Source organism: Spirosoma migulaei, from assembly GCF_054776855.1.
Genome location: NZ_BAAHBG010000010.1, coordinates 619,264 through 719,608, shown reverse-complemented (window position 1 = coordinate 719,608; position 100,345 = coordinate 619,264). Strand labels below are relative to the sequence as shown.

Below are 100,345 nucleotides of genomic sequence, written 5' to 3'. Positions count from 1 at the left end.
GCTGTTCCGTGAGAGCGTCGTGTTAAACGTAATGTTGTTCGAGATACCGTCCTTGTAACCGATGTAGAATAAGTCAAGGTTGTTCAGGTCATAGCGCTGATACGAAATTGAGTTACTCAGCGAGAAGTAATCATCCGGTATTTTCAACTGACGACCTAACCCGATTGTAATAGCCGTGTTTGTATACGACCCGGTTGGTGTACGGCCCTGTAGACTTTGGTAAATACTATATGGGTTCGCCGGGTCATAGAATGTCCGATACACAGTGTGGCTGGCACTAACCGACAGGGCATTTGGCTTGCGACCGCCCAGCCAGGGCTCCGTAAATGACAGGGAATATACCTGATACTGACTACCGTTGGCCTGGAAGCGTAACTGTACCCGTTGACCATCGCCAGCTGGTAGGGGTTTCCAGGCGCTGAAGTTCGGGATGTTGCGGGCCGAGAAGTTATTGAACGTCAGACCGAGCGTTCCAACAAAGCCGACATAACCGCCCCAACCTCCAGACAGTTCGATCTGATCGGATGGTTTTTCTTCAACGGTGTATTCAATGTCAACTGTACCATCACTTTGTGGAATTGGGTTGATACCAATTTTTTCCGGATCGAAGTAGCCAAGTGTCGATAATTCGCGTTGGGTGCGGATCAGGTTCGTTTTTGAGAATTTCTGACCAGGCAGCGTCCGAATCGTACGCATGACCACGTGATCGCTGGTTTTGGTGTTACCATTCAGAATCACTTTGTTAATGGTGGCCTGCTTGCCTTCAAAAATCCGGATTTCAAGGTCGATCGAGTCACCATCGATGGATTTCTCAATAGGCTGAGCGTTATAATACAGATAACCCAGGTCCATGTATTGCGAACTTAAATCCTGACCCGGATTACCGTTCATACGCTTATCCAGATCCTCCGGGTTATACACATCCCCTTTATTTACGCCCAGCACCTGACGAAGTTGAGCTGCGGTGTAGAGGTAGTTGCCCGAAAAATCAATGTTGCGGTAAAAATACTGATGACCTTCATTCAGCTTCATGTTGATGCTGATGGTATTGCCACCCTTGTGTACTACGGTATCATGCTCGATGGTTGCATCGCGGTAGCCGAGTTTGTTGTAATACTCAAGCACCTTCTTTTTGTCTTCTTCGTATTTCTTAGGGACGAATTTCGATGGGGTGAATACACGTCCGAACCGTTGTTCTTTCGTGCTCTTCATCTTCATCCGCACGGCATTCTCATCCAGTTCGTTAAGTCCCTCGAAGTTAATTTTAGAAATTTTAACTTTTTGACCCTTATCGACCAATACACGCATGGTAGCGTTATTACGGGTACTATCTGGAACGGTGGTGATTTTGACCTTTGTATTGAGGAAGCCTTTGTCGACGAAGTACTTACGCACGGCCATCTGGGTGTTTTTCGTAATCGTATTCGTCACGATTTTACCCAGGTTGAGTTTGATTTTATCTTTAAGGTTGTCCTGTTCTCCTTTTTTGACGCCCAGAAAACTAACCCGATACAGGCGGGGGCGTTCCTGCACCCGAAACATTAGGGAGACTTTATTTTCATTGACGTTTGTGGCAAACAACTCAACGTTATCCAGCAAACCCGATTCCATCAATTTACGGACTGATGAGCCAATGATTTCACCTGGAATTCGAATTTTATCGCCAACCTTCAGGCCTGCCAGCGATACAAGTGAGTTAGGATCAAGGTAGCGAGTGCCCGTTACGGTTAATCCGGCAATTTCATATTCTTTCGGACTGGCGTAGTTAAGCAAGTCGTTTGTTTCTACTGGAGCAGTACTGGGTATCCCCACGCCCACGCGCACTTGCGCCCGAACCTGAGCAGGCAATAGGCCGATGCCAATAAGCAGGTAAACGGCTCCCAATAGGACTTTTATACGGTGTTCCAAGTTGTAATGCGTGTTAATTGATTGATTATCTGGATTCAATTTGGGCGAATAAGGTTGCAATTCACACAACTTATTTCTCACACAACAGAGCCTCACGCTCGAATCCAACTTATTTAACTAATTGTTCGCTGATTTTGCCAAACCGACGTTCACGTTGCTGATAGTTAACAATAGCTTCGTACAGGTGAGCTTTTCGGAAGTCGGGCCAGAGTACATCGGGCATGTATAATTCCGCGTAAGCCAGTTGCCAAAGCATAAAATTACTAATACGCATTTCGCCACTGGTACGGATCATCAGTTCCGGGTCTGGAATACCGCCGGTTGACAGATACTGGCTGAAGACCGTATCGTCAATCTGATCAGGATTTAGGTTACCATCGCGGACATCAGTCGCCAGCTTCCGGGCTGCTTCCACAATATCCCAACGCCCGCTATAACTGAGCGCCAAAATGAGCGTTAGCCCCGTATTCTGGCTGGTTTCGCGCATAGCTTCGGTTAACTCGCGCTGACAGTCGGTAGGTAAACTGTCAACATGACCGATGGTAGCCAACCGTACATTGTTGTCCATTAGTGTTTTAATTTCCCCCCGAATGGTATGAACCAGCAGCGTCATGAGCGCGTCTACTTCAAATTTCGGGCGATTCCAGTTTTCAGTGGAAAAGGCGTAGAGCGTCAGGTATTTCACGCCTAATTCGGCGCATCCTTCCGTTACTTCGCGTACAGCCTTAATGGCATTGCGGTGGCCAAACACCCGGGCAGCTCCCTGACGCTTAGCCCAGCGACCGTTTCCGTCCATGATAACGGCGATGTGCTGGGGCAGATTGCTCGAGTCAATGTGTTCCTTCATCCCAGGGGAGGAGTTTTAACAAGAATTAACAAGGCCGCGAAGATACGGAATTTTAGTCAGTTATGGGGAAGATAATGAGTGAAAGAGTGAAAGACCGAAAGAGTGAAAGGCTGTGGATGGCTTCAGTCTTTCGGTCTTTCACTCTTTCACTCATTGTTAGGTATCTTTGCCGGAGGAAAACATAAATAGGGTCGGTACGTTTTTTTGATACGAACCTGTTATTTCACTAACCACTCTAAATGACTACCTCGTTTTCGTTATTTCTGAGCCGAATGTCGGTGCTTATGTTGCTGTTAGTAGCAATGGGTTGTCAAACACGGGATGATGCCGTGGCCACCCCGCAAACAATTTCCGATCGTATTCTGGAAGATAGTCAATTCAGTTTATTCCGGCTCGCTATGGGGTATGCGGGTGTTGGGGACGCTTTAAAATCAGGTAATCTAACGTTGTTTGCGCCAACAGATGCCGCTTTTCAGGCAGCGGGCTTAGCCACCGAAGAGGCTATACGGGCAACTCCTCAGGATCAGTTACGGACTATGTTAATGTACCACGTGCTCTATGGACGGTCGGCGTCATCGGCTATTCCGGCCGGACAAAATTCTGTGATAACTGCTAATAAAGCGGCTGCTTTTGTTACGAAAACAACGGATGGGTCCATTTATATAAATAGCGCTAAGCTAACCCAAACAGACATTGCAGTTGCCAACGGGTACATTCATGTGATTGATCGGGTGCTGATTCCTGGAACCGGAAATCTGCTGACAACGATTCAGACTAACCCGAACCTGACGTTTTTGGCAGCGGCTATTAAACGAGTTGGTTCGAGTAACCCGACTTTACTGGCTACGCTGGATAATGTCTCGGCAACTAACCCAGTAACTGTGTTTGCGCCGAACGATGCCGCATTTAAAGCCGACAAAGTCTATAATACACTGGCTGCTATTGAGTCTGCCAATGTACAAACACTAACCAATACGCTCTTTTATCATGTTCTGTCGGGGGTGAAGTTTTCCACTCAATTTCAGTCCGGTAGCGTTAGCACCTTACTGAGTGGAAATGCGGTTACGTTGACTGTAGCGCCTAATCAGCTTACGGTTAAAGGCAATAAAAATTCAACCTCGGCATTCGTGAAGCAGGCCGATCTGACCGCAACCAATGGGGTCATTCATATCATTGATCAGGTCTTACAGCCGTAGGCCACAGGACTAGTTTCTAACTTAATTAGCAGAAATTTTAATCGACTTACCAACGCATTGCCACAATCAGGGGTCATTTAGCGTACAAGGTATGTTTGTTCAGTCATTTTCATGAGTAAACTTCAGCTATTAATTTTCAGTGTATTGTTACTGGGGGGGGGGGCATCCTGCACATCAGAGGATGTAAGTGCAGATACTACCAAAGCCGCTACCTATAAGTCTAATATTGCAGATATAGACACGTATATTGCGTCTCAGACCTGGACGGTAAAACCTACATCAGTGACTTCGAACTCGGGTCTTTATTTTGCGCTGACCAAACCAAGCACATCGACGGTGAGCCCACAGGAAGGACAGGAGCTTGAGTTTATCTATACGCTTTCTATACTAACTAGCACTACTGCTACTAGCTCAAGTGCCACCAGTACTACGGTTGTTACAGCCAAAGTTGTCGATACGGTCTATGCGAAAAATCCAATTTTTATTCCGTATAAGAAAGGTATCCTAAAAGCGGGTTTGGAGGAAGGCCTATTAAAGATGCACGAAGGAGAACAAGCTGTTTTATTGATGCCCTCCCTCATTGGGTATGGTGATGTACTTAGTTCAGATGGCCTGGTGCCCGCGAATTCGCCTTTACGGTTCGATGTAACCTTGAATCGAGCCCGGACCGAAGACCAGCAAATGGATGAATATGCTGCTTCCAATAGTTTAAACCTTACCCAAAAGACCTCAACTGGGCTACGCTTTTTTCTGACAACACCCAGCACATCAGTAGATTCGGTTAAAACAGCATTAGGCAAAGCGCAGACAGTGACTATACGGTATGCTGCTAAACAGCTTCATGCTAAAACAGTGGTAAGATTTGATACGGTCAGTAGCGCTAGTTTAACGTCAACCAATCTGACTAACCTTGTGGCTGGCTTCGCAGAAGGAATAGTGAAATTAAAAGTGGGCGACAAAGCAACATTTCTGATGCCATCCTCACTTGGGTATAAGGATGCCGGTGTGGTTGATAAAAGTACTACTCCTGCTGTGTATAAAGTTTCGCCCTATGCACCTCTTCGGTATGATGTTGAAGTGCTTTCGGTCAAATAAATTAGTAATTTTCAATTAGTTAGTTCTCTATTTTCATGCGTAATCTACCTGTATTCATGTTCAGCCTCCTGCTAGTCGGTGGGTTGTCCTCTTGCCAAAAAGAAGATGTCGGTCTTACCGACGATCAAATTCTGGAAACCAATAAAGCCGATATTCTTTCTTATGCTGCGGCTAAGGGCCTGACGGGGTCTATTACGTCTACCGGGGTCTATTACGCGCTTAGTAAACCCAGTGGGTCTGGGGTGACTCCAGCTTATGGTCAGGAAGCGGAGTTTAGTTATAAACTGTCAGTTCTGACTCGGAATAGTGCTAACGCCGTGATCGATACGTTTGTGGATTCGACCTATGCAACCAAGTCTAGCTATGTTTACCTTGTTGCAAATACGCCGGGCTTAACAGAAGGCATATTGAAAATGAGTGAGGGCGATCAATCAGTCATTTTGTTGCCATCCGTTTATGCCTTTGGCCGAACAGGAGCTGGTAATGGTATAATTCCGGCCAACGCACCTGTTCGGTTGGATATGAAACTGAAACGGACCCGGACTGAAGATCAACAGATTGACGAATATCTAACAGCAAATAAACTGACGCCAACGGAGGTAACGCCGAGTGGATTACGGTTTATAAAAACACTGGCTAACTCGACTGGGGCTCCTACAACGCCTACGCAAACGCTTACCATTAAGTACAGAGGTCAGTTGCTGAGAGCAACGTCGGCTTTTGACAGCACCGGTACAGGAACCTATTCGGCGGTAGCCAGTCAGTTTGTTCCTGGATTTGCAGAGGGGTTAGCTAAACTTAAAGTGGGTGAAAAGGCAACGATCGTTTTCCCTTCGAAAATAGGGTATGGATCTACGGGTTATCAAGTAATTCCTGCCTATGCACCACTGCGGTTCGATATAGAACTGGTTTCGGCACAGTAAGCTAAACAAGACGTTTTTTAGAGCGACCTACGGAATCCGTAGGTCGCTTTTTTATAGCATTTATGAAGCCATTTGTAGACGTCGTTACTTCGGAGCCATCCGAATCGCGCCATCGAGTCGGATCACCTCGCCGTTTAGCATCGGATTTTCGAGAATACTTTTAACCAGCATGGCGTATTCAGTTGGGCGACCAAGTCGTGACGGGAACGGTACCTGCTGGCCTAATGATAGTCGGGCTTCTTCGGGAAGGGCAGCTAGTAAGGGTGTCTCAAACAGACCGGGAGCAATGGTCATGACTCGGATTCCAGACCGGGCTAAATCGCGCGCAATGGGTAGCGTCATGCCCACGATACCTCCCTTTGAGGCTGCATAAGCAGCCTGACCGATTTGGCCGTCGTAAGCGGCTACGGAGGCTGTATTGATGATGACACCGCGCTCACCTTCACTATTGGGAGTATTGTGTTCCATGGCTAGTGCCGCCAGCCGAATAACGTTGAACGTTCCGATGAGGTTGATGGAAATGACTTTTTGGAAAGCAGCCAGCGAGTGCGCGCCATACACACCATCAACTTTGCCAACCGTTTTGCGCGCTTCGGCAACGCCCGCGCAATTAATATTAATGTCCAAACGGCCAAACGTGCCAATGGCCATGTTGACGGCTGTTTGTACGTCGGCTTCATCAGTAACGTTCGTCTTGGCAAAGCGAACGGTTGCCCCCAGTTCTTCGGCAAGTGCATTGCCTCGCTCGTCGTTCAGGTCCAGAATAACAACATTGGCCCCGTTGGCTACCAGCATTCGGGTGGTGGCTTCGCCCAGGCCAGAAGCACCTCCGGAAACGATGGCGGTTGATGAGTTTAGTTCCATACGATTTACTTGGTTAATTGCTGGCTTTGTGCCTGAATGAGCCGTTGAAGTTTGGGAACGTCGATATCCTGTATGGCTTTCTTGTCATCAATGGCCAGGCAGGCAGCCTGTGCGGCCGACTGCGCCAGTACCATAAAAACGGGTTCCATTCGGATAGAGCCATACGCAATATGACTGGCCGATAAGCAAACCGGTACCAACAAGTTTTGTACACTGCCTTTCTTCGGAATAATGGCCCGGAAACTAACGGGATAAGGCGGAAACCCACCGACCTGCACATCGCCCTCGTTCCGAACCATCGGTATGCCGTTGCGGTCATTCACAATGAATCGCTGGCAATTGTGCGAGTCCATCGTGTATGCCGCCATGCCAACCGCATCGGGTACAACGACTTTACCCTCGCAATTGGCCTGGGTCATTATGTATTCGCCGATGAGCCGACGACCTTCCCGAATGTATAGCTGGGGCGAAAAGTTATTGTTGTCCTGGTACTCATCTTTGGGATAACCCCACTGAAGCATTTCGTCCCGTAGGTGCTTCGGCATACGCGGATCGTGCCCGATGAAGTAAAAGAGCCCTTTGGTGTACTGTTCGTGTTCGCGAATGATCTGGTCACGTCGGGCGTAGTCAGCGTCGGGGTAGTCGTAATTGGCCCCGATCATATCCGTTGAAAAGCCACCGCAGTTGTTGATGTCGGTTTTATGATTGGGCATCATCACGAAGTGCATCAGACTCCAGGTCAACTCCTTCGGCATCTTTTGGGTGATTTGCCGTAGCAGTAATTCGTATTTAGTGGAATCGTATCCATCCGGACGGGTAATCGGAATGCGATTGGCCGGGTCGTCGGTCAGGCACAGTCGGAAGTTGTAGGCTTGTACCGTTCGGTCGGCAGTGCCGTTGGGTGCCAGTGAGGCCGGGCCGATGCCCCAAACCAAACCACTTTCGGGCTTTCCGGGCTGGTTGTAGGGGTCTACGCCATCGGGAAACTGGTGTTTGTCCCGAAACTGCACGCCGTTGAGAGGTTCGTTATATTGGCTGGACGCTTCCCGCCCAACCGTATAGGCTACGCCTGCTCTGGCCATCAGGTCGCCTTCGTAAGAACAGTCGATAAATTGTTTAGCCTCAATTGTTTGCGTTTCAGGACTAGATACACTGTTCGATTGCTGGTCTTTTGTATACCACTGTGCCAGAACCCGTTCGAGTTTAATCCGCTTTATCTTGTTCGCTATGACTTCGGCAGATGTGATTCTGTAGGCATATAAAGGGGCAACGCCAGCTTCCTGTAGGTACTGCTTGAAAACTGTTTCGGCAACATGTGGTTCAAATGTCCACTGTTCCGGCTTGCCATAATGCCGACCCACGCGCCGATAAAAATCTCTGGACAAACCCGTGATTGCCTGCTTGTTGCCAATATCAGTTGCTCCCAAACCACCCGATGACATACCGCCGAGATGAAGACCCGGTTCAATCAGCACAACCGACTTACCCGCTTTTTTTGCCGAATAAGCCGCAATCACGCCTGCCGACGTGCCTCCATACACACACACATCGACGACGCGTACTGGCTGTGCGTACAAGAGAGACGAAAATTGGGATAACAGGATGACCCCCGCAAAAACGGATCGACTGATTGACGAAGCAAAAACAAACCCATTCATAGTGAATTTAGGATTAGTCTATAAAATTGCCAGTAGTTCCTTCCAGTGTTTGATATCATAAGTAGGCTTCTCATCAACGACTTTGCCTTGTGGATTATAAAATAGGGTATCTAAGCCAACGCTCTTAGCACCCAGAATATCCGCTTCGTAATTGTCGCCGATCATCAAACTCTCACCAGCCGTCGTGCCACTAATGTCCATAGCATACTGAAACACAAGCGGGTCTGGTTTTTTTGCACTGGCGGTTTCGCTGGTAACCACATGCGTAAAGTAATGGGCAATTTCTGAGCTACTCATCTTCGTGGCCTGAATATCGGCAAAGCCATTCGTGATGATGTGCATAGTGTAGCGCCCGTTCAGGTAATCCAGGATTTCCCGTGCAGACTCCAGCAAATGAGTTTTGTGAGGGAGTAGTTTCAGGTACTCGGCGTTAAGATCGGCCTGAACGGCTGATTCGTCGATACCCAGTGCTCGGTATACCATCGGGAAACGATGTTGCCGAATATATCCATGCTCGATCAGATTCTTGTCGTAATCGGCCCAGAGCTGATGATTGATGGCAATGAAGTGACGGCTGAACTCCTCCGCCGATGGAATCCCTGCATCCGCCAGCCGGAACGTATCGAAGAGTTCGGCAATGCATTCCGCCGAGTTTCGATCAAAGTCCCATAAGGTGTGGTCAAGGTCAAAAAAGAGGTGTTTGTACATGGGGATGGGTTTACTGTATTTGGTTTATGGTATTCGGTGGCTGACGCGGAAGATTGCTGGTGCCAGCCCACCGAATACCAAATACCGTAAACCAAATACCCAGCTACCGTAATCACTAAAAATCCAATTTCAGTCGCTCAACGGGCTGATTATTCACGAGATGACTATCAACGATTTCGGCAACGTCTGACAGTTGTACATTACCGTAATACGTGCCTTCTGGGTAAACGACCAGGGTAGGACCGAAGGCACAGGCATCGAGGCAACCCGTTCGTTGCGCCCGCATTTCTTTTAACAGGCCCCGCTCAGCAAGCGCTGCTTTGAAGGCGTCGACTAGTTCATTGCCGTGTGCTTCACCACAGGATTTTTTGGGCGCGGCTTTCTGATTGTTACAAATGAAAACGTGCTTTTGATATTTCATAGATCTGATTGAATTCGTTCTCAAAGGTACGAATGAACCCGATGCCAGCGTCATATTCTTTAGTACACTCAATGTCAGCAGATGTGCCTACTGTACCGATAAAAAAATAATTAAACCTCAAGGCTAACATTTTGTTATGGATTAGATGTCTTGGCGAGTTTGTGTTTGCTAACCTGCTGACTATGTGTGTATTCTTATTGTAGTTGTATCATGAATCGCCCGCCTGCTTCGTTTCTGGAACTGGAATTAGTAAGCAACCTGAAGGCTAATAACCAACTGGCTTTTTCTAAATTGTATGATCAATATGCCGCCATATTGTTGGGCGTTATCACGAAAATAATTACTGACAAAACGGAAGCAGTTGTCCTGCTCGAAACAACCTTTAGGCGTATCCGTTTGCAACTGGATCAGTTTCGGCCAGATAAACAGCCATTGTTTCTGTGGCTGTTACAAATTGCACGAACTACGGCTTTAGATGCACTTAAAGAACGACAACAGGTTAAGGCAGTCGTGCTGCAACTCGCTGAAAGCGGAAAAGTAGTAAGCCCGGTCTGGCAAAAAACTACCTCGACGTCGTCAATAGATAACCATACGGATTCCGTTGATCCTCAGTTGAAAGCATTGCTTGATGCTATTCTTTTTAAGAATTGCACGCCCGAAGAGGCCGCTTCTTCGTTAGGCCTGCCCGTTGAAACGGTTCGGCAACAGTTGCGGATTGCTATGCAGCAATTGCGTACAATTTCCAAAGCTTAGGTAGTTGTAGAGCACCTTATCGACTTCGTTGAACGGCCTGATGGAAGGAACTCCAGGCCTGATTTAACTCATCTTCAATGTGTTGCCAATCGGCTTCGGTAGCTCCGCCTGGTTTCTGTCGTACATCATCGCATAAGCGCATGGCATCGGCTCGTAAACGCCCGTAGGTGATGAATGAGGCCGCAGGTTGATTATACAGAGCAGCCGACGTTTGGACTAAAGCGTTCGCTAAATCTGAATAGCTATAACGCTCGCGCTGGCGATGAACGATCCACCACTCCAGCTCCAGTTTAGCTACACTTGGTACGTCAAATTGATCCGTGCTAAGGGCCTGAATGGACTTATAATACGAAATCAGATCGGGTAGGGTTTTCTGATAATCCAATCTGGATTTTCCTTTTTTGAAATCGAAAGCTGCTTTAGAGGCCTGAAAACCTAGTAGGAACGATCGCCAGAAAGGTGCATGAAATTGCTGCCGTAGTCCACCCGCCAATTGCCAAAAGAGAAGCACCGGTTTCTTCTGATAGTAGGACCGCCACATGGCTGTTTCCAGTCGGGCTACTTCGTTTGGGTTGAATTCACGCAGGCTGTTCTTTCTGGGCACATATAAATCTGTGATCACCCAAGCTAGTAAAGCGATTAGTATACCCCATAATAGCCAGCGGCCTGGTTTAGGAGAGAGAGTAGGGGTGGAGTTTGTTTTGGTAGATATAGAAGCTCCCATGACCTTTGATGAAGTGACTGTTGAGTGGTTTGTCATTCCGACCTCAGGAGGAATCTCAAGTTCCTTATTAATCAAGCTTGAGATTCCTCCTGAGGTCGGAATGACAAAAAATAAAAGTTTACAAAGCTTCAATATAAGTTGGGCGAACGGTTAGATATATACCCTACTAAACGATCATTTGGTTTTATGGATATGCAAATCCCCATTAGACTGATCTGCATCAAGCAGGCAATCTGATGGGGATTTAACTCATCTCTGGCAACTATGATTATTTCTTCGCCACTGTCTTTGCCGAAGCGGTGGCCGATTTCTTCTTATGGGTTGCCGATGGAGTCGCTGGATTTTGCTGTGTCATGGTAACGGGGTCCCAATGCACGACCTTTTGCTCGAAGTAGCTTTCATTGGATGCCAGTACGGGAGCGGCTGCCCGGAACCCGAATACAGGATCTTCAACGGTGCCCTGGCTACCTTTTCGGACGTTTTCGAAGAAGTTGCCGAAATGCTTGGCGTGTGCATCGTCATCTTTCGGTGCTTCGAATTTGACTTCTTTTACCGGCTCTGCCTTACGGGTTTCGGGTGGGTATTTGGCATCGTACTGTTTCACAAATTCCTGCTGAACCGGTTCTGTAAAGGTAAAGAAGCTGTCGTAGTTGCCGTAACCTGGTGCAATGGGCAGTTTCTTTTTGGTCATAATGAGGTTATCTTCCGAAAACTCGATCTGGCCTTCGTTGCCAATAATACGCGTTACGTTGCTGATCTTACCGGCGTTGGCAAAATTGACCCGCAACACCATCTGGAAGGCCTCATGTTTGTCGGTTTTCGGGTAATCCATCAGGCTCGTCATCACATCGGGCACATCACGACCTTCTTTCCAGTAGGCAAGGTTACCTGACGAGAAAATTCGCGTTGGTCCCAGAGTATTCGTGACAAAGTGGACGCCCGTAATGAGGTGAATAAACAAATCGCCCGCGACACCCGTGCCGTAGTCGCGGTAGTTGCGCCAGCGGAAAAACCGATTCGCATCGAAGGGACGCTTGGGCGCATCACCCAGAAACCGATCCCAGTCTACGGTTTGTGGCGAGGCATCGGGTGGGACGGAGTAGTTCCAGGCACCAATGGCGTTGAAACGGTCGTTGTTGGATTCAATGTAATTGATTGCGCCAATATCACCCGCTTCAACCAGTCGTTTCGCTTCCTGAAAGGCAGCACTACTGATGCGCTGACTGCCTACCTGCATAGTTTTGCCCGATTTTTTCCAGGCGTCGATAACGGCTTTACCTTCGTTCAGGTGCTGAACCATCGGTTTCTCGCAATACACATGTTTACCTGCTTTGAGCGCTGCAATGGTAATATGATCGTGCCAGTGATCGGGGGTAACAACCAGCACAGCGTCGATATCCGGGCGAGTCAGTATTTCGCGGTAATCGCGGGTTGTAAAGAGGTCTTTGTCTTTACCAAAAGCCGTTTTTGCGTGCTCAAGCCGACCCGTGTACAAATCAGCTGCGGCAACGAGTTCGACATCTGGATTTCGAAGGGCAGCCATGGTATCGTAATTGCCCTGAATGCCCATGCCAATCGTCGCAAAGCGGATTTTGTCGTTGGGACTTACCTTCATTAAATTCGGAATGTAGGCTGGAAAACCGAATGGTTTGGCAAGCCCCTCGGTGGCAACGAGCGCTGAAGCTGCCGATAAGCTTTTTATGAATTTGCGTCTGTTAGCCTGCATAGAGATGAGGGTTTTTAGTATACCTGCTAAAGCGACTATATGGTATGATTTACCCTTAAAAATTTAGTAAACACAGAGCCACAGAGAACACAAAAAAGAATAGCTCTGTGTTCTCTGTGGCTCTGTGTTTACTATTGTTGTATAACCTTGGAATTGCTTCAAATCCTATTTCTTCTCAAACTGCACGGCTACCCACTGGCGGTCGGTTGGTAGTTTATGGGTGGCGTTCCAGACAAACATCGCCTGGTCAAGCGCTACGTTTAATTGCTGTTTGGTTTGTCGGCGAGCCAGGTTCAGTTTGCGGGCTACGGTTTCTTCGTAAATCAGTTTTTGCTCATTCGTATAAAATCGAACGATGCTTTGGTCGCTTTTTGGGGCGGTTTCAACCACCCAGAATCCATCTTTAGCAACGGGTTGCTCTTTTGTTGTTTGTGCCTGTGCGGCAAATGAACTGGTAGTGAATACGAGGGCTATAAAGGCCAGGCGGAGTTGTGAGCTAGTGTTCATGGTGATTTGTATTTGTGTGTTTACGTTTAGTTATTAGCTGAACCAAAAGTAGAAACACGGCTAATTGCCCGCTCAGAATTTCGCCTGGTGACCACGGTTGGGTACTATACGGCATGATCTGGTCTGCTAACGTCGTTTGGCGCTACATTTCGTTGTTCGGCGACGGTAGTTCGTCGTCTGTCGATAAATGGATTCGGCTGTAGGCAAAACCACTCCGTTTGTCTATCTTCGACTAGCTAACTGGCTGACTTATGCAACGTTTGACCCAGGAATTTGTCTTCTCCAATCAACCGCGCCAACGGCTGGCACGGCATGGTTTATTCTGGTTGGCATGGGCGTTGTTCTTTACGCTCACCTACGGTTTTTTGCCCGCTAATTACCTGATCCACGAAGGCGTAGCCTGGCCGTTAGCGCTTCTGAAAGGCTTCTTCATTTCGGGTATTGATTCGGTGCTGTTTATGCCAGCCCATATGTTCCTGACCTATGCCCTGCTGTACTGGGTAATCCCGCGTTATCTGCTTACCAACCGATATATCTTGGCATTCATTAGTATTATTGGGTTGATAATTGCCACGGCCTTTCTTTCGGCGGTATTAGCCAAATTCATTGTTTATCCTGTGCGCATGGCCTTGCATGGGCGGTATTCAGGAAATACGTTCTTTTTTGCCATGATGGCGGGTATGCGAGGAGCAACGACCATTGGTGGGTTTGCAGCCGCTATTAAACTGGTCAAAATCTGGTATTTAAAACAGCAGGCTTACGAGCAAATAGACCGGGAGAAATTACAGGCCGAATTACAACTGCTTAAATCGCAGGTGCATCCTCATTTTCTGTTCAATACGCTTAATAACCTCTATGCGCTCACACTCCACAAATCCGATCAGTCGCCAGCCGTGGTGCTGAAGTTGTCGGAATTGCTGAGTTACATGTTATACGAATGCAATGCGTCGGAAGTGCCGCTACAGAAAGAGATTGCGTTTATGCGTAACTATATTGGGCTGGAGCAGCTTCGCTATGGCGATCGGCTGGATATGTCGGTGACTATTTCTGGCGATTACCAGCATAAACTAATTGCACCGTTGCTACTGATTCCATTCCTGGAAAATGCCTTTAAGCACGGCACCAGCGAACAGGTTGAGCAGGCCTGGATGCACATCGATCTGTCGGTTCAGGGAAACCAGCTGAAATTTAAAGTGATAAACAGCCGGGAGTCAACGCCGGAGGAGGGTGTGCACAGCGGTGGTATCGGTTTGCAAAATGTGAAGAAACGATTACAACTGCTATACCCCAACCTCCACGAATTACGAATTGTGGCCGAAGAGGAAACGTTTATGGTTACGTTATCGCTGGAATTAGGGCCGACACTAATCGCGGATTTTCAACCGGTCAACCAACTCGCCGAAACAACCTGATCTAGTACCACTATGGCCCCAATACGTTGTCTGCTCGTTGATGATGAACCACCTGCATTGGCTGTCATTGCGTCGCACATCAACATGATCGATGGTCTGGAAATAGTGAGCAAATGTCACAACGCCATTCAGGCGTTTGGTGTGTTGCAAACCACGCCCGTTGACCTGATATTTCTGGATATTAAAATGCCAAAACTGCTAGGTACCGATTTCGTTCGTAGTCTTCGCCAGCCACCCAAAATCATTTTTACGACTGCCTACCGCGATTATGCCCTGGACGGTTTCGACCTGGATGTGGTCGATTATTTGCTCAAGCCTATTTCGTTCGAGCGTTTTCTTCGGGCAGTTTCCAAGGTAATGCGGGTTGAAACGAGTTTACTCAACGTTGGCCAAACCGAAGCCTTGCCTGTTCATTCTATTGAGAAACAAACGGTAGCGCCGTCGGAGAATACGTTTCTCTACTTTCGGGCCGATCGTAAAATGGTAAAGGTATTTATCCGCGATATTCTATACGTAGAGAGCCTGAAAGATTACGTCAAAATTATCACGACCTCGGCTAAGCCCTTGGTGGTCAAACAGAGTATAAGTTCACTGGAAGATATGCTTCCCGAAGCTGGTTTTCTACGCATTCACCGCTCGTTTGTTGTGGCCGTAGATAAGATAACGGCCTATACACCTACTCAGGTCGATGTGGCCGGACAGGAGTTGCCCATTGGGCGGTTGTACCATAAAGAAGTGGGACGGGTGTTGAAGATGGAATAGAGTGCGGTAGTATGTCCTTTCGTTTTCTAGCTTTAGCAAGCAGGATTCACTAGCCATCCAATGTCTCTACTCAATAAAAGAACGATCCAACTACTTGTCGTTTGCCTGCTTTGCTTCTCAGGCGCTCTTCAGGCACAGACCAAGAAGCCAAAATTTAAGGTGATTGCCTTTTACACCGCTCAGAACGATAAAGCGCATATTAGCTACGTGCATGAGGCTAACCGGTGGTTTCCGAAGGCGGCTGCAAAGTACAATTTCAGTTATGATTCAACCGATAACTGGAACAACCTGAACACCGAATTCCTGTCGAATTATCAGGTCGTACTGTTTTTCGATACCCGGCCTGAGGAGCCTGCCCAGCGGGAGGCTTTCGAGAAATACATGAAAAATGGGGGCGGGTGGATGGGCTTTCATTTTGCCGGATTTGCGCTGACGCCCTCAAAATACCCGCAGAACTGGGATTGGTACCATAACGAATTTCTGGGATCAGGTTCCTACAAAAGCAATACCTGGCGACCTACATCGGCTATACTGCGCGTTGAAGATCGGAAACACCCTGCCACGAAGCACTTGCCAAAAACCTTCAAAACGGCTCCGAATGAATGGTACCGCTGGACGAATGATTTAACAAAGAATCCGGATATTGACATTCTCATGGCCATCGACTCAGCCAGCTTTCCACTGGGTACGGGCCCCAAACCGCATGAGATCTGGCATAGCGGTTATTACCCGGTTGTCTGGACAAACAGGAAATACAATATGATCTATTCGAACATGGGCCACAATGACATTGATTATGAGAACAAAACGAACAAAGAATTGTCGTTTACTTTCTCAAATGAAACGCAGAATAAATTTCTGATCGACGCTCTTTTGTGGTTAGGAACCGGCAAAAAATAGCCTAGTGGACTATAAAAACTCAAGCAAATGAAACACATTTCGCGCCGTAGTTTTCTGCAATCGTCGGTCATTCTGGCTAGTAGTTCAATCGTAAATCCACATTTCCCGGCATCACAAACAGCCCAAAAGCCATTGCGATTGGGAGGGCCAATTTTTCTGAAAAGTCAGGACCCCGACGAGCTGGCGCGTGAGCATCGGCGGTTGCAATACAGCTCAGCTTATGTTCCTGCGGTTGAGTTGAAAGACACCACGAAGATTGCGGCCATCCAGAAAGCGTTTGCGGGGCAGAATGTGATTCTGGCCGAAGTTGGGGCTTGGGTCAATATGCTGGATCAGGATGCTGAAAAACGCCGTAAAAATCTGGAGTACGTTACCGAAAGGCTGGCCTTAGCCGAAGCCGTTGGAGCAAGAACCTGTGTCAATATTGCGGGCTCTTATAACCCTACACGCTGGGATGGCCCCGATGCCCGTGACCTGACGAAAGACTATTTTGATGCGACGGTCGAGAATTGCCGAAAGGTAATTGATGCCGTAAAACCCAAACGGGCCAAATTCGCGCTCGAAATGATGGGCTGGAGTTTGCCCGACGGTCCAGACTCATATCTGAAATTTATCAAAGCCATTGATCGTACAGCCTTTGGGGCTCACGTCGATATGGCGAACATCATCAATAGTCCGGCGCGGTACTACAACAACACAGCCTTAATGAACGAAACCTTTCAGAAGTTGGGGCGTTGGATTGTGTCGGTCCATGCGAAAGATATTGCTCCGAAAGATGGCCATTTTATGGAGACCATGCCGGGACGAGGAAGCCTGGATTACGTTACCTACATCCGCAACGTGACGTCCTTACCGCAGGAAGTGCCCCTATTACTGGAACATCTGCGCACAGCAGATGAGTACGACGAAGCCCGGCAATTCGTGATCAGTCAGGCAGTGAAGGCACAGGTTGAATTAGCGTAGATTTATGAACACAGAGCCACAGAGAACACAGAGGTATTTTGTTTTTTTACTCTGTGTTCTCCGTGGCTCTGTGTTTAATAAATCTTTACAAATCCGGGATGTCTTTAATCCGAACTTTCATAACCGGGCGTTCGCCCTTGGGGACGATGGCAATAAACGTATTGCTTACTGTTTCTCCATTTCGGAGCATAAAACCAGCCTGCACATTGGTGGTGCTGGTTACCTCTTTCCCTTCCGAATTTTTTATTCGTTGCTGGTAAGGCACCGTGAACGGCCGGGCTACGACTGTGCCGCTTTTTGAGGTCAATCGTTTTCCGGTGGCATTCAGGCAATCGAATACCGCCAGTTGATTGGGTTCATCGCCACTTAAAAAGGTTGGTTTCGGAAACATCAATTTGGTGCAGTTGCTCCGGTTGGTGGCGTAAATCGCAACTTCATAGCGCATGAAGTTCTCCCCGCTAATTTCCATTTGACGTTCATTTCGGATCTCGAAACCATAGTCAATGCCATTCAATTGAGCGGGTTTCCCAGCCTCGACATCATAGGCTTGCTGGGCAAAAAGAGGAGAGGAGAGGATTGTTAAGAACAGGGAATAACGTAAAAATCGATTCATTGAAATGAGGGTAAGGTTAAAGTTGTACACTACGGATTATGTATGCTTATCAAGCTGAAAGCCCCAAAAATAACTATCATTTGAGATATTTTCACGTTCTGCCTCATTGCCTTACGCATCCTGACTCAGGCTTTATCAAACGGTCAACTACCTGGAAATGGCCAACCAGCGCAGTTCAGTAATCTCACTAAAAAATGAGTGATTTTGGTAACTCCCGCAAGAAGACGATCGGGTAGTTTATGGGCTGTTAAAGCTTATTAATCAACTGCATAAACTGACCTAAAATCCAGTTTATGTAATCCTAAACAGCCTTCAACTTTTCGTTACTTATGATTTGGTTACCAACCTCTACTAGGCATGTTCGCCACTTGCTGGGAGTCGCTGGGGCTACTATAGCCCTATACGCGTGTATGAATACCCAGAAAAATGGTATTCATACCGGAATGACGACCACTGTACCTGAGTCAGTTATCGGCACTGCCCCCGCACCAACTGCTCCGAAACGTGCCAATCCCCCCCGGATTCTGGTTTTTTCAAAGACAAAAGGCTGGAAACATACCTCCATTCCGTTTGGTATTGCTGCTTTTCAGAAACTCGGGCGGGAGAATAATTTCCGGGTCGATACCACCAAAAATGCAGCTTACTTTAATGACGATAGCCTCCGGAATTATCAGGCCGTCGTCTGGCTTAGTACCACTGGTAACGTACTGAACCAGGTTCAACAGGCTGCTTTTGAGCGGTACATTCAGGCCGGTGGCGGTTATCTGGGTATTCACGCGGCTGCCGATACCGAATATGACTGGCCCTGGTACAACAAACTCGCGGGTGGCTATTTTGCCAGCCACCCCAGCCAATCTAATGTTCGTAAAGCAACGGTTGACGTAACGGATAAGAACCACTCGTCGACCAGCATGCTGCCCGATCATTGGGAGCGAACCGATGAATGGTACAACTACCGTTCGCTCTATTCCGACTTGCACGTATTGGCCAGTCTGGACGAGAGTACCTACGAAGGGGGGATTAATGGAAGCAATCACCCCATTGCCTGGTACCATGAATTCGATGGCGGGCGGGCGTATTATACCGGCGGAGGGCACGAAGATTCCAGCTTTAGTGAGCTGCTGTTTGTGCAACACCTGCTGGGTGCGCTGAACTGGGTGATGGGAACTGGTAAGGCGCTGGACTACAGTAAAGCACATGCCGTGGTAATGCCCAAAGAAAACCGTTTTGTGAAAACCGTATTGGTCAATGACCTGAACGAGCCAATGGAACTGGCCGTTGCCGACGATGGTCGGGTATTCTTCACCGAGCGGAGCGGCAATTTGTGGGTGTATAACAACCGAACAAACACCTACAAAGTAATCCATCGGTTTGCGGTAACTACTAAGCAGGGCTTTGGTGTACAGGGCATTACGCTCGATCCAAAGTTTTCGACAAATCATTGGTTGTATGTGTATTACTCGCCCAACACCGACAAAGATCCGACTTACCATCTGTCGCGCTTTGTGGTCAAGGCCGATAATTCGCTCGATCTGACTTCCGAAAAAATACTGCTCAAACTACCGGGCGAATTTGAAGCCAGCGCTCACCACGGCGGGTCGCTGGCCTGGGATAAAGAAGGCAATCTGTTTCTCTCGACGGGCGACAATACCAACCCCTTCCCATCGAATGGCTATTCGCCCATTGACGAGCGCCCTGATCATCTGACACTCGATGCGCAACGTACAGCGGCCAATACCAACGATCTGCGCGGTAAAGTCTTACGAATTCACCCCCAGGCCGACGGGACATACACCATTCCCGACGGCAATCTATTCCCGAAAGGCACGGCTCAAACACGGCCAGAGATTTACACCATGGGTTTGCGTAACCCGTATCGGATTGCTGTGAATCCCAAATCGTCCGTATTGTACTGGGGTGAAATTGGCCCGGATGCCGGGAAGGATAGTACGATTGGGCCAAGAGGATATGATGAGTTCAATCAGGCCAAAAAACCGGGTAATTATGGCTGGCCACTGTTTATCGGCAACAGTCAGCCATACCCAAAGCTTGACTTTGCAACCAATGCACTCGGACCCAAATTTGACCCGAAAGCACCAGTCAATAACTCGGTCAACAATACGGGCCTGAAGAACCTGCCTCCCACTAATTCGGCGATGATCTGGTATCCATACGCGGCCTCTAAAGAGTTTCCCGAATTGGCGCAGGGTGGACGTAGTGCCATGGCGGGTGCGTTTTATACCTACGACAAGAATTCGTCCTCCAAAACAAAATTCCCGGAATACTACGATGGTGCCTTGTTCGTCTTCGACTGGATGCGCAACTGGGTACTGGCCGTTCGGGTCGATAAGGACGATAACTATAGTCGGAATGAGCCATTTATGGCTGCAAACGGTGATTTTCGGCGACCTATCGATCTGGCTTTCAGTAAAGATGGCGTCATGTATATGCTGGAATACGGCTCGGTCTATGGTGCCGATAACGACGATGCCCGTTTAGTGAAAATTGAATACAATACCGGCAATCGTCCACCAACGGTTAAGGCCAATGTGGTTGATTCGGTGGCGATGGCGATCCATAATTCACGCTCGTATCTTACCTCCGATGGACAAAATGCGCCTGTGCAGCACGAAGCTGCCGGGCCCGCTCCGCTGCGTGTGAAATTCAGTGGGCGCGGTACTGATCTTGACGATGACGATGCTATCACCTATGAATGGCTCTTCGATGGTAAAACGGTTGGCGCTCAGCGCCCAATGGCAACCTATACGTACACGCAGCCTGGTGTGTATAACGCCATTCTGAGAGCAACGGATCAGAAGGGTTTAGTCGGTATGGATACGATCGTGGTAAAGGTAGGGAATGCCAAACCGGAAGTTGTCATTGAGACGCCTGATAACAAATCGTTTTTCTGGGAAAATAAGCCGTTTACGTACACGGTAAACGTGACGGATAAAGAAGATGGAAAGGTTGATCCCAAGCGGATCAAGGTGTATTCCGAATACAGCGCTCAGCCCCGAACTGCCTCACCTGCAGTGGTGCAACAAGGACATCAGGACCTGGCCTCTATCGGGAACGGATCGATTGGAAAGATGCTCATGGCAAGCAGCGACTGTAAAGCCTGTCATACCATAGATAAACCATCTGTTGGGCCAACGTTTCTGGCCGTGGCCGACCGCTATAAAGGGCAGGCCGGAAGTGTGGACAAGCTGGCGAAAAAGATCATCGAAGGTGGGGGCGGCAACTGGAGCAAAGACCACCTCATGAGTGCGCACCCACAGATTCCGCCACAGGACGCGCAGGAAATGGTGAAGTACATTTTCTCCCTGACCGACGCCCGTAAGCAGAAAGTGGCACCGTTGCAGGGTAGCCTCGCACTAAACGAGCATAAACCAGAAGATACCCGAGGTCAGTATACACTCATGGCTTCCTATACCGATAAAGGAGGAAAGGTTGTCGGCCCACTCACCAGTAGCGAGGTAGTTACGCTGCGAAGTGCGAACGTGAAAACGATAAACGCCGATGCGTATGTGGGCTTCCCGAGGTTTGGAAACCGCTTAAATGCGGGTAGTCACAAAGCGTATGTCCTCCTGAAAGGGATTGACATGACTACCATCAAATCGCTGACGTACGATTATTCGTCGCTCAATAAAGATGGCGATATTGAAGTTCGGCTGGATTCGTACGCCGGTCCCGTCGTTAGTCGAGCACCCTACAAAGCTACCGGCGACTGGAAAACCACGAATAAGGTGACGGGCACCTTCGATAAGGCGTTCACGGGGAAACATGATGTGTATGTGATCGTGATGAAGCGCGACAAACCCAACGATAACATCATTCAGTTGAACAGCATCCAGTTTAATCAGAATTAAAAGTTTCAGTTTTGGGGCAAGCCGTGCCACGGTTGCAACCGTGGCACGGCTCATTGCATTAATGACGCTACTAATATTCAGTAATCTCCAACCGCCATTCGGGGGGATTTTTTTGTATTTTATTTTCTATACAAACAGCTGACGTTTTCGCTTGGCTACGCCGAGTGAGGACTATCTCTTCAAGGGCCTCTGGCCCGTTTTTAATATAGACTTTGCTATTCTCCGGCCAGAGGCCGTTAAAGAAATAGTCTTCACTCGGCGTAGCCAAGCGAAAACACTACAAGCTAATAAGCAATAATCTCTTTCTTCGTAGACTCTAGTTTCCGATACGGATTATCGAGGAACGATTGCATGAAGCGGGTCATATCTTCCCCGCCAACCATATGTGCTTTATTGGTAAACAGCAGTCGTTGACTGTTAGGCATGTAGTGGTGAATCCTGTCGATATAAATTGGCCGACAGGCGTTATCCATTTCGCCATCTGCTAACAAGGCCGGTTTGCTGGAGTAGAAAGGCTGCTTGGTTTCGGGTCGTATGGGTGGCACCTTCCAGCAATCACATAATTCTTTATAGACGTCATTAATGTGATAGCCCTTCAAATAAGGGTATGTTTCATAGAGTTGCTGAAGTACTTTTTCGCTGTGATAGGCAGTTTGGTCAGCGCAGTACACCGAGATTCGCATGCCTGACGGAGCGGTGTTGTGTTCGAAAATAGCATCCAGCGTTCGTTTGATGTAGCTATAATGATTCCCCTTGATCATGTCGGTGATTACGTAGGGGATGTGCTTCATTTGCGTGTTAACGAGGATGCCCAATAACTCGCGTCGGGTGTATTGAATTCGTAGCGTGTCGGTAGTGCCTTTTTCCAGATAGGGAATCGTGAATGTTTTCCCGTCGATGGAGGAGAAATAGCGCCGGAATTTCTCTTGTAGGTTGCCGTAAACCGCTTTGTTTGTTGAGTCTTTTTCAACGTGATTGAACAGGATGTTCAGCGATTCGTTGAAGTTGGCGGGTTCATCTTCGTCAATGGGAACGAACGTCGGGAGGGGCGAATCCAGCACTAACGATCTGATCCGGGTAGGGTCTTTCTGAAGAACGGCCAGCATAAGTCCCCCACTGTACGAACCTCCTAATAGGTTAACCGAATCAACTTGTAAAGTGGCCAATAGGTCGTGAATGTCGGATACTGTTTCGTCGGTATTGTAGCCGGACAGGTCGATCCCCTTGGCTTCTAAGGCTTTTTTGTAGCGCTTAACCCCCACAACCGCCATGCTGTCTTTATTCAGATTTTTGCGATACGACTCTCTAATAGCATCATCCAGCTCACCGCTCCATAGGTTGGGTATGGCATAGTGAGTGCCTCTTTGTTCGAACGCAATGCAATCCCGATCCTTGATGAGAGGGCTTCCAGAAGCTCCCCTTGCCCAACCTAGCGAACTGCCACCCGGTCCGCCAGCGGTGAACAAAAGTGGATCTTTCTTCTTGTTTGGATTTTTGCTTTCTACCAGAATAAAGGGAAGCTTTATCGTTTTTCCGTTCTTCTTTTTCCGGTTTTCAGGTACGATTAGGTAAGCGCAACGCGTATGAAAACTGCTGTCTATCTGAACTGGACAGGCACAGGACTCAAGGGTTCGAACAACGCCCGGTTGGCCCTGGGCATAGGCTACAGAGAGCAGGAAAATCAAAAGTAAGTAGGTTCGTGTCGAAGCTGTATTCATACTGATTATGAACTAATTTTCGACAAAACTAAAGCGGGGCTAAGCTGAATTTTAGTAAAAACTGGACATCTTCAGCAAGTTAGGATTCTATTTTCTGATCCATTTTACCCCTAAATTCCCTGAAGGGGACTTTGTCCGCAAATGGGCAAAGTCCCCTTCAGGGCAGGGCTGTTAAGTTCTGCATTTTCTTTACTTAATCAGCCTCTTTTATTGGCTTATTTTACCCCCCACCCCCTAAAGGGGGAGAAAATCCACTTCGGAGTACGCCCCCTTCAGGGGGGTGGGGGGTAAAGACGATAGAACTTAACAGCCCTGCCCTTCAGGGAATTTAGGGGTAAACAATTTCATCTTCAGCCAACGCTCTCGATTAATTTCTTTCCTGTGAAACGGATAACGTCTTTATAAAAATGGCTCATATCGTAATAGCCATAGTCATAGGGTGAGAAGAGTTTTTTATTAGCGACGTGGGCCGATAAGGCCACTCTGGCCCGAACCGTCGAGAAGTATTGTTTGGGAGTGGTGCCAATCACCCTTGTAAAGTAACGGTATATCGTTTTGTTGGTCGTATACAGCTCATTTGCCAGTTGGCTGCTCGTAAAGTCAGGATTGTTAGCACTGTAGATGCCAATGGCTTTCTGTACGACATTGATGTAATAAGCGCTGACATTCTTCTTTTTGTATCGGCTTAAGAAGAAATTCTGGAGCAACTCGACACGTTCCCCAAAATCAGCCAATTGCTTTACCTGCTGAATCAGGATCGATGGCAACACGTTCTCTAATTTCACCACCTGATCCGAAAATTGGGCCTGATTTACACCTAGTACCGCTTCCAGTCCGCCCGGAAAAAACTTGATGGTGAAAATATGATCCGTGGGTAAATTATGCCGCTCAACGATGTTGTTTCGCAAAATGAGCACGTCCGTACTCTGTTGAATCTGGTATTGGGTTGTACCAACAGATAGTTGATAGGGCTGTCCTAAATTTATATAGCAGGTGGGCGTCCAACTCGGAAACATCTTGATGGCAAACCGATTCTCGCCCGCATATTGGTAGGTTTCCTCTGCCGATGATTCTGAGAAAAACTCGATATACTCAGTCAGTTCAGGACAGGGCGTCGCGAATTGATAGAGTTTTCGAATATTATCGAAAATCTCCGTCATCCGATGCTGACATCCGTTTACTGGCTTCTCCATTGACGCATTATTCTTTTTATAAAACGGCATGACGTGGTGTCGGTTTCTCAAAACCGACACAGCGAGGTTTCTTAAAACCTCATCCGTAGTTCTTGACAAGGTTTTAAGAAACCTCGCTGTGTCAGATGTAAGCATCTGACACCACAAGAATGGCTCGTTTGTTCCAATTGTTGTAGACGGTTGAACCTGCCAAACCCCTACTTCTCTACCACATCATAATCCGTAACCAACCCATCAGAAGTTAGGTGGACGATCATGTAATGGGGCGTGTTATTGGTCATGATTTTGTAGTTCAAAATCTGATCAACCTTACCCTCGTGTCGTTCAATGCCGCGCCCTTTCACATTTTCGGCGCTGATAAATGTCATGGATTTGAGGTCAGAGAGTACACCGGCACCCTGCATGAAGTCCTTTCGGGCACCCGGCGTAATGCCCGGCGCTTCTTCCACCGCTTTACCCCCTTTGGCCAGTGCCATCAACGCAACTTCGATTTTTTTTGTACGCGCGGGGTCGGGATCTGGTGCCGATTTTGGCGCGTTGAAGAGTGGGCCAATACGGGGTATCTTCCGTTCTTCTGTGCCATTTTTCCACACCAATTCCGTCACCTCACCCCTGGCGTTAGGGCTGAATGTGACGTAGGCATCCCGATCCGCTGAGACAAAACGCGTTGCTGTTTCGGGCACGAATTCTTCATCCTCAAACCCATCGGTCAGCGTGAACAGCCGATCTTTGGTGGCTATAAAGGTGATCATCCGGTTGTTGTAAAGTTCGTAGCGTCCTTCATAAGCCGTGAGGGTTTTTGCCGTGACAGGAACCGCTATGCGTTTGGCAGGAGACGATGACTTATAACCCGCCCAATGGTATTGCCTGGCTACTTCATCTACAATATGGCCCATCATCCGGGAGTTGTCGTTGGCATTGATCATGATCGCTACACCCTGACCTGTTTCAGCGCCAGCCGTAAGCAAGGCATCGAACCCTTCATCCCGCCCGTTGTGTCCGAAACGCATCGTTGGGCCGTCTCCCTCCAGAAAAACGCCCAAGCCATCCTTGTCCTTTTGGTCGGTCAGCATTTGCTGAATCATTTGCTTCGACAATACAGAACCAGTTTTTCCTGCGAACGCATTTTGAATGCCAATGGCAAATCGGGCCAGATCGGAAGGTGTTGTCCACAGTCCGGCGGCTGCCATTTCGGGGTAAATATGCCAGCGTCCTTTTACGAGACTCCGGTCGCCGTAATGGCCCGTCGCCGTGAGTTTGGCTTTATCGGCCGGAAGAGGTTGCTGGTAGGTGCTCTCGTTCATGTTCATCGGCCCCAATACCGTTTCCTGCATAAACTCTGGAAAGGGTTTGCCTGTCACGTCGAGCATGAGTTGCTGCATGACTGTGTAGCCACCACCCGAATAACGCCAGCGGGTACCCGGTACAAAATCCACCCGAACCGCAGGTGTGTTGGCAGGAGGGGTGCCATCGAGAATCTGTACCACTGATGGAATGGGTTTGCCTACCTCGTAACCAGGGAAACCGTGTACGGTTAGCCCCGTTGTGTGGCTGAGTAATCCCCGCAGGGTCACTTTCTTATCCTTCGTGAGTTCATTCTCCGGGACTTTCCAGGTCTTTAATTTGACGTTTACATCCTCATCGAGCGCCAACTTGCCTTTTTCGGTCATGTATAAAGCCCCGGCAGCCGCCACCGACTTACTAATGGAACCGGCCTGAAACAGGGTAGATGCCGTAATAGGGGTAGTACTGTTCTTGTCAATGGTGCCATACCCTTTGGCCTTCACGATTTTGCCGTCCTGAATGATGGCGATGGACAGACCGGGTACGTGCCGTTTTTGCATTTGCTTCTTAATGAACTCATCGAGATCGTCGGCACGGCCTTCAGAAGCGAGGAACAGCAGAGAAAGCAAGGCGATGGACTGGAGTAATTGACGCATAGGCATGACAGTGAGGGGAATAGTCAACCTAAAGATGCGTAAAAAACGGCTTTCGTTGCCTGATAAGGTTTTTTCGACAGGATTAACAGGACAAAACAGGATTTTAGGCTTTATAATCCTGTTTTGTCCTGTTAATCCTGTCAGAAAAAAACACTCCTGCCGAATCGAATTAAAAATGGCCTGTACCGTTTCGTAGCAGGTTAGGTAAAGGCTTACTGTTTTCGGGTTTTAAAAATGCCCGCTTTCAGATCGTAGCCCGCCGATTGAGGCAGTAGATTTAGGTAATCTGGTGGCAACCCGTTGGTTTTTACCTCGCTCAACAGAATCGTGCCCGTTTTTTTGACTCCCTGCTCGATCTGGTTCGTTTCATTGGCCTCAATAGCGCCTTTGGAACCGTAAAAGCCCATGTAATGAGCATTCCCCGCGATGACCGAATTGCTGAACGTGTACTTAGGCGTTGTATCCGGGGCCCTGAGCCAGACGTATTCGCAATTGGTAACAACGTTGTTGCGAAACAGGAAGTCGGATTCGTATGGACCGAACCACACCGCAGCTTCGTAAGACCCGGAAATAATCGAGTTGGTCAGCGCGAAATCGGTAATCGACTTGAAAAGCAGGAGCGCATTTTTACACCCATAAAAAATAGTGTGATCGACATGGGTTCCGCCACCGTGTGCCCAAATCGCGCCCTGAATAGGCGAAGAATTCTTCTCGCCGATGAAATAACACTGGCTTACGCTGAGCCCCCGTAAGGTTTCGTCTTCCCGCGTAATGGGATAGTAATAACGTACGGCAGGATTGGCATTTCCGACAAACTTTAGCCCCTTAAAACTCACGTTGTTTTTGGCAACCAGAAACCCGATTGCATGCGCAAACTGCTTAGTGGAATTGTCGGCCGACACCGATTGAATAACAGGCATTTTCGTAGGTTGCCAATCGGGATCGTCGGGCATCGTAACGGCTTCCAGACTATACCGGACTGTATCTGCCGATGAACTACGGGTTTTGATTTCCAGCACCTGCCGAAGCACGTACAGGCCGGGGTAGATTTTAATCGTTACGGACTCTGTTCCTGTAAAGTCGCGGGCCAGGGCTACGGCTTTGTCTAAACTGGCAATTGGATCAGTAGCGGTGCCGTTGGCTTCATCTTTACCTCGTGTGGCATCGACATACAGGGTTTGGGCGCTTGCGGGCAGAAGGAAACTTACCCATAAACTAATGCTTAAAAAGAGTAACTTGCTCATGTTGTTTATCTGAATTTAACGATTCGTTCATAAACCTACTATCACCGCTTACTACCCTGCAAGTCAAGTGCCTGTCAAGATTTTTCAAGTTTTATCACATTGATTTACAATGGTTTCCGATTCGACCGATTTGCTCCGATGCAAGCAGCTTATTGAACGAAAACTCGACTGGGGAGCGAGCGAATCCTGGACAAGTGTCGATTTTGAGAACCTTCAGCAACGGATTCTGGACGAGACCGGCGTTTCATTGAGCGCCAGTACGCTACGGCGAATCTGGGGGCGGGTCGACTACCAGCATTTGCCCAGCACTACGACACTGAATACACTGGCTCAATTTGCGGGTTATGCCGATTGGCGAACATTTCTTAAGGCACAGTTGGTGGCCGATTTGCCACCAGAATCTGTTGAACATCTGCCTGTAAAACCAGCCAAATCAACCATCAATTGGGTAACGCTTAGCTGGATGGCGGGCCTTGTTGTCGTAATTGGCCTGATCGGACTTGTTGCGTTCGACCAAAAGTCAGCCCAACTGGATGTAAGCCAATACAGGTTTAGCAGCAAACCGCTAGTTCGAGGCCTTCCCAACTCGGTTATTTTTACTTATGATGCGTCGGCGTCGCCTACCGATTCGGTGTCTATTCAACAATCGTGGAACCCGCGCTTACGAACGTTGGTGGATAAAGACGGCAAAACGTACACATCCATTTATTATGAACCGGGGTATTATCGGGCGAAGTTGCTTGTTGGTAAGCAGATCGTTCAGGAGCATCCTCTACTGATTCCGACCGATGGCTGGCTTGGTACGATTGCCACGAAACCCGTACCCGTTTATCTGAAGCGGTCTGAGTTTATCGAATCAGCCAGGATGCAGTTGCCTGTTGCAACAATCCAGCAGAAAAACGTGGCTTTACAGCCTGAAGTCCCGCTGGTGAAATACTTCAATGTCGGTAATTTCGACCCCGTTCCCCTGACCGGTTTCGCGTTTAGCTGTGAGGTGAAAAACGAGTATGGCGAGGGTGCCGCTGCCTGCCAGCAAACCTGGATCGAACTGATAACGGACGACATGCCTGTTACGATACCCCTTTCAACCAAAGGCTGTGTATCGGAACTGACACTACTCGATGGTACGCGGATGGTTTCGGGTAAAAAGACCGATTTATCCCGGCTTGGGGTTGATTTTGCAAAATGGGTACACGTATCCTGCAAAAGCGACGGGCAACAACTCCACTATTACGTTAACGGTGAATTGGCCTACGAAGCGGCTCTTCCCAAAAAGAAGGTATCTATCGTAGGAATTGCCTACGGTTTTCGGGGTACGGGGGCTGTGAGGAGGGTTAATCTGCAAGCGAGTGGTAAAGAGGTGTTTCATGCTTTTTGATAAGGAAACTGCTTTTTTGTCATTCCGACCTTAGGAGGAATCTTAAGCTTGACTAATACAGAAGCTTGAGATTCCTCCTAAGGTCGGAATGACAAAAAAAGATCCCAATAGTCTCTACAAGTGGGAAGCTGAAAACAGAAAAGGCCCAGGCAAAACCAAAGAAATAAGGGCTCGCGGCCTTTTAATTACGTTTCCTAAATCCTGACGCTCAAGACCTTTTCAGATGAATAAATCACGTCGACAATTTCTCCAGAATTCTACCCAGTTAGCGGCCAGCGCGGGCTTGACTACGTTGCTCCCAAATGAAGTAATGGCGGCTTCACAACCTCGTTTGTTTTCCGCTGCCGATACCGTATCGGTTGGTTTGATTGGCTGTAACAGCATGGGCTGGGCCGATCTGACGTCGATGCTCAAGAATCCGGGCGTGCGTTGTATCGCCTTGTGCGATGTTGATCAGAATGTGCTCAACAAACGCGCGGCCGATCTGGCAAAACTGCCTTCGGTGATGGCGTCGGGGCAGAAAGCGACGCTCTATTCGGATTTCCGCCAGCTACTGGAGAATAAAGATATCGATGCCGTAATCGTCGGAACGCCCGATCACTGGCACTGTTTGCCTACGGTATATGCCTGTCAGGCGGGGAAAGATGTGTATGTCGAAAAGCCATTGGCCAATAGCATTGAAGAGTGCGATTTAATGATAGCAGCCGCCCGCAAGCACAAGCGAATCACCCAGGTAGGCCAATGGCAGCGGAGCGGTTTGCATTGGAAAGCCGCCCTCGATTATGTGCAGTCGGGCAAGATTGGTACCATTCGAACCGTGAAAACCTGGGCCTATATGCCCTATGGCAAAACGTTTCCGGTGGTTGCTAACAGCCCCGTTCCCGAAGGCGTCGACTACGATATGTGGCTCGGCCCCGCGCCAAAACGGCCCTTCAATCGGAATCGATTCCACGGTACATTTCGGTATTTTTGGGATTACGCCGGTGGCCTCATGACCGACTGGGGAGCTCATATGGTTGATATTGGCTTATGGGGCATGAAAGTATCCACGCCCAAGTCGGTTATGTCGATGGGTGGTCGATTTGCTTACCCGGATCAGGATGGCGAAACCCCCGATACCATGCAGGTGCTCTACGACTATGGGAATTTCACCCTGTCGTGGGATCACGCCATTGGTATTGGTCGCGGCCCCTACGACCGCGATCATGGCGTGGCGTTTATTGGTACCCTGGGCACCGTGGTCATTGATCGGAGCAAGTGGGAAGTACTGCCCGAAGTTGAAGGCGGAAAATACCTGACGCCCGCCATGCCAACGCAATACGGTGATGGCAAAGACCTCGACCGACATACGCTGAATTTCGTTGAATGTATCCGAAGTCGCCAGCAAACGAACTGCCCCGTTGAGGTAGGGCGAAACGTAGCGGTGAATGCTCAATTGGGGAATATGGCGCATCGATTGGGCCAAAAGTTATATTGGGACGATGCCAAAAGCACGGTCACCAGCGATCCGAAAGCCAATGAGTTGGTGAAAGCGCATTACCGCAGCCCGTGGAGCTTACCAGTAGTTTGAGAAATTGTACCCACGGGCTTATTGATTTGCATTAAATAACCGCCTACATAAAACTTGTCCTTTTTGGGCTTTCAAACCCCCAACCCCCTGAAGGGGGCTTTTCTCCCCAACGAACTAAGCCCCCTTCAGGGGGTTGGGGGTTTTGAAGACTAGCAAAACGGCGGTTAATTCCTTCAAATCAATTAGCCCGTGTTTTTACGAATCATTCACGGGCTAAAGCCCGTGTGTACATAAATACAGAACATGCAAAACACTTCAGGAAGACGAAAATTTGTTGTGAACCTCACCAAAGCGGTAGGCACCACTATGCTCATCAATACCCCTGGCCTGATTCAGGCTGAGCAACTCTGGGCGAATCAGGAGTCGATTACGGTTGGTCAGGTCATGGATTTGATCCTTAAAACGATCCCGAATGCGCCCTTCCCCAAAACAGTCGATACATTGAAATCGGGCAATGCCTCGCAGAACGTGACGGGCATCGTATCGACGATGTTTGCGACCATCGAGGTGATTGAAAAAACGATTGCTGCGGGGGCGAACTTCATCATTGCCCACGAGCCAACGTTTTACAACCATTTGGATGAGACCGATTGGATACAAAATGACCCCGTCTTTCGCCACAAACAGGATTTGCTGACGAAAAACGGCATTGCCCTCTGGCGGTTTCACGATTACTGGCATTCGCACCGCCCCGACGGCATTCAGACCGGTATGTTAACGGCTTTAGGTTGGGAGAAATATGCCGATGCGCAGGACGCTCATATCATTACCTTACCCGATACCCCGCTGAAGCAACTCATCATTCATGTAAAAGGGAAACTGGGTATCAAACAGGTGCGGGTCGTTGGCGATGTGACGCAACGTTGTCAGCGCGTTCTGCTCATGCCGGGTGCTGCGGGTGGCCGAAGTCAGATAGCGGCCATCGAAAAAGTAAAACCAGATGTGATTTTCTGTGGAGAATCCAGCGAATGGGAAACGCCGGAATATGTTCGGGATGCCAGACGGCAGGGGCAGAACGTATCGCTGGTTATCATGGGCCACATCATGAGTGAAGCTGCCGGTATGGAATGGCTCGTGCCCTGGCTGAAGCCGAAACTGCCGGGATTGAAAATTACGTATATTCCATCGGGTAATGCATTTACGTACGAGTGATAGGTATTTCTCTTGTTTGTGATTCTATGACAGGCTTGTCACGAGCGGCAAGTCTGTCATAGAAGGGTATTGTCTTTACAATGAACCCGAACCAATTACTGAACAGAAGCTTTTTGTTCTTCGTTCCCTATTATCTACGTCCTGTAGACATCATGATCAGGCATCAAATCCAGCTATATTCCCTGCAAAATAAGCGGGACGTAGATGGGGAATTTTGAGGCTATTGCCAGATCAATACTTTTTGTAACTAAAGTATTGATTAAAAATAATTAGTAGCATACGATTACTATTAGGTTGGGTACGCGTCTAATGGCCGACGAGAATCTTTATTCTTGCCGACCACCCTTGTACGCTACTCTATGTCCTTGACTTCTACTCCAGGCCGTTACCTTTCCATTTCTTTTCTCTGTCTGGTCGGCTTCTTCATGCTAGCGCTGGCTAGTGCCTCCCAAGCCCAGAATAAACTGTATATGAACCCGGTCAAATACACGGATCGGCGGGTATACACGTATAACCATATCTGTACTAATCAGAGCCAGGTTCATTTTACCTTGAATGGACAACCTTTGTCGCCTTATCAGGTCTTCTGGTTTTCCAGTGGCCTATGCTTTATTGAATTTAATTTTGGCACCCTCAAGCCAGGTGATGTGCTGGCTGTCAGTGATGATTGTGGTAGTACGGCCTTTTCGCAAACCGTTACCGATGATTACGTCTATGTAGAGGTGCCCGTTGGCCAGAGCCACGCCAGCAATGGTATTCCCCCCGGCGACGAAACAGCTCCTTACAGCCGACTGAGTACACCATTGGCCGTGGGGCGCTGCGAGCCGATTCCTGTTGGCGCTCATGGCCTGCATACCTATGGCCTGTTCGCGTCTACTATTCATGATGGCGTTACGACCCAAATCGGTACGTTTCTTATCAATGGAGCCCCATTAACGGCTGCCGGGCATATCATTACCAATATCGGCAAACAAACGCCTGTGAAATACACCATTGGGGCCAATGGAAGTCTGGCTTACGATGGGCCTGTTAAGTTTACCTCCCAAAAATTCTATTCGGGCCAGACGCCACTCACCCTGGAGTATCGTCATAATGGGGCCATCATCGACGGAGATCTTGATCTCAGTATTGGGGCTATGACCTTCCGTTACATCAAAAATACGGGTTTTACTATTCAGAAAGCCACCTATACCAGTGGAGTGAGCGAGAAAAATTTTACGGGCGACTATAGTCACTCGGTTTTTAAACTAACATATGACGGGCATTACTTTCGGGCGTATGTCGATAATGTGCTGGTCGATGAACTGGAACGCTTTGTTGTATTTGATGCCCAGGGAGGAAGCCTATCAAATACAGGTGTTTTACCCTATGGGTCGTCCGTCACGTTTTCGCCTACTCAGGCGGGAGCTGGGTGGATAGGGGTATTGGTCGATGGGGTCCTGTATACTCGCCAGCAACTTAACATCGCCGATGATCTGACACTAAATCCGACCGTTATTAATGCCAGTTGCAGTGGCTCGCCTACCGGCCAGATCAGCCTGGCGGCCACGGGCGGCAAAGCCCCCTTCCAATATAATCTGAATGGGGGGGCGTACTCCGCCAGCAATACCTTTACGGGCTTAGCTTCCACAACGTATACCGTTGGCGTGCGCGATGCCTCCGGGTGTACCGCTACTCGTACGGTGACGGTGAGCCAGCCTCCTACATTGGGACTGACGGTTGCCAGCAAGACCGATGTTAGCTGTAGCGGTAATACCGATGGAGCCATTACTCTGAGCCCTTCGGGCGGAACAGGCCCGTTTCAATACAGCCGAAACGGCACGACCTATGGAGCATCGGCCAGCTTTACAGGCTTATCGGCAGGGGTCTACACATGTACGGTAAAAGATGTGAGTGGCTGTACTGCTTCGTTAAGTACGACCCTTACTACGCAAAGCACGTTAGTACTTAGTCTCGCGTCCAAGCAGAATATTGCCTGTTTTGGCGGGAATACGGGAGCCATTAGCGTGATGACAACGGGTACGTCGGTGGGCGCTGTGCAGTACTCAATTAATTCTGGAGCCTTGCAGGCAGGCGCTCAGTTTAGCGGCTTAACCGCTGGTACCTACACACTAACCGCTCAGGATAATTTGTGTAGTGTTACCCTGCCAGTCAGCTTAAGTCAGCCGCCCGTTTTAGGTGCTACAGCGACCATTACGCAGACCATTCATTGTTACGGCGGCAATGATGGCGTGGTAACCGTAAGTGGAAGTGGTGGTGTGACTGCCTATCAGTTTTCGGCGGATGGGGGTTCGTATCAGGCAGCTGCCAATTTTTCGGGACTAAGTCGGGGAAACTATAAGTATTGGGTCAAAGATGCCAATGGCTGTGTAGCAACAACGAGTATCCTAACCCTTGACGAACCCACCGCCCTGCAACTGGCCGTGACGGATCGAAAAGACGCCCTTTGTTTTGGCGGTGCCAACGGCACGCTGACCGTGGCTGCATCGGGTGGAAACTCGCCGTATACGTATGCACGAACTGGTACCGGCTTTGGCGCATCGGGGCAGTTTACGGGTTTAGTGGCAACAAGTTACACCCTGCAAGCAAAGGACGCGAATGGCTGTCTGGCCTCTACGTCGGCAACCATTGGACAACCCGCCGTTTTGCAGGGTGGCCTGAGCAACCTACAGGCGGTGGCTTGCTCAGGAGGAACTGATGGGGTGCTTTCGCTCAGTGCAACGGGTGGTACCAGTCCCTACAGTTTCGCCCGGGATGGGAATACCTTTGGGTCGGGAAATACCTTTGGTAGCCTCTCCGAAGGGACCTATACGCTAACAATTCGGGATGCCAACAACTGCCAGGTAACAGTTCCCGCCACCATTGGTTACCAGAGTCGGCTATTGCTGAGCATTGCTACCCTAAAGCCCGTGGGTTGCTTTGGCGAGTCGACCGGTAGTATCATTGCATCGGCTACCGGCTCAACAACTGTGGGCACCTTGCTGTACTCGGTAGATGGAACCAATTACCAGCCAGCTACCCAATTTACTGGCTTAGCGGTTGGCAATTATACGCTACACCTGAAAGACAATCTCTGCCAGGTTAGTCAGGCATTTGTGGTAACGCAGCCTACGGCATTAGCCGCCAGTGCCTCGGTCATTCAGGCGGTGGCCTGCTGGGGTGGGAGTTCGGGCCTAAATCGGGTGTCAGCCTCTGGCGGCACCACGCCCTATCAGTATTCGGCGAATGGTACGGCTTACCAGACGTCGACGGATTTTGGGAATCTGTCGGTGAACAGCTATAGTTACTGGGTTAAAGATGCCAACGGATGTACCCTGACAACGTCGCCCGTGTCGGTCACCCAGCCTACATTACTCCAGTTGGGGGTGAGCACCCGGAGCGATGTACGCTGTTTTGATGGTGCCGATGGCGCGGTGAGTCTGACGGCCACCGGCGGATCGCCCGGCTACAGCTTTGCGCTTCCAACGGCTTCCTATCAGAGTTCATCTCAGTTTACAGGCCTTCGGGCAAATGCCTATACCGCTCGTGTCCAGGATACCCACGGGTGTGTCACGAGTCTGTCAATCGTGGTAGGCCAACCCCAGGCTCCCTTTACGCTGGCGGTTACGAACCGAAAAACACTCACCTGTTACCAGGACAATGGCGGGCAATTCAGCGTAGCGGGAAGTGGAGGTACGGCACCGTACCAATATGCGATTAACAATGGTACGCTTAGCCCCGTCAGCACGTTTACGAGTCTGGCTGCGGGCACCTACCTGCTATCGGGCAAAGATGCGCAGGGCTGTACGGCTCAACTCACGGGTCAGACCTTGACGCAGCCCGATGAGATCGTACTGTCCCTTCTACGAAAAGTAGATGTCGATTGCGAATACTACACACGGGGCGAAATTCAGCTTAGTGCCGTTGGGGGAAATGGATCGTATATCTTCTCGATGAACGGTCAGGACCGACAGGGAAAGTCGATTACAGCATCCCCAACGGCCAATGGCGTTTTTAAAGCCCTGGCCGCGGGTAACTACCTGATCACCGCCCGCGACGGGGCCGGTTGCACAGGCGACTATACCGTTGCCATCAGCCCCCGTAACTCCGCCATTCGGTTTAGCGTACAAGCGCAACCACCCGCATCCTGCCAGCAGGCAACCGGACAACTCGTTGTTGAAAATGTTGTGGGCGGACGGCCACCCTACAGCTATGGCATCAGTACCCAGACTTCGTTAGCCAGCAATCCCCGGTTTGAGAATCTGGCGGGTGGGAGCTATTTAATTACCGTTGCCGATAGCCTCTGCTTATACACCCAACCCATTAGTTTAACATTGACCAATAGCCTCAGAGCCGATTATACCCTGACACCCCGCGATTGCCGTACGCCCAATGCGGACCTTCAATTGACCAACATTCAGGGTGGTTCCGGTTCGTATCAGGTATCGCTTAACAACGGTCCGTTAGCGACGAACCGCTCGTTTACGAACCTGACACCGGGCATTTACTCCCTCCGTTTGGAGGATGTTCCGGCCAGCTGCCCAACCGTACTGAGCCTGGAAGTGCTCCCCCAAAACGGGGCTGGTCTTCGACTGACCAATCGGCAGGCGGTTCGTTGCTGGCAGGGCCGCGATGGGGTTCTCACCGTTACTGCCGAAGCTACCACAGGGCCGTTCCGCTACGCCATCGATGGTGGTAGTTTTCAGGACAATCCTCAATTTGGGGGTCTGGTTGCCGGGCAGCACAAGATCGTGGTGCTGAACCGACTGGGTTGTTTAGATAGCATGCGGGTGTTGATTACACAGCCCCCTCACCTGGATCTGGCCGTTACGACCAAAGACAACGACTGCTTTGGCGACCAGACCGGTGCGGTAACTACAGCGGCCAGTGGGGGTGTCAGCCCCTATACCTACTCGACCGACGGCACGAACTACGTGTCCAATACGACTCTGGGCAGTTTACGAGCGGGTGGCTATTCAGTGCGGGTTCGGGACGCGAATGGCTGCGTGACAACCCAGGCGGCTACCCTACAACAACCTACGTTATTGACCCTTCAGCCGCTCTATGCCGATACAGTTCGTTGTTTCAGCGAAACCAATGGGCGGGTTCAATTGGTAGCGGGTGGCGGCACGCCGAGTTATAAGTACTCGATCGACAGCCTGAGTTATGCGGGCGATAGTCAGTTTGGTGGATTACGGGCGGGGACTTACCAATTCTGGGTTCAGGATGGACACCAATGCCGTACCAAAGCCAGTCTAACCCTAACTGAACCTACTAAGTTACAGATCAAGCTACTCGGCCAGCTGGACCCGCTCTGTTATGGCGATTCGAGCGGGAAAGCCCAGGTATTGGCCAGTGGGGGCAATGGTGGGTATCAATACACCACCAACAACGGGCTGGCTCAGTCGAGTGGTGCCTTTACGGGACTCACGCAGGCCAGTTACGGTTTTCGGGTGGTCGATCGGCGAGGGTGTACGGATACCACGGCCTCCCGAATTCGGCTTGTCTGGCCAGCGCCCATTACGTCCAGCTTCGTGACCAAGCAACCTCGTTGCTTTGGCGAAGCCAATGGTGAAGTTACGGTGAGCCTACAGGGTGGCACGTCCCCTTACCAAACTACGGGTCCCGGAAATCCGACCACATCGCCCGTTTTTGCCTTTGTTGGCTTAACCGCAGGTTTTTATGCGCTCCCCTTTACCGACAGTCACGGCTGCCGCCATCAGGTGTCACTGACGCTTGAACAACCCACGGCCCTATCGGTCCAGACGACCATCAAACCCAATGACTGCTTTGGCGATCAGACCGGGGCCATTACGATAGTTGGTCAGGGGGCAACCTCGCCCTATCGATACGCGATTAGCGGTACAGCACCGGGCGATACGAGCTTACAGGCAAGTGGGCAGTTTGGCAAACTCCGGTCGACTACCTATTCGATCCGGGTCGTTGACGCCCACGGTTGTCAGCTCATTCAGCCAACACTGGTTCCCCAGCCCACGGCAGTCACCTTGCAGGCTATCTACGCTGATACGGTTCGTTGTTTCGGCGAAACAAATGGGCGGGTTCAGCTCCTGGCTGGTGGTGGGGTGTCAGGTTATCGGTACGCCATCGATACCACACGTTATTTTGCCGATCCTATGTTTGGTGACCTGAAAGCGGGCACGTATACCTTCTGGGTCAAGGACCAGAATGGCTGTCGACAGTCGACCTCGCTACCCGTGACCGAACCCGCCAGGATGCGCCTGAGCCTAACCGACCGGATCGATCCACTCTGTGCAGGCGATCAGAACGGGATTATCAACGTAGCGGCTAGTGGGGGCAACAGCGGCTATACCTACTGGTTGGATAACCGACTCTCGCAGAAGGTTGGCCGCTTTGACGGGCTCCCCCAGGCCGAATACACCCTGAAAGCCATTGACCGGCGTGGCTGCGAAGATACCATCCGGCGGGTGGTACTGACCTGGCCCAAGCCGCTGGCGGCAGCGATCCAAACCCAAACGCCCCGCTGCTTCGGCGATGCCAACGGGTCTGTTGGGATTCAGTTGACGGGTGGAGTGGGTATCTATTCAGGTACGTTATCGGGAACAACAGCCCCCGTTACCGGCAAGGATTCGTTGCGGTACGCGAATCTGTCGGCGGGTCGCTATGAGGTCGCCATTACGGATCAAAATGGGTGTGCACTTCGCCTGCCGGTGGTGATTCCGATACCCGATAAACTGCTGCCGATTCAACTGGGCGATTCGGCCGTGGTCTGCAAAGGGCAAACCGTTACGCTGGATAGTAAAAATCCCGGCCAGCAAGTAGCCTGGTCCCTAAACGGACAGCCGATCAGTACCAAATCGGTTATTACGGCTGTCGATCCGGGACTCTATGGCGTATCAGTCAAGAACGCAACGGGGTGCCAGACAACGGGCCAATTTAAGCTGGTTAATTCCAACAAAGCACTCAACGCCGATTTCCTGATGGCCGTACAAGCCTTTGTGGGCGATACCGTATACGCCCTGAACGTATCGAGTCCATCCGCCGATTTTGTCGATTGGACCTTCCCCACGGAAGCGTATCTGGTCGAACGAAATGCCAGCCGGGCAGGCTTTGTGGTGGTTACGCCGGGGACATACACGATTAAGATGCTGGCCATGAAAGAGGACTGTCAGAACAACAAACAGCGCGACATCCAGATCTTCGACCGGAAAGATATCGGACAAACCGACCCCCAATTAGGCTATCAGGATCAGATCAACTTCAGTAAGGTAACGGTCTATCCGAACCCCAACTACGGCAAGTTCAAACTCCAGATTGATCTGAGTCAGATTAGTGATGTCGAGGTGACCATGACCCGCTCGTTAAATTCGGCTCTGGTCTATAAGACCGAAGCGAAAGGGCAAATGGCCTACACCTTCGATATCAGCCTGACCGCTTTTGTGCAGGATATATACGTGCTCGTGATCCGTGCAGGTAAGTCAATCTACAAGCAAAAAGTGCTGATTATGAACTAATTGAAATGGATAATGAATAATGGGCAATGGATAATGAGGGCCCTTCACCTGCTGATTTCTGAAAGCAGACTCTCGGGGCTACCCGCTCGGTTCATCATACATTATTCATCATACATTATCCATTGCCTTCGGCCTTTTACCCACCGTTTCCAATGATTCGTTCCAGTTGTATTTGTTTAGGGCTGCTGAGCCTAAGTTTTCAGGGTTCAGCGCAGGCGGTCGATTCGCTGGTTAACCAGTTGACCAAAAATCCGATGGGTAACCTGAAAAAGTTGGTGCCGAAGCCTAGCATCGGGCTGTCGGGTATGATTACGGGGAATCACCTGTACTACCATGCTTCTGGCATTCCCGATCGGAATGTGCCCCTCAATATTCTCTATACGGGTAATCTGACGGCCGATCTGTTCGGCAAGATCAAGATGCCCATCTCGTTTAGTTTCTCCAATCAGGCCCTCAACAGTAGTGGGGTCAACGTGGGCAATCCGCTTGCTCAATTTGGGGCTAATCCGTTTCGGCAGCCCTTCAACCGGCTTCAACTGCGACCCACCTACAAGGGCTTCACGGCCCAACTGGGCACCTGTGCCATGCAGTTCTCACCCTACACCCTGGCCGGGCGTCGCTACGATGGCATTGGGCTGACCTATAAATCGGCCAGTTCACTCTTCTTTGCGGGCTTCATGCTGGGCAACCTCCAACGCGCTATTCAGGTCGATACCACGTCGCAGGTTCGCAATAACTACCCATCCTACAAGCAGCAGGGGCTGGGGATTCAACTGGGCTATCGAAAACAGGAGGACGCCATCGAACTAATTTATTTCACGGCCTCCGACCGCACCGGTTCCCTGCCTTACTCGCTGGATGAATACAATAGTCTGCCCCAACAGAACGCCGTTGTGTCGCTGAAAGGCAGTAAGGCGATCTACAAACAATTCCTGGTCTCGACCGAACTGGCCGTCTCGGGCATCACCAACGATAGCCGGGCCACCCCCGAAGGAGCTACCCGAAATCTGTTCACCACCTTTGGCGGCACCTTTACGCCCCGGGCCTCGACCGACTACCGGAAAGCGTTCCGGCTGGAGGTTCAGTATCGGACCAAGACCCTGCAGACGGGCCTGCTCTACAGCCGGGTCGACCCCAACTACCGAACTCTGGGGGCGTATTACTTCGTCAACGATCTGGAAACCGTGGAGGGCAAGCTGGCCACCCAGTTGCTACAGGGACGCCTGACCCTGAGTGGCCAGGCGGGTGTGCAGCAGGATAACGTGCTGAAGCAGAAACTCAAAACCAACCGGCGGCTGGTGGGTAGTTTGAACCTGACCTACCTGCCCACCGATAAACTGAACCTGTTGCTGAGCTACTCCAACTTTAGCAGCTACTCTAACCTTCGCTCTACCTACGATTACCTCCGGCAGGTAACCCCCTACAACGCCCTGGATACGCTCAACTTCCGCCAGATCAACCAGAACCTGATGGGGATGGGCACCCTGACACTGCCCGCTTCCTCGCCCGATATTAACCAGTCCATTACCCTCAACGGGCTGCTGCAGCGGGGCAACGACAGCCAGGGAAGTGTGCAGACAAGCAGCAACCTGACCAACCTCAGCCTGGACTACACCTACCAGCACAACCGCCGGAAACTACTGCTGACAACGGGATTCAATTTCAGCCATAGTGACTTCAGCAACCTGCCCAGCCGCCAGTGGGGTCCCTCGCTGAGCCTGAGTAAAACGCTCAGTACTCACTGGAAAACCAGTCTGAGCGGGTTGTATACCTGGGGCCGGACGTCCGGTAGTTCAGCCACTCAGGAATCATTAGATACCCAGGAGCAAAGCCTGAATGCCCGCTGGAGCCTGTCGGGGCAATTGATGCCCCAGCTAAGCCTGACGAGTAGCCTGATTTACCTGAGCCGCCAGGCCACCGGCACCGACCGCTATCTGCCCAACTTCAGCGAGTTGACAGCCACCCTGGGGCTGTCGTATCAATTTAGCCTGCGCAAGCAATAACCACCCACCTTGATGAATACTTATTTACGATACCGTACTGGATTGTCATGCCTGCGTTCCCTGTGCCTGCTGGTGTTGTGCCTGACTTCCTTTTTCACGCAGGCACAGCAAATTCAGAACTATCCGGTGCAAACCACGGCTTACTTTGCCGCTCCCTTCTCCCAGCGACTCTCCGACTATTTCTCCTCCGACAAACGACTCCTGGTCGACCTGCTGCTCAAGGACCTCACCAAGTCCACGGTTCAGGTTTACCTCAAATGGAGCATCGACGGGGTGGGCATCCGGGTCCAGTCAAGAGACACTTACCTGCCCCCCTCCTTCATCACCCTCCAGCGGGGCGTGGTCAACCGCCTGCGGGGCAGCGATCTGCAAGCTAACTACTTCAATCCGGCCGCCATCGAGACCCAGGGCATCGACCCCCGCTCGATCTACGCCATTGAGCTGCCCGAAGGCTTTTATACCCTCAAGGTGCAGGCCTTCGAAGCGGCCACGGGACAGGTGGTCTCCAATGTGAGTGAGACCTACATGGTGCTGGCTTACCCCCAGCCACCCATCCTCAACCTGCCCCTGGTGGGCAGTGAGGTGCCCGTCACCAGCCTCCAAAAGGTACCCATCAGCTGGGCACCCCGCCATTTTGCCTCCCCTACCACCCAGGCCGTTTATCACCTGCAGGTCTGTGAAGTGCCCGACGAGTTCGACCCCACCGAGCTGGTGATGCTCACCTGCACTGAACCCCGGCTGGACGTCACGGTGCCCACCACCAGCTACGCGGGCGACATCACCCAGTGGATCAAGCCCCTGGAGGTGGGCAAACGCTACGCCGTACAGGTGACGGTGAGTGATCTGAGTGGAGAGCTAACCAACTTTGTCAACCAGGGTCGGAGTCAGGTGAGCTGGTTTCGTTACGGCAAGGAGTGTGTTCCACCGGCGTTCTCGATCCAGTCGCTGGGCACGGATCGGGTGCAGCTGAGCTGGGCGCGAACGGAAGGGGCACAGGGCTATGTGGTGGAGTACAAGCTGGCGACTGCTGCCAACTGGCAGAGTCTGCCGGTGAGTGGGACCTCTCAGGTGATTGGGAGTCTGAACCCCACGGCAGATTATCTGTTTCGGATGCGGTCGGATTGTGGGGGTTCGGCTCCCTCGGCCGCCAGTGAGATCCAGAGTTGGAACATCCGGGATGAAGCGCCGGCTGTGGCACCCGAGTTACCGTTGGCGTTAACGAATCCGATTGGTATTCGTGTGCAGACGGGGGTGGATGGCCAGCTCCAGGTACCCACCAGTTTATCGGCCTTGTACAGCAACTATCCCCGGGCAGTCCAGCCGGGGGCCATCCAGTCGGGGACCGTCCAATCCGGCCCAGGTGGCAATACTGATCCGACGAGTAGTACCGCTATCAATGGGTCCTCTTCTACGAATGTAACCCCGACTCAAGGAGCAACTAATGAGCCTGGCTCGACGACGGGGAGCGTGGTAACGTCTGCTCAACCCGGCAGCTCGACCAGTTCTACAGGCACGACACCTACGGGTACGGGTTTGCCCCTATTGACACTGCCGTATTGTGCCATGCAGGCCAGCAGCTTTGCGGGCTGTGAGCTACCTCACCCGACGGTGGGTTTGCCCACGGGGGATCGGGAGCTGAGCAGCCTGAGCGTGGGGGATGTGCTGGGTATTTATGATTATGCGGTGTTTGTGACGAAGGTGGGCGGAGGTTCTCCCTTATCGGGGGAAGGGCTGGCGCGGTTGCCGTTTCTAAACGGGACGATGGTGCTGGTGGAGTTTTCGGGGGTGAGTGCCAAAGCGGGCGAGCCGGGCACCAATGGGGGCTGCGTGTATGCCATTTCCCCTACGGGCACCTCCATGCCGGGTTATTTTCGCATCAAGAGGGCGTCTCAGGCGGAGGTGCTGGCGGCCCAGCGGAGCCTGATTGCCAGTCTGGTCAGTAAGACGTCTACGGATTCGAGTAAGGCACTGGCTTTTGTGGGGACTTTAGGCGAAGCGTTGGCCAAGTATGACTCGGTAGTGGTGAGTTTGGGGCATCCCCAATCTCAGACGCTGAGCGTGGCCACCCGGCAAAGCCTGACTCAATACACGGCGGCTATTGCTCAGGGGAGCGAGTCGATCAAGAGTTCCTTCGAATCGGTGTATGAGGGTAGTCGCGATCCCTTGGTGGTTGGAATCCGGGATAGTTTGGCGGTGTTGATGAGTCAGGTCAATCAGGCGCTGACGGCCCTTCAGAGCGGGAGTAGGGTTCCGGCCTTATCGATCTTGACAGCTCGGTACGAGGCTTTGTTTGCTCAACTTAGCCAGCTCACCAATCCTACCACAACGACACCTGCCTCACCAGGCATCGCTCTGGCCAGGCTCGGTAACCTAACTGACAGTAGCGTGAAGCTGAGTTGGCAGGGGGACCCATCGTTCACCAAATATGTAGTGCATTATAAGCTGGAAGGTGGGGGCGAACTGCTCCAGATCGTGACGAGTCCAACTATCGAGTTGGTCAAGCTGAAAGCAGGGACTAATTACACCTACAGCATTGACGCTTACCAGGGTAGTACCCTGGTGAGTAGCTATGGTGGAACCCCCTTTACGACCTTAACCAAATCCATTGCTGCTCCTCAGAATCTGGCCTACACCGTTCAGGATGATCACACCGTCAAAATTACCTGGGACAAGAATAGCCAGCATCTGAACTATAAGTTGGTGTACACCGATGAATCAGGTGCGCAACGGACCGTTTACCCCTCCTCCAATGAGTATACCTTAAAGGGGTTGGCCTCGAATCAGGCCTATCCGTATGAGGTCATTGCGTATGGGAGTGAGAATTTGGTGAGTGATGCAGCCAGCAACAGTTTTCAGGTGGGCACGGTTTGTTCGGCGGGGATGTATGCTACGGCCCTGCGGGTGATTGAAGGCACTGAAGTGACCTTAACGGTGAGCGGTTGTCGGGATGCCGGTGGTAAAGAAGGTTTTGTAACCTGGACAGGAAAAGGATTACCCCAGACGTTCGGCACTACCCAGGTGTTTCGCCCCAGCGAAACGGCAACCTACACCAGTCATTGTCAGTTACAGGTGGATAATGGCAACGGGCCACAACCAGTTACCTGTTCTGACACTAAAACCATTACTGTTGATAAGGCCTGTACAGGCGTAGTGGCGAAGGTAAGTCCAACAACGATTGATCAGGGGCAGCCCATTGTTCTCCAGTCAACGGGCTGTGCCAGTGACATTCGTTGGGGCATAGGGTACCCGATTGATGCTGGCCTAGTCAGCACAAAGCAATCGGCTATCATCTACTCTACGGCCACTCAAAACAAGAGTCAAACCTACACCCTACTCTGTAAAGACCGTACTGGCACCTCCTGTCTGGTGAACGCCGGTACGGTTTATACAAAATGTGAATTTAAGCTGGGGGTTTCCAATCAAAGTAACGCAGATGATATATTAAGTAAACGGGGAAAAAAAGTAAGGGTTGAATCGACAGGTTGTCTTGGTGAAACCCTTTGGGACCGAGATAAAGGCAATGTTAATATTATCACAACCAAAGATGTTATCAAGGATATCTACTACGGAAATCCAGTAGTTCCAGGGGCTATAAACAACCAAATTATCTTTGAAAATATACGGCTAGGATTTACTGTAAACGCCCGTTGCAAGACTACTGGTTGTACTGCAAGCACGGGTTTTATTGAAGTTCCTCCTAATTCTCGTACATGCGAAGATTCATTTGTCATTAGAGAAAGTGGTGGTAGTTTATGGTTATATTCGAATTCGGCTAATGAGACTAGTAACGGTAAACCTGTCTGGAGATTGGTAAATAGTCCCTTCTTTATATGGGATGATATTGGAATATCTAAAAATCCGAGGGGCATTGGTTACCCAAAAATACCAACTGTTTTTTCTGCAAGCTATGAAGGTTGCAGAGTAGCCTATGTCTATCAACCTCCCACCAACTCTTCCTTTGCTACCCCTTTACCTTCAGTTCCTTGTATTGAGTTTACGGTTACAACTCCCGTTCCTGCTGTAATACCCTGGAATAGGTCAGAGGCCAAAGATGTCGTCCTTAAAGCTACTGGTTGCGCCATCTCCAACGAGTCGGGTACAATTACCTGGACCGATCACGATCAGCCTACCCCGATAATCGCTTCAGATAAGACGGGTTCCATCAAACGATCCTTCACCAAAGAAGGCGACTATCACTTCGACGCCAAATGTGAGTTGACTCAGGTGATTGCGACCGTAACGGTTAATGTCTCTAAAGGGAAAAAGCCACCCGTTGACTTTAAGGTTACACCGAAAGCCAGTGGCCTGATTTTAGCAGGTGGTGGCTCTGTGGATATACTCTTGCAATCCACTGGATGTACGGATGCTGACCCAGCTATACCCGATGGTACAGTGACCTGGCAAGACCCGAGCAAAGCCCAGGTTGCGGCCGTTCCAGGCAAAATAGGCAATACACATATCTCGCTTACAAAACCAGGCACCTACATCTATACGGCTACCTGTAGTTTAAACAATAGTACTTTGCCTGTAGAAGTCAAGGTTGCCGAACAGGCAATTCCTATTCCAATCGATCCCTGCAATTTTTATGTCTATACAAACTCGCAGGACAACTTCTTCCCGACTAATTCTTACAACAACATTGAGCTTACTGTTACTGGTGGAACCTCTATTCAAATCCTGCCAGAAAACGGAGCACCACCCATAACCAACATGGGGGGAGGGAAGTATACCGCATCCACTTCGTCAATTACGCAACCTACTGTATTCTCTTACCTGATTACGAATAATGGCTCGGGCGGTGGATGTACTACCCGGGTGGTTATCACCATGTATGATCCGGTTACGATCAATCATCGTTTTGTAGCTTCATCAGTAACTCCTCCTTCGACTGCCTATCGGGAGAGACCCAGTGGCAACTGCGCTTCTTATTATGCCGGATCAGGGGCGGCCACCTTTGGCATTCCCTGGAATGGGAATCAGTATCAGGTCGACAAAGTAAAACGAAATGGCCATCCTAATCTGGGGGTCTTTGCTATCTATTTAAGGAAGGCCGATGATGATAATCGTAGCCAATCTAATCTACCCGATCTGGTGGGTCTGGTGGACAAACAGTGTGACGCCCGAAAAGGCAGGTTACGGTTTTACACGGATTATAGTCGTTCAACGGAATTGCTTAATGGAGCGTCATTGACCCCCATCCTGCACGTAATAGTTCCCCGGCCAGAACGGAACACGACCTATTATGGGCGCTGTTTTTATGATGAAGGCTACTGTGATAGCGAAATCACACTGTCCACTAATATCAATGGTGGAGGACGAGAAGCAGCCTCTGAGGATAGCACATTGGCCGACGGAGCGCGGTTGACTGCAGCCGGTCCCTGCTACTATTCCAAACAGGCGGCCGTCAAAACCTTGCTGACCAATGTGCTTTGCGATAAGCTGAGTGTGGTTCAGGGTAGTGAAGCGGAGAAATTAGCCGCGATCAAAACTGCGCTTCAGCAACAGGGAATCGCTCTGGCCGATATTACCGATGCCATGGTGGCTAATCTGAAAGCTGGCGATTGTGCTAATGTAGTGAAGGCGTTGACCAATGTCCCCCCAAGTGCCGATGACATTCAGCTCGTCTCGGATCTGGAAAAGGTGATCAACAACGACTTAGTGAACGCACTGGTGAGCAATGCCCTGGAGGCTATTGCCGATGAGGACGTGATCGACACCGACTTTGTGGAGCGGGAAATCGAAACGTTTAAGCGTAAAAATGGGCTTCGGGTAGGCGATCCCAACGCCCGGCTGGCCGATCCGGGGACATGCCCCGAGTATTACTTCTCCCCGGCAGGTAAGCGCATTATTGTGCCGGGTGTGAAGGCCTGTACGGTCAGTATCAATGGGGTACTCATGCAGTTCAAACGAGGGGAGAAAACCTACATTCCGTTGTTTAGCCGAACCACACTGGCCTTTCTGGGCTATTACGAGCAGACGGCGTTTCTGGCTAAGGCCGAAAAAACGGTGGTCAATGGCAAACCCGTTGATATTGCCCCTAAGCCTGCGCTGACCGACTGGGTAAACGATATCGAGTACCCCAACGAAGAGACGGGTATTGCCCGCTACCGGGCGTTCATCGAGATCAACAAGACCAAACCGGGTGTCATTCTGGGTTACGATGAGGATACTTATAAACAGATTCTGGACATTCTGGCCCAGTTTCCCGATCTGCACTTCCAGACTGTTGAAGGCAATGGCTCGCCGTTCCTCTACGATATGGCCCGCCATCTGGCTCAGTTACAGACCTACAAAAAACAAAGCGATGATCGGCTGGCCGCATTAGTGGGCATTGTCAACAATCCGGCCTACGTCTGCTCGGTGGCCACTCCGCCAGCAGCCAATGCCGATCCAATTTGCAAGGTGTATAGCTGTGTCTACAACAGCAGCCTGAAAAACTCGGATCGGGACTTGTTGAATGCCCGCCTGGATCTGGACACCCGTAAAAAGCTGCTGACTTTACTGGCTCAATATAACCTGACCTCTGGCTGGGTACCGGTGGGCTGTGCCGTTTCGGCCGATGGGGAGGGAGCCATCCTGTCCTTGCTTAGTTCGACCCAGGAGAATGATCGAAAGGCCATCCTGGATCACATCTATGGCTCTTTAGTTCAGACCAGCTACTCGCCCCTGCAAGCCTTCATCACCAATCTGGATGGGGCCAACTTCGATGCCTTGATGAGTCTGCTGACCAGTTGGGTGAGCACATATTACCCCTCCTCGGAGTCCTGGTCTTCGATCCTCCAACGACAAGATCGGGCCAAGCGCAATATCCTGGTGCTGGGCAACTTCACCGATCGGTATAGCCTGTCGGCTCAGTACAATGCCAACCAAACCCTGCTCAGCTTTGAGGTGAGTATACGGTTATCGACCACGCAGCTTTTCAAGCGTAAGATTGATGCGCTAGATTATGTGGTGGTCAAATTCGCTCAGGATTATGCAGCGGGTAGCCAGCCCTTTGAAGCTGGTCGGGTTTATACCTTACCCGCCGTATTGGTCTACCAGATCATGAACGCCATGCAGCGCCAGACGCGGCTGGATTTGGCTAAGTATGGGGCCTATGGGGTGTTTGCCGCCTTAGGGGTGGGCGAAATCATGGCGGCTGAAACGGGTCTGGAGACTACCTTGGCCTTGCTGGACATGGGTGTGTTCGGTAGCGATATTGCCATTAACGAAGTGCTGGCAACGAAGTTGAATCAAACGGCAGATGGTCGAGCGTTTCTGGATAAATACAACAAGTATACTATGTTGTATGGGGTCACTCGGTTCTACGCTGAATTCACGAACCTCACCGCCGAGTTAAAAAGCCTGTCCAACAAACTCAATGATCCTGATGTCGACAAGCTGGTACTCAAACTGGAGAATCAGGCTTTAGTGGCTTGGTTGAGCAAGTATCCCAATCTGTTGAAAAAAGTGAGTGTGTTGGACGAAGCCACTCAAGAGGTGTTCAGGAGTTCGTTTGCCAAGGCCAGTGATCAAGCCTTAACGATTCTGGATGGGCATACGGCTTCAATTGATACTTGGCTGATTCATACCGATGAAGGGAAAGCACTTATTGGCGCCAATGCCGATATATGGACTAGCCAAATTCAGGCCCAGACTTTACTCAAACAAGCCCGGTATCAACAAGTCGCTGCTTTGTTGGGTAAGAGTTTATCGACACCCTACACATACAAAGGATATAACTATGTAGTAGAAGCGGGTAGTATCCCAGATTTAAAAGTATTGGATGATGCTATAGCTATTGCTGGAGACAATACCGACTTGGCTAAGATAGCGACGAATTTGAGCATTCCTCAAAGTATAGTTAGTGAGGTCAAGCAGCATTTCTTTGTGGGTGAGCATTTAGTGCCTTTAGAGGGTAGCTTAACGGTAGGTCGGTTTGAGCGAACGGCTGAAGACATTGCGCTCTGGAAAGCGGCTGCTGAACATGGCTTTACTAAAGACGTTACTTATATTATGGAAGGTTTTAAGTTTACAAAGCCTAAAGCAGAAGCTCAAGCTGATTTTATTCGCATAATAGCCCACGAGTACGTTGAAAGTAAGTTAATGAAAGAGGGGATTTCTTATAGGGGGTTATTAGGTAACACAGATGCGAATGCCTATAGTTTTGGCGCTCATGACTTAACAATCGGTGATAAGTCAGGCAACCCAGAATACATTTGGAAGAGTAGACTGTTATTTAATCAGGAACCTAGTCCCTTTAATGGAAACTTTACAAGGCTTGATCCAATTGTTAATGAAATTTTAACGAAAGTGAAATGAAAATAAGCTATAATAAGACTGCCTTTGACCGTGTTAATGGATTGCCTAACCCAGATCGACAAAAAATTTCGCTAATAAGTGAGAAATTACTTTTAAAAGAAAACTTAAGAATGCTATATGAAATAAATGTCAAATTAAACGAAGAGTTAAACGAAGAGGCTTTTAACTTTAATATATTGGATAGAATATTTAACAATATTTTTATTGAAAGTGATGTGTTGGATATAATTGAAAGCAATTGGAAAAATAAAAGTTTTATATATGGCCATTATGGCTATACATATATTAAAATGTTTCTTGGATGGTATCTTGTTTCAGAAGACCCTAAAATTAAAAAGTTAAATGTTCACAATCCCTATGAGTATTCTATTAGGATACTTGAAAGAGGCTTTTCTATCGATCAAGAGCGCCATCCGATTATGTATCGAATAGGTCTAGGAGATACGTTATCTGCCAATCTTCAAAAATATGCACAGGAACTACCTTATATTACTTCTACAGATGATGATTATTTAGATGCCATTGATTCCTATTACTTACAATATAAAACGCTCCCTCCTTGGCTAGGGGAAGATAACCAACGAGGATTTGTGAAGTAATATTCAGCAAAGCGATGATCGGCAGGCCGCATTAGTGGGCATTGTCAACAATCCGGCTTATGTCTGTCCAGTTGCCACTCCGCCAGAGGCCGGTGCCGATCTAATTTGCAAGGTGTATAGCTGTGTCTACAACAGCAGCCTGAAAAACTCAGATCGGGACCTGTTGAATGCCCGCCTGGATCTGGATACCCGTAAAAAACTGCTGAGGCTACTGGCGCAATATAACCTCACCTCAGGCACCCTGCCGGGTGGGTGCAGCTTTGCCGCTGATGGCGAAGGAACAGTTATTTCGCTGATTAAAACGAGCCAGGCAACTTTTTCGGCGACCGAAAGGCCATTCTGGATTATCTGATTCAGCCCAATCAAGGACCTGCCAACTCAACCCTGTTAACGACCTTTTGTCAGAAGATTGACAACCTGACCAACGCTAATTTTGCCAACCTGATTGCCGTCATTTCGCAACTGGCGATAGCTTCCAGGCCCCGGACACAACCCTTTGATCTCCAAACGGCGGTGGCTCAGAAACGCTTCATTCACCTCAATGATAACTGGTTGGGTACCATCAATAGCCAATCGTTGGGATCTGATGGGCAGGTAAGTTTATCAGCCCGCCAGTTCATTACGGGTAGTAATTCCACCTACAAGGTTACGACCAACCCGTATGAGTATCTGCTGGTCTCGTTTGAAAACGACTTTCAAGTAAGTGGGTCTGGCTTTGCGAAGGGCGAAGCGTATGTGTTACCCGCCCTATACGTGTATTCGTTATTTCACCAATCGACGATCAACAAATGGAAAACCAGCGCCGAAGTGGACGTGATGGCAGGGTTAAGTTTAGTGGGAGTGGGGGAAATCGCGGCCGCAGTGGAAAGTGGTTCAACGGCAGGTTTTGTGGTGGGGGCCATTGATCTAGGTTTAGGGATGGGAGATATTGTGCTGAGCACGGCTTTCAAGAACGAGGTGGCCAATGTGTATCCTGCTCTGGCTGCTAACTGGAGCAAGCTGTCGTTGTGTTGGGGCATTGGCCGCTTGAGTAGTGTAGGCTTGAAGGCGATCTTTAAGCAGACGTATGTAGAGAGTGAGCTAGCGCGATTTGATGTCCGACTTTCTGATAATGCCCAACAGACAGCGAGCAAACTCAAGACTCAACTAAATCAGCATCCCGAGCAGTACGCTGAATTTTTGGATGAGATTGATGCTTTTGAAGAGCAAGTACGCTTAGTCAAAGCTAACCCCTTTCTAGAGGGCAGAAAAATAGACGCGGATGCGGTAAATTATGCTTTTGCAGAAAGGTAGGGCTTACCACCTCATAAACCTCATACACTGGTAGAGGATTTAAAGGCAGTCGCTGCACAAGAGATGTATTGTATTGAATATCGAACCCAGCCTGGGCCAGGTAATTTCCTGGCCGATAAGATATTTTCCACAGAAGCTGAAGCCAGAGAGCAATTGGCCTTGATATGGGATTTTAAAAAGTCTCATGATTTAGTTTTAAGGAAGTACACAATCAGGAAAGATTTTGTGTATCGCAGAAGCCTGATTGGCCCTCAATATGACAAGACTATTGAACGAACTTATCAAGGCGTAGCTATTCAGTTCGAAATACCTGACGAAGTAAAAAAGAACTGGACAGATTATTTTATTAAGCAAGATGAAAATGCAGATAAAGTACGAGAATACATAAACGAATTAAAATGAGAATGAAAGACTTTACAGAGGTTGCAATAGTCAATGGAGTAAGATACAGATTTATTGATATTAACTTTGAAGATAAAAACGACAAAAATCCTGCAAGAAATTCTTCTAATTGGGAAGTAATTCAATGGGTATATGAAGGAAAAATCGTCGAAATAGTATTTTCTAAAGGCACTCTATTGAGGGCAGTCCCCGATGAAAAACATGAGAAAATTTTGGTAGTTTATGAAAGAAATAAATTCTATGCTGCCCCTTCAAATGCAGTTATTTATTTTGCTAACGGAAGTGTTTATAAGATTCTGACGCCACCTATTTTAATAGGAAATTTGGCTTCTAAATATGATAGAGTAATTAAAGGGAGTTATTTTGGAGGTTTATATCCTAGTTGGTTCATAAATAGTAAAACAGAAAAAGTGATTGGAATTGCGATAATGTTTCCACCAGGGTATCAAAATATATATGGAGATTTTTTCGAGGTTCGGGAAATTAACCTTGAAACCGGTGAATTTGGTGAAGTGCTGCAAGATGGGGCTGTATAAGGCCAACTAATATAAAATATGAGCTTATAATGTTCTGCAAACGGCGGGCAAGCTCAAGGCACAACTGGATGCGCATCCAGAACAGTTTGCCGAGTTTATTGATGAGATTGATTTCTTAAGCAACGAACTGAGCCTGCTGAAAGCCAATTCCTGGGTGAAAGGGCGAAAGATGAGTTCAGAGGCTATTAATATCGACTTTGCACCAACAGGTCAATACCCACCGTATAAATTTGGAACGACGGTGGAAGATGTGGGATATGATGTTGGGGATAAATTATATTGTGTTGAGTTTTTAGATGCCACAGCAGTGGGTAAGCTTGACGGACCCGGGGCATGGATGGGCCAGCAATTGTTTGCTAATGAGTCTGAGGCTAGAGAAGCGTTTTCACTATTACCTGAATTTAAGCCTGAAAGCCAGTCACTTGTAATCCGGGAATATATAGTTAAACAGCCCATCAAAGCTCGTGTAGGTGTGGCAGGACCGCTAACTAGCCCTTCTAATGGTCACGCCTATTCAGGAGGAGAGATTCAAATTCAGTTGTTGGATAAAGTTAATTACTCCCCTACTTGGAAAGGGTATTTTGTTGAACAACCGGTGCTTAATGGAATACGAGCTTACGTAAAAAAGCTTTAAGAACTTGCAAGAAAAAGCTTATGAATCTACAAAAAATTGCAGTAGAGAATGGGATAGAGTATTCTACTATTGAAATACATTCTTGGGATGATGCAGCTAAAAATCCTGCTGGTTATAGATCTAATTGGGAACGAATAGAATGGGCATATAACCAAAAAAAAAGAAGCGTAAAGTTTGACAAGGGTACCTTAATTCGTGATGTAGTGAGTTTTGATGGTCAGTACTTAGTGTTACTGTTTCAAGAAAACACACCATTCCCTGAGCCGTGCAATCTAGTAGTGTATACTTTGGAAGGCCAAATTCATAAAATCGTTTGTGCTCCCTACATGGTCAGCCAGGAAGTGATACGCTATCATCAAGGAAACGCAACTGTACAGGGACGGTTTGTAGGGGTTGCTAATAAAAAAAGAACTGATGGTACTCAAACAATGCTCGTAGGCATTCAGGATACGATAGAATACGATAATACAGGAGCCTTTTATTTTGAAGGTCGAGAGTTTAATCCTGAAATGGGTAAAATTGGTGAGCTGATCGAGGTGTCATTACCGTTGCGATAGACTGGATTGGTCTGCACTTCCAGACTGTTGAAGGCAATGGCTCACCGTTCCTCTACGATATGGCCCGCCATCTGGCTCAGTTGCAGACCTACAAAAAACAAAGTGATGATCGGCTGGCCGCATTAGTGGGCATTGTCAACAATCCGGCCTACGTCTGCTCGGTGGCCACTCCGCCAGGGGCCGGTGCTGATCCAATTTGCAAGGTGTATAGCTGTGTCTACAACAGCAGCCTGAAAAACTCGGATCGGGACTTGTTGAATGCCCGCCTGGATCTGGACACGCGTAAAAAGCTACTGACCTTACTGGCTGAAGGAAACCTGACCTCTGGCTGGGTGCCGGTGGGCTGTGCCGTTTCGGCCGATGGGGAGGGAGCCATCCTGGATCATATCTATGGCTCATTGGTTCACACCAGCTACTCGCCCCTGCAAGCCTTCATCATCAATCTAGATGGGCGAGGTACTGAGGCAGTATTATGATCCGACCGATGCCATTCGGCAGAAATCCGAGAGATGGATTGCCCGTAGCACCCGAATTAGCAGTAAGAACAACTATTTGCAGGATGGCAAGGACTTTGAGAATCAGATATTAGAAGACCTCAAGGATACGAATAGTGCGGTTTACCAGAAACTCAAAAAGGATTGGGTAACTGATCTGGATGATCGTCAGATTCTGAGTCAAGTACAGTTCTGTCTGGATGCCGGAGCCAGTAGCTGTACCCAAAAAGGGGGTAAGAACAGATCCCGTTCAAATTGATGGACTTTCGGTCAATTGTCGTCTAGTTAAAGTCAGTAGGTAGAAACTATTGATACCTGCTCCTAGGTAGGCTATATGAGTAACCCAAAATCCAACCTCTTTCTTTATTTTTAATATACCAACACCTGCAAGTAGGCTGCTGTCACTGGTTAACTCTTCTGCATAATAAACTAACATCCAGATCGCGACAAGCCCAAAGATTGACGATAAAATGGCGACTGTGGCTCCAGCTTTATAATTCTTAAGGAATGTTGCTCCAAACCCAACCAAGCCCAATAAACACGACAAAAGGGTGACTATGTTTGGAGGAAATCCTTCTTCTAAAACAGTTTTGGACGGTTCTGGAGAAGGGTGATTGTTGGGTGTGAAAAATTGCTGGCTAGTTATCTGCCTAATAATCGGTGCAGTGAACGGCTCTTTATTGATTGGCTGTACTTGCCTAGGTGAAGGCTGGTTTTTCTTCCATTCCTTAAAAATAGGCCCCCAAAAAGGATGCTTACTGACTTTATTGTTTACTTGTTCGGCAGACAAGCCCGTTATCAATTCTACGCCTGTCAGTTTGATGACTCGTGTATTTTGACAGGAAACCGAGAGAAAAGGAAGAACAAAACCAAGCAGTCCTATTAAATAAGCAGTAGTACTAATGCGCTGGTGTAATAACAGTTGTACCATCAGTTAGATAAGTTCAGCATCTTCATACATGAATTGATCTCTGAACAATGCGAATAAATTCATGCCCAGGGTGCAGCATAAACATAGTAACACCAGGTAAAAACCAATTTCGCGTTTAACAACCAAGGCACCAGTTAAATAGGTAGCTGAAGCAAGCTGTGTAAATTGCTGAGGAGTGAGTAGTGTAGCAATTAGTGCAATAAGACTTAGAAGTGTACCAATATATTGCGAGGTTGTGTAATCATTTAATAAGATGATCCCAATACCTAATAGACAGGTAACCATCAAAATGATAGCATACCGATTGGCTGGAGAATGATCCGATGGATCTGCGGGAACTGGCTTAATTGCATCTTTCACGTCAAAACCAGCACGTTCAACCTCATTATCGGGAGTCCTCATCAGTAATTTCTCCAGGTTGATAAATGTTTTTTCATCTAACTCACGAATTGTTTTAACCTCAACACCTATTAGAAGGTCAATGCCACCCAAGGTGATGATCTTTTGGTTATCACAGGAGATTGTTAGGAAAGGCAATAATAGAAAAATGGCGGCTAAACCAAAGCCGCCTGCAGTGAATCGCTGAATTTTGGTAAACAAACTCATAATGCTATAACTATAAAAGGAAAACAAGGTAGTTGATCGAAAAAAGCACGATTCCTATGACAATGAACACATTACAGACCAAGTTGTACAGGAGGTTGTACTTGAGTGTCCTTATACCCTCCTCAAGTTTTTGACTCGATTGAGTTTTCCAATACAACCTTAAACTCAATCCTGAACGAAGCAGGATTAAAGACGGAATGAACCCTGCGCAAAAGCCAACCCAAACGACGAACCAACTATAGTCTGAATGAACCGGAATTGTGAATAGCCATAGGAGGGTGCCGTCAAATCGAGTTTTATATGTTAGGTCGGCAAACCGAATCAGTGAATAGCCAATAGCCGTATTTAGGAACAAGCCTACAAAGCCCAGGCGTATGGCTGCTTTGCCAAGAGTCAATATGAATTGATCAAAATCTTCAGTAATCGATAATTCCTGGGACAATCGGAGGTAATCTCGTTGGTCAATAAGTTTCATTAAGCATCGATCTATTTTAATTCGGCCAAAAAGTCCAGGATTCTCACCGCCAAAATCAGACCCACAAAGGCCAGTAGGGCAGAGGCTATCTGATAAAAGTCATAATGTTTAACCAAGTGACGGATAGACCTGTTGAACGATTGACTATCAGCTGTTTTATACGCCTTATTTATTAATAATGAAAACCGTAGACTATGAAGGTAGGGTACAATCAGAATAGCAATCGGGATCAACGAGCTAAGAACTAAAAGCCCACCGCGGTTTGCGAAGAAGTAGAAGTATCGATTCGTAGCCGCATCCGGGTCAATATTTTTTAGGAGAGCACCACTAGCTGATATATTAAATTGAGATACTGCGTTGCCAATTACATCAGACTGCATAGCATCATGGATGACGAACACAGCTAAGCAGAAGAGTATACTTATAACCATAGCAATTATTCCTAATCGTGCGCTGATACGAAGAATCAAGGCAATTTGGTCTATCTCAAATAATAGGCCGGGTGTAAGTAACTGATGATTGTCTACAGGTAATGGTGGGGGCTCTATTTCGTTGAGAGCAGATGAATCGTAAGACTCCATTTTTAGTTATTTTTGCAAAATTAAATTATATTTATTAATATATAAAAAATATTAAATAGTTATATGTGTAGCTAAGCTGTACTCTGTGATGGTGTTAAAGCCGCTTCTTTGCAAGATTTGGTGAATGGCTTTCTTCATTTTCTTATAGGTCGCATACCCAATTACTTGAAGGGTCGCGTTCTTATTAGATAGTGTAATGTCTTTAAAATCAAACCACAATAAAAATTATTATAATTATGTTGACTATTTGTGTACTAAATAGTCATCTCTTTCGTCTAATAACTTATTTGTAGGATTAGATTCCCTCTGATTCTCTTTTGACTGGTTCAACTGCTTTACAGCCATCCGCCGAATAAGTTTACTATGACGAGACTACTACAACTGGTTTTAATAATTGGGCTTTTATCTATAGTCAAGCCAACTGGGGCAGTATCCGCTATAGTTAATCCTACTAATCGACCCATATTGGCCCCAGTCAGCCAGCCTACCCAGGCTCAGATTGATGCCGCAGCCAGTGAAGCGCAAAGTCAGGGGCGTGTCATCAACATTACACCCGGTGGCATTACTATTCCCGCTGCCTTACAGGAAGTAGCTAGCTTACCCGTTACATTTCGGTCGACCATTGGCAACTGGAATTACGACATCACGGTGCTTTCTATGAGTTTTACCCCCACGGGTTCGGTGCTCTCCATGGGCTGTCGGTTCTACTTGCCGGGTTCAACAACCAGTACCAGTCTGTATTTTGGTGCTAACGATATTGCCGTATCGGGCAAGAGTGGGTTCAATGGCGATTTGCCCATTCTGGAAAGCCTGTTGAGTGATGCCAAGAGCAATGAGCTGGATGACCCAGCTGGAAAACTGGGCGGCCAAACTAAATTCGTGGAGTTTCCAGTGCCTGCCTTTCAGGGGAAGGCCTGGGTGGGCCTGGGCAAAGACACTAAACTAAGTTTCACCTGTGGCGAGTTTAAAAAGTTCTCCTTGTCGGGCTTTCTCAAAGTTTACGATCTGGTGGAGCGGGAAGACCCGGCAGGCCAGTCGCTTACTGATGGTAAACCACTGCTATTCTTCTGGGGAACTAAAGATGTCTTCGACTGGCAGGATATGTACTTTCCGGTTACGGCTTCGCGCGGATTTCATTCGGCCAATGCGGATGATATTGGGTTCCATCCGACCGATAAAACGAATGCCCTTCTTGACTTAAGCACCTATCAAAGTCCCGCCAACCTGCCCGACTGTGGCGGAGGAAGTTTGGGGGACAGCTGGCAGGGAATTCAATTCGATGCCTTTGCCATTCGGTTACCTAAACTCTTTAAACTCCGTAATCCACACACGTTGATGGGGCAGGGAACGAATCTGTTTTTATCACCCAATGGGGTCATAGGGACGGTGACAGCCGACAAGGTTTTTGCTCTGGAAGAGGGTTATACGGACGAGATTAACAAATTTGACTTATCGCTGGATCAGGTAACGGCTAACTTTAGCTGTGGGGCATCGGCCAGTATTAGTATGTCGGGTCGATTCCGACTCGGTACGTGCGGAACGGGTGCCGAAAAAGCCAAAGAACTGTATTATAACGTTGTTTATACCGAACAGGATCGGCTTTACCAGGTGCTCATTAAAGAAAGTGCCACGGATCGGTTCAAGAATAATGGGTTGACTTTATCGACAGGCTCCACCCTGAGTTTATCGATCCAGAACGAAAGCTTTGTGTTTCAGACGGCTTTACCCGCTAAGCCTCGCCTGAGCACACCCGCTTACAACAATAGCATTTGCGTAAATTACCCGACTACACTTACGGTGAGTAACTGCGAGTCTATTAGCAGCAAGTGGTCGACTGGCGAGGCCGACAAAGGCACGGTTACAATTAATCCTAAAGCTACTACCACCTACAAGATCAATTGCTTCGATAAGTACTGCATCAATGAAGATTCGGACGATTTGACGATAACCGTTTATGAGTCGCTTCCACAGCCTACGCTGACGAGTACTAGCCTGGCGTTTTGTACGTACCAAAATGCATCGCTGAGGGCGGATCAGTGCGTGGGTAAACTGGAATGGCAAACGCCTGATAATACTACGTTTCGAGAGCTAAGTTCCAATCAGCAAACGGCTTATTTTCCGGGCCAGGCAGCCACAGCTACTTTTGCCTATACCGTGCGTTGCAATTTAAACACCTGCCTGAGTCCAGAGAAACCCCTTTCGCTGACGGTTTATCCGGAGCCCAAAGCCCCTTCGCTCTGGTCAAGTGCCACCAATAACACCATCGACCGGAATAATAGCGTAACGATCAGCGGCTCCTGTTTAGATAATAACAGTATTGTCTGGGACAATCTGCCCCAGGCCACGGTTAAGTTGGCTTCCTCGACGACCTATTCTGCCTACTGCAAAAATCCGGGGACTGGGTGCCAGACACAAAGCCATAGTAGCATTGGCATTAACGTACTTTATTTCCCTCCGGCTGGGCCTTCACCTGTTACGTTTGGCTCCGTCGGTACGAATTACCTCACCGTCAACTGGCGGGATAATTCAGATAATGAGGATGGATTTTGGGTCTATCGGGATACGTCACCAGCATTCAGCAATTCTGTTCGTGTCGGTGATGTGGGGGCTAATGTCACCTCATTTATTGATTATAATTTGGCCGAAGGGGCCACGTATTATTATCGGATCATATCCCATAACCGGTATGATAATGGGTATTCCGAAGTTGCTTCCCGCGCTACGGGTATAACACCCGATAAGCCTATTCTGACGGCTTCCAGCACAAACATCGAGCGCGGGTCGAACAGTAACGTAAGTGGCTACTGCCGAATTGGTACACTAATCTGGGTCACTCCATCGACCTTTTCGGGAGGAAGCTATACGCAAACCGATGCAACGACCTATACGGCTAAATGCTCGTCAGGCGGTATTGAAAGCGGGGCGTCCTATTTAACCGTGACTGTATTTGTCAAGCCTGTTGTCATTCCTTGCTCAACACCCGGCAAACCGATTGTTTTCCTCAACGGGCAGGGCCAGGATGTGACCATCACAAAAGGGGAGTCGGTGCAGGTGAGTGCCTCCTGTCCACCGGGTAGCAGTTTGATGTGGACCCAAGGCACTGATGGAAACGGGTCGAATCTGGCCCCCACGGGTAACACCTATTATGCAGCCAAATGTAAAAGTGATAATGGAGATTGCCAGAGTGAGGAGGGCGGGCGTGTGGTCTGGGTCAATGATAAGGTAGCCCCCCCGGGCCCAGAATGTGCACCCCCTGGCAAACCGGTGGTGTACCTCAACGGGCAGGGCCAGGATGTGACTATCACCAAAGGGGAGTCAGTGCAGGTGAGTGCTTCCTGTCCACCAGGCAGTAGTGTGGTATGGACCCAGGGCACTGATGGCAATGGCTCTAACTTATCGCCCACGGGCAACACCTATTATGCGGCCAAGTGTAAAAATGATAATGGGGGTTGCCAGAGTGAAGAGGGCGGGCGTGTGGTCTGGGTCAAGGACAAGGTAGCCCCCCCGGGCCCAGACTGTACACAACCGGGCAAACCGGTTGTGTACCTCAACGGGCAGAATCAGGACGTGACCATCATCAAAGGAGAGTCAGTGCAGGTGAGTGCTTCTTGTCCATCGGGCAGTAATGTGGTTTGGACGCAGGGGACTGACGGAAATGGGTCTAACCTGTCACCTACAGGCAACACTTACTATGCGGCCAAGTGTAAGCAGGATGCATGTCTGAGCGAAGAGGGTGGACGAGTGGTCTGGGTCAAAGACAATCCTGATGATTGTATACCACCTGGTAAACCTGTAGTTTATATCAATGGGCGGAATCAGGATATCACCATTACCAAAGGGGAGTCGGTACAAGTAAGCGCTTCCTGTCCACCGGGCAGTAGTGTGGTGTGGACCCGAGGTACCGATGGAAATGGATCGAATCTCTCCCCCACAGGAGACACGTACTATGCGACCAAATGTAAAAATGATAAAGGAGGGTGTCTGGGTGAGGAAGGAGGTCAGGTTGTGCGGGTCAAGACTGACGAGTGTACACCTCCATCCGCACCTGTGGTTTATCTCAATGGCCAGGCTCAGGAGATAACCATCAATAAGGGAGCTTCAGTGAATGTGAGTGCCTCCTGTCCACCGGGCAGTAGTGTGGTGTGGACCCAGGGCACTGATGGCAGCTCGAACCTGTCGCCTACGGGAGATACCTATTATGCCGCCCGGTGTCAGAGTGATAACGGAGGGTGTCAGAGTGGGGAGGGTGGCCAGATTGTGCGGGTCAAAACCGAGGATACTATAGATATACTCACATACACAGGCCAACAGGTACTTTGCAACGGAGAGTCGTCTACGCCCCGAAGCTTTGCAGGGTGTGAGGGAGGATCGGTAAGAGTATTACTAGTGCAAAATGGAGAACTCTATACAACTGATGGCTTGGTGCCAGATAAGGAGTATGCTGCTATTTGCGCTAAAGCTGGAAGAGGAGATGTAAGTCGAACCACTTTCGGAATATCGTCGGGAAGAGCACCAGCTAACTTAGTCATAAATGAGAATGCAAATGGATCTACGGTTACGCTGACAGCTAGTTCGTCAGGAGTAAAAAGTTATAAATGGAGTACGGGTGCGACTGATGCCAGCATTAGTGTGTCTACAGATAACACATATTCAGTTACGGCATATAGTGATTATTCTCAGCAGGGATGCACTGCTTCTGTCAGCAAATCAGTTACGATTAGGAAGCCGAGCCAGGAACCCGTTACTCCCGCGATCTCGTCTCTAGGAACAACTGTTTGTGAGAATAAGGATTCAGGACTCACCTTATCCGTTACCAATTGTAACGGCACACTGTCTTGGAGTACAGGGAAAACAACCCAATCGATTACGGTTTACACAGCTGGAAAATATACTGCCTATTGCACACTCGAAGGAAAGACTGTTCAATCAGATATAATAATTTCTAACAACGTCCCAAAAATTGAGATCATGCCTCCCGCCCCCCCAACCTCAACTCGCTTACAAATAAGAAGTATAGATGGATGCACAAACGGAATCAAATGGACCCGAATGGAAAACGGAAGAGTAATCAATCTTACCAGTAGTAATCCAAGCTATATTGATATTAGAGCAAGTGATTATGGGCAATATGAAGCTACCTGTTCTAATGAGTGTGGCAGTAGTAGCACTACCTATACTGTTAGGCCCTAAAGATAAAACGCTCTATTATTTTAACTGGCTAACCTGATTCTGATAACGCTGCGTGTCAATATGGGCTTCCTTCGCAATGCTTAGTCTCCGCTGAGCACTGCGAAGAGCCTCGGCCTTCTGCTCCATTTTCTGATACGCTATGGCTAATTCGTAATGGATATCAGCAGTCTGTTTGGTGTTTTGTTGGTCAGGCTTTACGGTTTTTAGACCATCGGTTGCCCAGACCGGCATCTCGGGGAGGTAAGTTTTGTCAGTAGCTTTCTCATTGAAATAATGCATCAGGTAGGCATAATCAGCTACCCCAATAGCTGCATTCTCCCGGCGATACTCATTGAAGCGTTGCACGGCACCTTGCGTGCTATTTGCACGTAGGTGCGCATCCAACTCTTTCAGTAATGTGCGTGAGGCTGCTTCGTTGGCGGGTACACCCAGGCCAACCATGTAGGCGCGCATCTGCACAATTTTCTGGGCCGGGTACTGATCGCCCCTGGCTCCGTATAACGAGCGAAAAATGATGCCTTCGCCCGCTTCTTTCACATCTTTAACCGGATGGGTAGCAGTGAATTCGCTTAGGTGAGAAAAGAAATAAACGGCGGTCGGGTTATCAATGTCATCAATCAGCCGTTGCAAACAATAGAAACCAACCGGGCTTTTGATCTGGTCGGGTAGTTGTAGGGTCTTGCCTAACGCATCGCTGATCTCGTGGAGCCGTTGGTTGTCTTTTCGGACTTTACAATATTTCCCATAATTGATTAAAAACGCTAACTCCCGATCACCTGCTTCGAACCGGCTTGGGTAGCTCGATGTGCGTTGAGCTGGGTTAAGCGCCGTGCGACCCGCAGAAATAACTTCCTCAATAAACGCAGTTTTGGTGGTCTGTTCGGCGGGCATACCTACATGAAGCAGATTGCCTTCGGCATCAAAGAAGAGAAATAAGGGGAACTCTGGATAGGTGATGTCTTTGGTTTTTTGAAGGGCCACCGACTCCGGCGCATTAGCCTCTACTTTCCAACTGATAAAATTTGCGTTGAAGAAATCGCCGACTGGTTTTTCGGTCAATATTGGGGCCAGCGCTTCGCAATGCGGACAACCTGTTAAATAGACTTCTACAAAAAGAGGCTTATGGGCTGCCTTAGCGGCTGCTGTGGCTGAGGCAAATGGACCCGATAGAAAGTGAATGCCCGACTTAGTCGTAGCTGGTTGCGCATAGATAAGTCCGGAGGTGTTGATCAGCGTCGCTAGGCTGAAAATGAGTACCCGTAATAACATTAGCTTGGTCTATTTTAGGGAAATACGAGTTGCAAATCGGTGTCAAAACTATAAACAAGTTGACCCGTAGCATCCAATAATCGTGCCGCCAGTGTATAGCTTCCTTTTTGCCCTGTTGACGGAAGGGCTAGCATCAGGGTTTGCTTTGTTGAATCGTAAATGCCATTTACGGTGTAGCTGCGGGTAGAACCGGTTAGTTGAAGTTGATAAAAGCGAGCCGTAACGGTGCTGAAATTAGCCGTTTTTACAAAAATGGTTTCGCCCGGAGTATAACTGGCTTTGGGCGAAATAATGCCCGTAATAAATGGTTTGGCGCGCTCATACACCTGAACCGCAAAAGAGGTATCCCGACTCAGTTTATTTTCTGAACGATTAAGTAGCTGTATCCTATAGCGTCCTGCGGGTAAGTTAGGGTCTAATCTCGCCGAAAACCCGGTCGTTGTAGCCTGTATAGCGTTTAGCTGCCAATGCTGGCTGTCGTTACTCACTTGCATCGCATACTGATAGGTAGCTGGCTGAATATAAAGGCCCGTAACACTCAGCGTATCGCCAGCCCGTAGATGATGTTGATCAAGCTGTAGGAGTTGCGGACTGGGATAGCGTACCTGAAGGGAAATCGCATCCGATGACGGAACATCACGCACCCACACCTGCACACCATATCGACCGGGCAGTACTGTGAACGGCAGTTGGGCCTGCGCCTGTGTAGAGTCAACTAAGGTTGTGGAGAGCACGGTTGTCTGATTTGTCGGGCTAGTCAGAACGACACGGATATCCAGTCCGAAGGTGCCAAAATGATGCCCCGTTAATCGAACAGATTCGCCTGCTTCCAGCGTATCTGTTGAAAGACCCGTCAGTTGGGGAGCAGGCTGTTTTTCTGGCTGAACGTTTAGTTGATAGACTGTTTTGGCTCCATTCTGCTCGGTTACGGTATAGAGAACCGTTTTTGAGAAATCCTGAACTTCACCTGAGCGGGGTACTACGGTGGCCCCATCAACCAGGGTTAGAGTAGGCTTAAGTTGTTTGAGATTAGTCAGGTAAGGGACTTTAATCGTCCAGATATGCGTGGCTGGGTCAGGGGTATTCGATACAACTGAAACGTTGTTGAACGTAATCGCCAGCAATGGATTGGAACCAGGCACTAATTCATTGGTACGACATTGCAGGCATGTGATCCCGATCAACGCACTCAGCATTACCCAATAGGAATGCTTTTTAACTAAGTAAGTAGTCATTAACGGTAGGACGGATGGGAATAGCCCCTATTTCTTGAGATTCCGTGCTGCTAAGACGACATAGTTGTTGAATTGTAACGGCTTTATGAAGGAGTTATACTTATTGCCCAGACTGACAGACCGTTGGGTGGTGTGGTTGAACGGTGAACAGAGTCAATCAGTAAATTATTACCCTGCCCAATTCTCCCGATCCAGACTTCGGTATTGAATGGCTTCGGCGAGGTGTTCAATCTTGATTTCGTCGGAGCCTGCTAGGTCGGCAATCGTGCGGGACACTTTCAGGATACGGTCGTACGCACGGGCAGAGAGCCCCAATCGTTCCATCGCCGTCCGGAGTAAGGCCCGACCCGCATCGCTGATCACGCAAACCTCTTTTACCATCTGCGAAGGCATCATGGCGTTGCTGTAAATACCCTCCTGGCCTACAAAGCGTGTGGTTTGTCGTTCACGCGCCTTAATGACTCGCTCGCGGATTACTTCGCTGGGCTCGGCCGGTCGGTTGCCCGTCATCTGATCGAAGGAAACAGGCGTAACTTCAACGTGCAGATCAATCCGGTCGAGGAGTGGGCCGCTGATTTTGGCCAGGTATTTCTGAACGACACCTGCGCCACAAACGCACTCTTTTTCGGGGTGATTGTAGTAGCCGCAGGGACAGGGGTTCATGCTGGCAATAAGCATAAAACTGGCGGGGAACTCAACGGCCCATTTCGCCCGTGAGATACTCACTTTTCGATCTTCGAGCGGCTGGCGCATAACCTCTAGCGCTGAGCGTTTAAACTCAGGTAATTCGTCTAAGAATAACACCCCATTGTGCGCTAATGAAATCTCGCCCGGTTGCGGGAAACTACCTCCACCAACTAATGCGGCATCTGAAATCGTGTGGTGTGGACTTCGGTACGGTCGGGTTGCAATCAGGGTAGCGCGGGCTCCGAGCTTACCGGCTACCGAATGGATCTTGGTTGTCTCCAGTGCTTCCTGTAAAGATAAGGGCGGCAAAATGGTTGGCAATCGTTTGGCTAACATGGTTTTACCTGCCCCCGGTGGCCCAATCATAATCACATTATGGCCACCCGCAGCCGCAATTTCCATCGCCCGCTTAATATTCTCCTGACCCTGCACATGCGAGAAATCGACTTCGTAGGCGTTAATCTGGCTCATGAAGAGGTCTCGGGTATCGCTAACCAATGGTTCGATGTCTTTCTTGCCTTCGAAAAACTCGATCGCATCCTGCATGGTTTTTACGCCAATAACATCCAGATTATTGACGATAGCCGCTTCCTGAGCGTTTTCGACAGGGAGGACAAAACCCTTATATCCTTGTTTACGCGCTTCGATGGCGATGGGTAATACGCCTTTGATTGGCCGCAGTGTACCATCGAGAGCCAGCTCACCCATAATGACGTACTCTTCCAGGCTACGGGTAGTTGTGATTTGTTCGGAGGCTTGCAGAACGCAAAGTCCAATCGGCAGATCGTAGGCGGACCCTTCTTTCCGAATGTCGGCAGGAGCGAGGTTAACCACCACTTTCTGGCGGGGCATTCGGTAACCGAAGAACTTCAATGAGGCTTCAACGCGCTGCTCGCTTTCTTTTACGGCACTGTCGGGCAGGCCGACCAAATGAAAATGCAGACCCTGAGCAACAACGACTTCAATGGTAATCAAACTGGCATTAACACCATAAACGGCTCCACCAAAAGTTTTGGCTAACATAAGCGTAAATAAGTAAACGAATCCGGGTAATGGGTTTCAAAACTACTGAGTCGGTAGCCAATAAAAAAATGCCTGCTTAAATCTTCTCAGCAATGCGCAGTTTGGCACTTCGGGCGCGGGGGTTTCGGGCAATTTCCTCGGGCGTGGCTTCAACAGGTTTGCGGGTTAAGGATTGCAACGGTTTGAGGTCGTTCCCAAACAAATCCTTCTCGACTTCACCCTGAAATTTACCCTTGTTGATGAAATTCTTCACCAACCGATCTTCGAGTGAATGATAGGACATGACTACCAGTCGTCCGCCCGGTTTCAGAATGTCGGGTACTTGCTCTAAAAACTCTTCAAGCGCCTGCAATTCTTCATTTACCTCAATGCGTAGCGCCTGAAATACCTGCGCAAAATATTTGTTCTCTTTGCCGCGTGGTGCATACCGTTGCAGTGCTGCCTTTAGGTCGTTTACCGTTTTAAGTGGCCGATTCGAGCGGGCGGATACGAGGGCGGCTGCAGCCGTTCGGGCGTTGGTAATCTCACCATACATGCCCAGAATCCGATGCAACTCCGGTTCCGAATACTCATTGACAACCTGCCGGGCGGTGCGGTCGGCGTTTTGATTCATGCGCATGTCGAGGTCGGCATCGAAGCGGGTGGAGAAACCGCGTTCGGGCGTATCGATCTGGTGCGACGAAATTCCCAGGTCGGCCAGAATACCATCCACTTGCTCCGCTTTATAGAGTCGCAGATAGCGTTTGATATTCCGGAAGTTTGAGGCCACGAACGTTAGGCGTGAATCGCCAATGGCCTGGGCGTTGGCGCGGGCATCGGCATCCTGGTCGAAGCCGAATAATTTTCCGCCTTCCAACTGGTTAAGAATTTCGCGACTATGCCCTCCGCCACCAAACGTAATATCAACGTAGGTGCCGCCGGGTTGCAAATTCAGCCCATCAATGCAGGCTTGTAATAAAACAGGTTCGTGGTATTGAGTCATTTAGAAACTAACCTTCTTTAGTAGTCGTTAATTTGGGCATTGATGCACTGCTATCATGTACAACCTGAATTCAGTCTTAATCATAAAAAAATGAAGAACCTCCTTCCTCTTGTTGTCAGTACGCTCCTATCGTTGCCTGTTGTTTGTTTCAGCCAATCGCCGGTTCCGTTTAAGCCCGGCCAATACCGGGCTGTTCTGAAAACCCGCGGGGGCGACTTACCGTTCGGGCTGGATATTAAGCCAGCAGCGAATAGCCCCAGGACCTACCCCGTGTTTGCGCTCAATGGCAACGAACGACTTCCGATGGACCCCGCCACCATTGAGGGCGACTCGTTACGAATACCGATGGCCCTGTTTGAATCGGAATTAGTTGCAAAGATAGACGGTAATACGCTAAGGGGGGTATATCGCCGACGGCGAGTTGCGTTGCCACCCCAAACGTTGCCCTTTGAAGCCCAATATGGTGTAAGTTATCGCTTTACACCTAAAGAAGAATCCGCTACTTCGGCAACGACCAACCTAACCGGCAAATGGGCCACTGATTTTGGTAGCAAAACTGGCAAAGTCGATACGGTCAACGCGGTGGGGGTATTCGATCAGAAAGGTAGCCGCCTGAGTGGTACGTTCCTGACGCCTACCGGCGATTATCGCTATCTGTCGGGAAGTGTTATTGGCGACAGTTTATTCCTTTCCTGTTTCGATGGTTCGCATGTATACTTGTTTAAGGCCAAACATGATCCGGCCACCAAAACCCTCAAAGGTGGTTTATGGGCTGGTATTGCCGGTTACGAAGCCTGGGTAGCTCACTTCGATCCGAAGGCTGAATTGCCTGATCCGGCTAAGCTTACCTATCTGAAACCGGGTTCAAAAACGCTCAATGCCTCATTTCCTGAACCAAACGGAAACATTGTTTCCCTATCCGATGCCCGTTTCAAAAATAAAGTGACCATTGTGCAGATCATGGGTTCCTGGTGCCCGAACTGCATGGACGAGACTAATTTCATGAGTCCGTGGTATAAAAAGAACAAGAGTCGGGGCGTTGAACTCGTCGGCTTGTCGTTCGAGCGGTCGCCGGAAATGAGCATCTCGGGGCCAAAAATCGAGCGGATGAAACAACGCTTCAAGATTGATTACCCTATAGTGCTGGCTGGAACGAACGACAAAGCACAGGCCTCCAAAGCATTACCCGATCTAAATGCGGTTGTCGCTTTCCCAACCACCATTTTCATCGACAAAAAAGGACAGGTGCGCCACATTCACACGGGTTTCTCCGGCCCCGGCACCGGCAAATACTACGACCAATACATAGAAGAATTCAACCGGCTGGTGGATAAGCTGGTGGCGGAGTAAGTCAGAACCGGGATTTAACTGATTTTAGGATTTTCTGGATTTTGTTTCAGCAATTCGCTTCAAAGAAGCGCAGAACAAAATCCAGAAAATCCTAAAATCAGCTAAATCCCGGTTTTGATTGGTATGCACGCATACTATTTTTTGTGAAAAAGTGGTAGATTTACGTCCTGATGAGAACAGGACGACATCGATCATGAAAAAGGAGAAAACGGTTGATTTTCACATAAAATGGGGTTGGCATGCCATTTCGCGCATGTATAACGCCTATGCAGCCCGCTTCGACATCACGATGGCGATCGGCTATGTGCTGCTTAATATTGATCTGGAAGAAGGGACTCCGGCCACCAAAATTGGACCGCTACTAGGGATGGAACCCCGTTCGTTGGTCAGAATGCTGAAAAATCTGGAAGAGCGCGGCCTGATTCGGCGGGAAGTTGACGGGAACGACAAGCGCTTTGTTCGGATCTACCTGACCGAAGAAGGACGTGCCAAACGTGAGATGGCCCGCGATGGTGTTATTCAATTCAACAACATGATTCGGGAGCGAATTCCGCTCGATAAACTGGTTGTCTTTCTGGACGTAATGAAAGAAATCAACCGGATGGTTGAAGAAGAAAACGCCCGCATCAAAGCCACTGAACCGGAAGAACTGCCACTAGATTAATAGACACATGCCTGCCATCCTCGCCAATCCTGCAGAACACCGACTGAAGGCGTTTACGCGGCTGATGAATATGGCATCCAAACTCTACCACGCCAATCCCAAAAACCCGCCGAAGCCGATGAACATTGCTGATGATGAAGTACTTCATCTGCTGATGAGTCTGAACCAGCATTCCGTTCAATTTTTACTGGTTGGCGGCATGGCGGGGGTTGTTCACGGGCATGTTCGTACCACGCAGGATATGGATTTGTGGCTGAAGTCGGATGAAGAAACAAAAGCCAACCTGATTCTGGCGCTGGAAGAAAATGAGGTGGCTGGCGCTGCTTATCTAAAAGATGTCCCACTAATTTTTGGATGGACATCAGTCGCCGTAGGGAAATATGGGTTCACGCTCGATATGGGCTACGCCCTCAAAGCTTTTAGCGAGGTTGATTTTGATGCCTGTTACGAACGAGCCATCGACGTGACCTTTGAGGGTGTATTGTTTAAAGTGATTCAACTAAACGATTTGATTACCGAAAAACTGGCAATCGGTCGTCCCAAAGATTTAAATGATGTTGAGGAATTAATTAAAATCAAAAAGGCAATAGAACGCGGCTGACGCAGATAAGCGAATGGATACTGTAAAATGAACAATGAGAAATAGTCTGATAATCAGTAATTATGAATTATCCATTTTACATTATCCATTTACAACCGCAACATCCGCGTTCCAATGAGTCAAACTAAACCATGGAAGCTACCTTAGAAAAACCCAGATCGGAGGGGCGCACCCCTCAAACCAAAAACCGTACGATTCGGCGCGTGGCTGTGCTGGGGTCAGGCATTATGGGTTCGCGTATTGCGGCTCACTTTGCCAACATCGGTGTCGATGTACTCTTGTTAGACATCGTACCGAGAGAACCCAGCGAGCTTGAACAGGCTAAAGGCTTAACAACGGCCAGTCCGCTGGTTCGGAACCGCATTGTTACGGATGCGTTCCAGACGATGCTGAAAGCCAGCCCTGCTTCGCTATACAGCCCTAAATTCGCCGACCGTATTAAACTGGGGAATTTCGATGATAACCTGAAAGACATTGCCACTTTCGACTGGATAATTGAGGTTGTTGTGGAACGACTGGATATTAAACGGTCTGTTTACGAGCGTGTTGAGCAGTTTCGTAAGCCCGGTACGCTGATCACCTCGAACACGTCGGGCATACCCATGCACCTGCTGGCTGAAGGGCGTAGCGAAGACTTTCGACGGAATTTCTGCGGAACGCACTTCTTCAATCCGCCACGTTACCTGCGTTTACTCGAAATCATTCCCGGCCCCGATACCGATCCTGCCGTTATTGATTTCCTGATGAACTACGGCGATTTGTACCTGGGCAAAACGACCGTTTTGTGCAAAGACACGCCCGGTTTCATTGCTAACCGACTTGGTATTCAGTCGCTGATCCAAACCATCCGGGTGGCCGAAAATCTGGGATTGACCGTAGAAGAAGTAGACAAACTTACGGGTCCTGTCGTGGGCCGTCCGAAGTCGGGAACGTTCCGATTGTCGGATGTGGTGGGCTTGGATACGACGGCCAATGTGGCGGGGAATCTGGTTAAAATGGAGCACGACGAGTCCCGTGCCTCGTTTGAGTTGCCCGCTTCGGTGCAGAAGTTGATGGAAAACAAATGGCTCGGCGATAAAACCGGCCAGGGCTATTACAAGAAGACAAAGGACGAGAAAGGCCAAACCCAGATTCTGGCGCTTGATCTGAAAACCTACGAATACAAGCCTTCTGAGAAGGTCAAATTTGCAACGCTGGAAAGTACGAAGGCCATAGATAACCTCAAAAAGCGTTTTCCGGTATTGATCGCTGGTAAAGACAAAGCAGGTGAGTTTTATCGACAAACCTTTGCCGATGGGTTCCGGTATGCCACTTATCGTATTCCCGAAATTTCGGACGAGCTCTATCGGATCGATGCGGCCATTACCGCTGGTTTCGGCTGGCAATTGGGCTTATTTGAAACCTGGGATGCCATTGGCGTTAAGAAAGGAGTTGAACTGATTGAATCGTTCGGCCAGAAACCCGCGCAGTGGGTGTACGACATGCTCGACGCGGGCTTCGATCAATTCTATAAAGTTGAAAACGGCAAACGTAAATATTACGATATTCCAACGAAAAGCTACAAGGTTATTCCGGGTGTGGAAACGTTTACCATTCTGGAAAACCTCAGCAATAATATCGTCTGGAAAAATTCGGGTGCCAATATCGTTGACCTCGGCGATGGTATCCTGAACGTGGAATTTCGTAGTAAGATGAACACCTTCGGGCAGGAAGTTTCCGAAGCCTTGAATAAAGGTATTGCATTGGCAGAGAAGGACTTCCGGGGACTGGTTGTGGGTAATGACTCAACCGAAGCGTTCTCAGCCGGTGCCAATCTGGCCATGCTGTTCATGTTTGCCGTTGAGCAGGAGTTCGACGAAGTGAACCTGATGATTGCGCAGTTCCAGAAACTGATTGCGCGTATTCGATACTCATCTGTTCCCGTTATTGTGGCTCCGCATACCCTAACACTCGGTGGTGGTTGCGAAGCCGTTCTTCATGCCGACCGTGTTGTTGCCCATGCCGAAAGCTACATTGGATTAGTGGAAGTGGGTGTTGGTCTGATTCCGGCTGGTGGCGGTACAAAAGAAATGGCCGCTCGCGCATCGGATCTATACCAAACCGGCGATCCCGAATTGAATATCCTGCAAAACGTGTTCATGAACATCGCGACGGCGAAGGTATCAACCTCGGCACAGGAAGCCCGCGAAATGAACTACCTCCGCTCGACGGATCAGATTGTACTGAACCGTAGCCGCCTGCTCGCCGAAGCTAAACAAGCGGCTATTGAACTGGCCGACAATGGTTACACGCAACCCAAGCCACGCACCGATATTAAAGTGCAGGGTAAAACGGGTATTGCGTTGTTCCGGGCGGGTGTTACGGCCATGCATATGGGCCGCTACATTTCAGATCACGACCGAAAAATTGCCGATAAATTGGCCTACGTTATTTGCGGTGGCGATTTAAGCAGTCCACAAAACGTATCGGAGCAATACCTGCTCGATCTGGAACGGGAAGCCTTCCTGTCCCTGACCGGTGAAAAGAAAACGCTGGAGCGGATTCAAAGCCTACTGACAGGCGGTAAGGCATTGCGCAATTAACAGTAAGCCCATCTGGTTGTTTGACAAATAGGTTGTATATTTCAAACAACCAGATGGTATTTAGTATAAGAATATTTCAGTTTGAGTCATGAACGCTATTCGGATTCGTACCCAAGTCAGTCAGAATCATGAATTGATTCTACGTAACTTACCTTTATCTGGAGGTAAAAAAGTAGAAGTTATCATCCTTGAAGACGATATGGATACAACTATGACTACTCATGATCGCTTCCCGTTACGTGGTAAAGCCATTACGTTTGAAAATCCTTTTGATGCTGCAGCAAACGAAACGGATTGGGAAGCGGCACAATGATTTTACTGGATACGCACATTTGGGTCTGGTGGGTTAACGATCCCGATAAGCTGGATTCAAGAGTTCTTGATTACCTTGATAACCTACCACCATCGGATATTTTTATTAGTATTATATCGTGTTGGGAAGTGGCCAAATTAGTCGAAAAGAAAAGGCTTCAATTACCCGAACCCTTATCCGTATGGTTCGAGAAGGCGATTGATAGTAATGGGTTGACGTTTATTGAGTTAGAGCGAATAATACTACAGGATGCCTGCGCTTTACCAGGTATATTTCATAGCGATCCGGCTGATCAACTAATTGTCGCTACATCGCGTATTAGAAAAATTCCTCTTTTGACTGCCGACAATAAAATACTTGCTTATGAATATGTGCCACTCTTCCAATACAGCGGATAAATAGAGTTGAGGAATTTTGCCATGACATCAGCACAGGCTTCTGATCTACTGCGGAATAACTATATAGAGACAGGAAGTAAAACGAGTTGGGCTGATTTGGGAGCTGGTAGTGGTACCTTTACACTTGCTCTGGCGGGTTTGCTACAGCCTGGCAGTACGATCTATGCCATTGATACCAACAAAGATGCCCTAAAGGCTATTCCGGCTGTGTACAATCAGGTAAAGATTGAAACTCATGTGGCTAATTTTCTGGATGGTGAACTCCCATTTCAGCAAATCAATGGATTCCTGATGGCTAACTCACTCCATTATGTTTTAAACCAGACGGCCTTTCTGGAAAAAATGAGTCAGTATGTAACAAAAACGAGTTATTTACTGATTGTCGAGTATGACACCGATCGCCCTCAAGCACCCTGGGTTCCCTATCCACTCAGCTATAATTCCCTCCGCAATCTGGTTGAACGCCTTGGTTATCAGAGTTTCTATAAGCTACAGGAACGACCGTCTATGTATGGGCAAGCGAACCTATATTCTGCTCTCGCAGTCCGAAATTTGACCGGCTAAAATTGGATTCATTTCATATAACCCCTTTGATAGAAATGGCTTTATAATGCATAAAATATAACTATTCTTCTTTTTTAATTAGATTAACCACCGCTTAATATATTTTCAGGGGCTTAAGTAACTGAGTAGGGAGCATTCTATGTAACTTTTCAGTTAAAATACCTAACCCAGGGGTGTTAATCTAAACTATTATGACTGATTCAATAAGCGATGAAGAGATGATTCGTCAGTACCTTTCTAGTCAGCCCAGTCACTGTTTCGAGACGCTTTACAATCGCTACGTTAACAAGGTTTATCGTCGATGTCTATCGATGACGAAAGACCCGTTGAAAGCTGAAGATTTTACGCATGACATTTTTTTAAAGGTATTTAACCGATTAGAGGCTTTTCAGGAACGGTCAAGTTTTTCGACCTGGTTATATGCCATTTCCTATAACTATTGCTCTGATCAGATTCGCGTAGCCAAACGCACTAATTTTATCCCGATTGAGGAGGAACTTAATCAGAGTATTCCTGAGCCTGAAGAGACCCAGCTACATGAAGAAACACTTCAATTGATCAACCATGTACTGGCAAAACTTGCTCCTAATGAACGGGCTCTTTTACAGCTTAAGTATGAAGAGGAGTTAAGTATTAATGAAATTGCCGAACGCTATAATCTCAACCCAAGTACGGTTAAAATGAGGCTGAAACGAAGTCGAGATAAAATACAGCGCCTATATTCGCAACTATACAACCGGTAAGGATTTACAACTAAATAAGGTCCATCTAACTCAATAGGTGGACCTTATTTAGTTCCGCTATTGGAAGTGCTGAAATCAACTTACTTAATGAACTCGGCAAATTGCGTTAAGGCAGCTGGATTACGAAGCGTATCCTTGCTGGTTGCCAATGATATATCCATACCTGCCAGAATTTTTCTGACGGATGATTCGAGCTTCTTCCCGCTAATTGTATAGGGTACTTCCGAAATAGCATAAACAGCGTCGGGTACGTGATGGGCGCTCAATTGGGTTTGTAGGGTATGTTTAATACGAGTAACCAGCTCGTCGGTCAATGAGAAGCCAGTTCGCATAACTACAAACAGGGGCATGAAATATGATCCGCCCGGTTGCTCCAACCCTACCACTAAGCTATCTGCAATTTCGGTCAGACCTTCAACCGCATTATAAATTTCACTGGTGCCAATGCGCTGGCCGGTACGATCCAGCGTTGCACCAGAACGCCCATGAATAACAATGCCGTTCCGTTCTGTAATTCGTATGTAATCGCCAGACCACCAAAAGCCGGGGTATTCATCAAAATAACTCTTGCGGTATTGCGTGTTTGAAGGATCGTTCCAGAAATAAACAGGCATAGAGGGAATGGGCTCCAGAACAACCATTTCACCTAATTTTCCCCGTACCGGTTTTGCCTGTTCATCAAACGCTTCGACTTTGCAGCCCAACCATCGGCACTGGATTTCTCCTTCGTAAACAGGCAGGAGTGGATTGCTTCCAACAAAACTGCTGCAAATATCAGTAGCTCCACTGAGTGCCGTGAGCCAGACCGTTGGTTTGACCGACTCATAAATCCATTGAAAACCCTCTGGCGGTAGAGACGACTCAGTTGAGCTGATGGTTCGGAGATGAGTCAGTTTGGCTGTATCGATAGGTTTCAATCCGGCTCGCAGACAAGCCATATAATAAGCCGCTCCGTTGCCAAAATGATTGATTCGGGCGTCGTCGGCCAGTTTCCAGAGCGCATTCAAATCCGGATAACCAGCTGCGCCATCGTAGAGAACGGGGGTAGCGCCAACCAGCATAGCACCAACGGCAAAATTCCACATCATCCAGCTTGTATTGGAATGCCAGAAATAGCGATCGCCCATGCGTACATCCTGATGCAGCGCCAGCGCTTTCAGATGCTCAAGCAGACAACCGCCTACACTATGAGTAATGGCTTTAGGCTTGCCCGTTGTACCCGATGAATACAGAACCCAGATTGGATGATGAAAAGGAACGGGTTCAAATAGTAATTCGTCTGGTGTTTCTAGGGCTAGAATATCAGCCCAGAGACTGGTTTTAACCGGTTTTTTCTCGACAAATTTACCATCAGGATTTAAGTAGGGTACCCAAATTAGGTGCTGAAGGGTAGGTAAACGATTACATAATTCACTGATCATGCCCGTTTTGTCAATGTCGAAGCCATTATGAACATACCCATCAGCAGCTAGCAATACTTTTGGCGATAGTTGACGAAACCGGTCTAAGGCTCCATCTGTACTAAAATCAGGGGAGCAGCTTGACCAGACGGCGCCGATGCTGGTTGTCGCCAGAAAGGCAACAACGGCTTCCGGAATGTTCGGTAACATAGCCACCACCCTGTCGCCCACACCAATACCCTGTTGCCGAAAGTACGTTGCCAGAGCCAAAACCTGCTGTTCCAGACTCTCCCAGGATACTGCTAGTAGTGGCTGCCGTTCCGAAGCAAACAGTAAGGCAGGAGATTTGTCGCCACGGCCCTGGGTGGGTTTGTGCCGGAAAATGTGTTCGGCATAATTGAGTGTAGCACCCGAGAACCATTCCGTGCCAATCATATCTTCCCGATTAGGCCTGAAAATTACCTGACGATAAGGCGTATGACTTTGTACATCGAAAAATTGCCAGATACTTTCCCAGAAATCTTCCAGGTCTGTTACCGACCAATCCCACAGGTCGTCATAATCCCGGAAATACAAACCTTTCTTTATAAATAGCCAGTCCATATACCGTTTCATAAGAGACTGTGCAGTAGTCCGGCGGTCGGGTGCATAAAGCGGTGTTCGTGTTGGATGGGACATAAAGGAAGAAGTCAATAATCCATAGTCGATAGTGAGCTGCTTTCAAACTGCGACTTTACGTATTGACTAACGTCCGACAACGATCATGGATTGTTTTTTCGATAAAAAGCGTTTGGAGAAAACGGGGTATAGCCGGGTTATCTTGAAAACCCCTACCTTTGTAGCCCATTTTGCACTTGCCCCAATAAGGATGCTGATTGTCAGCATTATTTATACATACAAACAGACGATTTACTGTACTTTTCCATGAATCAGGATTCAGAGCAGAACGAACCGCGCCGTGATGGTGAGCCACGTTCTTTTGGCCGTCGGGATGATGGCCGCGACCGCAACGGCACAGGTGCCGGACAACCACGTTTTAACCGTAGCCGTACAGACGATTCGGCTAAACCAAAGGACACTAAATTCGAACGCCGGGATCGCGATGACCGCCCATCTGGCGCTCCCCGTTTCAATAGAGAATCAAACGATCGCCGAAGTCGAGATGAGCGTCCGGCTGGACCACCTCGCTTTGGCCGGGATAACGACTCTCGGAATAGTGATTCCCGGAACGGAAGTTCCCGTCCGAATGATCGTAACACGGGCGACCGTCGCCGGGAAACGGGTGGGGCTGGCTCAAGACCAGAGCGTTTCGACCGACCGTCAAACGACCGTCCTCGTTTCAATAAAGACAGTAACTCAAGAGATACGAACCGTTCCGATGAACGCCCTCGCTTTGATCGGGAACGGACTGATAATCGGTTCAGTCGGGACGAACGCCCTTCCAGACCCGCTCGTTCCGATGAGGAGCGGAGTCGCCCTACCAGCCGCCCTGGCGATGATACACCCCGCCGACCTACGAATCGGGATGAAGAAGGCCGTAGAACACGTTCCAACCGTGAAGAACGCCCGCGATTTGAACGTACAGGCACCGAACGACCTGAGCGTGGTCGGCCCACGCGCGATAACAATCGCCCGGACGGCCCTCCCCGTTTTAATCGGGAGGGTGGACCCCGCGATAATGCCCGAAAAGGCCAGTTTGACAAACCATCCCGTTTCTCACGAGATGGCGGATCCTCTAAACCAACCTTCAAACGGGTAGGTGGTTTTAACCGGGAAGCCGATGAACGCAATCGTTTTGGCAACGACGATCAGCGTGGCAGTGATCGCCGGGACCGTGGTTCCCGCGAGGACGACCGGCCAGCGGGAGAATCTCGTTTTTCGGGTCAGCAACGTAAAGATTCCAGTGACCGCCGGACCGGAAATTTCACCAAAGCCCCAAACTATAATCTGGAACAGGCTCGTGAAAATGCCTATCCCCGTCGGGAACGTACGGATGAACGCCGTGGAGAACGCAAAGGTGAGAGTGGCACAACTAAGCGCGGAGCATCCAACGACCGTAATGAAGGACCCCGTCATGAGGGTACTCGTAACGATGGCCTGACGCGCTTAAACCGATACATTGCCAATTCGGGTGTTTGTTCCCGAAGGGAAGCGGATGAACTCATTGCACAAGGCGATATTTCGGTAAATGGCAAAGTCGTGACCGAGATGGGCTATAAAGTCAAAGAGGGCGATACGGTTAAGTACGGCACCAAAGTGCTGAATCCAGAGCGCTTTGTGTACGTTCTGCTGAATAAGCCGAAGGACTACATCACCACGACCGAAGATCCCGAAGAACGCAAAACGGTCATGGAACTGGTTGCCGATGCAGGTAATTTTCGCATGTATCCGGTAGGCCGTTTAGATCGTAACACAACGGGTCTGTTGCTCCTGACCAACGACGGCGAACTGGCTGATAAACTAACGCACCCATCTAACAACATTCGTAAAATCTATCAGGTAGAGCTGGACAAGCCGATTACAGACGAGCACTTCGAAGCCATTAAAAAAGGCATTGAACTCGAAGATGGCCCTATCAAGCCGGATGCACTCAGCATTGTTACACCCGATGCATATGTAGTTGGCATTGAAATCCACTCCGGCCGAAATCGCATTGTGCGCCGGATGTTTGAGAATTTCGGTTACGAGGTTACCAAACTGGACCGTACCACCTTTGCCGGTTTGACGAAGAAGGAGTTGCCCCGCGGTAAATGGCGCTTCCTTGATCCTAAGGAAGTGATCAAGCTGAAGTACTTTAACTCTTAAATTTAAAGAGCGAAAGAACGAATGAGTGAAAGAGTGAATTGCCATTGCAAGGTTTATTCACTCTTTCACTCATTTATTCTTTCGCTCTTTTGATTTCTATGAATCACCTCTTCCCCTACATCGAACGAACGTTGTTGCACCCTGGCGTGACGCTCAACGAGCAGTATGAAGCGCTCGATGAGGTGACACAGTTAGGAATGGCTGGCCTGACCGTAGCGCCGTTTTGGGTGAAGAAATTTCGGCGCGAACTGGGCGATACCCACCCGGCTGTTCTCGCTACGGTGATAGGTTATCCGTTTGGCTACCAGCGTACCGAAGCCAAACAAACCGAAATAGAGTGGGCTTTAAAAGACGGAGCCAGCGAAATTGAAGTTGTCCTGAACACATCGGCTTTGTTTTCACCCACCTCTGTCTGGCTGAAAATTGAACTGGCCAAACTCGTTGCGCTGGTTCATGCGCAGGAAAAATTCTTTACCGTCATTCTGGAAACTGCCCTGCTCGATCCCGAACAGATGAAGAAAATGATCAAACTTGCGGCTGATACCGGAGCCGATTTTATCAAAAATGCCACCGGGTTTGTTCCCGATTTATCCGGCCAACTTTACAACCATAGTCAATCTCTTCTATTTCGGGAATTCGTGCCCCGCTCAGTCGGTGTTAAACTCGTGGTCGATGGGGCCACGGAGCAGCAGATGGAAGAACTGGTAGCCGCTGGTGTGGAGCGGTTGTCATTAGGCTTGGATTTGCTATAAAAACAGCCTCTGCTTTGTCATAGAACAAATCGTTTTCATAATTTAGGGCCGATCTCACATCGTATTCCCGTTATGAAAACCTGGCTTCTATCTATTCTTCTTCTCGGTTACACATCAGTTATTGCACAACAGAATGTCTATCAATCGTTTGAGGTTGATAGCGCAGCTGAACCACGTGGAGGTATAACGACCTTTAATACATTTCTTCAGGCAAATTTACGAAAGCCTATACAAGCCGAAGCTGAGGGTAAGGGCGGGGTAATTGTACTTAGTGGTGTTGTGGAGCCAGATGGTCACGTGTCGAACTTGACAACCATAAAAAGCCTTCGTCCCGACTGCGATCGGGAGGCTATGCGAGTCGTTAATTTATTCAGAGTTTGGAAGCCAGCCCAGAAAGGCGGGCAAATTGTTCGGCAGCAGGTGAGTATTCCAGTCGTTTTCAAGCCGAATACACCGTTTATCTATCAGAAAGGTACTATGGTTGCCTATTTTGATGCCAATAAACAGCCGGTTCCTGTTGGGAGCGACCTGATAGTCTACAGGCAAATCATGCCTTTGGATACTAACGGGTTACCTACTGATGATCTAGTGCTTTATAAAAAAGATGGTAAGGCTTGGGATGAATCGTATCGTGATCCCTTTGTGCGTGAAAAGAAAGGCCAGCCTAGTTCTTCCGGGCGACCTGTTTATTCGATTGGGTATCAAAGTGCAGTTCGAAACTGGAACGGCTATGTTTATACCTTTAATCAGACAGGTAAGCTTATGCAGGAAGCGCACTATACGGATGGTAAACTGAGTGGGGAGCAGGTTGTGTATTATACTAGTGGAATGGTGGCTGAAAAGCAGGAATATGCGGATACCAAAAAAACGATGACATCCTGGTACCCGAATGGTCAGATAAAACAAGTTCAGCAAACAAACACACGTGTACTGTCAAATGCACTTGTTTCTGATTTTATGACCGGGCTTTGGGATAGCACTGGCCGCCAGATGGTTAAAGAGGGTAATGGTTGGGCCATCCTTACACAACGTGTAAAATCGAACAGCGACACAATTCGCCAGACTTCGTATGTAGAGCAGGGAGCCTACCAAAATGGTACCAAGCAAGGAATGTGGACTGGCCGCTACGGGGATGGGTCTTACTTTTATGAAGAACACTACAATAAGGGTATTTTTCAGACTGGTAAAGCCTATTCAGCAGGAGCAGATACGGTACGCTATGATGAGTTAGAGCAACAGCCAAAATTTTCAGGGGGAATGCCAGGACTGAGCGAGTTTCTGCAAAAAACGTTAGGTTATCCGGCAGATGCCCAGCGAAGTGGAGCGCAGGGTAAGGTGTTTGTGAGCTTCGTAGTTTGTGCCGATGGAACACTCTGTGATTATGAAGTCTTTAAGAGCGTCCACCCTTCCCTGGACCGGGAAGCGGTTCGGGTTGTTCAGAAAATGAGTGGGTACTGGACACCAGGGATGCAGCGGGGGCGTAGAGTCCCGGTTAAATACAATATGCCAATTAATTTTACGCTCTACTAAGATAAATAATTCTGAACCAGTGCTTTGACTGTCTCTGTAGATGGAGAATTGGCTGCCATCGGGTTACCGTTTCCTATAAACTCCTTTTCGGTTTTGACTTCACTACAGATAGTTCATATATTTCAAACGATTCATCTATCCATTCGTTATGAAACTTTGGCCGATCTTATTTCTTCTTTTTGCTGTATCCTTTGCAAACGCCCAGTCCACTATTTATCAGGAATTTGAGACTGATAGCGCAGCAGAACCTCGGGGTGGTATGCCTTACATGGCCACATTTCTTCAGGCAAATCTTCGAAAGCCCCTAGCTGCGGAAGCGAAAGGCATTGGTGGCCGAGTGATCGTAAATGGGATCGTGGAGCCGGATGGTACCATATCCAATGTGAAAATTATTAATTCATTTCGACCGGGCTGCGATCGTGAAGCTGCGCGTGTATTCAGTCTCTTCAATGCCTGGAAACCTGCCTATAAAGGTGCTAAACCTGTTCGACAGCAGGTTAATATTCCGATTACCTTCAAACCCAATCCACCATTTATGTATGAGAATGGTGCCCGGATCAGTTACTTCGATTCGGAGGATAAACTGCTCACTGACAGTACGAAGGCACGTTACAAGCAAATCATGCCAATTGATTCGGCAGGAATACCCACCGGTGATATTGTGCTTTACAAAGCCAAAGGAAATGCCTGGAAAGAAGAACGACGGATACCGCTTGTCCAGAAACCTAATAGCATTCCGGGAGCATCAGGAAAAACAGGGTATCTGATTGGTTATCAGAACGGTATTATTCAATGGGATGGATTATTGATTAGTGTAGATGATAAAGGCGCTTTACTTCGGCAGGCGTATTTTCAGAACGGCAGGCGTTCCGGTACCGAATTAAATTACCACCCGAATGGGGCTGTATCCGAAAAGATTGAAGAATACGAGGAGAAATATGTGGCTACCGCCTGGTATCCTAACGGGCAGGTCCAACAAATTAGAGCCATCGCCAAGCCAAAACCTACGGAATCTCTCACGCCTGATCATGTTTTGTCTTTTTGGGACAGTACAGGGCATCAGCTTGTAAAAGATGGAAATGGCCGGGCTATCTATCAACGTGATACACGATCGTATGCAGATACGACCAAACGTACAACTTATATTGAACAGGGAAGCTACGTAAATGGCTTCAAGCAAGGTGTCTGGCAGGGTCGCTATGCAGATGGATCTTATTCCTACGAAGAAGAGTATGATAAAGGTATTTCCCGAAGTGGTAAAGCCTTATCGGCGGAGGGGAACGTATTGTATTATACGGTTGTGGAGAAGCAACCCGAATTTAAGGGCGGCATGCAGGCCCTGGGCCAGTTTTTAAGTAGTACGTTGCACTATCCGCCCGATGCTCAGCGAGCCAAAGTGCAGGGAAGGGTATTTATAAGTTTCGTTATTGATACCGATGGCAGCGTTGTAGATGCCCAGGTGTTGAAAGGTATTGGATTCGGTACCGATCAGGAAGCCCTGCGAGTGGTAAAAGCTACAAGTGGAAAATGGAACCCGGGTATGCAACGGGGTCAGGCTGTTCGCGTCAAGTATAATCTGCCCATCAATTTTTCTCTGTACTGAGGCTAATATGAGCGAGCAGCGGTTAAAACCGTAATCTGTTTGTAAATTTGTCGGCTAACCCCTAAATACATATCGCTTACACGGATGCATTAATATTTATTGACTTTGTAAGATTCGGATAATTATTAATCTAAATGAATAGTTTTAGTTGATACTCTCAAGGAGAAGCGTAACCCAAAAAGCACCGTAAAACATGGTAATTAAATACCCATTAATAGTATTGATGGAACATACGTATCGATAAGTAAGATTGTTTCCTACCTCTCCAACCACCCGATTGGAACTGGTTGGCGAAACGGCGGATGTCAGCGGCTTATGGTTCTCCAATCTAACGAATTCCAGCCCAACAATATACTTAAACGATCAGTTCTTAACAGTCAATGAGAAAGGCGGTGTGGTTAAGGCACGGTACCAACTGAGAATTAATAACCCATCCGAATGGAGCGATAAGGTGTGTTTGCTGCAGGCTATAACCTGCGCTCGCTCTCAGAGGTAAAGAAGTATATCGAATTGGATCAGCACTTGCCGAAGATTCCCTAAACAGAGCAGGTCGGTAATCAGAGGGTGTATCTGGTCCAGATGAATGCTAAACTGCTGGAGATAGTGGAGAAGTTGACGCTGTATTTGATCGAGCAACAAAAGGCCAACATGGAGCTAAGGGCTGAAATTGATAAACTGAAGGTACTGATCAAAAAATAAGACAACAGTAAAAATTTGCCCAAGGGCATTCGTTCTTAAAACCAATCAAGGTTATGAATCCATTTATCAACTTAAAACGATCATCCCAGTACGGCGGTGTCGATTCCTATTATGTCAATGTGCATCACATTGTCCGAGTTGTCCAGTCCCCTACGGGTAGCCAGGTCTATACCATAGGAGGGGACTTTTACTGTGATGAAAAGCCCAATGTAGTTGCCATGTTGATTAATCGGGTATACGAGTAGTGTACATCGGTTTACCGTTTTAGTGCACATCGATTTCCCGTTTTTTTAGCCTAAACTTTATTATTTCTTAACTACATCCTAATGAAATATCCCATATATAAAACAACACATCCTAATGAGCCTATTTATTTTTTTTGCGGTGGTACTGGCCATTATTGGCTTCCAAATTTTCGCTGCACAGCGTGAATACGCCCGTAAGCAACAAAAGGAGGAGAATAAACTAAACAAAACGTCTGTACCCAGTCAGACTATATCAAAGCCTGAAAAAGGCCACTATGCCATTACGCCTGGTGAGTCACTGGCTCCCCAATTAAAACCTAAACACTTCAAACAAACTAAACCTGTTAACCAATCATGAATCGTTTTTCTACAAACCGACCCCTCATCATTTTGGCTATTCTTGTCGCAATAGCTATTGTTTATTCCATTTTTGTCGGGATTTGAGGAAGATAATGATTCACGAAGTCGCTACTGCTTCGGGCGATTTTTAAACATCATTTGCGCAGGATGAATCCCGAATCACAGCGTATCAATATGCGGTTGATACGCTGGTGAACCGAAAAAAGTTAAGAGGTAAATCAGCTTCGTAACACTCTTCAGGCTAAGCAATGGTAACTCGACATAATCCAGAAGACGTATCCCAACTATGCTATTTGAGCTGATTAGCCCAGCATTTTGGCGTATCAGTGGAATGGTTACTAACGGATAATAGACCCTATTCGCTAAACAGGTTACGCCCATCTATAGGTAAAAAATTAGCGATAAGCTTTATCCACATATACAGAGGGTTATTCACACTCATAATAAATTCTTTACATACTTCTCAGTCTACTCACCCTCAAAGCTCCCCCTGATAACCCTGTGATGTTTTCAGGCTGGTATATAGCCTGGAGACTGGTATATATAGGACACCAGCGCTTCTGAATAGAGTGGAATACTCGCTATGAATCCCCGGTTCCTGAGCTATCCGAATCAGCTACTTATTAGTCTGATTAGTGAGTTGTTTAAGTACCGCCCGCTTTTCTCTGACGCTCATGGATTCAATTATATGAAAAGTCACCACGGTGCTGGTCGCACTGAAAAGTAAGGCGTAGTTTCAGCGACACTAGATTTGTCGTAGTTTTGTCAAACTATAGCGTAATAGTGGCTTGATAAGTAATTGTGGCAAGAGTAGGAGATGGCTTACAAAATCGCCTACAAAATGTTACTCTTACTGCAAACCACTGCCATATAGTAGGTTGATAACGTGCTGATTTATTGAGTCATTAACAACTAAACGACACTACTCTACTTCCCCTGCAATGTCTGAACACACGACGCTTAAGCAAGTTCCTCTCCATCACATCCATCAGCAGTTAGGTGCTAAAATTGTGCCGTTTGCGGGCTTTGAGATGCCCGTTCGTTACTCATCCGACCTCGATGAGCATAATACCGTCCGTAACGCGGTGGGTATTTTCGATGTCTCGCACATGGGCGAATTCATCCTCAAAGGCGAAGGGGCACTGGGCCTTATTCAGCGCGTGTCGGCCAATGATGCCAGCATTTTGTATGATGGCAAAGTGCAATATAGCTACCTGCCGAACGGCCGGGGTGGTATTGTTGATGACCTGCTGGTATATCGGATCAGTGAGCTTGAATATATGCTCGTGGTCAATGCCTCTAACATCGAAAAAGACTGGAACTGGATTAGCCAGTATGTATCGGACTACGATCGTGATGGCGCACCACTATCCATGGTAAATGTCTCCGATGATATGTGTCTGTTTGCTGTGCAGGGGCCATTGGCTGCCAAGGCCTTACAGTCGCTCACCAAGGCCGACCTTGATTCGATGGAGTATTATACCTTCGAAAAAACCGATTTTGCCGGTTGTGCCAATGTAATTGTATCAGCCACTGGTTATACGGGTGCGGGTGGTTTTGAGATCTATGTGTCCAATCACCAGGCTGAGGAGGTTTGGAATGCCATCGTAAAGGCTGGTGAGCCGTACGGCTTAAAACCTATTGGTCTGGGTGCACGCGATACATTACGCCTTGAAATGGGCTATAATCTGTATGGCAATGACATTACTGACGAAACCTCGCCCATTGAAGCGGGCCTGGGCTGGGTCACTAAATTCACCCACGATTTCATTGATGCCGATCTATTAAAAGCCCAAAAAACGCAGGGTGTTTCCCGCAAATTGGTTGGCTTTGAATTAGTAGACCGGGGCGTTCCCCGCGGGCATTATGAATTAACGGATGCTCATGGAAACCAAATTGGCGAAGTAACGTCGGGAACTCAATCGCCTACGCTGGGCAAAGGCGTTGGTCTGGGTTACGTTCAAACGGCCTTCGGCAAACCCGGTTCTGAAATCTTTGTCAAAGTCCGCGACCGGCTCTTAAAAGCCGTTGTTGTTAAACCTCCCTTCGTTAAAAAATAATGGGTTTTTGTGGTGTCGGTTTCTCAAAACTGACACCTTCTATTATAAGTGTGTCGGTTTTGAGCGGTCCGTCGTTACGGAAACCGACACCACATCCAACCAAAATGAAACAAATTGACGTTTGCTTTACCCCCGATTTATTACACCTGCACACCGTTGAAAATACCATTGTTGTGGTGGCCGACGTATTCCGGGCGACTTCGTGTATGGTAACTGCTTTTGCCTATGGCGTAAACAGTATTATTCCCGTTGCTACCGTAGAAGAATGCCGGGATTGGCAGGAGCGAGGCTATCTAGCCGCTGCCGAACGAAATGCCCGTAAAGTGGATGGATTTGAGCTAGATAACTCGCCGTTTACCTACATGGACGAGCGCATTCGGGGAGCAAACGTAGCTATGACCACTACAAATGGAACCCTGGCCATTACCAAATCAAGAGCTGCTGTAAAAGTATTGGTAGGGTCTTTCCTGAATTTAGATGCGATTGTTCGCTTCCTCAAAACGGACGGGTACGACGTGATGGTGCTTTGCGCGGGTTGGAAAGGACGTGTCAATCTGGAAGATACGCTCTTTGCGGGTGCCCTGGTGGATCGCCTAAAAGACAGTTATGCTATGGCTGAAGACAGTGCCATTATGGCCTGGCGGCTCTACGTACAGGGCAAAGATAATCTAATTGGCTACATGGCGAATGCGTCACACATCCGACGCTTACAACGGCTGGGTATTCAGAAAGACATTGCTTATTGTCTGCAACATGATCTTTACGACGTAATTCCAGTCCTGAGGGGCAATGCGTTGGTAAATATGAGTGTATAACAAAAAAGTCCCGAAATCAGCTTTCGGGACTTTTTTTAGTTTAAACCACGGCCTGTTCTGCTTCCAGATAATCCAGAACACCTTTCATAGTTGTCAGTTTTTCATAATCTTCGTCGGGAATTCGAATTCCGAATGCCTGTTCAAGTTGCATAATCAGATCAACCGTATCGAGGCTATCCATACCCAAATCGCGCGAGAAATGAGTTTGGTCAGTGATGGCAGTTTCCTGTATGCCAAAGTCTTTCAGAATCTCAATAACTCGCTCTTTCATAATACGATCGTTGTTTTGCAACCTGTTGTCTGTATGTATAGAAGCCATTTTTTGCGCGATTTAGTATGTCTCTGACCGATTTCTTAACAATTTTTAGGGAACGGTTTACGTAAATGGGCAATATAAAATGAACGAAGCATAATGACTACTGCTTAAAAATCAGGCCATTCATCGTTATCAATTACACATTATTCATTATACATTCATTTACGAACACTGGGAAGTTGGTATCAAAACAAAGGCTCACCCAGCAACCGCTTCAGTTCTAACTGATTTAACATCAGTTGATATTGGAAATTCAATCGACCCAGCTCGGCTTCTTCTACGCCTGTTTCGGCACTTTGTAACTCAACATTCGTGATGACTCCATTCCGCAGGCGGGCGTTGGCAATCTGAAGAGCTTTCTGAGACTGCTCTACCTGCGTTTCGAGGTTTGCCAGACGAGTCTGGTTGCTCCGAATATCGGCGTTGAGTTGGGCAATGCTTTGGCGAACCTGCGCATTGGCATTCTCAACTGCGTATTGACTCGCACTCAGGTTGAGCTGAGCAGCCTGATTCTGTAATTGATACCGCTTCCCGAAATAAATCGGCACCGTTAGTGATACGCCAGCGGCAATATTAAATTTCGGCGTGTTGATTTCGGGAAGATACCCATTTCGGAAACCGGCTGATCCCGAAAAGCTAAGGTTGGGTCGATTGCCCAAATTGTTCACCAATACATCCGTTTCGGCCTGCCGAACACGGTCCTGAGCCAATTGTACATCTTTGTTACCTGCCAATGCCGACTGCGTGTCGTTAGCCAGCGTAAAAGCCTGCGTAGGCGTACGGCCCGACATCGCTTCCAGCGTAAACTGTTCAACGGCACGGCTAATATCTGGGTTTGGGTTCCCCGTTAGGTAGGTCAGAACGGCCAGTTGTCGTTCCAGTTGGTTCTGAATCTCAATCTTACGATTCTGGGCTACTTTCACCCGAACCTGTTGCGTAAGCACGTCATATTGGAGCGCATCGCCGTTTTGGAGTCGGGTGGCTAGCAAGCGTACGTTGGCACCGGCCGTTCGGATAACAGAATCCTGTACCGTTAAACTCCGCTGTAAAAAACCAACGCCATAATAAGCTGCGGCCACCTGATAAGCCAGGGACTGCTGTGTAATTTCCAGACTTCGGCGCAATAGCTGAACGTTATCAGTAGCCTGTCGAACGGAAGCATTTGTTCGGCCCCAGTCATAAATCGTCTGACCAACAGCAACGTTAGCATTAACATTATGATTGGGCTGAAACTGAATAGTCCGATTGACCCCATCGACCGGAAGCGTGGCCTGCGCTACAGGGGTTACGTATTGATAGGATGCATTGCCAGAAACGTTTGGTTTCATGGCCGTACGCGCAATATCGACCCGCAGCTCATTGGCCTGGACCTGTTGTTGTTGCTGTTTCAACACCGGATAATTTGCGTTGGCCTGTTGAACCAGTGCCCTCAAATCGTCGGGAAGTTGCGCTGGCTGATTCTGAGCCTGAATGGCTCCCGCTATCAGCAGTGCGGTTATTGTTAGTAGTTTGGAAGTCATAGTTGAAGGAGTTGTCGGTATTCAGTTTATGGTCACTCACCGTAAGCCATAAACTGAACACGGCGATTAGTGTGCTGAATCGGCAATGGCTTTGGCCGTAGCTGCATCCATTTTCTTCTGCTTTAATAAGAATAACAACGGGAACGAGACCACGAAAAACAAACCCGCCAATTTGAAGGTATCCAGATAGGAAAGCATTAGCGCCTGTCTTGAAATGATCAGATCTAGGTTTTTGTAGGCTCCTGTTGCCGCATCAAATGCGTTAACACCCTTGGCAATCAATGCCTGTGTCATGGCGGTTACGCGTTCCGTTGTCAATAGATCGCCAGGCTGTAGATTCGAAACAAGGTCGCCCCGATGAACGGCCACACGTTGCGTTACATACGTATTGGTGATAGCAACTCCGAAGGCCCCACCAACCTGACGCATCATGTTTACGATAGCGATACCGGTTGGTAATTGGCGGGGCTCCAATGTTGAAACCGATTGGTTAATGAGCGGAACGTTCACAAATGCCAGACCAACCCCCCGAATTGTAAGCGCCATAATGAAGTTTCCATTGGAGGCATTCATATCATAGGTCGACATCAGGAAGCAAAAGGTGGCAAAGGCTACGTACCCCAGTGCCACGGCCAGCCTTGGCGATACGCCTTTGGCCAGTAATCGGCCAACCAGCGCAAACATGGGGAGCATGATTAAACCGCCAGGTACCAGAAGCTTACCCGTCTGGGTCGCGGTTAACCCCACAATACGCTGGGCAAAGAGTGGATACAACAAGACTGAAGTAAACAAGCCATAACCAATAACGACCATCAAAATTGATCCAACTGCCAGGTTCCGGTTTTTCATGGCCCGGAGATCTACTACGGGATCTTTGCTCCCCCTGAGTTCCCACCAGATGAAGAGTGGAATGGCAACGACAGCGGCCATTGTCAGCCACAGGATTACTTTACTATCGAACCAATCGTCAGCTTCGCCCCGCTCCAGTACATACTGCAAACTCCCGATGCCAACGGCCAGCAGCAGAATGCCAATCTGGTCAATCTGAATGCTTTTTCGGTCAATATTTTTTTCATCTTCCTTCTTGTCTATATAAGCCAGACTCAGGAAAACGGCTACAATACCAATTGGGACGTTGATGTAAAACATCCAGCTCCAATGGTAATTGTCGATAATAAAGCCACCTAGCGTGGGGCCCAATGTTGGGCCGAGCACAATACCCATACCGAACAAGGCCGATGCCAAGGGCCGTTGTGAAGGCGGAAATGCGTCGAACATCAATCCCTGTGAGGTCGACAAAAGTGCTCCACCGCCAATTCCCTGCAGGAATCGGAAGCCTACAAGTACCCACAAATTATCCGCGAAACCACAGCCGTAGGAAGCAATGGTGAATAAGATAATAGACCCGATATAATAGTTCTTGCGGCCAAAATACCGTTGTAAAAAGCCGGTCATCGGTATCACAATGACGTTGGCAATGGCGTAAGCCGTTACTACCCAGGCTACATCTTCGATCGTGACACCTAGGTTCCCGGCAATGTCGGTCAGGCCGACGTTCACGATAGACGTATCAATTAATTCAATAATGGCCGCCGAGATGGCTGTTACTACGATAATCCACCGTTTAAATCCGGTTGGATACGTCGCCTGCATCGGAGGAGCCAATGTTTGAGTTGCCATAATGTAAGGAGGAGAAGGGAGGAAGAGGAGGAGAGGAAAAAAGGATAAGAGCGTGATGCGCACTTTCGTCCTTTATTACGTCTCCTTCCTTTCCTCCTTTTTTAGTTTGCTACCCGAACTTCAGCGTCTACGCTGAGACCCGCCCGCAGTTGATTTTTGTATTTTTCCGGGTTCAGAATCTCGATCTTTACCGGAACCCGTTGCGTGATTTTTACAAAGTTACCCGACGCATTATCCGCAGGCAGTAAGGCGAAGCGGGCACCTGTGGCGTCGGAAAGAGAAGCTACGCGACCTTTGATATCGAGGTCAGGGTAGGCATCTAACTTAATGTCAACTTGTTGGCCGAGCTGCATTTTCTCCAGCTGGGTTTCCTTGAAATTGGCAACGACCCAGAATGTTGAATCCGCAACGATCGTGAACAGATTCTGTCCAGGCTGCACGTACTGACCAACCACTACGTTTTTACGACCAATTTTACCAGCAATCGGAGCAGCAAGCCGGGCATAACCCACTTTCAGCTTGGCGCTTTCGATAACCGCCTGTTTTACTTTCAATACCGCCTGAATTTTCTGGATGTTGGCCTGCGCTTTGGCAATACCAGCCTGTGCTACACCTTCCGACGTTTTGGCGAGATTAATTTGCTCCACATTCGCAGTATACTGTCCAGCCTGTACGTCTACATTATTCTGCGAATCCTCCAGTTGCTTTCTGGTCAGCGATTGTTCTTTATAAAGATTCTGGTCGCGCTGTAAATCCTGCTGAGCTTTGTTCCGTCGGATCGCCTGCACCTGTGCATTCGACTGAGCAACCCGGGCGTTCTGCGCTACATTGCGGGCAGTAGCCTGTGCGTTTTGCAGATCGGCACGGGCGTTTTCAAGATCGGCCAGCGATTGCTGATAGTCCGCTTCTGCCTGTGCCAGTGCTACATCGTATTCCTGCGGGTCAATCGTCACCAGAGGTTGACCTTGTTTTACATTCGCGTAATCATCCACATTAACGGATGTTACATAACCGGCTACACGAGCCAGTACCGGGGCCGAGTTGCCTTCAATCTGGGCATTATCGGTTGTTTCATATTGCTGGCTGTGGCGGAATGCCTGATAGCCAAAATAACCTCCTACAATAAGAACGAGGCCTATAATAATACGCGGCAAGTACGTACTTAATCCGCTTTTTTCTTCGGTAGTTGTTTCCATTCGGGTTGCCGTTGTTGTTGCCATGATCTTTGTTCCGCTAGCGGTTATTTATTCATCGTGAACAAATCATATAGTCAACTTGTTTGACTATTGATATGCAAAAGTAAACCAGGTTGACTATAAAGTCAAGAAGGTTGACTATATTTGTACAAAATTTAGTGTGAAATTGTTTCATACTTTTTTAATTTGGATTCATGAACGTGGAAACAGATAAAAATTCCTTTGATTTTGACCAGTATCGGGCCATACGTGATCGATCAATCGGTCGTTTGTTCTGGCGTCTAAAACGATTTACCACTGTCTTTATTGAGCCGCGCCTACATGCACTTGGCTATACTGATTTTAAAATGAGTTACCTCATGTTCCTATCGAATATAGAAGAAGGGGGAACAACAAATAATGAGTTAGCGAAGCGAGCCTGTGTAACCAAGCAGATGATGAGTAAGATCGTTGGTCTGCTTGAAGACCAAGGTTATATCTATACGAAGAAGAACCCGAACGACTCCCGTTCGAGCATCATTTTCCTGAATGATCGGGGAAAAGAATTATTCATGGCCCTGAAAGGCTGCATGCAGGAGGCTCGTAATAAATTTGATGATATTATTGGCCACGAGCGAATGGATCAGGTTATTGATACCATGGTGGAACTCGTCAATAAACTGGAAAACGAAGAGAAAGAAGTATGATATAGTAGGTATCAAATAGGATGTATTGCTTTCGCATGCGACCTGCTATATCATATACCCTACTGCATGGGCGGCCCCGATCATACATCTTATATCTCTTGATTTTCTTTACGGGCATTCAAATAGCCTTTGATAACCGTGAAGGTGGTAATGGCTAAGAAGAAAATGATAATGTACTGGACGTAGTCAACGATACCCGGGAATCGCTCACCGAAGTAGAATCCGCCCCCTACCAGCGTCAGTACCCAAATGGCTCCCCCAACAACATTGTAGAGCATGAAGAACTGGAAGGGCATGTGAATAAGTCCCGCCAATAAAGGAGCAAATGTGCGTACAACCGGCAGAAACCGCGAAATAATCAATGCCCCGTTGCCATAACGTACAAACGCAGCCCGTGTATTGTCGATGTATTTCTGCTTGAAAAATAGGGAATCAGGCCGATTTTTGATTTTCGCGCCAAAATAATACCCTGTCAGATAGCCCGTTAACGACCCTAGTACAGCCGCCCCAAAAATACACGCGAGTAAGAGCAGGAGGGGTACGTTCAGCAGTTTGGTTCCGGCAAACACGCCCGATAAAAACAGCAGATAATCGCCCGGTAGGAAGAAACCGAAAAATATACCGTTCTCCACATAAATGATGAGCGTAATTAATACAAGCCCCCCCGTTCGGATAACTTCTTCGGAGTTAAGAAGATACTGAAAAAAGTCGATTATCTGGTTCATAATTAATGAGTGAATGAGCGAATGAGTGAATGGGCGAATAGGGCTTGTAGCAGCTATTCACTCATTTACTCATTCGCTCATTCACAATTATATAAATTCCGCCAGTTCAAGCCAGCGATCTGATTTTTCAGCAATACTATGCTCAATTTGCTCAATCTCACGCGACCAGGCTATCAATTGCTCATGAGGGCCACCTGCATTCAACAGATCCACAACCTCTACTTTCCGTTGTTCCAGCGATTCGATTTCTTTTTCAAGTGTTTCGTATTCGCGGATCTCCTTGAACGATAGCTTTCTTTTTGTGCCGTTCACTGGGGTTGCTGCCGGAGGAACCGCCGGTACAGGCGTTTGGTTCTTGGCAACGGTTGGCGTGGCTTTGTCCGGTTGCGACACCGATTTTTTCGGCTGTGCATCTCGCCACTCCCGATAGTCGGTGTAGTTGCCCGGGTAATCACGAATTTTGCCTTCGCCTTCCATCACAAAAACGTGCTCCACCAGCCGATCCATAAAGTAACGGTCGTGGGTTACGATCAGCACACAACCCGAAAAATTAAGCAAAAAGTCCTCCAGAACGTTCAGCGTCGTTATATCCAGATCGTTTGTCGGTTCATCCAGAATTAGGAAGTTCGGATTTTGTACCAGGACTAATAAAAGCTGAAGCCGTCGTTTTTCTCCTCCGCTCAATTTCGCTACGAAATCATACTGTTTCGAGCGGTCAAATAAAAACCGACTGAGCAATTGCGTAGCCGTGATGGTATCGCCATTGGCTAATTTCATGACTTCGGCCACATCCTGCACGACGTCAATCACCCGCTGATTTTCGGGCAAATCCAGTTCCGTTTGCGTGTAATAGCCAAATTTTACGGTGCCGCCCGTACTGATCTTACCTGAATCAGGACGAAGTTTGCCCGTTAGCATGTTCATTAGCGTGGTTTTGCCCATGCCATTCTTGCCAATAAGCCCCACCCGGTCGGGCCGCTTAAAGGTGTAGTTGAAATGGTCAAGTAATACCTTGTCGCCAAAGCGTTTGCTCAGGTTTTCAACTTCCAGGATTTTGCTACCTAATCGAGCCATGCGTAGGTTCAGATCAAGTTCGCCATCTGAGCGTTTGCCGCTTGTTTTCTCTTTCAGATCTTCAAACGCATCAATTCGGTATTGGGCCTTTGTGCCCCGCGCTTTGGGTTGTCGACGCATCCACTCCAGTTCACGCCGGAATGTGTTGCGATCTTTGGATAACTCGGATGCCGCAGCCATCTCACGCTCCTCTTTTTTCTCCAAAAAGTAGGCGTAATTGCCTTTGTAGGTGTACAACTGCCCATTGTCCATTTCGGCAATGTGATTACATACCCGATCCAGGAAATACCGATCGTGGGAGACCATCAGCAACGTACCGTTATTCGTATTGAGAAAGCTTTCGAGGTATTCGATGGCTTCGAGGTCGAGGTGGTTGGTTGGCTCATCCAGAATAAGCAGGTCTGGATTCTGGATGAGTACTCGTGCTAAAGCCACCCGTTTTCGCTGACCCCCCGAAAGGGATCCAACCATCTGCTCAACATCCTGAATTCCCAGTTCGCCCAGAATTTGCCGTATCTGGGCTTCATAATCCCAGGCTTCGAGCTTTTCCATATTGCTCATGGCCTGTTCGAGACCCGCGTGATCATCGTGGGCGAGAGCATGCTCATAGGCACGAACGGCATCGAGCTGGGCGCTTTCGCCCGCCAGTACGACATCCATAACCGTCAGGGCGTCGTTCAGATCGGGCTGTTGATCGAGGTAGCCGATGGTAATATTTTTTCTGTGGCTGACAATACCCGAATCGGGCGGCATAGCACCGGCAAGAATGGATAATAAGGTGGTTTTCCCTGACCCATTGGCCCCAACAATAGCGACTTTATCGCCCCGATTCACACCAAATGTGAGGTTTTTAAACAGGGTGCGGTCGCCGTAGGACTTGGTTAAATTTTCGGCTGATAGATAGTTCATAAGTTCGGAAGACCTATATGATTTTGAAAACCGTATAGGTTTGAAGGCACAAAGGTACAACAAAGAAAATCGTTCGTACTTTTACCGCTCAATGCTGTTTTTATATTCATAACCAACAATGCGGCTGAACTATCTCCTATCAACTATAGTATTACTGGCTGGCGCCATCGGTAGCGCCAATTCCCAGACTTCAACCGACTTCAAATCCTATACCCAAACTGTTCCTGGTAGTAATCAGACCTATGCACTGGTGGCTATTCCGGGTGGAAGCTACATGATGGGTAGTCCTGCCGCTGAAAAAGGCCGCCAGTCCGACGAAGGACCACAGCATAAGGTGCAGATTGAGCCCTTTTATATGGGGAAATACGAAATAACCTGGGACCTTTACGATCTGTTTGCCTTTACAAATATGGAAAAGGAAATGGCCGCGAAGTACACTGAATCGGACGCTAATCTGGCTAAAACCGATGCGACTACGCGCCCTAGCCCTCCGTATGTAGATATGTCCTTTGGTATGGGACGGGCTGGTTATCCGGCCATTAACATGACCCAATATGCGGCCATTAAATTCTGCGCCTGGCTTTATGCGAAAACCGGCGTGTTTTATCGCCTGCCTACCGAGGCTGAATGGGAGTACGCTTGCCGGGCTAATACAACAACCCCATACTCATTTGGGGCAGATGTGAAGAAACTGGGTGAATATGCCGTATTTACAGGAAATAGTGATGGTGGTTATAAGAAAGTGGGTACTAAAAAGCCCAACCCATTCGGGCTTTATGATATGCATGGTAATGTAATGGAATGGACAAAGGATCAGTACATTGAAGACTATTACAAGCAGGTAGCTAGTGGCAAAAAGGAGCCGTATGCACCAACCACTACCCTGTATCCGAATTCGGTACGGGGTGGATCATGGGACGACGCAGCCGAAGTGCTACGGTCGGCGGCACGCACACCTTCGTCACCCGCCTGGAAAGTCCTTGACCCGCAAAGCCCAAAGTCAGACTGGTGGCTAACCTCGGCCTCCTTCGTGGGCTTCCGGATTGTTCGGCCTGCCAAAACACCCAGCGAAGAGGACATTAAAGCCTATTACGGAATTAAGCCAATTAAAGACTATTGATCGATGAATGAGTGAATTAATGAATGAGCGAATAAAATCGGCTCGAAGCTATTCACTCATTCACTCATTCACTCATTCACTCATTGAAAATACTCCTCCTCGGCGCCAACCTCGGCGATCGCACGTTAACCTTAAGGCGGGCAATTGACCTGATTGCCGAACGCGTTGGACTCGTAGTCAACGCATCGGGTTTGTACGAAACGGCACCCTGGGGCGTAACCGATCAGCCGACTTATCTGAATCAGGTACTGGCTGTTGAAACGATGCTGGAACCCGAAGAGGTATTAACTCAGACACAGGCTATTGAGCAGGAGTTAGGGCGCATTCGGCTAGAAAAATGGGGCGCGCGAGTAATTGATATTGATATACTGTATTACGACCAGCTCATCTGGCAAACCGACACGCTGACGATTCCGCATCCTTATTTGCATCAGCGACGTTTTACGCTTGTACCTCTAGCTGAGATTGCTCCCGCGTTTGTGCATCCAGTTTTGAAGAAAACAACGGTTGAGTTGCTGGAAGAATGCGAAGATGAAAGTGAGGTGATTAATTTTTAATTCCCCAAAAACTTCGCCCCTCCACTGAAAACATAGTACCTTTGCGCTCAGTTTGTTATCATTTTCTCAAAAACATTACCGATTATGTCTGCCACGCTTGACACCGTGAGTTTGTTAGCCGACCGCATCAATGCGCTGGAGGAGTCGTCCACGCTGGCGATGACCAAAAAAGCCCGCGAATTGGCGGCACTGGGCCACAAAGTAATTAGCCTCAGTGTTGGAGAGCCGGATTTTAAAACGCCCCAACACATCTGCGAAGCCGCCAAGAAAGCCATCGACGATGGTTTCCACGGTTATTCGCCCGTTGCGGGCTACCCCGATCTTCGCAAGGCTATTGCCGATAAGTTCAAGCGCGACAATAATATTGACTGGAAACCCGAAAATATTGTCGTCTCGACTGGCGCCAAGCATTCACTTGCCAACGTCATTCAGGTATTGATTAATCCTGGCGATGAGGTCATTATCTTCTCGCCTTACTGGGTTAGTTATTCCGAAATGGTGAAACTGGCCGAGGGGAAAGCTGTAGTTATTGACGGTTCGTTCGACAACAACTTCAAAGTTACACCCGAGCAGTTTGAGGAAGCCATCACCGATCGGACCAAGATTGTGATGTACGCGTCGCCAAACAACCCAACCGGTTCTATTTACTCCGAAGCCGAACTGCGGGCTATTGCCGAGGTAGTGGCCCGTCACGAAAATGTGTACGTGCTGGCCGACGAAATTTACGAATACATCAACTTTACGCCGGAAGGTCACTTCAGCATGGGCTCGATACCTGAAGTAGCTGAACGAGTAATCACCGTGAATGGCGTGGCTAAAGGCTATGCTATGACGGGCTGGCGTATCGGCTACATTGGTGCAGCTAAATGGATTGCTGAGGGCGTAGAGAAATTGCAGGGTCAGGTTACGTCTGGCACAAATTCCATTGCCCAGAAAGCAACCGTTGCGGCTTTGAACGGTCCGATGGAGCCGTCCATGGAAATGGCTAAGGCATATCACCGTCGGCGTGATTTAGTCGTGAAACTGTTGAAAGAGGTACCGCATTTCCGGACAAACGTACCTGAGGGTGCTTTCTACGCTTTCCCGGATATCAGCTATTATTATGGAAAATCAGATGGCACAACTCGTATTGAAAACTCAGACGATTTTGCTGCCTGGTTGCTGAACACCGCTTATGTGGCTACTGTAGCCGGTTCGGGCTTTGGTGCGCCTAATTGCCTGCGTATTTCAACCGCGGCTTCTGACGAGTCGCTTGTGGAAGCTGTTCAGCGGATCAAAGACGCGGTGGCAACGTTAAAATAAGTTAGCCTAACCGGCCAATTAGCAAAAGTCGTCAGTAGTAGTATTGACGACTTTTTGCATTTATACAGGATGGACATTCCTAGCCCGATCTGAAGATTATGGGGTTATTGATATAGAAGTAGCTCAGGCAGGGCCATATATATACGTGACAAATCCAATTCGTAGCATTTCAGGTTAATACATGTAGAATAGACTAAATCTGCTGATAGAGAGCTATTAATGTAACATTTACTGAAAATTTTAAATAGAATAGAAATCTTAATTATAGATTAATTAACTTAGGGGGACGTAACTTTTTTTGGCATTATAATTGATGATGTTAGAGCAGGTACGGCAAGTCACAATATATTTACCAGTAGGGGCGCACAACGCTAGTCGTTAATTATAAACTTTTAGAGGGTCCCCTTGTTTTTGTACTAAGGCAAGGTTAACTTTGAATAAGAATAGAATGGTGTACTAAACACTGATTTATAAGTTGTCTCTTTTGCCAAACCGTAACCTTAATCTTAAAATTACATCTTGAAGCCGATGAGAAATTTCCGCCTGTACATGATTTTTCAATGGGTTTTTTTCTTGCCCATTATTCTGCCTCTCTGCATCATCTTCGGAGCCTTGCGTGGGATTGTGCAGATGGTTGAGCGCGTTATGGAACAAATCATTTCGGATATAGCTCCTTCGGAACAAGCGTCGGCAACGACATTGACTGAACGCTAAGTAATCCTTATGGATACATATGTTTGGAGTCGACTTTACCGTAGCTCCAACTGTTTTAAGGGCCGCATTTCTGGGGATCAGAAAATGCGGCCCTTAACTTTTGGAACAAGCCCTGGATAAGCTGCTATTATTCAAAAATGAAATCCAGATTCTTATCCTTATAATCCTCGTCATCCAGGTCCAGGAACTCCTCCCAGAACGGATCGTTAGGTAAGCCTGCTTTGCAGATAATCGGGCGGTCTGGTGCTCCGGCTTGCTTAACCGGGTGAATGAAGTACAGGCGACGGGCGTGCAGATAGATTTTCTTATCGGCTACGGCACGGTCATATCCATACTTTACGTCGCCCCTGATCGGGCAGCCCATATGCGCCAGCTGAGCCCGAATCTGATGGGGGCGGCCCGTAACCGGATTAACCTCTAACAAATAGTGCTCATTAATTCGCCCTAACAGCCGATACGATAATTCGGCCTTCTGCGAATTTGGGGCTTCATAGTCATAGACGGTTACCTGATTTTTCTGCTCATCCTTAACCAGCCAGTTTATCAGCTTATCGGCATCCTTAGGTGGTTTTTGTCGAACAACAGCCCAATAGGTTTTTTGCACCTGTCGTTTCCGAAAAATCTCGTTCATGCGCTCCAGGGCTTTCGAAGTGCGGGCAAACACAACCAGGCCACTTACAGGCCTGTCGAGCCGATGAACCAATCCCAGAAATACCTCGCCAGGCTTGTTGTATTTTTCCTTAACGTAGTCTTTCAGAACATCCAGTAAAGTAGTATCGCCGGTGCGATCACCCTGCACCAAAATGCCTGGATCTTTATTGACAATTAACAGGTGGTTATCTTCGTAAACAACCTGATATGGTTTCTTCTTCATGATAAGTAATGGATAATGAATGATGTATAATGAAAAATGGAAATGCACTGTGCATTATTCATTGTACATTATTCATTTATCCTTTAACTCAATACGCTTCTTTCTCGTTCGGAAAGTCGTTGGCTTTTACATCATCCACATAATGAGCAATGGCCTCTGTCATAACCTTGTGTAGCTCAGCGTACCGACGCAGGAAGCGTGGCTTAAACTCATTGTTAATACCTAGCAGGTCGTGAAAAACCAGGATTTGACCATCGGCGTCGGGTCCCGCACCGATCCCAATGGTCGGAATAGTCAGGCTCTTGGACACTTTTTTGGTTAAGGATGCGGGAATTTTTTCAAGTACAACACCAAAGCAGCCAATGTCTTCGAGCATGTGGGCATCTTCCATCAACTTTTCGGCTTCGGCTTCTTCTTTAGCCCGCACGGCATAGGTGCCGAATTTATAGATAGACTGAGGTGTTAAACCCAGGTGGCCCATTACGGGAACCCCCGCACTCAAAATCCGGACGATGGATTCTTTGATTTCCAGACCCCCTTCCATCTTTACCGCATGCGCGCCCGACTCTTTCATGATTCGAATGGCCGATTGCAATGCTACCGATGAGTTACCCTGATAGGAGCCAAATGGTAAATCGACGAGAACCAACGCCCGCTTAACGCCCCTCACTACCGAGCTGGCATGGTAAATCATTTGATCGAGGGTAATGGGCAGCGTTGTTTCATGGCCCGCCATAACGTTCGAGGCTGAGTCGCCGACCAGAATCAATTCAACTCCGGCAGCATCAACGACCCGTGCCATCGAATAATCGTAGGCAGTTAGGGCAGAGATTTTTTCGCCTTTATTTTTTAACTCCTGGATGGTGTGCGTGGT

General features: G+C 48.4%; 76 protein-coding genes (1 of these 76 cut by a window edge). 46 read left to right on the top strand and 30 right to left on the bottom strand.

The window, feature by feature from the left end; all coding sequences use genetic code 11:
* Together ACYVGO_RS13505 and ACYVGO_RS13500 are read right to left on the bottom strand one after the other, a co-directional pair.
* Positions 1-1,908, bottom strand: a 1,908-nt coding sequence (locus tag ACYVGO_RS13505) for a BamA/OMP85 family outer membrane protein (RefSeq protein WP_460969710.1), incomplete at its 3' end; no start/stop codon positions are given.
* 109 nt (positions 1,909-2,017) lie between these two features.
* Entirely contained in the window at positions 2,018-2,755 is a 738-nt protein-coding gene (locus ACYVGO_RS13500; RefSeq protein ID WP_142771079.1) for an isoprenyl transferase, read from the bottom strand.
* A gap of 239 nt (positions 2,756-2,994) precedes the next feature.
* Here ACYVGO_RS13500 and ACYVGO_RS13495 point away from each other — a divergent pair, with 239 nt between their 5' ends.
* The 3 genes from ACYVGO_RS13495 to ACYVGO_RS13485 all read left to right on the top strand — a co-directional run bounded on the left by ACYVGO_RS13495 (position 2,995) and on the right by ACYVGO_RS13485 (position 5,969).
* Positions 2,995-3,951 (top strand): fasciclin domain-containing protein, encoded by a 957-nt coding sequence (locus ACYVGO_RS13495; RefSeq protein WP_460969708.1) that lies wholly within the window; start codon positions 2,995-2,997, stop codon positions 3,949-3,951.
* 111 nt (positions 3,952-4,062) lie between these two features.
* Positions 4,063-5,046: an FKBP-type peptidyl-prolyl cis-trans isomerase gene (locus ACYVGO_RS13490; RefSeq protein ID WP_460969707.1), complete on the top strand. Its 984-nt coding sequence runs from the start codon at positions 4,063-4,065 to the stop codon at positions 5,044-5,046.
* Between the two features lie 35 nt (positions 5,047-5,081).
* Positions 5,082-5,969: an FKBP-type peptidyl-prolyl cis-trans isomerase gene (locus tag ACYVGO_RS13485; RefSeq protein WP_460969706.1), complete on the top strand. Its 888-nt coding sequence runs from the start codon at positions 5,082-5,084 to the stop codon at positions 5,967-5,969.
* Positions 5,970-6,053: 84 nt separating this feature from the next.
* Here ACYVGO_RS13485 and ACYVGO_RS13480 read toward each other — a convergent pair whose 3' ends face one another.
* The 4 genes from ACYVGO_RS13480 to ACYVGO_RS13465 all read right to left on the bottom strand — a co-directional run bounded on the left by ACYVGO_RS13480 (position 6,054) and on the right by ACYVGO_RS13465 (position 9,620).
* Positions 6,054-6,833 (bottom strand): 3-hydroxyacyl-CoA dehydrogenase, encoded by a 780-nt coding sequence (locus ACYVGO_RS13480; protein ID WP_460969705.1) that lies wholly within the window; start codon positions 6,831-6,833, stop codon positions 6,054-6,056.
* A gap of 5 nt (positions 6,834-6,838) precedes the next feature.
* The gene (locus ACYVGO_RS13475) at positions 6,839-8,491 is read right to left on the bottom strand and encodes an FAD-dependent oxidoreductase (RefSeq protein WP_460969704.1); all 1,653 of its coding nucleotides are present in this window, start codon (positions 8,489-8,491) and stop codon (positions 6,839-6,841) included.
* A gap of 18 nt (positions 8,492-8,509) precedes the next feature.
* Positions 8,510-9,199: a YjjG family noncanonical pyrimidine nucleotidase gene (locus ACYVGO_RS13470; protein ID WP_460969703.1), complete on the bottom strand. Its 690-nt coding sequence runs from the start codon at positions 9,197-9,199 to the stop codon at positions 8,510-8,512.
* 115 nt (positions 9,200-9,314) lie between these two features.
* Positions 9,315-9,620: a (2Fe-2S) ferredoxin domain-containing protein gene (locus tag ACYVGO_RS13465; protein ID WP_142771086.1), complete on the bottom strand. Its 306-nt coding sequence runs from the start codon at positions 9,618-9,620 to the stop codon at positions 9,315-9,317.
* Positions 9,621-9,830: 210 nt separating this feature from the next.
* Between ACYVGO_RS13465 and ACYVGO_RS13460 the strand changes: the two genes are divergently transcribed.
* Complete coding sequence (locus tag ACYVGO_RS13460; RefSeq protein ID WP_460969702.1) at positions 9,831-10,373, top strand: RNA polymerase sigma factor; 543 nt, start codon at positions 9,831-9,833, stop codon at positions 10,371-10,373.
* 16 nt (positions 10,374-10,389) lie between these two features.
* On the opposite strand, the gene ACYVGO_RS13455 is transcribed toward ACYVGO_RS13460, so the two are convergent.
* The 3 genes from ACYVGO_RS13455 to ACYVGO_RS13445 form a co-directional block, all read right to left on the bottom strand.
* Positions 10,390-11,097, bottom strand: a complete 708-nt coding sequence (locus ACYVGO_RS13455) for a hypothetical protein (protein ID WP_460969701.1) — start codon at positions 11,095-11,097, stop codon at positions 10,390-10,392.
* 268 nt (positions 11,098-11,365) lie between these two features.
* Positions 11,366-12,823: a Gfo/Idh/MocA family protein gene (locus ACYVGO_RS13450; protein WP_460969700.1), complete on the bottom strand. Its 1,458-nt coding sequence runs from the start codon at positions 12,821-12,823 to the stop codon at positions 11,366-11,368.
* Between the two features lie 165 nt (positions 12,824-12,988).
* Positions 12,989-13,330: a hypothetical protein gene (locus tag ACYVGO_RS13445; protein WP_460969699.1), complete on the bottom strand. Its 342-nt coding sequence runs from the start codon at positions 13,328-13,330 to the stop codon at positions 12,989-12,991.
* Between the two features lie 251 nt (positions 13,331-13,581).
* On the opposite strand from ACYVGO_RS13445, the gene ACYVGO_RS13440 reads away from it, so the two are divergent.
* Genes ACYVGO_RS13440 through ACYVGO_RS13425 form a run of 4 tightly spaced genes read left to right on the top strand, consistent with a single transcriptional unit; the run spans position 13,582 to position 17,367 of the window.
* Complete coding sequence (locus tag ACYVGO_RS13440; protein WP_460969698.1) at positions 13,582-14,742, top strand: sensor histidine kinase; 1,161 nt, start codon at positions 13,582-13,584, stop codon at positions 14,740-14,742.
* A gap of 12 nt (positions 14,743-14,754) precedes the next feature.
* Positions 14,755-15,504 (top strand): LytR/AlgR family response regulator transcription factor, encoded by a 750-nt coding sequence (locus ACYVGO_RS13435; RefSeq protein WP_460969696.1) that lies wholly within the window; start codon positions 14,755-14,757, stop codon positions 15,502-15,504.
* Positions 15,505-15,564: 60 nt separating this feature from the next.
* Positions 15,565-16,404: a ThuA domain-containing protein gene (locus ACYVGO_RS13430; protein ID WP_460969695.1), complete on the top strand. Its 840-nt coding sequence runs from the start codon at positions 15,565-15,567 to the stop codon at positions 16,402-16,404.
* 27 nt (positions 16,405-16,431) lie between these two features.
* The gene (locus ACYVGO_RS13425; protein WP_460969694.1) at positions 16,432-17,367 is read left to right on the top strand and encodes a sugar phosphate isomerase/epimerase family protein; all 936 of its coding nucleotides are present in this window, start codon (positions 16,432-16,434) and stop codon (positions 17,365-17,367) included.
* Between the two features lie 85 nt (positions 17,368-17,452).
* Here ACYVGO_RS13425 and ACYVGO_RS13420 read toward each other — a convergent pair whose 3' ends face one another.
* Complete coding sequence (locus ACYVGO_RS13420; protein WP_460969693.1) at positions 17,453-17,980, bottom strand: ABC transporter permease; 528 nt, start codon at positions 17,978-17,980, stop codon at positions 17,453-17,455.
* A gap of 410 nt (positions 17,981-18,390) precedes the next feature.
* Between ACYVGO_RS13420 and ACYVGO_RS13415 the strand changes: the two genes are divergently transcribed.
* Complete coding sequence (locus tag ACYVGO_RS13415; RefSeq protein WP_460969692.1) at positions 18,391-21,849, top strand: ThuA domain-containing protein; 3,459 nt, start codon at positions 18,391-18,393, stop codon at positions 21,847-21,849.
* Between the two features lie 284 nt (positions 21,850-22,133).
* Here the strand turns inward: ACYVGO_RS13415 and ACYVGO_RS13410 are convergent, their stop codons facing one another.
* The 4 genes from ACYVGO_RS13410 to ACYVGO_RS13395 all read right to left on the bottom strand — a co-directional run bounded on the left by ACYVGO_RS13410 (position 22,134) and on the right by ACYVGO_RS13395 (position 27,944).
* On the bottom strand, positions 22,134-23,567 hold the full coding sequence (locus tag ACYVGO_RS13410) for an alpha/beta fold hydrolase (protein ID WP_460969691.1): 1,434 nt from the start codon (positions 23,565-23,567) through the stop codon (positions 22,134-22,136).
* Between the two features lie 350 nt (positions 23,568-23,917).
* Positions 23,918-24,790, bottom strand: coding sequence for an AraC family transcriptional regulator (locus tag ACYVGO_RS13405; RefSeq protein WP_460969690.1), 873 nt, complete (start codon positions 24,788-24,790; stop codon positions 23,918-23,920).
* Between the two features lie 167 nt (positions 24,791-24,957).
* A complete protein-coding gene (locus ACYVGO_RS13400; RefSeq protein ID WP_460969689.1) occupies positions 24,958-26,700 on the bottom strand; it encodes a serine hydrolase in 1,743 nt (580 codons plus the stop codon).
* A gap of 212 nt (positions 26,701-26,912) precedes the next feature.
* Positions 26,913-27,944 carry a hypothetical protein gene (locus tag ACYVGO_RS13395; protein ID WP_460969688.1) on the bottom strand — a complete coding sequence of 344 codons (1,032 nt, stop codon included), beginning with the start codon at positions 27,942-27,944 and terminating at the stop codon, positions 26,913-26,915.
* Positions 27,945-28,053: 109 nt separating this feature from the next.
* Here ACYVGO_RS13395 and ACYVGO_RS13390 point away from each other — a divergent pair, with 109 nt between their 5' ends.
* The 15 genes from ACYVGO_RS13390 (at position 28,054) to ACYVGO_RS13320 (ending at position 54,594) form a co-directional block, all read left to right on the top strand.
* Complete coding sequence (locus ACYVGO_RS13390) at positions 28,054-29,322, top strand: hypothetical protein (protein WP_460969687.1); 1,269 nt, start codon at positions 28,054-28,056, stop codon at positions 29,320-29,322.
* Between the two features lie 223 nt (positions 29,323-29,545).
* Positions 29,546-30,892 (top strand): Gfo/Idh/MocA family protein, encoded by a 1,347-nt coding sequence (locus tag ACYVGO_RS13385; protein ID WP_460969686.1) that lies wholly within the window; start codon positions 29,546-29,548, stop codon positions 30,890-30,892.
* Positions 30,893-31,135: 243 nt separating this feature from the next.
* A complete protein-coding gene (locus tag ACYVGO_RS13380; protein ID WP_460969685.1) occupies positions 31,136-32,044 on the top strand; it encodes a Nif3-like dinuclear metal center hexameric protein in 909 nt (302 codons plus the stop codon).
* 359 nt (positions 32,045-32,403) lie between these two features.
* The gene (locus ACYVGO_RS13375) at positions 32,404-39,516 is read left to right on the top strand and encodes a hypothetical protein (RefSeq protein WP_460969684.1); all 7,113 of its coding nucleotides are present in this window, start codon (positions 32,404-32,406) and stop codon (positions 39,514-39,516) included.
* 152 nt (positions 39,517-39,668) lie between these two features.
* The gene (locus ACYVGO_RS13370) at positions 39,669-41,519 is read left to right on the top strand and encodes a TonB-dependent receptor (protein WP_460969683.1); all 1,851 of its coding nucleotides are present in this window, start codon (positions 39,669-39,671) and stop codon (positions 41,517-41,519) included.
* A 12-nt stretch (positions 41,520-41,531) separates the two neighbouring features.
* Entirely contained in the window at positions 41,532-49,820 is an 8,289-nt protein-coding gene (locus ACYVGO_RS13365) for a hypothetical protein (RefSeq protein ID WP_460969682.1), read from the top strand.
* Positions 49,817-50,419 carry a hypothetical protein gene (locus ACYVGO_RS13360; RefSeq protein WP_460969681.1) on the top strand — a complete coding sequence of 201 codons (603 nt, stop codon included), beginning with the start codon at positions 49,817-49,819 and terminating at the stop codon, positions 50,417-50,419. Before ACYVGO_RS13365 ends, ACYVGO_RS13360 begins: the two co-directional genes overlap by 4 nt.
* Before the next feature lie 34 nt (positions 50,420-50,453).
* Entirely contained in the window at positions 50,454-50,771 is a 318-nt protein-coding gene (locus ACYVGO_RS13355) for a hypothetical protein (protein WP_460969680.1), read from the top strand.
* Positions 50,772-50,932: 161 nt separating this feature from the next.
* A complete protein-coding gene (locus tag ACYVGO_RS13350) occupies positions 50,933-51,712 on the top strand; it encodes a hypothetical protein (protein ID WP_460969679.1) in 780 nt (259 codons plus the stop codon).
* Positions 51,713-51,775: 63 nt separating this feature from the next.
* Complete coding sequence (locus tag ACYVGO_RS13345) at positions 51,776-52,114, top strand: hypothetical protein (RefSeq protein ID WP_460969678.1); 339 nt, start codon at positions 51,776-51,778, stop codon at positions 52,112-52,114.
* A 2-nt stretch (positions 52,115-52,116) separates the two neighbouring features.
* The gene (locus ACYVGO_RS13340; RefSeq protein WP_460969677.1) at positions 52,117-52,650 is read left to right on the top strand and encodes a hypothetical protein; all 534 of its coding nucleotides are present in this window, start codon (positions 52,117-52,119) and stop codon (positions 52,648-52,650) included.
* Positions 52,651-52,819: 169 nt separating this feature from the next.
* Positions 52,820-53,284: a hypothetical protein gene (locus ACYVGO_RS13335; protein ID WP_460969676.1), complete on the top strand. Its 465-nt coding sequence runs from the start codon at positions 52,820-52,822 to the stop codon at positions 53,282-53,284.
* A gap of 20 nt (positions 53,285-53,304) precedes the next feature.
* Positions 53,305-53,841: a hypothetical protein gene (locus ACYVGO_RS13330; RefSeq protein WP_460969675.1), complete on the top strand. Its 537-nt coding sequence runs from the start codon at positions 53,305-53,307 to the stop codon at positions 53,839-53,841.
* Positions 53,842-53,900: 59 nt separating this feature from the next.
* The gene (locus ACYVGO_RS13325; RefSeq protein ID WP_460969674.1) at positions 53,901-54,317 is read left to right on the top strand and encodes a hypothetical protein; all 417 of its coding nucleotides are present in this window, start codon (positions 53,901-53,903) and stop codon (positions 54,315-54,317) included.
* A complete protein-coding gene (locus ACYVGO_RS13320; RefSeq protein WP_460969673.1) occupies positions 54,289-54,594 on the top strand; it encodes a hypothetical protein in 306 nt (101 codons plus the stop codon). Before ACYVGO_RS13325 ends, ACYVGO_RS13320 begins: the two co-directional genes overlap by 29 nt.
* Here ACYVGO_RS13320 and ACYVGO_RS13315 read toward each other — a convergent pair.
* The 3 genes from ACYVGO_RS13315 to ACYVGO_RS13305 all read right to left on the bottom strand — a co-directional run bounded on the left by ACYVGO_RS13315 (position 54,586) and on the right by ACYVGO_RS13305 (position 56,928).
* On the bottom strand, positions 54,586-55,266 hold the full coding sequence (locus ACYVGO_RS13315; RefSeq protein WP_460969672.1) for a hypothetical protein: 681 nt from the start codon (positions 55,264-55,266) through the stop codon (positions 54,586-54,588). The two genes, ACYVGO_RS13320 and ACYVGO_RS13315, sit on opposite strands and share 9 nt — an antisense overlap.
* Positions 55,267-55,269: 3 nt before the next feature.
* Positions 55,270-55,872 (bottom strand): hypothetical protein, encoded by a 603-nt coding sequence (locus tag ACYVGO_RS13310; RefSeq protein WP_460969671.1) that lies wholly within the window; start codon positions 55,870-55,872, stop codon positions 55,270-55,272.
* Positions 55,873-56,358: 486 nt separating this feature from the next.
* Positions 56,359-56,928 (bottom strand): hypothetical protein, encoded by a 570-nt coding sequence (locus ACYVGO_RS13305; RefSeq protein WP_460969670.1) that lies wholly within the window; start codon positions 56,926-56,928, stop codon positions 56,359-56,361.
* Between the two features lie 363 nt (positions 56,929-57,291).
* Here ACYVGO_RS13305 and ACYVGO_RS13300 point away from each other — a divergent pair, with 363 nt between their 5' ends.
* The gene (locus ACYVGO_RS13300) at positions 57,292-62,118 is read left to right on the top strand and encodes a fibronectin type III domain-containing protein (RefSeq protein ID WP_460969669.1); all 4,827 of its coding nucleotides are present in this window, start codon (positions 57,292-57,294) and stop codon (positions 62,116-62,118) included.
* A 15-nt stretch (positions 62,119-62,133) separates the two neighbouring features.
* Here ACYVGO_RS13300 and ACYVGO_RS13295 read toward each other — a convergent pair whose 3' ends face one another.
* From ACYVGO_RS13295 to rsmH, 4 genes are all read right to left on the bottom strand, one after another.
* Entirely contained in the window at positions 62,134-63,387 is a 1,254-nt protein-coding gene (locus tag ACYVGO_RS13295) for a hypothetical protein (RefSeq protein WP_460969668.1), read from the bottom strand.
* Positions 63,388-63,401: 14 nt separating this feature from the next.
* Positions 63,402-64,622 (bottom strand): hypothetical protein, encoded by a 1,221-nt coding sequence (locus ACYVGO_RS13290; RefSeq protein ID WP_460969667.1) that lies wholly within the window; start codon positions 64,620-64,622, stop codon positions 63,402-63,404.
* 168 nt (positions 64,623-64,790) lie between these two features.
* Entirely contained in the window at positions 64,791-66,332 is a 1,542-nt protein-coding gene (locus ACYVGO_RS13285) for a YifB family Mg chelatase-like AAA ATPase (protein ID WP_142771103.1), read from the bottom strand.
* 76 nt (positions 66,333-66,408) lie between these two features.
* Positions 66,409-67,314: a 16S rRNA (cytosine(1402)-N(4))-methyltransferase RsmH gene (gene rsmH, locus ACYVGO_RS13280; protein ID WP_460969666.1), complete on the bottom strand. Its 906-nt coding sequence runs from the start codon at positions 67,312-67,314 to the stop codon at positions 66,409-66,411.
* Positions 67,315-67,404: 90 nt separating this feature from the next.
* Here rsmH and ACYVGO_RS13275 point away from each other — a divergent pair, with 90 nt between their 5' ends.
* The 8 genes from ACYVGO_RS13275 to ACYVGO_RS13240 all read left to right on the top strand — a co-directional run bounded on the left by ACYVGO_RS13275 (position 67,405) and on the right by ACYVGO_RS13240 (position 74,529).
* Positions 67,405-68,664: a peroxiredoxin family protein gene (locus tag ACYVGO_RS13275; protein WP_460969665.1), complete on the top strand. Its 1,260-nt coding sequence runs from the start codon at positions 67,405-67,407 to the stop codon at positions 68,662-68,664.
* Between the two features lie 193 nt (positions 68,665-68,857).
* The gene (locus tag ACYVGO_RS13270; RefSeq protein ID WP_142771105.1) at positions 68,858-69,328 is read left to right on the top strand and encodes a MarR family winged helix-turn-helix transcriptional regulator; all 471 of its coding nucleotides are present in this window, start codon (positions 68,858-68,860) and stop codon (positions 69,326-69,328) included.
* A 7-nt stretch (positions 69,329-69,335) separates the two neighbouring features.
* Positions 69,336-69,929, top strand: a complete 594-nt coding sequence (locus ACYVGO_RS13265; RefSeq protein ID WP_460969664.1) for a nucleotidyltransferase — start codon at positions 69,336-69,338, stop codon at positions 69,927-69,929.
* A 131-nt stretch (positions 69,930-70,060) separates the two neighbouring features.
* Complete coding sequence (locus ACYVGO_RS13260) at positions 70,061-72,511, top strand: 3-hydroxyacyl-CoA dehydrogenase/enoyl-CoA hydratase family protein (RefSeq protein ID WP_460969663.1); 2,451 nt, start codon at positions 70,061-70,063, stop codon at positions 72,509-72,511.
* Positions 72,512-72,599: 88 nt separating this feature from the next.
* Complete coding sequence (locus tag ACYVGO_RS13255; RefSeq protein ID WP_460969662.1) at positions 72,600-72,824, top strand: hypothetical protein; 225 nt, start codon at positions 72,600-72,602, stop codon at positions 72,822-72,824.
* Positions 72,821-73,222 (top strand): type II toxin-antitoxin system VapC family toxin, encoded by a 402-nt coding sequence (locus ACYVGO_RS13250; protein WP_460969661.1) that lies wholly within the window; start codon positions 72,821-72,823, stop codon positions 73,220-73,222. The genes ACYVGO_RS13255 and ACYVGO_RS13250 overlap by 4 nt, the downstream gene beginning before the upstream one ends.
* Before the next feature lie 21 nt (positions 73,223-73,243).
* On the top strand, positions 73,244-73,786 hold the full coding sequence (locus tag ACYVGO_RS13245; protein ID WP_460969660.1) for a class I SAM-dependent methyltransferase: 543 nt from the start codon (positions 73,244-73,246) through the stop codon (positions 73,784-73,786).
* 191 nt (positions 73,787-73,977) lie between these two features.
* On the top strand, positions 73,978-74,529 hold the full coding sequence (locus ACYVGO_RS13240) for an RNA polymerase sigma factor (RefSeq protein WP_460969659.1): 552 nt from the start codon (positions 73,978-73,980) through the stop codon (positions 74,527-74,529).
* 80 nt (positions 74,530-74,609) lie between these two features.
* Here the strand turns inward: ACYVGO_RS13240 and ACYVGO_RS13235 are convergent, their stop codons facing one another.
* Positions 74,610-76,607, bottom strand: a complete 1,998-nt coding sequence (locus ACYVGO_RS13235; protein ID WP_460969658.1) for an acetoacetate--CoA ligase — start codon at positions 76,605-76,607, stop codon at positions 74,610-74,612.
* Positions 76,608-76,853: 246 nt separating this feature from the next.
* Here ACYVGO_RS13235 and ACYVGO_RS13230 point away from each other — a divergent pair, with 246 nt between their 5' ends.
* From ACYVGO_RS13230 to ACYVGO_RS13195, 8 genes are all read left to right on the top strand, one after another.
* On the top strand, positions 76,854-78,734 hold the full coding sequence (locus ACYVGO_RS13230) for a pseudouridine synthase (RefSeq protein ID WP_460969657.1): 1,881 nt from the start codon (positions 76,854-76,856) through the stop codon (positions 78,732-78,734).
* Between the two features lie 98 nt (positions 78,735-78,832).
* Positions 78,833-79,486, top strand: coding sequence for a deoxyribose-phosphate aldolase (locus ACYVGO_RS13225; protein ID WP_460969656.1), 654 nt, complete (start codon positions 78,833-78,835; stop codon positions 79,484-79,486).
* Positions 79,487-79,558: 72 nt separating this feature from the next.
* Entirely contained in the window at positions 79,559-81,016 is a 1,458-nt protein-coding gene (locus ACYVGO_RS13220) for a TonB family protein (RefSeq protein ID WP_460969655.1), read from the top strand.
* Positions 81,017-81,164: 148 nt separating this feature from the next.
* Positions 81,165-82,619, top strand: a complete 1,455-nt coding sequence (locus tag ACYVGO_RS13215) for a TonB family protein (RefSeq protein WP_460969654.1) — start codon at positions 81,165-81,167, stop codon at positions 82,617-82,619.
* A gap of 752 nt (positions 82,620-83,371) precedes the next feature.
* Positions 83,372-83,563 carry a hypothetical protein gene (locus tag ACYVGO_RS13210; protein ID WP_142771115.1) on the top strand — a complete coding sequence of 64 codons (192 nt, stop codon included), beginning with the start codon at positions 83,372-83,374 and terminating at the stop codon, positions 83,561-83,563.
* Between the two features lie 115 nt (positions 83,564-83,678).
* Positions 83,679-83,921 carry a hypothetical protein gene (locus tag ACYVGO_RS13205; RefSeq protein WP_460969653.1) on the top strand — a complete coding sequence of 81 codons (243 nt, stop codon included), beginning with the start codon at positions 83,679-83,681 and terminating at the stop codon, positions 83,919-83,921.
* A gap of 943 nt (positions 83,922-84,864) precedes the next feature.
* Positions 84,865-85,983 carry a glycine cleavage system aminomethyltransferase GcvT gene (gene gcvT, locus ACYVGO_RS13200; protein ID WP_460969652.1) on the top strand — a complete coding sequence of 373 codons (1,119 nt, stop codon included), beginning with the start codon at positions 84,865-84,867 and terminating at the stop codon, positions 85,981-85,983.
* A 104-nt stretch (positions 85,984-86,087) separates the two neighbouring features.
* Positions 86,088-86,798 carry a 2-phosphosulfolactate phosphatase gene (locus ACYVGO_RS13195; RefSeq protein ID WP_142771118.1) on the top strand — a complete coding sequence of 237 codons (711 nt, stop codon included), beginning with the start codon at positions 86,088-86,090 and terminating at the stop codon, positions 86,796-86,798.
* A 40-nt stretch (positions 86,799-86,838) separates the two neighbouring features.
* Here the strand turns inward: ACYVGO_RS13195 and acpP are convergent, their stop codons facing one another.
* The 4 genes from acpP to ACYVGO_RS13175 all read right to left on the bottom strand — a co-directional run bounded on the left by acpP (position 86,839) and on the right by ACYVGO_RS13175 (position 91,534).
* Complete coding sequence (gene acpP, locus ACYVGO_RS13190) at positions 86,839-87,069, bottom strand: acyl carrier protein (RefSeq protein WP_142771119.1); 231 nt, start codon at positions 87,067-87,069, stop codon at positions 86,839-86,841.
* Positions 87,070-87,299: 230 nt separating this feature from the next.
* A complete protein-coding gene (locus ACYVGO_RS13185; RefSeq protein WP_460969651.1) occupies positions 87,300-88,634 on the bottom strand; it encodes a TolC family protein in 1,335 nt (444 codons plus the stop codon).
* 66 nt (positions 88,635-88,700) lie between these two features.
* Positions 88,701-90,314, bottom strand: coding sequence for a DHA2 family efflux MFS transporter permease subunit (locus ACYVGO_RS13180; protein ID WP_142771121.1), 1,614 nt, complete (start codon positions 90,312-90,314; stop codon positions 88,701-88,703).
* A gap of 101 nt (positions 90,315-90,415) precedes the next feature.
* Positions 90,416-91,534, bottom strand: a complete 1,119-nt coding sequence (locus ACYVGO_RS13175; RefSeq protein WP_246859439.1) for an HlyD family secretion protein — start codon at positions 91,532-91,534, stop codon at positions 90,416-90,418.
* Positions 91,535-91,704: 170 nt separating this feature from the next.
* Here ACYVGO_RS13175 and ACYVGO_RS13170 point away from each other — a divergent pair, with 170 nt between their 5' ends.
* On the top strand, positions 91,705-92,196 hold the full coding sequence (locus tag ACYVGO_RS13170) for a MarR family winged helix-turn-helix transcriptional regulator (RefSeq protein ID WP_142771122.1): 492 nt from the start codon (positions 91,705-91,707) through the stop codon (positions 92,194-92,196).
* 89 nt (positions 92,197-92,285) lie between these two features.
* Here ACYVGO_RS13170 and ACYVGO_RS13165 read toward each other — a convergent pair whose 3' ends face one another.
* A complete protein-coding gene (locus ACYVGO_RS13165) occupies positions 92,286-92,921 on the bottom strand; it encodes a DedA family protein (RefSeq protein WP_142771123.1) in 636 nt (211 codons plus the stop codon).
* Positions 92,922-93,008: 87 nt separating this feature from the next.
* On the bottom strand, positions 93,009-94,904 hold the full coding sequence (locus tag ACYVGO_RS13160) for an ABC-F family ATP-binding cassette domain-containing protein (RefSeq protein ID WP_142771124.1): 1,896 nt from the start codon (positions 94,902-94,904) through the stop codon (positions 93,009-93,011).
* 118 nt (positions 94,905-95,022) lie between these two features.
* Here ACYVGO_RS13160 and ACYVGO_RS13155 point away from each other — a divergent pair, with 118 nt between their 5' ends.
* From ACYVGO_RS13155 to ACYVGO_RS13140, 4 genes are all read left to right on the top strand, one after another.
* The gene (locus ACYVGO_RS13155; protein WP_460969650.1) at positions 95,023-96,024 is read left to right on the top strand and encodes a formylglycine-generating enzyme family protein; all 1,002 of its coding nucleotides are present in this window, start codon (positions 95,023-95,025) and stop codon (positions 96,022-96,024) included.
* Between the two features lie 83 nt (positions 96,025-96,107).
* Entirely contained in the window at positions 96,108-96,581 is a 474-nt protein-coding gene (folK, locus tag ACYVGO_RS13150) for a 2-amino-4-hydroxy-6-hydroxymethyldihydropteridine diphosphokinase (protein WP_371731988.1), read from the top strand.
* A gap of 84 nt (positions 96,582-96,665) precedes the next feature.
* Entirely contained in the window at positions 96,666-97,883 is a 1,218-nt protein-coding gene (locus ACYVGO_RS13145) for a pyridoxal phosphate-dependent aminotransferase (RefSeq protein ID WP_142771127.1), read from the top strand.
* A gap of 528 nt (positions 97,884-98,411) precedes the next feature.
* Entirely contained in the window at positions 98,412-98,597 is a 186-nt protein-coding gene (locus ACYVGO_RS13140; protein WP_142771128.1) for a hypothetical protein, read from the top strand.
* Between the two features lie 127 nt (positions 98,598-98,724).
* On the opposite strand, the gene ACYVGO_RS13135 is transcribed toward ACYVGO_RS13140, so the two are convergent.
* Together ACYVGO_RS13135 and panB are read right to left on the bottom strand one after the other, a co-directional pair.
* The gene (locus tag ACYVGO_RS13135) at positions 98,725-99,471 is read right to left on the bottom strand and encodes an RluA family pseudouridine synthase (RefSeq protein ID WP_460969649.1); all 747 of its coding nucleotides are present in this window, start codon (positions 99,469-99,471) and stop codon (positions 98,725-98,727) included.
* A gap of 88 nt (positions 99,472-99,559) precedes the next feature.
* Positions 99,560-100,345, bottom strand: partial view of a 3-methyl-2-oxobutanoate hydroxymethyltransferase gene (gene panB, locus ACYVGO_RS13130; protein ID WP_142771130.1) — the 3' portion only. 33 nt of this gene lie beyond the right edge of the window; only the last 786 of its 819 coding nucleotides appear in the window; its start codon lies off the right edge, out of view — the gene reads right to left on this strand; the stop codon is at positions 99,560-99,562.

What these genes read in the sequence shown, in the direction of transcription:
- ACYVGO_RS13445 (WP_460969699.1), bottom strand. Translation starts at nt 13,330, where the DNA reads ATGAACACTAGCTCACAACTCCGCCTGGCCTTTATAGCCCTCGTATTC.
- ACYVGO_RS13295 (WP_460969668.1), bottom strand. Translation starts at nt 63,387, where the DNA reads ATGTTATTACGGGTACTCATTTTCAGCCTAGCGACGCTGATCAACACC.
- ACYVGO_RS13425 (WP_460969694.1), top strand. Translation starts at nt 16,432, where the DNA reads ATGAAACACATTTCGCGCCGTAGTTTTCTGCAATCGTCGGTCATTCTG.
- ACYVGO_RS13380 (WP_460969685.1), top strand. Translation starts at nt 31,136, where the DNA reads ATGCAAAACACTTCAGGAAGACGAAAATTTGTTGTGAACCTCACCAAA.
- ACYVGO_RS13325 (WP_460969674.1), top strand. Translation starts at nt 53,901, where the DNA reads ATGGCCCGCCATCTGGCTCAGTTGCAGACCTACAAAAAACAAAGTGAT.
- ACYVGO_RS13160 (WP_142771124.1), bottom strand. Translation starts at nt 94,904, where the DNA reads ATGAACTATCTATCAGCCGAAAATTTAACCAAGTCCTACGGCGACCGC.
- ACYVGO_RS13330 (WP_460969675.1), top strand. Translation starts at nt 53,305, where the DNA reads ATGAATCTACAAAAAATTGCAGTAGAGAATGGGATAGAGTATTCTACT.
- ACYVGO_RS13310 (WP_460969671.1), bottom strand. Translation starts at nt 55,872, where the DNA reads ATGAGTTTGTTTACCAAAATTCAGCGATTCACTGCAGGCGGCTTTGGT.
- ACYVGO_RS13430 (WP_460969695.1), top strand. Translation starts at nt 15,565, where the DNA reads ATGTCTCTACTCAATAAAAGAACGATCCAACTACTTGTCGTTTGCCTG.
- ACYVGO_RS13235 (WP_460969658.1), bottom strand. Translation starts at nt 76,607, where the DNA reads ATGTCCCATCCAACACGAACACCGCTTTATGCACCCGACCGCCGGACT.
- ACYVGO_RS13335 (WP_460969676.1), top strand. Translation starts at nt 52,820, where the DNA reads ATGAGTTCAGAGGCTATTAATATCGACTTTGCACCAACAGGTCAATAC.
- ACYVGO_RS13465 (WP_142771086.1), bottom strand. Translation starts at nt 9,620, where the DNA reads ATGAAATATCAAAAGCACGTTTTCATTTGTAACAATCAGAAAGCCGCG.
- ACYVGO_RS13140 (WP_142771128.1), top strand. Translation starts at nt 98,412, where the DNA reads ATGAGAAATTTCCGCCTGTACATGATTTTTCAATGGGTTTTTTTCTTG.
- ACYVGO_RS13175 (WP_246859439.1), bottom strand. Translation starts at nt 91,534, where the DNA reads ATGGCAACAACAACGGCAACCCGAATGGAAACAACTACCGAAGAAAAA.
- acpP (WP_142771119.1), bottom strand. Translation starts at nt 87,069, where the DNA reads ATGAAAGAGCGAGTTATTGAGATTCTGAAAGACTTTGGCATACAGGAA.
- ACYVGO_RS13500 (WP_142771079.1), bottom strand. Translation starts at nt 2,755, where the DNA reads ATGAAGGAACACATTGACTCGAGCAATCTGCCCCAGCACATCGCCGTT.
- ACYVGO_RS13395 (WP_460969688.1), bottom strand. Translation starts at nt 27,944, where the DNA reads ATGAGCAAGTTACTCTTTTTAAGCATTAGTTTATGGGTAAGTTTCCTT.
- ACYVGO_RS13480 (WP_460969705.1), bottom strand. Translation starts at nt 6,833, where the DNA reads ATGGAACTAAACTCATCAACCGCCATCGTTTCCGGAGGTGCTTCTGGC.
- ACYVGO_RS13435 (WP_460969696.1), top strand. Translation starts at nt 14,755, where the DNA reads ATGGCCCCAATACGTTGTCTGCTCGTTGATGATGAACCACCTGCATTG.
- gcvT (WP_460969652.1), top strand. Translation starts at nt 84,865, where the DNA reads ATGTCTGAACACACGACGCTTAAGCAAGTTCCTCTCCATCACATCCAT.
- ACYVGO_RS13420 (WP_460969693.1), bottom strand. Translation starts at nt 17,980, where the DNA reads ATGAATCGATTTTTACGTTATTCCCTGTTCTTAACAATCCTCTCCTCT.
- ACYVGO_RS13455 (WP_460969701.1), bottom strand. Translation starts at nt 11,097, where the DNA reads ATGGGAGCTTCTATATCTACCAAAACAAACTCCACCCCTACTCTCTCT.
- ACYVGO_RS13370 (WP_460969683.1), top strand. Translation starts at nt 39,669, where the DNA reads ATGATTCGTTCCAGTTGTATTTGTTTAGGGCTGCTGAGCCTAAGTTTT.
- ACYVGO_RS13365 (WP_460969682.1), top strand. Translation starts at nt 41,532, where the DNA reads ATGAATACTTATTTACGATACCGTACTGGATTGTCATGCCTGCGTTCC.
- ACYVGO_RS13400 (WP_460969689.1), bottom strand. Translation starts at nt 26,700, where the DNA reads ATGCGTCAATTACTCCAGTCCATCGCCTTGCTTTCTCTGCTGTTCCTC.
- ACYVGO_RS13495 (WP_460969708.1), top strand. Translation starts at nt 2,995, where the DNA reads ATGACTACCTCGTTTTCGTTATTTCTGAGCCGAATGTCGGTGCTTATG.
- ACYVGO_RS13290 (WP_460969667.1), bottom strand. Translation starts at nt 64,622, where the DNA reads ATGACTACTTACTTAGTTAAAAAGCATTCCTATTGGGTAATGCTGAGT.
- ACYVGO_RS13220 (WP_460969655.1), top strand. Translation starts at nt 79,559, where the DNA reads ATGAAAACCTGGCTTCTATCTATTCTTCTTCTCGGTTACACATCAGTT.
- ACYVGO_RS13230 (WP_460969657.1), top strand. Translation starts at nt 76,854, where the DNA reads ATGAATCAGGATTCAGAGCAGAACGAACCGCGCCGTGATGGTGAGCCA.
- ACYVGO_RS13205 (WP_460969653.1), top strand. Translation starts at nt 83,679, where the DNA reads ATGAGCCTATTTATTTTTTTTGCGGTGGTACTGGCCATTATTGGCTTC.
- ACYVGO_RS13270 (WP_142771105.1), top strand. Translation starts at nt 68,858, where the DNA reads ATGAAAAAGGAGAAAACGGTTGATTTTCACATAAAATGGGGTTGGCAT.
- ACYVGO_RS13385 (WP_460969686.1), top strand. Translation starts at nt 29,546, where the DNA reads ATGAATAAATCACGTCGACAATTTCTCCAGAATTCTACCCAGTTAGCG.
- ACYVGO_RS13315 (WP_460969672.1), bottom strand. Translation starts at nt 55,266, where the DNA reads ATGGTACAACTGTTATTACACCAGCGCATTAGTACTACTGCTTATTTA.
- ACYVGO_RS13240 (WP_460969659.1), top strand. Translation starts at nt 73,978, where the DNA reads ATGACTGATTCAATAAGCGATGAAGAGATGATTCGTCAGTACCTTTCT.
- ACYVGO_RS13440 (WP_460969698.1), top strand. Translation starts at nt 13,582, where the DNA reads ATGCAACGTTTGACCCAGGAATTTGTCTTCTCCAATCAACCGCGCCAA.
- ACYVGO_RS13250 (WP_460969661.1), top strand. Translation starts at nt 72,821, where the DNA reads ATGATTTTACTGGATACGCACATTTGGGTCTGGTGGGTTAACGATCCC.
- ACYVGO_RS13405 (WP_460969690.1), bottom strand. Translation starts at nt 24,790, where the DNA reads ATGCCGTTTTATAAAAAGAATAATGCGTCAATGGAGAAGCCAGTAAAC.
- ACYVGO_RS13215 (WP_460969654.1), top strand. Translation starts at nt 81,165, where the DNA reads ATGAAACTTTGGCCGATCTTATTTCTTCTTTTTGCTGTATCCTTTGCA.
- ACYVGO_RS13300 (WP_460969669.1), top strand. Translation starts at nt 57,292, where the DNA reads ATGACGAGACTACTACAACTGGTTTTAATAATTGGGCTTTTATCTATA.
- ACYVGO_RS13255 (WP_460969662.1), top strand. Translation starts at nt 72,600, where the DNA reads ATGAACGCTATTCGGATTCGTACCCAAGTCAGTCAGAATCATGAATTG.
- ACYVGO_RS13170 (WP_142771122.1), top strand. Translation starts at nt 91,705, where the DNA reads ATGAACGTGGAAACAGATAAAAATTCCTTTGATTTTGACCAGTATCGG.
- ACYVGO_RS13135 (WP_460969649.1), bottom strand. Translation starts at nt 99,471, where the DNA reads ATGAAGAAGAAACCATATCAGGTTGTTTACGAAGATAACCACCTGTTA.
- ACYVGO_RS13320 (WP_460969673.1), top strand. Translation starts at nt 54,289, where the DNA reads ATGGGCGAGGTACTGAGGCAGTATTATGATCCGACCGATGCCATTCGG.
- ACYVGO_RS13245 (WP_460969660.1), top strand. Translation starts at nt 73,244, where the DNA reads ATGACATCAGCACAGGCTTCTGATCTACTGCGGAATAACTATATAGAG.
- ACYVGO_RS13410 (WP_460969691.1), bottom strand. Translation starts at nt 23,567, where the DNA reads ATGAATACAGCTTCGACACGAACCTACTTACTTTTGATTTTCCTGCTC.
- ACYVGO_RS13390 (WP_460969687.1), top strand. Translation starts at nt 28,054, where the DNA reads ATGGTTTCCGATTCGACCGATTTGCTCCGATGCAAGCAGCTTATTGAA.
- ACYVGO_RS13185 (WP_460969651.1), bottom strand. Translation starts at nt 88,634, where the DNA reads ATGACTTCCAAACTACTAACAATAACCGCACTGCTGATAGCGGGAGCC.
- ACYVGO_RS13260 (WP_460969663.1), top strand. Translation starts at nt 70,061, where the DNA reads ATGGAAGCTACCTTAGAAAAACCCAGATCGGAGGGGCGCACCCCTCAA.
- ACYVGO_RS13485 (WP_460969706.1), top strand. Translation starts at nt 5,082, where the DNA reads ATGCGTAATCTACCTGTATTCATGTTCAGCCTCCTGCTAGTCGGTGGG.
- ACYVGO_RS13340 (WP_460969677.1), top strand. Translation starts at nt 52,117, where the DNA reads ATGAAAGACTTTACAGAGGTTGCAATAGTCAATGGAGTAAGATACAGA.
- ACYVGO_RS13415 (WP_460969692.1), top strand. Translation starts at nt 18,391, where the DNA reads ATGAATACCCAGAAAAATGGTATTCATACCGGAATGACGACCACTGTA.
- rsmH (WP_460969666.1), bottom strand. Translation starts at nt 67,314, where the DNA reads ATGACTCAATACCACGAACCTGTTTTATTACAAGCCTGCATTGATGGG.
- ACYVGO_RS13275 (WP_460969665.1), top strand. Translation starts at nt 67,405, where the DNA reads ATGAAGAACCTCCTTCCTCTTGTTGTCAGTACGCTCCTATCGTTGCCT.
- ACYVGO_RS13305 (WP_460969670.1), bottom strand. Translation starts at nt 56,928, where the DNA reads ATGGAGTCTTACGATTCATCTGCTCTCAACGAAATAGAGCCCCCACCA.
- ACYVGO_RS13285 (WP_142771103.1), bottom strand. Translation starts at nt 66,332, where the DNA reads ATGTTAGCCAAAACTTTTGGTGGAGCCGTTTATGGTGTTAATGCCAGT.
- ACYVGO_RS13490 (WP_460969707.1), top strand. Translation starts at nt 4,063, where the DNA reads ATGAGTAAACTTCAGCTATTAATTTTCAGTGTATTGTTACTGGGGGGG.
- ACYVGO_RS13180 (WP_142771121.1), bottom strand. Translation starts at nt 90,314, where the DNA reads ATGGCAACTCAAACATTGGCTCCTCCGATGCAGGCGACGTATCCAACC.
- ACYVGO_RS13475 (WP_460969704.1), bottom strand. Translation starts at nt 8,491, where the DNA reads ATGAATGGGTTTGTTTTTGCTTCGTCAATCAGTCGATCCGTTTTTGCG.
- ACYVGO_RS13460 (WP_460969702.1), top strand. Translation starts at nt 9,831, where the DNA reads ATGAATCGCCCGCCTGCTTCGTTTCTGGAACTGGAATTAGTAAGCAAC.
- ACYVGO_RS13225 (WP_460969656.1), top strand. Translation starts at nt 78,833, where the DNA reads ATGAATCACCTCTTCCCCTACATCGAACGAACGTTGTTGCACCCTGGC.
- ACYVGO_RS13165 (WP_142771123.1), bottom strand. Translation starts at nt 92,921, where the DNA reads ATGAACCAGATAATCGACTTTTTTCAGTATCTTCTTAACTCCGAAGAA.
- ACYVGO_RS13450 (WP_460969700.1), bottom strand. Translation starts at nt 12,823, where the DNA reads ATGCAGGCTAACAGACGCAAATTCATAAAAAGCTTATCGGCAGCTTCA.
- ACYVGO_RS13155 (WP_460969650.1), top strand. Translation starts at nt 95,023, where the DNA reads ATGCGGCTGAACTATCTCCTATCAACTATAGTATTACTGGCTGGCGCC.
- ACYVGO_RS13145 (WP_142771127.1), top strand. Translation starts at nt 96,666, where the DNA reads ATGTCTGCCACGCTTGACACCGTGAGTTTGTTAGCCGACCGCATCAAT.
- ACYVGO_RS13265 (WP_460969664.1), top strand. Translation starts at nt 69,336, where the DNA reads ATGCCTGCCATCCTCGCCAATCCTGCAGAACACCGACTGAAGGCGTTT.
- ACYVGO_RS13345 (WP_460969678.1), top strand. Translation starts at nt 51,776, where the DNA reads ATGTATTGTATTGAATATCGAACCCAGCCTGGGCCAGGTAATTTCCTG.
- ACYVGO_RS13470 (WP_460969703.1), bottom strand. Translation starts at nt 9,199, where the DNA reads ATGTACAAACACCTCTTTTTTGACCTTGACCACACCTTATGGGACTTT.
- ACYVGO_RS13195 (WP_142771118.1), top strand. Translation starts at nt 86,088, where the DNA reads ATGAAACAAATTGACGTTTGCTTTACCCCCGATTTATTACACCTGCAC.
- ACYVGO_RS13210 (WP_142771115.1), top strand. Translation starts at nt 83,372, where the DNA reads ATGAATCCATTTATCAACTTAAAACGATCATCCCAGTACGGCGGTGTC.
- ACYVGO_RS13360 (WP_460969681.1), top strand. Translation starts at nt 49,817, where the DNA reads ATGAAAATAAGCTATAATAAGACTGCCTTTGACCGTGTTAATGGATTG.
- ACYVGO_RS13375 (WP_460969684.1), top strand. Translation starts at nt 32,404, where the DNA reads ATGTCCTTGACTTCTACTCCAGGCCGTTACCTTTCCATTTCTTTTCTC.